Raw genomic sequence first — 110829 nt, forward strand, 5'->3', positions numbered from 1 at the left:
GGCCTCGGTGGTCGTGGCGTCGAGGACGAAGCCGGGGGCGGCGGCCGCCGCGCGGGCCGCGAAGAGGCGCACCGCTTCGGCGGCGGGCAGCGGTTCCACCGCCCGCACGGTCTCGCCCGCGAGCCCCAGCGGCTCCTGGCTGGTGGCGAGGACGCGCAGGCCGGGCGCGGTGCGCAGCAGCAGGTCCGTGAGGTGCGCGACGTGCTCGACGACGTGCTCGCAGTTGTCCAGGACGAGCAGGGCGTGGCGGTCGCGGAGGGCCGCCGCCAGCCGGTCGGCGGGCGCGGCGGCGGGCACCGGCAGGCCCATGGCCCCGTCGTCGCGGAGGCCCAGCGCGGTGGCGATCACTTCGGTGAGGTCGGCGAGGGAACCGCGCTGCCCGGCGAGTTCGACGAGCCGGACCCCGTCGGGGAAGGCGTCGGCGTGCCGGGCGGCGGTCTCGATCGCGAGACGGGTCTTGCCGACCCCGCCGGGGCCGGTGAGGGTCACCAGGCGCCCCGCCGTGAGCAGTGCGCCCGCCTCGGCCACCGCCCGCTCCCGGCCGACCAAGGGGGTGAGCGGGGTGGGCAGACGCGTGCCCGGGCGGGCGGCGGGGGCCGGTGCGGCGGCCGGCTCCGGGGCCTGGGTGAGGATCGTCCGGTGGACCGCGGCCAGCTCGGGGCCCGGATCCAGGCCCAGCTCCTCGGCCAGCCGGACGCGCAGCTCGTCGTACGAGGCGAGGGCCTCGCTCTGCCGCCCCGCGCGGTACAGCGCGCGCAGCTGGGCGGCGCGCAGCCGCTCGCGCAGCGGGTGGCGGGCCACGAGCTCGGTGAGCTCCCCGACGAGCGTGCCGTGCTCGCCCGCCGCGAGCCGCGCCTCGGCCCGCTCCTCCAGGACGGTCAGCCGCTGCTCCTCCAGGCGCAGCGCCGCCGTGCGGGCGAACTCCTCGTCGGCGAAGTCGGCGTAGGCGGGGCCGCGCCACAGCCCGAGCGCCTCGGTCAGCAGGGCCGCCCGCGCCCGCGGGTCGCCGGTGGCGCGGGCCCGTGTCACCAGTGCCCTGAAGCGGTCCGCGTCCACGTCGCCGTCGTCGATCCGCAGCCGGTATCCGGGCGGTTGGCGCACCACGCCCTCACGGCCCAGGACCCGGCGCAGCTGGGAGACCTTGTTCTGCAGGGCGTTGGCGGGGTGGGCGGGGAGGTCCTCGCCCCACAGATCGTCGATCAGCCGGTCCGCGGAGACCGGCCGCCCCTCGTGCACCAGGAGGTCGGCCAGCAGCGCCCGGACCTTCGCCTCCGGCACCCTGACCGCGTCCCCCGCGCCGTCCCGGACCACCAGCGGGCCCAGCACCCCGAACCGTCCCCCGAACCCCATGCCGAAACCGTAACCCGGCCCACCGACAGCGGACCGTCAGGAAACCCACAGCGCCCCTCGGCACAGTGGGCACCACGAACCCGGCGGTGCGCAGAGGCCGCCGGAACAGCCAAGGGAGCAGCGGGACATGACCACGTACGCGGGTAAGAAGGCCGTCGTCATCGGCGGGACGATGGGCATGGGGCTGGCCATCGGCAAGCGGCTCGTCGAGGGCGGCGCGGAGGTCCTGCTGACCGGCCGCAACCCCCAGAACCTCCAGGACGCGCGGACCGAGCTCGGCTCGTCGGCCCATGTGGTCTCCTCCGATGTGGCCGACATGGCCGCCATCGCGGCGCTCGGCGACACGGTGCGGGAGAAGCTCGGCCGGATCGACCACCTCTTCGTCAACGCGGGCATATCGGAGCTGGCCCCGGTCGCGCAGGTCACCGAGGAGAGCTACGACAAGCAGTTCGCGGTGAACACCAAGGGTGCGTTCTTCACCGTGCAGCGACTGCTGCCGCTGATCGCGGAGGGCGGCTCGATCGTCTTCACCACCTCGGTCGCCGACATCATGGGCTACCCCGGTATGGCCGTCTACTCCGGTACGAAGTCGGCCCTGTGGTCCTTCGCCCAGGTGCTCGCGTCGGAGCTGGTGGGGCAGGGCATCCGCGTCAACGCGGTGTCTCCCGGCTTCATCGACACCCCCAGTGGGGGCGTGCAGGGCCTGAGCCCCGAGGAGTTCGAGGCCATGCAGCAGATCGGTGACGCCGTCACGCCGATGCGTCGGCACGGCTCGGCCGACGAGGTGGCGCGCGCCGCGCTGTTCCTGGCCGTGGACGCGACGTTCACCACGGGCGAGAAGCTGCACGTCGACGGCGGTCTCGGCCAGCACGTCGCCGTCCCGCAGGACTGATCGGCGACGCGCCCTAGGCCGCCGTCTCCGCCTGCTCCTCCAGGAGGGCGATGCGCCGGTGCCCCCAGGCGTTGAGGGGGGCGAGCGCCGCGTAGAGGTCGCGGCCCAGTGCGGTGAGGGAGTACTCCACCTTGGGCGGGACCACGTCGTAGACCTCGCGGTGCACGATGCCGTCGGTCTCCAGCTCGCGGAGCTGCTGGGCCAGCACCTTCTCGCTGATGCCCGGCAGCAGCCGCCGCGTTTCGCCGAAGCGGCGCGGACCCTCGTCGAGGGCCCACAGGATCAGGACCTTCCACTTGCCGTCGATGACATCGACGGCGGCGTCGACACCGCACTGGTACGACTGCTTGCCCATGGCCCGTTCCCCCTCCGACCGCCCCGGAGTCGCACCCTATCGCCGTGCTCCGCGCGGGACCCCCGTACCCGCGCGGAGAGCGTTGCGAAGGGGCGCACCGCGGGGTTCAGTTGCCGTACGGGCGGGTGGCGCGGGCCTCGCGCAGGGCCAGGGCCCACCAGGTGAGCTGGTCGAGCATGACCTTCGCGGCACCGGCGGCGGCCGTGCCGGCCTCCTCGTCCAGGTGGCGGCCGTTCTCGTCGAACTTGCCCCACGGGCTGTGGAAGCTGATCGTCTCGCGGATGGTCACCGCGTGCAGCTCGGCGAAGACCGGGCGCAGGTGCTCGACGGCGCGCAGACCGCCGGAGAGGCCGCCGTAGGAGATGAAGCCGACCGGCTTGGCCTGCCACTGGGTGTAGTGCCAGTCGATGAGGTTCTTCACCGAGGCCGGGTAGCTGTGGTTGTACTCGGGGGTGATGACGACGAAGGCGTCGGCCTCGGCGAGCCGCGGGGACACCTTGGCGAGGAGGGCGGCGGCCTCCGGGCCGGGGTCGCTGGAGAGGTTCACCGGCAGCGGGTGGTCGGCGAGGTCTATGACGTCCACGTCGATGTCGGTGCGCTGGGCGGTCTGCTCGGCGAACCAGCCGGCCACCGTGGGGCCGAAGCGGCCCTCGCGGGTGGAGGCGACGACGACGGCGAGGCGGTACGGGCTGTCGGACATGGGGTCCCCCCTGGCAACGGAAAACTCGGGATCGTAGGGCGGCCGGTGGGGCCGCCGAGAAGAAGCTTCCAACCTCAAGCATGGTTGAGGTCAAGGATCATTGATGCACTCAGGGCAAGTGCCCCGGGAAGTCCGGTATTTCCCGGGGCGCTTCGGGCTGGAGAGGGGTTCGGGGAGCCGGATCAGAAGATGTCCGGGCACCACGGCCGCCGCGCCGTGCGCAGCAGCGTGTCCGCGAGGGCGAGCGCGCCGGGGCGTTCCTCGGTGACCCGGCCCAGGGCGGCGAGCCGGGTGGCGGACTCGTCGCCGAGGTACAGGGTGCCCAATTCGCCGACGGGCAGCGAGAGATCGGCCGGGCGCGTGGTGGCGGTGCAGGCGGCGCCGTCCGGCCCGGCCTCCAGGAGGTAGCGGCCGGCGGCGAGACCGGCCGGGTCGGCGACGTCGAGGACGAGGGAGCCCGAGGCGGGGTACGTACGGGCCTGGAGCAGCGCCGGTACGTCGAGGGGGCGCAGCCACAGGAAGTCGGCGTGCGTGACGGTCCGGGCCGCACGGGGGTCGGGCAGCAGGAGCGGCAGCAGGTCGTCGGGGGCGCGGAGACCGGTGCGGACCTTGATGATCCAGTCGACCGACAACAGGAAGTGCCACAGGGCGCGTTCGGCGTCGGGGGTGACCGCGAAGCAGTCGCGGACGGTGGCCGTGGTCTGCGACAGCTTGGCCTCCCACACGTCGTCGGCGGTGTAGACGAGGAGACCGTCGACGCTGCCGGAGGCGGAGCGGTGGACGGCGTAGAAGGGTTCCGTCCAGGTGTGGTTGGGGTGCGGCATCTCGCCCGTACGGGCCTGCCACCACTGCGTGTCGCGGTCGACGACGCCGTGCCGCGCGGCCCGCAGCCGCTCGTGCAGGGCGGGGCCCAGCTCCCGTACGTCGGCGCCGTCGACGAGGTCGACGCGCCCGCCGTCCGCCGGGCCCGCGTAACGCCGGTCGAGCCCGGCGCGGGGGACGTCGATCTCCCACTCGGTGACCCAGACGGCCGGGCCGTAGCCGTACCGGCCGTAGATCGGGTACTCGGCGGAGATCAGCGTCGAGGCGGCCTCGCCGCGCTCCTTGGCGGCCCGCAGATCGCGGTCCATCATGCGGCTGAGCAGCCCGCGCCGGCGGTGCGTCGGGGAGACGGTGACGTTGGAGACCGCGGACGCCGTCACCGCGGCGCCGCCGGGCACGGTGATCCGCTGCGGGAAGCTGCGGAACGTGGCGACGCAGCGCCCGTCGTCGAAGGCGCCCTGGGTGCGCTCGACGTCGATGCCCGCGCGCCGGAACTCGACCTCCTCCTTGGTCACCGCGGGGGGCCTGAGGAAGCCGGTGTGCATGGCGCGGCACCAGTCGGGGAGGTCGGATTCGTCGATCGCGCGGACGTCGAGGCTCATGCCGTCACGCTAGGCAACCGGTGGCGCGGGGCGCACGTAAATTTCCCGTGCGGCCCCCGCCGCCCGCCGTCCCCCGGCGCGCTCGTTCGTCGGAGGGCCCTCAGAACGCCGCGCGTATCGAGCCCACCCGCTCCGCGCCGCCCAGCAGCGGCATCTCGCCGATGCGGGCCACGACGGGGGAGTCGACGCCGAGCAGCTCCAGGGCGCGGGCCAGGACGGGGCCCATGGCGCGCGGGGCGCCGTCGTCGATCTTGAAGGCGAGGGCGCGGCCGTCCGGGAAGGCCACGGCCTGGACCGACTCTGCACCCATCTTCGACAGCACGCCGGGTACCTCGCGCATCAGCCAGGTGTCGGGGCGGCGGGTGCCGGCCACGTACTCCGGGTGGGCGCGCATCGCGTCCGCCACCCGGCGCTCGGGGGTGCCCGGGGCGGCCGTGACGAAGGTGCGGTAGGCCCGGGCCAGGCCGGTGAGGGTCAGGGCCATCAGCGGGGCGCCGCAGCCGTCCGTACCGACGTGGGCGACGGGCTCGCCGCTCGCCTCCTGCACGACCTCCAGGACCAGGCGCTGGAGCGGGTGCGCGGGGTCGAGGTAGGAGTCCAGTGGCCAGCCGTTGGCGGCGCTGGTGGCGATCATGGCCGCGTGCTTGCCGGAGCAGTTCATCGTGACGCGGTCGCGGACCTGGCCCGCGGCCAGGTAGGACTCCGCCTCGACCGGGTCCAGCGGCAGGTCGGGCGGGGTCTGCAGATCGCTCTCCCGGAGGCCGAACTCGGTGAGCATCGTGCGCACCAGCTCCAGGTGGAAGCCCTCACCGGAGTGGCTGGCCGCCGCCAGGGCGAGCCGCTCGCCGGACAGCTCCAGCCCGGCCCGCAGCATGGCGGCGGCCTGCATGGGCTTGTTGGCCGAACGCGGGTAGACCGGGGCCGCCGGGTCGCCGAGCGCCAGCTCGACGCTTCCGTCGGCGGCCAGCAGCACCAGCGAGCCGCGGTGGTGTCCCTCGACGAAGCCGGAACGTACGACCTCGGCGAGGACCGGGGGTATGCCGTGGAGGACGGCGGGGGAGGGCGCGAGGAGCGAGGAGGTCATCGTCGACTTTCCGGGGGGAGGTGGTGCGGACCGCCCCCCGGAGGTGTCACGAGAGGAGGTCGTCTACTTGTGCTTCCCCTTCACGGTACCTTCGGGCGATCTCGGCACTGCAATCGTCGGTCGTGCGCTGGAGCTGCTGGCGACGGCCGGAGACCTGCCGCTCGTACGCCACGAGGCGGGCCATCCCCTCGTGCAGCTCGTGGTCCGTCCGGGCGGCCAGGTCGGACAGCTCCACCTCGGAGAGCATGTCCTCGGCCAGCCGCCGGAACTCCTCGCTGTGCGGTGTTCCGAGCGTCACATGGCGGGCGGAGGAGCGGTGGGCGGACGGCACGTCCGCGAGGATCTCCGACAGCCGGTCGACGACGAGCCGCTCCATGAGGGGCGAGCCGGGGGCCGCGCGGCGCGCCAGCTCGGCCCGCAGGATGTCGATGCGGCCCTGGAGCAGTCGCCGCACATAGCTGAGGTCCGCCTCGTCGCGCTGGGCGTCCCGGCGCACCGCGCGCAGCTCCGCGAGCCGCAGATCGCCCAGCTGCCGCACGGGGACGTCCGCGAGCCTGCCTGAACGCTGGCTCGGCGGGCGGGGGTTCAGACTGTCCACTGCCTTGAGCATGGGGCCGTCCTCGGTGGGTGTGGGCATGCGTATCCGTCCCCTCGGGCGGTGTGCGGTCACATCACGTTGTCCGCATGCGCACCGCCTGTACGCATCGTGCCACTGTGTCCGCCCCGCCCGCAGGGCCTCTGCACCCGAACAGCCCTGGATGGACGCAGGGCATCATGGTCCGTATGCGTGCAGTGGTGCAGAGAGTGGACGGCGCGAGCGTCGTCGTAGACGGTGCGGTGGTCGGCGAGATCCTCGGCGAGGGGTTGTGTGTGCTTGTCGGAGTGACGCACGAGGACACTGAGGCGAAGGCCGCGCAGCTGGCACGCAAGCTGTGGTCACTGCGGATCCTGGACGAGGAGAAGTCCTGCTCGGACGTGGGCGCACCGCTGCTGGTGATCTCCCAGTTCACTCTCTACGGTGACGCCCGCAAGGGCCGCCGCCCCACGTGGAACGCGGCGGCACCGGGTCCGGTGGCGGAACCCTTGGTCGACGAGGTGGTCACGCAGCTCCGCGCCCTGGGCGCCGAGGTGGCAACGGGCCGCTTCGGCGCGGACATGAAGGTCTCCCTGACGAACAACGGCCCGTTCACGGTCCTGCTGGAGGTATAGCCCCTCCAATCCGCCGCGACGGCGCCGCGCCCCGACGGCGCGTCCCGGCGGTGCCGAACCGCTGCCGCGGCGGGATGTCTGTGGCAGCGCGCCGGACAGGGTCGGGGGGGCCGCCGGCCCCTCCGATCCGCCGCGACGGTGCCACGCCCCGACGGCGCACCCCGGCGGTGCCGAGCCGACATCCCCCCGGCCGGAGGCCGACGGCGGTGCCGAACCGCTGCCGCGGCGGGATGTCTGTGGCAGCGCGCCGGACAGGGTCGGAGGGGCCGCCGGCCCCTCCGATCCGCCGCGACGGCGCCGCGCCCCGACGGCGCATCCCGGCGGTGCCGAGCCGACATCACCCCGGCCGGAGGCCAACGGTGCCGAGCCGACATCCCCCCGGCCGGAGGCCAACGGTGCCGAGCCGACATCACCCCCGGCCGGAGGCCGACGGCGGTGCCGAACCGCCGAACCGAGGTGACCCAGGCCGCAGGCCGGACGGCCCGCCCGGGCCGAGGCCGTATTCCGGCGAGCCCAGCGGCCAGCGCTACGGCTCGACCACGACCTCCTGCGACGCCGCCGTCCCCTCGCCGACCACGAGCGCCGCGTCCACGGGGACGTTCCGCTTCACCAGGGCCAGGGCGATCGGGCCCAGCTCGTGGTGGCGGGCCGAGGTGGTGACGAAGCCCAGCTGGCGGCCCTCCGCGCCGTCCGCCGCGAGGCGGACCGGCGCACCGTGGCCCGGCAGTTTCACGTCACTGCCGTCCAGGTGCAGGAAGACCAGCCGCCGCGGCGGCTTCCCCAGGTTGTGGACGCGGGCGACGGTCTCCTGGCCGCGGTAGCAGCCCTTCTGCAGATGGACCGCCGTGCCGAGCCAGCCCAGCTCGTGCGGGATGGTGCGGTGGTCGGTCTCCAGGCCCAGCCGCGGGCGGTGCGCCTCGACGCGCAGCGCCTCGTGGGCGAGGGAGCCCGCCGCCGGGCCGTGCGCGGCCGCGAAGGCCTCCAGCTCCGCGCGCGGCAGGAACAGGTCCCGGCCGTGCGGCGTCTCGCGCACCACGACGCCCTCGGGCGCCTCGGCGATCGAGCCCGCCGGGAGGTGGACCACGGCGAAGTCGTCCGTACGGTCGGCGACCTCGACCCGGTAGAAGAACTTCATGCTCTCCAGGTAGGCGATCAGGTCGTCCTGGGTGCCGGGCTCCACATGGGCCCAGGTCGTCTCCCCGTCGTCCACCAGATACAGCGCGTGCTCGATGTGGCCGTTCGCGGAGAGGACCAGCGCCTCCGTGGCCTGCCCGGCCGGGAGGGCGCTCACATGCTGGGTGATCAGCAGGTGCAGCCAGCTCAGCCGGTCGGCGCCGGTGACGGTGACCACCCCGCGGTGCGAGAGGTCCACGAAACCGGACCCGCCGGCGAGCGCGCGCTGCTCGCGGAACAGGTCGCCGTAGTGCGCGGCCACGCCCTCGTCCGGCCCCTCGGCGGGGACGGCACCGGGCAGCGACAGCAAGGGGCTGGCTTTCGTATGACGCAGCATGCGGACAAGCCTACGACCCGGCGGACGGCGCTTTCGCGGAGCACTTGGCGCACTGCCCGAAGATCGCGAAGTGCTTCATGTCCGTCTCGAAGCCGAAGGTCTCGCGCAGCGTCGCCGTGAAGGGCTCCGCCACCGACAGATCGGCTTCGATCACGTCCGTGCAGTCCCGGCAGACGAGGTGTATGTGGTGGTGCCGGTCGGCCAGGTGGTACGTGGGCGCGCCGTGGCCGAGGTGGGCGTGGCTGACCAGGCCCAGCTCCTCCAGCAGCTCCAGCGTCCGGTAGACCGTGGAGATGTTGACCCCGCCCGCGGTCTTGCGGACCTCGGTGAGGATGTCGTCCGGCGTCGCGTGCTCCAGCCGGTCCACCGCCTCCAGCACGAGCTGGCGCTGCGGAGTCAGCCGGTAGCCGCGCTTACGGAGATCGCTCTGCCAGTCGGTGTCCACCACGCCCCCAGTCTAGGCAGGCTCAGCCCTTGCGGACCCCCTTCAGGTAGTGAGACAGCGCGGCGATGGCCGCGGGGTTGCGGGGGCTCTCGACGAGGTCGACGTAGTCGAGGACGAAAATGCGGTCGTTCTTGACGGCCGAGACGTTGGCGAGCGGGGCGTAGGACTTCAGGAACTCCTTCTTCTGCTCCGCCGTGACGTCGCCGTAGTTGTTGATCACGATGACGTCCGGGTTCCGCTCCACGACCGTCTCCCAGCTGACCGACACCCAGGAGTCCTTGAGGTCCTTCATCACGTGGTCGCCGCCGGCCTTGGTGATGATGTCGTGCGGCCCGGCGTACACGCCGGAGGTCAGCGGCTTGTCCCGGCCGTCGTCGTAGAGGAAGACGCTGGGCCGCTCGCCGTCCTTCGGGAGCTGCGCCTGGGCGTCGGCGACCTGCTTCTTGAACCCGGCGACGAGCTTCGCCGCCCGGTCCTCGACGTCGAAGACCTTCCCCAGCGTCTCCAGGTCCGTGTACAGCGCCTCCAGCGGCGGCATCACCCCGCGGGACTTGGCGTTGCCGCCGTTGCGGCAGGACTCGGTGAGGACGTAGCTGCCGATGCCGAGCTTCTTCAGGGACGCCGGGGTGAAGCCGTTGCCCTCGCCGAAGCCGTAGTTCCAGCCCGCGAAGACCAGATCGGCCTTGGCGTCGAGGACGATCTCCTTGGTGATCTCCTTCTTGGACAGCCACTTCACCTTCTTGTAGCCGTCCTTCCACGCCACGGCCTCGCGATCACCCTTGTAGTCCGGCGCCACATAGCCCGCCATGTGGTCCTCCAGGCCGAGCGCGAACATGATCTCCGCGATGCCGACGTCGTTGGTCACCACCCGCTGCGGGGCCTTGTCGTACGTCGTCTTCACTCCGCAGTTCTCGATGGTCACGGGGTAATGCGCCCCGGCCCCCTTGGCATCGGTCTTCTTCCCGTCCGCGGAGTCGTCGACCTTCGCGCCGCAGCCCGCGAGGGCGACGGCGGCGACAAGGGCGGTGAGGGTACGGGCGGTACGGGCGGCGGCGGTGGCCATGGCACGTCCTTAACGGGTGGAAGCCTTAACGGGTGGGAAGGCGGTCGAAGAGCAGTTGCGGGGCGCCGGACTCGGGGTGGGGCACGCGGTGCGCCCGTACGCCGAAGACGTCGGCGAGCAGCTCGGCGGTCAGCACGTCGTGCGGCGGCCCGGAGGCGACGATGCGGCCGTCGGCGATGACGTACAGCGCGTCGCAGTGGGTGGCGGCCAGATTGAGGTCGTGCAGCGCGGCCAGCACCGTCAGCCCGGAGCCGCGCACCAGCGCCAGGACCTCCAGCTGCTGCGCGATGTCCAGGTGGTTCGTCGGCTCGTCCAGGACCAGCACCTTCGGCTGCTGCGCCAGGGCCCGTGCGATCAGCACCCGCTGCTTCTCGCCGCCCGAGAGGGTCAGGAAGCCCCGCTCGGCGAGGTGGGCCGCGCCGACCCGCTCCAGGGCCGCCGCGCAGACCTCGGTGTCGGCCGCCGTGACGCGCCCGGCGGCGCTCTGGTGCGGCAGCCGCCCCATGGCGACGATCTCGCCGACGGTGAAGTCGAACTCGCTCGCCGACTCCTGCGGCAGCGCCGCCAGCCTGCGGGCGCCCTCCCGGGCGCTCAGCGCGTGCAGCTCGTCGCCGTCGAGGCGGACGCTGCCCGCGGTCGGCCGCAGGGCGCGGTAGACGCAGCGCAGCAGGGTGGACTTGCCGCTGCCGTTGGGCCCGACCAGCCCGACGAACTGTCCGCTGTCGGCCCGGAGCGCGATGTCCGTGACGAGCCGGGCGCCCGCGATCTCGACCGACAGGTCCTCGATGTCGACCCGCATGCTCAAGACCCTCCGAAGGTGTAGCCGCGGCGCCGCATGAGCAGCACGAAGCAGGGCACGCCGATGACCGCCGTGATGGCGCCGACCGGCAGTTCCACGGGCGCCAGCAGCAGCCGGGAGACGATGTCGACCCACAACAGCAGCACCGCGCCCAGCAGCGGCGCGACGGCCAGCACCCGGCGGTGGTCGGCACCCACGAGCATGCGGGTGACGTGCGGGACCATCAGGCCGACGAAGCCGATCGCACCGCTGACGGCGACGACGGCGCCCGTGACGGCCGCCGCGACGACGAAGAGCCGTCTGCGCATCCGCTCGGGGTCCACACCGAGCGCGGCCGCGGTCTCGTCGCCCATGGCCAGGGCGTTCAGGTTCCGTGCCGACCAGAGCAGATAGCCGAGCCCGCCCGCCACGACGGCCGCCGCGATGGGCACGGAAGCCCAGGTGGCCCCGCCCAGGCTGCCGAGCAGCCACATCATGGCCGAGCGGGCGGACTCGCCGCGGTCGGCGCTGAAGACCATCAAGGTGGTGACGGCCGAGAAGCCGTAGTACATGGCGGTGCCGGTGAGCACCAGCCGGAGCGGGGTCAGCCCGTGGGGCGTGCGGGCCGCCGCGTAGACGAGCAGCATGGCCGCGAGCGCGGAGACGAAGGCCGCCCCGGACAGCGCCCACACGCCGAGCGAGCCCAGCGCCCCGAAGAGCAGCACGGCGTTCGCCCCGACGGCGGCACCGGAGGAGATCCCGAGGACGAAGGGGTCGGCGAGGGCGTTGCGGACCATGGCCTGGACGGCGACGCCGATCGCGGAGAGCCCGGCGCCGACGACGGCGGCGAGCAGGGCGCGCGGGAAGCGCAGCTCCCAGATGATGGTGTAGGCGGAGACCTCGTCGGGCGCGATGGCCCCGCCGCTCAGCCCCGCCCACAGATAGCGCAGCGTCTTCGACCAGGTCACCCCGGAGGAGCCGAGGCCGACGCAGGCCAGCAGCGAGCCGATCAGGGCGACGCCGAGCCCGGCCAGCAGGGGCGGCAGCGGCAGCCTGCGCCGAGCCTGTGGCCTGCCGGGTGGGCCCGTCGTGCTGGGAGCGGTGACCTGGGAGGGGATCCCCACGGGTACGCCTTCGGCTCGGGCCGCGTCCCTGCGTCCCAAGGAGCGGCCCCGAGCGCGATCCGCAGGGGCGTCCCCTCGCAGTCCACGGCGAGTTGGTCAGGAGCTGACGCCGCCGCGGGTGATCGGGCTCGCGGGAGAACCGTGCAGGTTCTCCCGCCTACCGTTGCGGGTCAGCGCCGGACTTCGACCGGACTTCCCCCGCGGGGCGTGGTGAGAGCGATGCTCTCGTGGGTCGTGCTCAGCCGGTGTAGGGCGTGCCGTCCTGGTTGAAGAACGCGACGCCGTCCGGCATGTCGTCGGGCAGGTTCTTCGCCCACTCCGCCAGGTCGGCGACCTTCTTCAGGTGCGCCGACATGTAGGGGCGCAGCGGCACCTCGGGGGTGGCCTTCTCGCCGACCCACATCAGGTCGCTCTTGACGTAGCCGTAGAGGCGCTTGCCGCCGGTGTACGGGCCGGAGGCCGCGGTCCGGGCGACGGCGTCCGTGGCCAGGTCGATCTGCGGCTTCTTGTCGGCCAGCTCGCCGTACCAGACCTCGGCGACGCCCTGGTCGCGGATCATGACGACCTCGAGCTTGCGGTCCTTGTCGATCCGCCAGTAGCCGCTCTCGGTCTCCAGGGGGCGGACCATCTTGCCCTCCTCGTCGAGCACCCAGCTGTGCGAGGTGTACTCGAGGAAGTCACGGCCGTCGTGGGTGAAGGTGACTTCCTGCCCGAAGTTGCACTTCTCGGCACCGGGGAAGTCGGCGACGCCGGCACCTTCCCACTTGCCGAGGAGGAAGACGAGGGGCACGAGGCTCGGGTGAAGGTCGGACGGAATCTCGATCATGGGCTCAGGCGATCTGTAGGAGAACGAGGGAGGAGGCGCGGGGGACCTGCGGTCAGCGCTGGCCCTGGTAAAGCTTCTTCCAGGTCAGCCCGGTGAATGCGAGGACGCCGACGGCGACCAGGACCAGCAGGGTGGTGAAGACTGCCTCAAGCACGAGCGCGCTCCTCGGTCGGAGTGAGGGTGTACGGACCGCTTCGAGTCTAGTCGGACGCCTCGCGGGAGGCGCTGTGAGGTCGGCCGCCCCGCGCATAGGGTGTGCCGCATGGCGAAGAAGCTCGTGATCAAGGTGACGGCGGGCGCGGACGCGCCCGAGCGGTGCTCGCAGGCGTTCACGGTGGCGGCCGTCGCCGTCGCCAGCGGCGTCGAGGTGTCGTTGTGGCTGACCGGTGAGTCGTCGTGGTTCGCGCTGCCGGGCCGGGCGGCGGAGTTCGAGCTGCCGCACGCGGCGCCGCTGCCGGATCTGATCGACGGCATCAAGGCGGGCGGCGGGACGATCACGGTCTGCACGCAGTGCGCGGCGCGGCGCGACATCGAGGAGAAGGATCTGATCGAGGGCGCGCGGATCGCGGGTGCGCAGGTGTTCGTGGCGGAGGCGATGGGGGACGGCGTGCAGGCGCTCGTGTACTGAGTCCTTCTCCTCTACCCGCCCCTTCCCGAACCGGGCTCCGCCCGGACCCGGTCCTCAATCGCCGGACGGGCTTGGATCAGCGTTTGCCGTCCAGTTCGTCCCACCACTCGTCCGATTTCGGGTCGCCGGACGGATCGTCCCACCAGCGGTCGTCCGGGCCTCGGCGGTTGGCCGTGATGGCCGCGACCGGCGGGATCAGCATCGCCACGACGCACATGCCCACGGCGACGGGGACGGACCACAGCCGCACCACGGACCACGCCAGGACGAACAGGCCGATGCACGTGCCCATCATGGCGAAGTACACATGGCGTCTCCGCGCGTACATAGCTCCACGGTACGACCGGCCCCAGCGCAGCGCGAAGGGCCGCACCCCCATCAAGGCGTCCAACCCCTGGGTGCGGCCCTCCGGCCGTATGTGTCCGCCGTCAGACGGCGATGGCGACCTCTGCCAGGCCGCCCTTCTGCGCCACGACCGTGCGGTCGGCGGTCGCGCCGGGCACGAGGGCCCGTACGGTCCAGGTGCCCTCGGCCGCGTAGAAGCGGAACTGTCCGGTCGCGGACGTGGGCACCTCGGCGGTGAACTCGCCGGTGCTGTCCAGGAGGCGCACGTAGCCGGTGACCGGGTGGCCGTTCTGCGTCACCGAGCCCTGGATCGTGGTCTCACCGGGCTTGGCGCTCGAGGCGTCGGGGCCGCCTGCCTTTGCTCCACACATGGCTCTTCCTTCGGTTCGCGTCAGTCGGGGAGGGTCAGTTGGCGCCGAGCTCGATCGGCACGCCGACGAGCGAGCCGTACTCGGTCCAGGAACCGTCGTAGTTCTTGACGTTCTGCTGGCCGAGCAGCTCGTGCAGCACGAACCACGTGTGCGCGGAGCGCTCGCCGATGCGGCAGTAGGCGATGGTGTCCTTGGCCAGGTCCACGCCCGCGCTCTCGTAGATCTCCTTGAGCTCGTCGTCGGACTTGAAGGTGCCGTCGTCGTTGGCCGACTTCGACCAGGGGATGTTGCGCGCGCTCGGGATGTGGCCGGGGCGCTGCGACTGCTCCTGCGGGAGGTGCGCCGGGGCGAGCAGCTTGCCGCTGAACTCGTCGGGGGAGCGCACGTCGACCAGGTTCAGCGAGCCGATCGCCTTGACGGCGTCGTCGCGGAAGGCGCGCAGCGAGAGGTCCTGCGGCTTGGCCCGGTAGGTGGTCGCGGCGCGCTGCGGCACCTCGGCGACCAGGTCGCGGGAGTCCAGCTCCCACTTCTTGCGGCCGCCGTCGAGGAGCTTGACGTCCTGGTGGCCGTAGAGCTTGAAGTACCAATAGGCGTACGCGGCGAACCAGTTGTTGTTGCCGCCGTAGAGGACGACGGTGTCGTCGTTGGCGATGCCCTTGGCGGACAGCAGCTTCTCGAAGCCGTCCTGGTCGACGAAGTCGCGGCGGACCGGGTCCTGGAGGTCCTGCTTCCAGTCGATCCGGACGGCGTTCGTGATGTGGTTCTTGTCGTACGCGGACGTGTCCTCGTCGACCTCGACGATGACGGTCTTGGGGTCGTCGATGCGGGCCTGGACCCAGTCGGCGTCGACCAGGACCTCACTGCGGCGGCTCATGCTGTTCTCCTCCGGGGCAGTTGCGGGTGTGCGCGTGCTGTGCGGTGTGCGCGGCGGCATGGGTGCGCGGCGCTGCGCAGCGTGTGATGCGGGGAGTTCGATGCGGCCTTGAGACGGCCGGGAGGGAAACCGGGGGAGCGGTCCCCGTCAGACACGGCGACAGAGCATGGCGGCGACGCGGCACAGGTCGACTGCCCGCCGCTTCGTGAGGTCCGCCTGTCGCTTCATGCGTCCGATCGTAGGGACGGACAGGCGGGCGTGTCACCGGTATGTCGAATAATGAGACAGGATCGTCCGGACAGTGGGACGGCATCGAGGCGATCCGGCCATCCGGGAGACCCGGGGACCCCTGTGTGGCCCGGGATTCTGCTCTGCGGACGGGGGTGTCTCGCTGCGTGGACGCGAGGGGTTGCGGAAGGCGGGCGCCGAGGCCCGCGCGCCCGCCGATTCCCCGCTCAGCCCGCGAGGTTGACCTTCTCGCCGCTGAAGGTGATGTCCACGCCGTCCGCGTCCGCGACGACCTTCTCGAGCTTGACGCCCTTGGGCAGGCCGCTGAGCTGCCGGTCGAAGTCGGTCTTCGCACGGATCATCTCCTCCGCCCCCGGGAAGCCAGTGGCGGGGATCTGGTCCGCGCGCACCCGAATGGTGTCCTTGCCCACCACGGTGACCGTGGACACCACACTGCGCTCCACGACCTGGCCGAACACCGAGACCTTCCCGGTGACCTTGACCTTGTTACTGCCCGCCTGGGCGTGGCCGACACTCACCCCGGGGTCCTGGGCGGCCTTGGTCAGGTCCTCGTACGAGATGTGCGCGGTGCCGGTCGCGCGCTGTGCGACGGCGGAGGAGAAGCTGCTGTCGATCTCGACGTCGTTCAGCTTCGCCTTGAAGTTCGTCACGCGGATCGAGCGGTCCCCCGCGTTGGCGGTGACGCCGTCCAGCTTGATCTCGACCTCGTCGAGGCTGGAGCCCGCGACCTGGGTGAGGAACGGGAAGCCCTTGATGGAGACCTCGGGGGTGCCGGAGAGGTTCTGGCTGCTGCGGATCTTCTCCGCGGCCTCGTTCTCGGCGAACCAGACCGCCGCCCGGTCGGCGGCCGTGAAGAGGGCCCCCAGAACCACGGCGACGATCAGGAGTATTCGGATGGCACGCATCTGCTGTCGTTCCCCCAGCTTTCGATCGGGCTCCCTGTCGGGTTTCAGGGGAGCCTAACCGGACCGATCGGACGGGCGTCGGGCCGACGCCCGTCCGACGGACGGGGCGGACGTCAGACGAGCGCCCTGCCGAGCACGTAGACCACCGGTGCCGCGGCCGCCAGCGGCAGCGCCACACCCGCCGTCATGTGCACGAACCGGGAGGGGTAGTCGTAGCTCGCGACCCGCAGCCCGATCAGGGCGCAGGCGCCCGCCGCCAGGCCCAGCAGGGCCGCGGACGGGCCGATGCCGGTCAGCTGGCCGGTCGCGACGCCGGAGCCGGCCGCCGCGATCAGGGCGATCACGGGGGAGGCCACGGACGGCAGCGGCAGCGCGCGGGCCAGGACCGTCACGGCGACGGCGGCCGCGCCCACCACGACGGCGTCGTCCGCCGCGGCCAGCTGGCCGGCGGCGAGGACTGTGACACCGGCCGAGGCGACGGCGGCCGTGAGCCCGTACAGCCGCTCGTCGGGCGCGGCGTGGCTGCGCAGCTGGAGCACGAGCGTCAGCAGGACCCACACGCCGAGGGTGCCGATGAGGACCGTCGGTGCGTCGAGGGCGTCCGTGGCCAGCAGCCCGATGTCGGCGGCCACGCCGGCGAGGAACGCGAGCGCGATGCCCTGCCGGGCGGGCCACATGCCGTTCAGCCGGAACCACCCGGCCGCCGTGACCGCCTGCAACAGCACCACCGGCACGACCAGCGCGAACTGTCCCAGCGGCGCGGCGAGCGCCAGCAGCGCCGCGAGGACGGCGGTGACCAGGGCGGGCTTGAAGCCGGGCGAGAGGATCTGCGGCCGTCCCTCGGCCTTCGCCTTCTCGGCCGCGGTCATCGGCCGCTCGGGGGCCGCGGCGTTGTGGCCCGGGCCGGTGCCGGTGCCGGCACCCGGTCCCGGCTCGTCGAGCGCCGAGGGCCAGGGCGCCGGGCCCGTGCCGGAGACCGCGGTGTGCCCTCCGACGGTGCTCTCGTACGGGGCGCTCCCGTACTGGCCCTGACCGGTGTCACCGTTGCCCGCGTGCTGCGGCGCGCCGTGGTCGGCCGGGGCCTCCGTGCGTCCCGGCGTCTGCTGCTGGGGCTCGTCGGGCCACGGCGTGCGGTACGCGGGCTCCGGTGCCGGGGACGGCTCCCAACCGCGCTGCTCCCAGGTCCGGGTGTCCCAGGTCTGGGTCGTCGGCTCCTGCTGGGGCTGATAGCCCTGCTGGTCCGTGTGCGAGGGCCACGCCGTGGGCTGCGGTTGCTGCGGTTGCTGCTGCGCGTACGGCTCGTAGGCGTCGTAGGCGCCCGGGGCCTGCGGCCGGTCGGCCTGCGCGGCGGCCTGGGGGTGGTACGGCCCGTACCCCTCGCGCTGCTCGTACGGCTGCGACGCGTAGCGCCCGTCGTACGACTCGTACGTCTCATGAGCCTCATGCGGCTCATACGGTTTGCGGTGCTGATTGCTCATGGTGTCGGGATCACCCTCCTGCGAAGGGCGGGAGCACCTCGACTGTGCCGCCCTCGGCCAGTTGGACCGTCGTGTGGTCGCGTGTGCCGACGGGATCGCCGTCCACGAGGAAGGAGCAGCGCAGCAGGACCCGCGCGAACTCCGGACGGGTCGCGTGGCGGCGCCGGGCCGCGTCGAGCGCGTCCTGGAGCGTCCGCGCCGCGTACGGCTCCTCGGCCGTGCCGGCCGCGGCCTTCGCCGCGGCCCAGTACCGGATCGTGCCTTCCGGTTCCGGCCGGGCCGGCTGCTCCGGCAGTGCCGGACGTGCCGAGTGTGTCGTCGCCACGGCGACCCCTTTCCTTCTTCCTGCGCCTCCATGATGACGGGTATTGCGGGCCGCACGGTCCGCCACCCGCCAAAACGGGAGGCCCGCTGTCGGTGCGGTCACTTACGCTGCCTATGTGTTGGTACGACTTCTACGGGCGTACTTGAGGCCCTATTCGAAACCGATCGCGCTCGTGGTGTTGCTCCAGCTCATACAGACGCTGGCCACGCTCTACCTCCCCACGCTGAACGCGGACATCATCGACAACGGCGTAGTGAAGGGGGACACGGGGTACATCCTCGAAATCGGCGGCTGGATGCTGGCCGTCACGGTCGGCCAGGTCGTCTGCGCCATCGGCGCCGTCTACTACGGCGCCCGCACGGCCATGGCGGTCGGCCGCGATCTGCGCGCCACGGTCTTCGACCGGGTGCAGTCCTTCTCGGCGCGCGAGCTGGGCCACTTCGGGGCGCCGTCGCTCATCACGCGCACCACCAATGACGTGCAACAGGTCCAGATGCTGGCCCTGATGTCCTTCACCCTCATGGTCTCCGCGCCGATCATGTGCGTCGGCGGCATCGCGATGGCCCTGCAGCAGGACGTGCCGCTGTCCGCGCTGCTGCTGATCATCGTGCCGGTGCTCGGAGCCGTGGTCTCGGTGATCATCGTGCGGATGCGGCCGCTCTTCCGCGGCATGCAGAAGCGCATCGACACCGTCAACCGCGTGCTGCGCGAGCAGATCACCGGCATCCGGGTCATCCGCGCCTTCGTCCGCGACACCCACGAGCGGAAGCGCTTCGCGGGCGCCAACACCGACCTGATGGACGTCTCCCTGCGGGCCGGCCGGCTGATGTCGCTGATGTTCCCCTCCATGATGCTGGTGGTGAACCTGTCCTCGGTCGCCGTCCTGTGGTTCGGCGGACACCGCATCGACGGCGGGCACATGGAGATCGGGGCGCTCACCGCGTTCCTCAGCTACCTCATGCAGATCATGTCGGCCGTGATGATGGCGACCTTCATGTTCATGATGGTGCCGCGCGCCGAGGTGTGCGCCGAGCGCATCCAGGAGGTCCTGACCACCGACTCCAGCGTGGTGCCCCCGGCCGAGCCGGTCACCGAGCTGCGCCGCAGCGGCCATCTGGAGCTGCGCGGGGTGGAGTTCCGCTTCCCGGGCGCCGAGGAGCCGGTCCTCAAGGACGTCTCCCTGACGGCCCGGCCCGGTGAGACCACGGCCGTCATCGGCTCCACGGGCAGCGGCAAGTCCACGCTGCTGGGACTGATCCCGCGCCTGTTCGACGCGACCGGCGGCTCGGTCCTGCTCGACGGCGTGGACGTACGGGACCTGGACCCGGCCCTGATGGCCGAGAGCGTGGGGCTCGTCCCGCAGAAGCCGTATCTCTTCTCCGGGACCGTCGCCTCCAACCTGCGCTACGGACGGCCGGACGCGAGCGACGAGGAGCTGTGGCAGGCGCTGGAGACCGCGCAGGCCCGGGAATTCGTGGAACGGATGGAGCTGGGGCTGGACGCGCCCATCGCGCAGGGCGGCTCCAACGTCTCCGGCGGGCAGCGGCAGCGCCTCGCCATCGCGCGGGCCCTGGTCCGCAGACCCGGCGTCTATCTCTTCGACGACTCCTTCTCCGCGCTCGACTACGCCACTGACGCGCGGCTGCGGTCGGCGCTGGCCCGCGAGACGGGCGACGCGACGGTCGTCATCGTCGCCCAGCGGGTGTCCACCATCCGCGACGCCGACCGGATCCTCGTCCTGGACGAGGGGCGGGTCGTCGGCAGCGGTACCCACACCGAGCTCATGACGTCCAACGACACCTACCGGGAGATCGTGCTCTCCCAGCTCACCGAGGAGGAGGCAGCGTGACGTCCACCGAGAAGCCGTCCTCCGGCACGCCGAAGCCGGATGCCGCGCCCTCCACCACCCGCAGGGGCCCGGCGCCGGCGATCGGTATGGCACGCCTCATGGGCGGCCAGCCCACCGTGCGGTCCATGGACTTCGTGGGCTCCAGCCGCCGACTGCTGGCCACGCTCCGCCCGGAGCGGGCGGTCATCGCCGTCGCGCTCCTCTTCAGCGTCGCCGCCGTGGCGCTGTCCGTCATAGGGCCGAAGATCCTCGGCCATGCCACGGACCTGATCTTCTCGGGCGTGGTCGGGCGGCAGTTCCCCGCCGGCGAGACCAAGGCCGAGGTCATTGCCCGGCTGCGGCACGACGGCGACGGCAAGGTCGCCGACATGCTGGGCGCGATGGACTTCACGCCCGGCAAGGGCATCGACTTCGACGCCATCGGGGTGGTGCTGCTGTGGGTGGCGCTGATCTACCTCGGCATGTCGCTCCTCATGCTCGTCCAGGCCCGGATCGCCACGGCCGTCGTTCAGCGGTCGGTCTTCCGGCTGCGCGAGCAGGTCGAGGAGAAGCTCGGCCGGATGCCGCTCAGCTACTTCGACAAGCAGCAGCGCGGCGAGGTCCTCTCCCGCGCCACCAACGACATCGACAACATCCAGCAGACCCTCCAGCAGACCCTGAGCCAGATCGTCTCCTCGGCCCTGACGATCGTCGGAGTGCTGGCGATGATGTTCTGGATCTCCTGGCTGCTGGCCCTGGTCGCGCTGGTGACCGTGCCCGTCTCCGTCGTCGTCGCCACGAAGATCGGCAAGCGGGCGCAGCCGCAGTTCGTCGCCCAGTGGAAGACCACCGGCACGCTCAACGCCCACATCGAGGAGATGTACACCGGGCACTCGCTGGTGAAGGTCTTCGGGCGGCAGAAGGAGTCCGCGGAGACCTTCCGCAAGGAGAACGAGGACCTCTACGAGGCGGGTTTCAAGGCGCAGTTCATCTCCGGGGTCATCCAGCCCGCGATGATGTTCATCGGCAACCTCAACTACGTCCTCGTCGCCGTCGTCGGCGGACTGCGGGTCGCTTCGGGCGCGCTGTCCATCGGTGACGTCCAGGCGTTCATCCAGTACTCGCGGCAGTTCAGCCAGCCGCTCACCCAGGCCGCCTCCATGGCCAACCTCGTCCAGTCCGGCGTCGCCTCCGCCGAGCGGGTCTTCGAGCTGCTGGACGCGGAGGAGCAGTCACCGGACGCCACGGCGGCGGTGGGCCCCGAGCGCGTGCGCGGCGAGGTCGCCTTCGAGGACGTCTCCTTCCGCTACGAGCCGGACACCCCGCTGATCGAGGGCCTCTCGCTGACCGTGCTCCCCGGCCAGACCGTCGCCATCGTCGGCCCGACCGGCGCGGGCAAGACCACCCTGGTCAATCTGCTGATGCGGTTCTACGAGGTCAGCGGCGGCCGTATCACCCTGGACGGCACGGACGTCGCCGAGATGTCCCGCGAGGAGCTGCGCGGCCACATCGGCATGGTCCTCCAGGACACCTGGCTCTTCGGCGGCACGATCGCGGAGAACATCGCGTACGGGGCGCCTGCCGGCACCCCCATGGAAAAGATCGTCGCGGCGGCCAAGGCCACCCATGTCGACCGCTTCGTCCGCACGCTGCCCGACGGCTACGACACGGTGATCGACGAGGAGGGGGCCAACGTCTCCGTCGGAGAGAAGCAGCTGATCACGATCGCGCGGGCGTTCCTGGCGGAGCCGGAGATCCTCGTCCTGGACGAGGCGACCAGCTCGGTCGACACCCGCACGGAGGTGCTGATCCAGCACGCGATGGCCCAGCTCCGCACGGGCCGCACGAGCTTCGTCATCGCCCACCGGCTCTCCACGATCCGCGACGCGGACGTGATCCTGGTGATGGAGTCGGGCCGGATCGTGGAACAGGGCACGCACGACTCGCTGCTGGCGGCACGGGGCGCTTACGCGGGGCTGTACTCGGCGCAGTTCGCTGCTGCTGAGGCGTAGCGGGTTTGGGGCCCGTCCCGGGCTCGGCGCCGGGCCGGGTCTGTCGACGGGCGGTAAGCCGACGGCTGAGGCCGGCCACATCAAGCCCGTCCGGCGATTGAGGACAACCCCATGCCCGGTTCCGGGCGCCGTTACGGCTGAGCTGTGATCCATTCCGCCACCCGGCTCAGCAGCAGCGAACCCGCGGAGCTCTCCGCATGGCCGAAGCCCCCTTCGATCCACAGGGTGGTGGACGCCGGTGAACCGGCAGCGGCGAGTGCCCTCGGGTGGTCCAAAGGAAAATACGTGTCCTTGTCACCGTGCACGATCAGCAGCGGCCGCGGTGCGATCAAGGGCACCGATTCCGTCGGGGAGAGCGGGACCGGGTCCCAGTCCTCCGGGTGGATGCGCGTGCCCAGCCCCCACCGCGCGATCGCGCGCCCCGTGGGGCCGGAGATCGCCCAGTGCACACGGCGCATGGGAGCCGTGCCCCGGTAGTACCAGCGCGCCGGCGCGCTCACCGAGACGATCGTGTCGGCGTGTGCGTCGGTGCGCCCCCCGTGCCCTCCCCCGTTCGGCGGCAGGTACAGGGCGCCGTGTCGCAGCACCACCGAGCCGCCCATGGAGAAGCCGACGGTCGCCACCCGGCGGTGGCCGAGCGAGCGGGCCCAGCCCACCGCGGCCGCCAGGTCCAGCACCTCGCGGTCGCCGAGCGTGGACCGGCCGCCCGAGCCGCCGTGGCCCCGGAACGAGAACGTGATCACGGCGGTGTGCTGCGCGAACACCCGCGCGGCCCGGCGTAGGCCGGGGCGCTCCAGCGCGCCGGTGAAGCCGTGCGCGAGCACGACGACCGGGCGGTCGGCCGCCCGCCCCGCGGGGTCGGGGCCGGGCTCGTACACGGCCTCCACCCGCACTCCGTCGGCTGTCAAGAGCGCGGCGCGATGACCACTCGAAGTGAGCGACGGAACACAAGGTCGTGCAAAATCGTCCGTACCTCCGAAAGTCATGTGGGTTATTCTGCTGGGCAGAGAGGATCCGGGCAGAGTCGCCCCCGGGTCCTTTTGTGCATTCAGACGCGTCATCCGCGGCTGAGAGCGCGCGTGCTCCTAGGGCGCGGAGACCGCAAACCGTACGAATGAGTGCCGCAACGTCCTCGCAGGGACCGAGGAGGAACCGACGTTATGGGCGAGCGAAGCGTGCAGGACAGCAAGGACCGTACGACCGAGGCGGGTGGCAGCCGATGAGTTCTCTGCTGCTCCTGACCAATGCCCTCCAGCCGTCGACGGAGGTGCTTCCCGCGCTGGGTCTGCTGCTGCACAGCGTGCGGGTGGCTCCCGCCGAGGGCCCGGCCCTCGTGGACACCCCCGGGGCCGACGTCATACTGATCGACGGCCGCCGCGATCTGCCCCATGTGCGCAGTCTGTGCCAGTTGCTCCGGTCCACCGGCCCCGGCTGTCCGCTGATCCTCGTGGTCACCGAGGGCGGTCTGGCCGCGGTCACCGCGGACTGGGGCGTCGACGACGTCCTGCTGGACACCGCGGGGCCCGCCGAGGTGGAGGCGCGGCTGAGGCTCTCCATGGGGCGCCGGCAGATCTCGATGGACGACAGTCCGATGGAGATCCGTACGGGCGACCTCTCCGTGGACGAGGCGACGTACAGCGCGAAGCTCAAGGGCCGGATACTGGATCTGACCTTCAAGGAGTTCGAGCTGCTGAAGTACCTCGCGCAGCATCCGGGCCGGGTCTTCACCCGCGCCCAGCTGCTCCAGGAGGTCTGGGGCTACGACTACTTCGGCGGTACCCGCACGGTGGACGTGCACGTGCGGCGGCTGCGCGCCAAGCTCGGCCCCGAGCACGAGTCCTTGATCGGCACCGTGCGGAATGTCGGCTACCGCTTCGTGGTCCCGGAGAAGCCGGAGAAGGCGGAGCGCCAGGCCGAGGATCCCCAGCGAGAAGGCACCGCGGACGACCCACGAACGGAGAAGCCGGAGGCCGTCCGACCGCAGGCCGCACGCCCGGCGAAGAGGTGAGTGGACCCGCGTAGACTGCCGCCCGTGGCCAAGGTGACGCGGGACGATGTGGCGAGACTGGCGGGGACGTCGACCGCGGTGGTCAGCTATGTCATCAACAACGGGCCGAGGCCGGTCGCCCCGGCCACGCGGGACCGGGTGCTGGCCGCGATCAAGGAGCTGGGGTACCGGCCCGACCGGGTCGCCCAGGCGATGGCGTCCCGACGCACGGACCTCATAGGCCTGATCGTCCCGGACGCGCGCCAGCCCTTCTTCGCGGAGATGGCGCACGCGGTCGAGCAGGCCGCGGCCGAGCGGGGCAAGATGGTGCTCGTCGGGAACTCCGACTATCTCGACGAGCGCGAAGTGCACTATCTGCGGGCCTTCTTGGGCATGCGGGTCTCCGGGCTCATCCTGATCAGCCAGGGGCCCAGCGAGCACGCCGCCACGGAGATCGACGCGTGGGACGCCCGCGTGGTGCTGATGCACCGCAGACCGGACGCGATCGACGACGTCGCCGTCGTGACCGACGACGTCGGCGGCGCCCAGCTCGCGACCCGTCATCTGCTGGAGCACGGGCACCCCTACGTGGCCTGTCTCGGCGGGACCGAGGAGACGCCGGTGATCGGCGACCCGGTCACCGACCACGTCGAAGGCTGGCGGCGGGCCATGCGCGAGGCCGGGAAGTCGCTGGAGGGCCGGCTGTTCCAGGCCCCCTACAACCGCTACGACGCCTACAAGGTCGCCCTCGGGCTGCTGTCCGGCCCCGACCGGCCGCCGGCCATCATCTGCGCCACCGACGACCAGGCGATCGGCGTCCTGCGGGCCGCGCGCGAGCTGCGCATCGACGTCCCCGGCGAGCTGGCCGTCGCCGGTTTCGACGACGTGAAGGAAGCGGCCCTCACGGACCCGCCGCTGACCACCGTCGCCTCCGACCGCATCGCCATGGCCCGCTCGGCCGTGGACCTGGTCCTGGACGACGCCCTGCGCGTCGCCGGGTCCCGGCGCGAGCGGCTCAAGCAGTTCCCGTCGGCGCTGGTCATCCGGCGCTCGTGCGGCTGCGGCGGCTGAAAGCCTCCTCCGCCCCTGCCCGTTCCCGCGTGATTTCTTGGCCCCACCCGCTAAAAGGCCAGGTCAGGCAGAGTGCAAGGGCTCACCTTCCTGCCGTCCTTACACCGGGCATACCGACTTCTGTCGGGCTTCTTACGCCGCACTCAGACAGTTCTCATGAAGGCGGAGGACAGTCTTACCCATGACGGAGACGCACCGCCGCAGCGGCGACCAGGACCCTGACCAGCACTCCGGGCAGCAGCCCGGGGCCTATCCGGCCCCTCCGGCGTACGCGCCGCAGCAGCCGGTCACCACGGCGAGCGGCGTCACCGTCTGGCCGGGTGGCGACGGCACGGCCGGTGGCGGCGGCCACTACGGCTCGTACGGCTCGGACGCGGGGGTCCCGCACGCGCACGTCGCGCACGGCGGCGGGGCCGAGGGCGGCGGTGGCGGTTACGCGGGATTCGCGGCGCCCGCCCCCGCCGGTGGTTCACCCGCCGGGCACGCCGCCCCCCGCGCCCGCGGGCCCGTGGCGCTGCTCGCCGCCTGCGCCATCGTCGCGGCGGTCGTCGGCGGCGGCGCGGCCGCGCTCGTCGGGGAGCTGACCGACGGGCCGGGGAGCGCCGGGCAGTCGACGCCGGTGCAGAACGTGGCCTCCAAGAGCAGCGGCGTCTCCGCCGTCGCCAAGGCCCTGAAGCCCAGCATCGTGGAGATCAAGGCCGCCACCTCCTCCGGCCAGTCCACCGGATCCGGCGTGATCATCACCGGGGACGGCGAGATCGTCACCAACAACCACGTCGTCGCCGGCTCCGACACCGTGAAGGTCAACCTCAGCGACGGCACCACCAAGACCGCCAAGGTCGTCGGCACCGACCCCGGCAAGGACCTCGCCCTCATCAAGGTCGAGGGCGGCAGCGGTCTGAAGGCCGCCCAGCTCGGCGACTCCGGCAAGGTCCAGGTCGGCGACGAGGTCGTCGCCATCGGTTCGCCCGAGGGCCTGACCGGCACGGTCACCAGCGGCATCGTCTCCGCCCTGAACCGCGACGTCACCGTCTCGAAGGAGCAGGGCCAGGGGCAGGGCGGCCAGGACCGGCGCGAGCGCGGCGTCCCCCAGTGGCCCTTCGAGTTCGGCGGCAACGAGTACAACGGCGACACGGGCTCGTCCAAGACCACCTACAAGGCGATCCAGACGGACGCCTCGCTCAACCCCGGCAACTCCGGCGGCGCCCTCATCAACATGAGCGGCCAGATCATCGGCATCAACTCCGCGATGTACGCCTCCGGTTCGGGCTCCGGCAGTGGTGACTCCGCCGGCAGCGTCGGTCTCGGCTTCGCCATCCCCATCAACGACGTCAAGGCGGACCTCGCGAAGCTGCGCGCCGGCGGCAGCGTCACGTGACGGCGCCGCGTGACGGCCGTGCCGTCGCCGCCGTGCCACGCTGAGGGGTGCGGCACACCCCCCGTTCCGCACCCCTCAGTGACCCGAGCGAACCCCGTGAGGTACCCGCGATGAGCCCCGCCGAGCACGGCGACCAGCCCGCCCGCATCCTGATCGTGGACGACGAACCCGCCGTCCGTGAGGCGCTGCGCCGCAGCCTCGCCTTCGAGGGCTACGGCACCGAGCTCGCCGTCGACGGCCTCGACGCCCTCGACAAGGTCGACGCGTTCGACCCCGAGCTGATCGTGCTGGACGTCCTCATGCCCCGCATGGACGGGCTGACGGCCGCCCGGCGGCTGCGCGCCGCCGGAACCACCGTGCCGATCCTCATGCTCACCGCCCGGGACACCATCGGCGACCGCGTCACCGGCCTCGACGCGGGCGCCGACGACTACCTCGTCAAACCCTTCGAGCTGGACGAGCTGCTGGCCCGCATCCGCGCCCTGCTGCGCCGCAGCTCCTACGCGGCCGCCACCGGCCCGGCGCCGGCCGACGAGCACGCCCTCACCTTCGCCGACCTGCGGATGGACCTCGCGACCCGCGAGGTGACCCGGGGCGGGCGGGCGGTGGAGCTGACCCGGACGGAATTCACGCTGCTGGAGCTGTTCCTCACCCACCCCCGGCAGGTCCTCACCCGTGAGCAGATCCTCAAGTCGGTGTGGGGCTTCGAGTTCGAACCGAGCTCCAACTCCCTGGACGTGTACGTGATGTATCTGCGCCGCAAGACCGAGGCCGGCGGCGAGCCGCGCCTCGTGCACACCGTGCGGGGCGTCGGATACGTCCTGCGGGCCGACGGCGGCGCCGAGTGATCCGAAGATTCGGCCGGCTGCCCCTGCGCTCCCGGCTCGCCCTGCTGACGGCGGCTGCCGTCGCCGTCGCCGTGGCCCTCGCCGCGGGTGCCTGCTGGCTGGTCACCAAGCAGCAGCTCGGGCACCAGCGCGACGAGACGCTGACCAGTGCCCGGGCCGACGAGAACTACCTCCGCGACCTGCTGCGGACCTGCGACGCCAACCCCGGCCGACAGCCCGCGCCGCCCGGTTCGTACACCGTGCAGATCGTCACCGCCGGCGGTCTGGTCTGCACCACGCTCGGCAAGTCCCCGGTCCAGGTCGGCGACGCCGATCTGGCGGTCGCCCAGGGGCGGCTGTCCGACACGCTGCACGACGCGACGGCGAAGGACGGCACGCGGATGCGCGTCGCGACCTCCGCGGGCCCGCTGCCGAACACCGCCGTGTCCATCGCCCAGCCGCTCAGCGAGACCGAGAAACCGCTCAACACCCTCGCGCTCCTGCTGGTGATCACCGCCGGGGTGGGGGTGCTGGGCGCGGCGACGGCGGGGCTGTGGATCGCCCGTGCCGGGCTGCGGCCCGTGGACCGGCTGACGGGCGCGGTCGAGCACATCGCCCGCACCGAGGACCTGGCGGTGCGGATCCCCGTCGAGGGCGAGGACGAGATCGCGCGGCTCTCCCGCTCCTTCAACTCCATGACCGCGGCCCTCGCCTCCTCCCGCGACCGCCAGCAGCAGTTGATCGCGGACGCCGGGCACGAGCTGCGCACGCCGCTGACCTCGCTGCGCACCAACATCGACCTGCTCGCGCGCAGCGAGGAGACGGGCCGGGCGATCCCGCCGGAGGACCGCAAGGAGCTGCTGGCGAGCGTGAAGGCGCAGATGACGGAGCTGGCGGCGCTGATCGGCGACCTCCAGGAGCTGTCCCGCCCGGACGGCGCCCCGGGCGGCCCGGTGCAGGTGCTCGCCCTGCACGACATCGCCGGGCGGGCGGTCGGCCGGGCCCGGCTGCGCGGGGCGGGCCTGACGATCACGGCCGAGCTGGATCCCTGGTTCGTGCGCGCGGAGCCCGCCGCGCTGGAGCGGGCGTTGGTCAATCTGCTCGACAACGCGGTCAAGTTCAGCCCGCCGGGCGGCGGGATCGAGGTCCGGCTGGCCGACGGCGAGCTGACCGTGCGCGACCACGGCCCGGGCATCCCGCCCGAGGAACTGCCGCACGTCTTCGACCGCTTCTGGCGCTCGCCCACCGCCCGCAGCCTGCCGGGCAGCGGCCTGGGCCTGTCGATCGTGGCCCGCACGGTCCGGCAGGCCGGCGGCGAGGTGACGCTGCGCACCGCGGAGGGCGGCGGCACGGAGGCCTCCGTACGGCTGCCGGGCGCGCCGACCGCGCCCCCGCCGGTGTTCCCGTAGGAGCTCGCCCGGGACGACCACGCGAGAAAGGCCCCCACCATCGGTGGGGGCCTTTCTCGTTCCGTGCGCCACCAGGGACTCGAACCCCGGACCTGCTGATTAAGAGTCAGCCGCTCTAACCAACTGAGCTAGCGGCGCGGAATGAATATTACATGATCTGTCCGGTGGGAAAAAAGTGGCCGATCGGTCAGGACGGACGGCCCGCTACCGGCCCTTGCCGACGGGCAGTTCCGCGCCGGTCAGGTCCGCCCGGATGCCGTCCCGCTCGACCGTCACATGGCGCAGGTGCAGATCCCGTGCCTGCTTCGGCAGCTGGAAGGAGAGCGAGAGCCGGTCGGACAGCTCGGGCGGGCGCAGGCCCATCAGGGCCGTCACCAGCTTCGGGTCGATGCCGATCCGCTTCAGCAGCCAGGGGTGGTCGACCACGACGTCGACCAGGTTCACCCGCATCAGCCGCTCCACGAACCGGGGCGCACCGGTGATCTCGCGCAGCCGGTCCTCGTCGCGCAGCGCGATGGCGACGGCCTGCTTCGACACCCCGAGCCGCTCGGCCACGGCGGGCACCGACAGCAGCGCCTTCGCCCGGGCGGCGTCCCGGCTGATGCGCTCGGCGGTCTCGCGGTGCAGGACGAGCCCCTTGTCCTTGCCCGGGCGGTAGGTGGCGACACGGGGAATGTCGACGCTCATACCGTCGATGTCGGTGGAGATCCCACGGTCGCCGTCCCGCCGCAGACGCGCCTGCGCCCGTACGCGCAACTCCTCACCGGCGACGGTCAACTTACCGACCGCGCGAATCGAATTGTCGCCGTGGTCACTGAATCTGACCTGCGAGGCGCCGAGTTCCCGGTTCAGGTCGTCGAAGGCCAGCAGGACCTCGCCGTCCAGATTCCCGATGACGGCACCGCGCACATCGGACGGGAGATTCCCGGTCAGCCGGACGTCACGGGCGCTCGCCCGCACTTTCGCCAGGGACACACGGTCCGCCGCGACGTCCGGCACGGTCACGTCGACCCGCGAGAGCCGTTTGGCGAAGACCTGCGTGAGAAAGGGAAAGCCGTGGATGTCCACCTGGGGAGCGGCCTCCAGGTGGAGTTGGCGCTGGAGCGTCTGCTGCGCCTTCTTCTCCGCGTACATCACCGCGCAGCGGTCGGCGAGCACCAGGAAAGCGGCACAGGCCACGACGGCGAACAGCAGCTTGGTGGCGCGGGGCACGGCGGACAGCCGGCGGCGGCGACGACGGCGGGAGCGGGAGCGCTTGGCGCGGCGGTGGTCGGGCGGCGACCAGGCATCTTCCTCGCCGGTTTCCCCGCCCGGTTCCTCGTCCGGGGGGTCGTACCTCAGCCCCAGACCGAGGGGATCGTCCTCGGCCGGATCGGCGGAGGTGTCGCCGTACATGCCGTCGGTGGTCTCGGCGGCCGTGTCGTGGGGGACGACGACCGGAATCTCCTCCAGCGTCTCTTCCGGGTCGGCCAGGGACGCGAGTTCGTCATACGGATTGGGGGGACGGGGAGGTATGCGTGTGGGGGTTCGCATCACCACATCCCACCATGCATGAGGCCCTCGGACGCAAGGCCTACTGCCGGTTACGCGTAAATCCTGTGCTATTTCCGGCCGTTGGGCGAGTGTGTTTTCCCCCACGGTGATCCGGCCGTTTAGCGTGGCCGTATGGCACGCGCTCGAAGGTGTCGCGACGACCACGCGACCGTGAAATACGACGCAGGGGGCCCTTTCGGCGCGGCGAGTTCCGTTTATCTCATAACCGACCTGACGGGAGAACGTACCCATGATCGTGGTAACGGGAGCGACCGGAAACATAGGCCGCGAGTTGGTGGAGCGGCTGCTGGCCGCAGGCGTCGGCGTACGGGCGGTGAGCCGTGACCCCGAGCGGGCGGGGCTGCCGGCGGGTGTCGAGGTGGTACGGGCCGATCTGACCGACGGGGCTGACCTCGGCGCGCTCCTCGCGGGGGCCCGGGCGCTGTTCCTCAACATCGCCGCCACGGGCCTGGAGGCGGGCGCCCTGATCGAGGCGGCGACGAAGGCCGGAGTGCGGCGGATCGTCTTCAACTCCTCGATGTCCGTAACCGATACGCCCGCCGACGAGGAGGGCTTCATCGCGCGAGCCCACGCGGCGGCCGAGCGTGCGATCCGCGACTCGGGGCTGGAGTGGACCTTCGTGCGCGGCGGCATGTACGCCACGAACGCCCTGCAGTGGGCGGAGCAGATCCGTTCCGAGGGCGTCGTGCGCGGTGCCTACGCGGAAGCCGTCGGGGCCCCCGTGCACGAGGCGGACCTCGCGGACCTCGCCGCCGCGGCACTCCTGGACACGACGGGCACGCACCTCGGCCAGGCCTATGTGGCGACCGGCCCGGCGGGTGTGACGATGGCGGAGCAGGTCGCCGCCATCGGGCGGGCCCTCGGCCGCCCGGACGTGCGCTTCGAGGAGATCTCCTTCGAGGAGGCCGTCGCCGCCATGGAGCGGGCCGGCGCCCCGAGGGTCGCCGCCGAGGACATCATCCGGTACTTCGGGGCCTCGGTCGGCCAGGAGGCGCTGGTCACGGACGCCGTCCAGCGGGTGACGGGCCACCCTGCCCGTTCGTTCGAGCAGTGGGCGCGGGACCACGTGGCCGACTTCCGGTGACGGTCCTCCGGGCGGCGCCGCGGGGCCGCCCGGAGCCGCCCGGGGCTTCGGCGACGACTAGATCGCGCTGACGTTCACGGCGGAGGGGCCCTTCTGGCCGTCCTGGATCTCGAACTCGACGTTCTGGCCCTCGGCGAGTGTCTTGAAGCCGTTGCCCTGGATCGCCGAGAAGTGGACGAAGACGTCCTTGGACCCGTCGGCGGGGGTGATGAAACCGAACCCCTTCGACTCGTTGAACCACTTGACCTGGCCCTTGATCTTCGCCATCGCGATTCCTCCTGTTGGTGCGAACGGAGATCACCGTCTCACGCGCCGAACGTGAAGAGGCGCTATTTCCGGCCGACTTGGCGGCACCGGGCCAGGGTCGTCGAAAAGGCCGACTTCCCGGCCCCACCACCGCCCGGGGAGCCGGCGGAACAGCGAAGGATCAACCGCGGCGGCCGCCACCGCCGTACCCGCCGCCGTACCCGCCGCGACCGCCCGAGCGCTCCTCACGCGGCCGGGCCTCGTTGACGTTGAGGTTGCGTCCGTTGAGTTCCTTGCCGTTGAACTGCTCGACGGCCCTGGCCGCGTCGGAGTCGCTCATCTCGACGAAGGCGAAGCCCTTGGAACGACCCGTGTCGCGGTCGGTGACGATGCTGACGCTCTGCACCGAGCCCGCCTCCTGGAAGAGTGCGGTCAGATCGCCCTCCGTCGTCTGATAGCTCAAGTTGCCCACGTAAAGCCTCTTCGACACGGTCGACTCTCCCTCGCTGTGACGGTCGGCTGCGCCGAACCGACCCGAACCGTCGCAGTAGGACCGGGCGTGGACAAGGGCCCCCGGCCCCTTTCCGGCCATGGCCACAACATCCTCACAAAAGCGACAGACCCCGGATGGGTGATCTTCGACGCGGGCGCGCTGATGTTCGGTCCGAACGAGGAAGGAAGCGGATACGGGCTGTTTTGTGCCCGGTCGAGCATCGTCGCGGAGGTAGTGGTCATGCAGGTTGCGGGCTGGCATGTCGAGGTCGAGTTCGACGAGGACGAGACGCACACCCGGGCGGCCGCGCTGCTGCGGCTGCGGGACGACACGGAACTGCGGGGCAAGGGCCATGCCACGCGCAACCCCGCGGACCCCGAGGAACACCGGATCGGCGAGGAACTCGCGGGTGGCCGTGCGCTGATGGACATCGCCCAGCAGCTCACGGCCAAGGGCAACACCGAGGCCAAGAACCTGCGGTAGGCGTGGCGTGTGCACCTCCGCTGCGCGGTGGTGTCCTCAAGCGCCGGACGGGCTGCTGTGCTGTGTCCTCAAGCGCCGGACGGGCTGCTGTGCTGTGTCCTCAAGCGCCGGACGGGCTGATTTCAGCCCGTCCGGCGCTTGAGGACGCGCCCGCAGGGCGCTCGCCGCCGCAGGTGGCAAGACGGGCCCGTGGCCGAAGATCCGCCGGACAGGCGAGGGGCGCTCGCCGCCGCAGGTGGCACAGACGGACCGCAGCGGGAGCGCCCACGCAGGTCACTTCACGATCGTGATGCGGTCCGCCTTCGGCGGGGCCAGGGGAGAGGCCGCCGAGGAGCGCGCGGTGAGGTACGAGGTGAAGGCGTCGAGGTCGGAAGCGCCCACGAGCTTGTTCTTGCCCTCCTTGAAGGCGGGGAAGCCGTCGCCGCCGCCCGCGAGGAACTCGTTCATCGCGACGCGGTAGGTCTTGCCCGGGTCGATCGCGGTGCCGTTCAGCTTCACCGACGACGCGACGACGCGGTCCGCGCCCTGCTTCGTGAGGTCGAGCGTGTAGGTCAGGCCCCGGCTCACCTGGAGGATCTTCGGCTGCGGCTCGTTCGGGCCGCTGACCTGCTGCTGGAGGGCGGCGATGACCTGGGCGCCGGTGAGGTCGACGACGTTCATCATGTTGGTGAACGGCTGGACCGTGAACGCCTCGCCGTAGGTCACGACGCCGTCGCCCTCGGCACCCGACGCCTTGAAGGCGAGGTCGGAGCGGATACCGCCGGGGTTCATGAACGCGATCTGCGCGCCGCCCTTGTCGGCCGGGGCGAGGGCCTCCAGCTGGGCGTCCGTGAGCAGGTCGCCGAGCGGCTTCTCGTACGCCTCGGAGCCGCGGCCGTTGATGTCGGCGGAGATGTAGCCGACCGGCTTGTTGGCGACCGGGGCCGCCAGGGTCTTCCAGCGGTCGATGAGCCGGGTCATGTCCGCGGCCTTGGGCTGCTCGCGGTCCACGACGTGGTTCGTGGCGCGGGGGCCCTTGACGCTCGTACGGACGATGTCCTTCGTCCGCCGGTCGTAGGTCAGCGTCGTGTCGGTGTAGACGCGGCCGAAGGAGGCGGCCGAGGTGACCGTGCGCGGCGCGCCCGACGGGTCGGGGATGGTGCAGGCGTACGCCTGGTGGGTGTGACCGGTGACGAGCGCGTCGACCTTCGGGGTCACCTTCTTGGCGATCTCGACGATGGCGCCGGAGATGCCCGCGCCCGCGCCCGGGGTGTCGCAGTCGTAGTTGTACGAGCCGGACGCCGGCATGCCGCCCTCGTGGATCAGGGTGACGATGGACTTCACGCCCTGGCGGTCGAGCTCCTTGGCGTACTTGTTGATCGTCTCGACCTCGTCGCGGAACTTGAGGCCCTTGACGCCCTCGGCCGTCACGACGTCCGGGGTGCCCTCGAGGGTGAGACCGATGATGCCGATCTTCACGCCCTTGTGCTTCCAGACCGTGTAGGGCTTCAGGATCGGCTTGCCGGTCTTCTCGTCGGTGACGTTCGCCGCGAGGTAGGGGAAGTCCGCGCCGCGGAACTTCTTGCCCTTCTCGAAGCAGCCCTCCTTGGGGTGGCAGCCGCCCCGCTGCATGCGCAGCAGCTCGGCGCGGCCCTCGTCGAACTCGTGGTTGCCGACGGAGGTGGCGTCCAGCTTGATCTTGTTGAGCGCCTCGATGGTGGGCTCGTCGTGGAACAGGCCGGTCATCAGCGGGCTCGCGCCGATCATGTCGCCGGCCGCCGCGGTGATCGAGTACTCGTGGCCCTTGCGGGCCGTGCGCAGCGAGTTGGCGAGGTACTCGACGCCGCCCGCCGGTATGACCTTCTTCGTGCCGTCGGGCTGCGTCTCGGTGACGGTGCCGGAGGAGCCCTGCGGGGCCTCCAGGTTGCCGTGCAGGTCGTTGAAGGAGAGCAGCTGCACATCGACCGTGCGGCCGTGGCGCTGCTTGCCGCTGTTCGCGCTGTCGGCGGCCGCCGCGCTGTCCGCGCCCGCCGGGGCGGCGGCGGAGAGCACTCCTGCGGTGGCGGCGAGCACGGCCGCGGTGGCGGTCAGCCGTCTGGCGAGGTGCTTCCGTGGCGGCGTCGCGTGAGGCGTCGCGGGCATTTGTTCCCCTTTGTAATGATGTGGTGCTGTTGGTGGTGCTGGCACTGCGTCAGATGGGTCGGCGGCAGCTTACGGTCAACGCGCGTAGCTCGTCAGGAGGGTTGAGGTGACGAATTGGTAGCTTCGGGCCGTCGGTTCTCCGCCGGTCGGGCGGGCACGCCACGGCGTACCCCCGGTAGCGCCCCGTGCGGGTCGTAGGCTCAAGGCCATGAGTGACGTGGTGGTGTACGACGCAGGCGGACCGCGGTCGATCGAGGTCCTTCAGGAGCTGACGCCCGAGCTGGTCCGGGACGTGCTGTTGCTGGTGGGGGAGGCCGCCGACGCCGACGGTCAGCCGGCCGTCTCCGAGCAGGGCCGGCTACAGCTCGAGGGCGCGCGGCCGGGGGTGCGGCACCTGCTGCTGCACGACGCGGACGGTGAACTCGTCGGGTACGCCCAACTGGAGGACAGCGACCCCGTGGAGGCCCCGGCGGGCGAGCTGGTCGTCCGTCCCGGTCAGCGCGGCCGCGGGCACGGGCGGGCGCTCGGGACGGCGCTGCTGGCCGAGTCGGGCAAGCGGCTGCGGGTCTGGGCGCACGGCGGGCACCCGGCCGCCCGGCACCTCGCACAGGTGCTCGGGCTGAGCCTCTTCCGCGAGCTGCGCCAGATGCGCAGGCCGCTGACCGACCTCGACCTCCCCGAGCCGGTGCTGCCCGAAGGCGTGAGCGTACGGACCTTCCGGCCCGGCGAGGACGACGAGCAGTGGCTGGCGGTGAACGCCGCGGCGTTCGCGCACCACCCCGAGCAGGGCTCGCTGACCCAGCGGGACCTGGACGACCGCAAGGCCCAGGGCTGGTTCGACCCGAAGGGCTTCTTCCTCGCCGAGAAGGACGGCGCGATCGTCGGTTTCCACTGGACGAAGGTGCACGCCGACCAGGGGATCGGCGAGGTGTACGTGGTGGGCGTGCGGCCCGGTGCGCAGGGCGGCGGGCTCGGCAGGGCGCTGACCACGATCGGGCTGCGGCACCTGGCGGGCGAGGGCCTGCCGACGGCCATGCTCTACGTCGACGCGGACAACAAGCCCGCCGTCACCGTCTACGAGCGGCTCGGGTTCCAGGTCTACGAGACGGACCTGATGTACCGGTCGGAGAGCTGACCGGAAGGGCTTCGCGGAGCCTCCCGAGAGTCATCGGAACCGCCCTCCAGGGTCGCCCTGGAGGGCGGTTTCGCGTGTCCGCCCCGCCCGGGGGTGTTTGACAGCGGGTCCACCCTTCCATCACCCTTTCACTAATCAAGTAGTGAAAGGGTGATGCGCGTGGTCGAATTCCGCATCGACCGGCGCAGCGGAGTCGCCACCTATCTGCAGATCGTCCTGCAGGTGAAGCAGGCGCTCCGGCTGGGTCTGCTCGCTCCCGGCGACAAGCTGCCGACGGCCAAGGAGGTCGTCGCGGCCACGGCCATCAACCCGAACACCGTCCTGAAGGCGTACCGCGAACTCGACCGCGAAGGCCTGGTCGAGCCGCGCCCCGGACTGGGGACGTTCGTACGGCGGTCGCTGGCGCGGCCCGAAGCCGCCGCGGATTCGCCGCTGCGCGCCGAACTGGCCGACTGGACGGACCGCGCACGCGCGGCCGGGCTCGACCGTGAGGACGTGGCCGCACTGGTCGCGTCCGTGCTGGACGAGGGCTTCGGCGACCACGCGCGACGTGAAGCGCACGACGTGAACAAGGGGAACAAGGGGACCGCATGACCGACCTGACCTTTCAGCCCGACCGGACCGCCCTGCAGGCGGTCGGCCTCGGGGTGAAGCACCGGCGCGGCTGGGCGCTGCGCGACTGCTCCTTCCGTCTGCCCGCCGGGCGGATCTGCGCCCTCGTCGGACCGAACGGCGCGGGCAAGTCCACCCTGCTCTCCCTCGCGGCGGGCCTGCGGCGGCCCACCACCGGCTCGCTCACCGCCTTCGGCGCCGGGCCCACCGACCCGGCGATCCGGCCCCGGGTGGCGTTCGTCGCCCAGGAAAAGCCGCTGTACCCCCACTTCACCGTCGCCGACACGCTGCGTCTGGGCCACGAGCTGAACCCCGGCGTCTGGGACCAGGCGGCCGCCGAGCGGCTCGTACGGGACGGGGGCCTGCCCTTCGGCGCCCGCGTCGGCTCGCTCTCCGGCGGTCAGCGCACCCGCGTCGCCCTCGCCCTCGCCTTCGGCAAGAAGCCCGAACTCCTGCTGCTGGACGAGCCGATGAGCGACCTCGACCCGCTCGTCCGCCACCAGATGATGGCCGCCCTCATGGCCGAGGCCGCTGAGCGCGCCACCACCGTCGTGATGGCCTCGCACGTCCTCGCCGAACTCGACGGCGTCTGCGACTACCTGCTGCTGATGGCCGACGGCCAGGTGCGGCTCGCGGGCGAGGTCGAGGACCTGATCGCCGCGCACACCCTGCTCCTCGGCCGCCACGAAGGACCGGCTCTGCCACCGGAGTTGGCGGGGCACACGGTCGTGGAGTCCCGTGCCACCGGGCGCCAGTTCAGCGCGCTCGTACGCACCGACGGCCCGGTCGCGGGCCGCTGGGAGGCCACCGAGCCGAGCCTGGAGGAGCTGCTCCTCGCGCATCTGCGCGCGCCCGGCGCCCCGGCGCTTCTCACGCCCAGCGCGGAGCCGCGCGGCGCGGCGAAGGCGGCGGCATGAGTGCCGCCACGGCAGCCGGTGCGCTCTCCCCGCGGTTCCGGCCGCGCGGGATGACCTGGCTGGTCTGGCGGCAGCACCGGGCCACCCTGTGGAGCGCGCTGGGGCTGCTCGTCGCGCTCGTCGGCGCGCTGGTGTGGGTGAAGTTCGCGGGCCACGCCTACCTCGACGACCACGGCCTGCGCGCCGGGTGCGAGGGGGACGTCACCTGCGGGGAGGCCGACTGGCAGGCCCTCTCCACCTTCCGCGCCCGGTACGGCGATCTCCTTTACCAAATAGGCTGGTTGACGCAGTACCTGCCCTGGGTGGTCGGCCTGTTCGTGGCCGGCCCGATGGTGGCGCGCGAGCTGGAGAGCGGTACGTACAAGCTCGCGTGGTCGCAGTCCGCCTCCCCCCTGCGCTGGCTCGCGGCGAAGCTCGCCACGGTCACCGTGGCGGCGCTCGCCGGGTTCTCGCTGCTGTCGGCGGTCCACACCTGGACCTGGCAGTCCTTTCCCGCCGACGTGCTGACCGCCCAGCACTGGCAGTACACGTTCGACATGATCGGCCCCGCCCCCGTCGCGCACGCCCTGCTGGCGATCGCCCTCGGCACGCTCGTCGGTCTGCTGGTCAAGCGCACGATCGTGGCCATGGGCGTCACTCTGGTCCTCTCCGCCCTGGTGATCTGGGCGCTGGACGTGTTCCGGCCGTATGTGATCAGCCCGGTGATGACCCTCTACCCCGGGCGGCCGTCGCCCCCCGACAGCGCCTGGGTCGTCGAGCGCGGGGGCATCGGCGCCGACGTCGGCCGCATCAAGTCGCTCTGGTGCGACATGGACATCTCCGACGCGCAGTGCCTCGCCAAGCACGGCTTGACCGACTGGTACGCGGAGCTCCACCCGCGCTCGCACCTGTGGCCGATGCAGTGGGCCGAGACCGGCATCCTCGTCGGCGTCGCCCTGGTCCTGGCCGCCGCGGCCGTCTGGCTGCTGCGCCACCGTTCCCAGGCCCCGTCGGCCACCTCGTACTTCCGGAAGGCGGCGGCATGACCGTGACCTCGATACCCCCGGCCCGTACCGTGCCCCCGCGCGCGCCCGGCGTGCGCGCCCTCGCCCGGCTCGTCGCCCGTCAGCACCGCACCACGGCGTGGATCCTGCTGGCGCTGTTCCTCGCCTTCGCCGGGTCGCTGGTGTGGCTGCACGGCGCCTTGGGCGACTTCATCGACACCCACCGGCTGCTGGCCGGCTGCGACGCCGTCGAGTGCGACGGCTCGTCCGCGAAGCTGGCCGACTTCCGGTCCTCGTACGGCGACTACCTGCACATCGCGGGCCTCCTGCTGGAATTCCTGCCCGCGCTGATCGCGGCGTTCGTCGCAGGCCCGATGGTGGCGCGCGAGCTGGAGAGCGGTACGTACAAGGTCGCCTGGACGCAGTCCGCCTCGCCGATGCGCTGGTTCGCGGCGAAGCTCGCGCTGCCGGCCGTGGTCGTGCTCGCCGGGGTCTCGGTGCTCTCCGCGCTCTACACCTGGTGCTGGCGGGTCGTGGGCGACCGCGAGGGCGGTGACCTGCTGCTGCCCGGCCAGGTCTGGCACCAGTCGTTCGACATGCTCGGGCCCGCGCCCGTCGTCCTCGCCCTGGCCGGGGTCGCCGTCGGCGCGCTCGCCGGTCTGCTGGTCAAGCGCACGCTCCCGGCCATGATCGTCGCCCTGGCGGCCGTCGGCGTGGTGTCGACGGCGACCGGGGCCCTGCGGCAGCACCTGGTCACCCCGGTGACGACGATGTCCGCCGACATGCAGGGCCTGCTCGGGAACCGCACCTGGTGGTTCGAGCGCGGCATGGTCGGGCCGAACGGCGGGCACATCGTGGAGCCCGACTGCGGCGTCGGCGTCTCGCCCGCCCAGTGCCTCGTCGACCACGGTGCGAGCGGTTGGTACACCGAGTCCCACCCGTACGCGCACCTCTGGCCCATGCAGTGGGTCCAGGCGGGCGTCGTCACCGTGTTCGCCCTGCTCCTCGCGGCCGGCGCGTTGTGGTGGATGCGGCGCACCCACCGCTGACCGGGCGCCCTTGCCGTACGCCCGTACACCTCGTGGTGCGGGCGTACGGGCTCGACCATGCTTGTTCGGGATCGTTCGAACTTCTTCGGCCGCCCGCCCGGAGGCCGCCGACCCCGCGGGGTCGGGCCCCGCTTTCCTGCGCGCCATGTGCGCGTTACCCATGATTCAACCGCGGTTGCGAACCTTGCCGAATGCAGCCCGCCGTGCCACAAACCCCCGGCCGGAGACTACGCGCCGCCCCGGCGCCCGTCTCCGACGAGCCCCGCGTGCCCGCGGCGCGGCACCATGTAGGTATGAACCCGCCTCCCAGCGCTCAGGCACCCGACGATCCGCTTCCGGACCGGCCGCTGGACCCGTGGGGGACCCCCCGGCCGCAGCCCTCCGTGGGTTCCATCACCGCGCACCGGCCCCGGACGGCCACCGCCCCGGACGGCCCCGGGCTGGAGCCCGACCTGGACGCCGGGCTCGACGGATACGGCATCCGGTACCCGGAGGGCCGGGGGGACGGCTACGAGCGCGGCCGCGCGGCGGGGGAGTACGACGGCGAGGACGGCGAGGACACCGAGGAACTGCCCCAGGGGCGCTTCCTGGACCGGGAACGCAGCTGGCTGGCCTTCAACGAGCGGGTGCTGGAGCTGGCGGAGGACCCGGCGACCCCCCTCCTCGAGCGGGCCAACTTCCTGGCGATCTTCGCCAGCAACCTCGACGAGTTCTTCATGGTCCGGGTCGCCGGCCTCAAGCGGCGCATAGCGACCGGCGTCGCGACCCGCTCGGCGTCCGGCCTCCAGCCGCGCGAGGTCCTGGAGCTGATCTGGACCCGCTCGCGCGAGCTCATGGCCCGGCACGCGGCCTGCTACCAGCAGGACATCGCCCCTGAGCTGGCCGAGCGCGGCATTCACCTGATCCGCTGGCCGGAGCTGTCGGAGAAGGAGCAGGGGCGGCTGTTCACCCTGTTCCGGCAGCAGATCTTCCCCGTGCTGACCCCCCTCGCCGTCGACCCCGCGCACCCCTTCCCGTACATCTCCGGGCTGTCGCTCAACCTCGCCGTGGTCGTCCGCAACCCCGTCAGCGGCCACAAGCACTTCGCCCGGGTGAAGGTGCCGCCGCTGCTGTCGCGCTTCCTGGAGGCGTCCCCGCAGCGGTACGTCCCGCTGGAGGACGTCATCGCGGCCCACCTGGAGGAGCTGTTCCCCGGCATGGAGGTGCTCGCGCACCACATGTTCCGGGTGACCCGCAACGAGGACCTCGAGGTCGAGGAGGACGACGCGGAGAACCTGCTCCAGGCCCTGGAGAAGGAGCTGATGCGGCGGCGCTTCGGCCCGCCCGTGCGGCTGGAGGTCGAGGAGACCATCGACCCGTACGTCCTCGACCTGCTGGTCCGCGAGCTCAAGATCACCGACGCCGAGGTCTATCCGCTGCCCGGCCCGCTCGACCTCACCGCGCTGTTCCGGATCGCGGGCCTGGACCGGCCCGAGCTGAAGTTCCCCAAGTTCGTGGCCGGCACCCACCGGGACCTCGCCGAGGTGGAGTCCGCGTCCGCCCCCGACATCTTCGCGGCCCTGCGCGAGCGGGACGTGCTGCTGCACCACCCGTACGACTCCTTCTCCACCTCCGTCCAGGCCTTCCTGGAACAGGCCGCGGCCGACCCGGACGTGCTGGCCATCAAGCAGACGCTGTACCGGACGTCGGGTGACTCGCCCATCGTGGACGCGTTGATAGACGCCGCGGAGTCCGGCAAGCAGGTCCTCGTCCTCGTGGAGATCAAGGCCCGCTTCGACGAGCAGGCCAACATCAAATGGGCGCGGAAGCTGGAGGAGGCGGGCTGCCACGTCGTCTACGGACTGGTCGGGCTCAAGACCCACTGCAAGCTGTCGCTCGTGGTCCGCCAGGAGGGCGAGACCCTGCGCCGCTACTCCCACGTGGGGACGGGGAACTACCACCCCAAGACCGCCCGGCTGTACGAGGACCTCGGCCTGCTCACCGCGGACCCGCAGGTGGGAGCCGACCTCTCCGACCTCTTCAACCGGCTGTCCGGATACTCGCGCCGCGAGACCTACCGACGGCTGCTGGTGGCCCCCAGATCGCTGCGCGACGGGCTCGTCGCGCGCATCACGAAGGAGGCCGCGCACCACCGCGCCGGGCGGCCCGCGTACGTCCGCATCAAGGTCAACTCGATGGTCGACGAGGCCGTCATCGACGCCCTGTACCGGGCGTCGCGGGCCGGGGTGCCGGTCGACGTGTGGGTGCGCGGCATCTGCGCCCTGCGACCGGGGGTCGCCGGGCTCTCGGAGAACATCCGGGTGCGCAGCGTGCTCGGCCGCTTCCTGGAGCACTCCCGGGTGTTCGCCTTCGGCAACGGCGGCGAACCCGAGGTGTGGCTCGGCAGCGCCGACATGATGCACCGCAACCTCGACCGGCGCATAGAGGCGCTGGTGCGGGTCACCGACCCGGGGCACCGGGCCTCCATCGGCAGACTGCTGGAGCTCGGGATGTCGGACACCACCGAGTCCTGGCACCTCGGCGGCGACGGCGGCTGGACCCGGCGCGCGACGGACGCCGACGGGCAGCCGCTGCGGAACGTACAGGAGATGCTCATAGACGCCCGGAGGCGCCGGCGTGGTTCAGCGACATGATCCGCCGATTACGGTCGGCGCTCCCTGCGGGCGGGACACGATGACGACGAAATCCCCTGCGGGAACCCGGGCCCCCGGATCCCCGCCCCCCGGAACGTCCGCTTCCGGGTCACGTGCTTCCGGACCGCCCGCCCGCCGCGCGGCGGACGCGACGGCGGGGGAGGTGCTGGCGGGCTATCTGCACGCCCAGGCCACCGAGTTCCTGCGCAGCCTGCGGTCGCACGGCGAGAGCGGTGCCGACGCCGAGGACGCGACCGAGGCCGCACGGCTGCTGCGCCGCTCGGCCCGGCGTCTCTCCGGCGCCCTGCACGTCTACCGCCCGCTGACCGACACCGCGTGGACGGACCAACTCCGCTCCGAGCTGGTGTGGTTGTCGGAGACCCTCGCCCTCGAACACGCCTACGCGGCCCGGCTGGCCCGGCTGCGGGGCGCGCTGCACCGGCTGTCGGGCGCGGGTGTCGGGGAGGCCGAGCCGGGCACGGCGGTCGTCGCGCCGCGTGGCGAGTCCGGTGCGGCCGCCCGGGCGCGGGCGGCGGAGGAGGGGGCCGGCGGCGGGCTGACCGTCGGCGCGGCCCGGGCGGGGGCGCTGCTGGAGCGCCGGCTGACCCTGGCACGGACGCGGGCGCACTCGGCGGCCCTGCAGGCGCTGGGCTCCTCGCGCTTCCACGCCGTCGCCGACAACGTCGCGGTGCTCGCCTCGGAAGTGCCGCTGGACCCCGCGGCCCACGACCTGCTCGCCCGCGAGGCCCTGTCGCACTTCGTCGACCAGGCGCACCGCCGGCTGGCCGACGCCGTCGAGGGTCTGCCGCTGTCCGTCGCGGGCCACCCGTACAACGCCGAGGCCCTGGCCCACGGCCTCGCCGCGACCCCGACGGCCGACGCCCCGCCCGCCGAGGGGCGGCAGGACGCCCCCTGGCACCAGGTGCGTCGGCTGGTGCGGCTGCGGCGGTACGGCCAGGAGGTGCTGGACGAGCAGGAGCAGGTCGAGGTCGAACCCACGCTGTCCGTACGGCTGTTGGGTGCGAGTCAGGCCCTGGACCGGCACCGCGACGCGGCAGAGGCCGCCGCGGCCGCTGCGGCCGCGGCCCGCACCCCCCGCATCGCACCCGCCACGGCGTACGCGCTGGGGGTGCTCCACGCCGATCAGCGCCACGACGTGGAGGCCGCCCGGTTCGCCTTCGGTCGGCTCTGGCAGCGGCTGGCGGTGACGACGCCGTGACCGGCCCCGGCGACGCGGCCGCGCGGCCGCCGGTCCTCGCGGCGGGCTGCGCGCTGTGGCGCCGTTCCCCCTACGACGGGCGGCTGGAGCTCGGCCTCGTCCACCGCCCGAAGTACGACGACTGGTCCTGGCCGAAAGGCAAGCTCAAGCGCGGCGAGGACGCCCTGTCCGGCGCGATGCGGGAGGTCCTGGAGGAGACCGGCATGACGTGCGAGCCGGGCCCGCCCCTGCCCACCGCGCACTATCTGGCGGACGGCCGGCCCAAGGAGGTGCGGTACTGGGCGGCGCGGGCGACCGGTGGCGCGTTCGCGCCCAACCGGGAGGTGGACCGCGTCATGTGGCTGCCGCCGGCGGCAGCCCGCAACCGCCTCACGCACGACCGCGACCGGCGGCTCGTCGACGCGCTGCTGGCCGTCCTGCGGGCGGGTGCGCACGAAGCTTGAGCCCAGGCGACACGCTGGAGACCGACCGCATCGACGCCTCGTACGACCTGGGAGTGCTGACGCTGCGCACTCCCTGGCCGGGTGTCCGAGTTCAGCCACATCAGCCCGTCCGGCGTTTGAGGACGCGCCCGCAGGGCGCTCGCCGCCGCAGGCGGCACGGACGGCCTGAGGCCGGGGCGCTGCCGGCCGTGTGCCTGCACCCCGCTGCGCGGCGGTGTCCTCAAGCGCCGGACGGGCTGGATTCGGCTGAGCCAGGGCTTGCCCGCAGGCGCCCGCGGCACGGGCGCACCGCCTAGCCGCGAGGCGCAATCGCCTCCCAGCGCAGCGTGATTTCGCCCTGACGCCAGCGCCGGGGGCCGTCGGTCAACGGCCAGTCGGCCTTCAGTGCCGAAGCCGTACGGATCCACCGTTGCCGGGCGCTCAGCGCGGCGTACGGCGCGGCGGCTGCCCAGGCGCGGTCGAAGTCGCGCAGGAACGCGTGCACCGGCTCGCCCGGCACATTGCGGTGGATGAGCGCCTTGGGCAGGCGTTCGGCCAGGTCGGAGGGGGTGGCCAGGGAGCCGAGCCGGGTCGCGAAGGTGACCGTACGGGGGCCTTCCGGGCCGAGCGCGACCCATACGTGACGGCGGCCGATCTCATCGCACGTGCCCTCGACGAGCAGCCCGTCGGGCGCGAGCCGGGCACACAGCCGGGCCCACACGGCGGCCACCTCGTCCTCGTCGTACTGCCGCAGCACGTTCGCGGCCCGGATCAGCGCGGGCCGCCGCCCGGCACCGAGCGGCACCTCGAACCCGCCGTGCGCGAAGGACAGCCCCTCCCGCTCGTACGGCTTCGCCGCCGCCACCCGCGCCGGATCGATCTCCACCCCGACGACCTCCGCCGTGCCGCACACGGTCCGCAACCGGTCCAGCAGCTCCACCGCGGTCCAGGGGGCCGCCCCGTAGCCGAGGTCGACGGCGACGGGGTCGGTGCTGCGGCGCAGCGCGGCGCCGTGCGCGTCGGCGATCCAGCGGTCCATGCGCCGGAGCCGGTTCGGATTGGTCGTCCCGCGGGTCGCCGAACCGACGGGACGGTGGGGCGGGGTGGGGCGGGGCGGCATGCCACAGAGCCTAAGCGGTGCGGGGCACGTCGGCGGACGGTCGTCACGCCCGTCAGAACACACCGTCGAAACGTCATATACGGGTATACATCCGGTGATAATTCACCCGTATGAACAGGGAATGGGAGGCGTCCTCCGTAGCGTTGCACTCCGTTGACAGGTGGCGCACGCCCTACAAGGTGGACGGAGGACCCGCACGGTGAGCCAGTACGTAGCCCGGCTCGGCAACCGCCGCGGCCGCACACTCGGCCCGTTCACGGGCACCCCGCGCAGACGGCTCGGGGGAGTCCGCAGACCCCGCCGCATCGCCATGCTCAGCGTCCACACCTCCCCGCTCCACCAGCCGGGCACCGGCGACGCGGGCGGCATGAACGTCTACATCGTGGAGCTGGCCAAGCGACTCGCCGCGATCAACATCGAGGTCGAGATATTCACCCGCGCCACCACCGGCGCCCTCCCGCCCGCCGTCGAGCTGGCCCCCGGCGTGCTCGTCCGCCACATCGACGCGGGCCCCTACGAAGGTCTCGCCAAGGAGGAGCTGCCCGCCCAGCTCTGTGCGTTCACCCACGGCGTGATGCAGGCCTGGGCGGGGCACCGGCCCGGCCACTACGACCTCGTGCACTCCCACTACTGGCTCTCCGGCCACGTCGGCTGGCTCGCCGCCGAGCGCTGGGGCGTCCCCCTGGTGCACGCCATGCACACCATGGCCAAGGTCAAGAACGCCGCACTCGCCGAGGGCGACGCCCCCGAGCCCGCCGCGCGGGTGATCGGCGAGACGCAGATCGTCCGGGCCGCCGACCGGCTCATCGCCAACACCGACGGCGAGGCCGAGGAGCTGGTGCGGCACTACGAGGCCGACCCCGGCAAGGTCGCCGTGGTGCACCCGGGCGTGAACCTCGACCGCTTCACCCCCGCCGACGGGCGGGCCGCCGCCCGCGCCCGGCTGGGGCTGCCCGCCGACGCGCTCGTCCCCCTCTTCGCCGGGCGGATCCAGCCGCTCAAGGCCCCCGACATCCTGCTGCGCGCCGTCGGTCACCTCCTCGACCAGCGGCCCGAGCTGCGCTCGCGCGTCGTCGTCCCCGTCGTCGGCGGCCCCAGCGGCAGCGGCCTCGCCAAGCCCGAGGGCCTGCAGAAGCTCGCCGCCCGGCTCGGCATCGCCGACGTCGTCCGCTTCCGCCCGCCGGTCGGCCAGGAGCAGCTCGCGGACTGGTACCGGGCCGCGTCCGTGCTGGTCATGCCCTCCTACAGCGAGTCCTTCGGCCTGGTGGCCGCCGAGGCCCAGGCCTGCGGCACACCGGTCGTCGCGGCCGCCGTGGGCGGACTGCCGGTGGCCGTGCGGGACGGCGTCAGCGGCTTCCTCGTCGACGGCCACGACCCGGCCGACTACTCCCGGGCGCTGAACCGCTTCGCCGACGACGCCACGCTCGCGGACCGGATGGGCGCGGCCGCGGCCACGCACGCGCGGTCCTTCGGCTGGGACACCGCGGCCGCCGCCACGGCCGACGTCTACACGGCGGCGATCCACGAGCGGCGCCGTCGCCTACGCTCGACGCATGTCTGACGCGAACTCCACCCTCGAGCGGACGCTCAGCGACGCCGACCTCGAATGGGAGAGCCCGAGCGACGGTACGTACGTCGTGAAGCTCCCCGGCACCCGCAAGCTGTCGACGACCGTCTCGTTGATCGTCGGCAAGCACTCTCTCTCGGTCAACGCCTTCGTCGTGCGGCGCCCCGACGAGAACCACGAGGCGGTGCACCGCTGGCTGCTGGAGCGGAACACCCGGCTGTACGGGGTGGGTTACGCGATCGACCGGCTCGGCGACATCTATCTCGTGGGACGGCTGCCGCTGGCCGCCGTGACCCCGGAGGAGATCGACCGGATCCTCGGCACGGTGCTGGAGAACGCCGACGGCAGCTTCAACACGCTGCTGGAGATGGGCTTCGCGAGCGCGATCCGCAAGGAGTACGCGTGGCGCACCTCGCGGGGCGAGTCGACGCGCAACCTGGAGGCGTTCACCAACCTGACGCGGGACCAGGACTGACCCACAACCAGCCCGTCCGGCGATTGAGGACCGGGGTCCGGGGCGGAGCCCCGGCCTGAAGCCGGGTCAGGCAGCCGTGGGCTCCGCCTCGGCCTGCGGCGCCGTCGCCGGAGACGCGGCCGCCGTCTCCACCCGCTCCGAAGCCGACAGGTTCCGCATGAGCAGCCAGTACCCCGCCGCGGCGATCATGCCGATCACCGCGCACCCGGCCCACAGGGTGTCCGCCCCGTAGTGGTCGATCACGGCGCCGCCCGCCAGCGGGGCGACCAGCGCGGCCGTCGACCACGACAGGGTGTAGACGCCCTGGTAGCGGCCGCGCCCGTGGGTGGGGGAGAGGCGGGCGACGAGGCCCATCTGGGTGGGGGAATTGATGATCTCCGCGAGGGTCCAGACGCAGACCGTCAGCATGTAGACGGCGATCGACCCGGCGAAGGCGGTGAGTCCGAAGCCGTAGCCGGCCAGCAGCGCGGAGGCGACCAGCAGCCGCCGCGGGTCGCGGTGCTCGATGAAGCGGGTCACGGGGATCTGGAGGGCCACGATCAGCACGCCGTTGACCGCGATGGCCATGCCGAAGTCGCTGCTGGAGAAGCCGCTCTCGCCCATCGCCACCGGCAGGGACACCGAACTCTGCATGAAGAGCAGGGCGATCAGGAAGGACAGCCCGACGACGCCCATGAAGCGCCGGTCGCGCAGCACCGTCCCCATCCCGACCTCGGCCTCGGCCGCGTCGGCCGTGCCCGGCACCACCGTGGGCCGGGACTCGGGGATCTTGCGGAAGACGAGGATCGCGCACGCCAGCGTCATGGCCGCCTCGCCGAGGAAGCCGATCAGATAGCTGTGCTCGGCGATGAGCCCGGCGGCGAGCGAGGAGAAGGCGAAGCCGAGGTTGATGGCCCAGTAGTTGAGCGCGAAGGCCCGCACCCGGTCCTCGGGCGCCACGATGTCCGCCATCACGGCCTGCACCGCCGGCCGGGAGGCGTTGCTCGCCATGCCGACCACGAACGCGACGCCCGCGATGGCCGCCGGGTGCTGCATGAAGCCGAGCACCGCCACCGACGCGGCGGTCGAGGTCTGCGCGATGAGGAGCGTGGGCCGTCGGCCGAGCCGGTCGGCCATCACGCCCGCGCCGATCGAGGAGACCACACCGCCGAGCCCGTGCAGGGCGGCGACGAGACCGGCGTACGAGGCCGAGTAGCCGCGTTCGAGGGTCAGATAGAGGGCCAGGAAGGTCGCGACGAACGCGCCGAGCCGATTGACGAGGGTGGAGGTCCACAGCCACCAGAACTCCCGGGGGAGGCCCGAGACGCTCTCTCTCGCCGCCCGCCTCATGCTCGCTACCGACATCCCGCAACCCCCGATGTGTAAGTGTCTCAATGCGTGATCGCAACTTACACAGCCTTGGCGTGTTCGCGCCATTGAATTGACGATCGCCGTCAACCGTCCACCGCCTCACGGGCGTCCGGGCGGCCAGGCGCGGCGGGGGTCCGGGCGGTCTCGGGCGTCGATTACGCTCTTGGGCATGGCCGACGCACCGTACAAGCTGATCCTCCTCCGCCACGGCGAGAGCGACTGGAACGCGAAGAACCTGTTCACCGGCTGGGTGGACGTGAACCTGACGGAGAAGGGCGAGAAGGAGGCAGTCCGCGGCGGTGAGCTGCTCAAGGACGCCGGCCTGCTCCCCGACGTGCTGCACACCTCGCTCCAGAAGCGCGCCATCCGCACGGCGCAGCTGGCGCTGGAGTCCGCGGACCGTCACTGGATCCCGGTCCACCGCTCCTGGCGGCTGAACGAGCGTCACTACGGCGCTCTCCAGGGCAAGGACAAGGCGCAGACCCTCGCCGAGTTCGGCGAGGAGCAGTTCATGCTCTGGCGCCGTTCGTACGACACCCCGCCGCCGGTCCTCGAGGACGGTACGGAGTTCTCGCAGAGCGACGACCCGCGTTACGCGACGATCCCGAGCGAGCTGCGTCCGCGCACCGAGTGCCTCAAGGACGTCGTCGAGCGGATGCTGCCGTACTGGTACGACGGCATCGTCCCGGACCTGCTGGCAGGTCGCACCGTCCTGGTCGCCGCCCACGGCAACAGCCTGCGCGGCCTGGTCAAGCACCTGGACGGCATCTCCGACGCGGACATCACGGGTCTGAACATTCCGACCGGCATCCCGCTCTTCTACGAGCTCGACGCCGACTTCAACCCGGTCAAGCCCGGTGGCACCTACCTCGACCCGGAGGCCGCCAAGGCCGCCATCGAGGCCGTGAAGAACCAGGGCAAGAAGAAGTAGCGCCCCGGACGCACCAACAAGCCCCCTGCCTGCGCTTTCGGCGCGGAAAGGGGGCTTTGTGCTGCCACGGGAAGGGGGCGTGAGGGGTGGTCGCCGCAGTGGATCGGTCACCGAATGGAGCAAACTGGACACGCTCCGGATGCGCGGAACGGATGTGCGGGTGAGCCTCGAATCAAGGAGGTAACACCATGCACTCAATCCGCTCCGTCATATGCGGCGCAGCCACCGTAGTCGCCGTCTGCGGCGTCTCCGCAGTCCCCGCCTACGCCGTCGACAGCCCCGTCACGGCCCCCGTTCTGGTCGCCGGTGAGAACCCGTCCACAGACCACGACGACGACCACGACGAGCACGGCAAGCATCACGACCGTGACGACTGCGACCACGATGGCCGCCACGACCACGACGGGCGCAAGGACCACGATGGTCGCAAGGACCACGACGGTCACAAGAAGGATCACGACGGCCACAAGAAGGACCATGACGGCCGTCATGACCACGACGGCCGTGACGACCACGACGGTCGTAAGGACCACGACGGCCGTGACGACCACGACGGTCGCAAGGACCACGACGGTCACAAGAAGGATCACGACGGCCACAAGAAGGACCACGACGGCCGTGGTGACCACGACGACGACTGGCGTGACGACGACTGGCGTGACGACCACGACGACCGCGGTGACCACGACGGGCGTCACGACGGTCACAAGAAGGACCACGACGGGCGTCACGACCACGATGGCCGCCACGACCACGACGGTCGCGACGACCACGATGGCCGCCACGACCACGACGGTCGCGACGACCACGAGGGCCGTAACGACCACGACGGTCGCAAGGACCACCACGACGGCCGTCACGACCACGACGGGCGCCACGACGGTCACAAGAAGGACCACGACGGCCGTCACGACGGGCACGGCAAGCCCCACGCTCCCGCACACGCGGGTGGTGGAGCCACCGCGCAGCTGGCCTCGTCCTCGACGGAGTCCTCGTCCGACGTCCCGATCATTCTCCTCGCAGCGGGTGCCACGGCCGGCCTGGCCGGTGGAATGTTCTGGTACCGCCGCCGCACCGTGAAGCAGTGACGGGAAGAGAACGGGCGTCATGTCAGAACAGCGCAGAGGTGGCCTCGGCCGTCTGCTGACAGGGGTGGCCTGGGTGGCGTTGCTGCTGGGCCTGTGCCTGTGCGGCAGTGACACCATCGAGGAGCCGGCAGCCGAGGCTCCGAAGAAGGGCGTCGCCGCAGGCCGCCCCCCTGCGCACGGTCTGCCCCCGGCACACGAACCACTGCCGGGGGCAGGCCCCAAAGAACTGGTCATCAAGGACCGGGGCCTGAAGGCCCCGATCGAGGGCCACGGACTCGACCCGGCGGGCGGCGTCGAACCGCCTCCGTACGAGCGGCCCAACGCCGTCGCCTGGTACATGGACGGCCCCCAGCCCGGCAGCGCCGGAGCCGCCGTCCTCGTGGGACACGTGGACACCCCGCAGACCCGGGCCGTGTTCTACGACCTCAGCACCCTCAAGCGGGGCGACACGGTCAAGGTCTCCCGCACGGACGGTTCCACCGCGGAGTTCACCGTCGAGGACGTCGCCGTCGTCGAGAACGACCGCTCCGACGCCGCGAAGGTCTACGAACCCCGGGAGAAGGGCCGCGCCGAGCTCCGCTTGATCACCTGCGGCGGCACCTACGACCGCACGAAGCGCACGTACACCGCCAACGTCGTCGTCTCCGCCTATCTGACCGGGAAGGCGACGTAGGACCGACGTAGGACCCACCACCCGTGAAAGGGCCCCCGACCGGTGACCGGTCGGGGGCCCTTCCCGTGAGTGACGCGCGTGCGTGAATCAGCCGCAACCGCCGCCGCACTGGCACGATCCGCCGCTTTGGCAACCGCACTGGCACCCGGGGCCGCACTGACAACCGCTCAGCGCGGGCGCGGACGCACGGTCGGCGAAGCTCGCCGGAGGGGACTCGAATGCATCTGCCATGCGGTACCTCCTCGAAGGTTGGTCTGTCCGCCCCCAGTCAAGGACCGGGCGAAACGGCCGTCAATGCTCATGGCGCACAGGTGTACGGGCGCACCGAGGGCGCGCGGAAGCACGGGCGGACGCACGCGCCGGGGCCTACGCGCCCTCGACCGGGCCGGACTGGGCGTTGGCCTGGGCCAGCTCGTCGGCGTGCTCACCCGTCACCAGATAGACCACGCGCTTGGCGACGGACACGGCGTGGTCCGCGAAGCGCTCGTAGTAGCGGCCCAGCAGGGTCACGTCGACGGCCGTCTCGATGCCGTGCTTCCAGCGGTCGTCCATCAGGTGCTGGAAGAGCGCGCGGTGCAGCAGGTCCATCGCGTCGTCGTCGCGCTCCAGCTGGAGTGCGAGGTCGACGTCCTTGGTGATGATCACCTCGGCCGCCTTGGCCATCAGCCGCTGCGCCAGCTGGCCCATCTCGAGAACCGTGGAGTGCAGGTCGCGCGGGACCGCCGTCTCCGGGAAGCGCAGCCGGGCCAGCTTCGCCACGTGCTGGGCGAGGTCGCCCGAGCGCTCCAGGTCCGCGCTCATGCGCAGGGAGGTGACGACGATCCGCAGATCGGTGGCGACCGGCTGCTGGCGGGCGAGCAGGGCGATGGCCCGCGCCTCCAGGTCCCGCTGGAGGTCGTCCACCTTGGTGTCCGCCGCGATGACGGACTCCGCGAGCTTGAGGTCCGCGTCCAGGATCGCCGTGGTGGCGCGCCCGACCGCGGAGCCGACAAGCCGGGCCATCTCGACGAGTCCTTCGCCGATCGAATCCAGCTCCTCGTGGTACGCGTCCCGCATTGCCTGACCTTCTCTCACTCCGAGTAACGCTGGCCGGGGGGATTCTCCGCCCGCCCACGGTCCCACGTTCAGGCCGGAACGCGACGGTGAACGGCCTCCGGAGTGAACCGGTACCGACATGAAGGTGAACTCTCGGCAACGTGTGTTCGAGGCGCCCCCCATTTGGCTGTGGAACGGTCGTGGGACGCGCATAACCTTGACTCATGAACGTGGACGCGGCCGTCGCCGCAGCGGCAGCCATCGCCGGGGTGTGTACCGGCGTGATCGCCATGCTGGCGTTCCGTTGGAGCGAGCGCGACCAGGCCCGCCCGACCCGCAGCTCCCTGCACACCGACGCGGTACTGCCACCCGGCGTGGACACCGTGCTGTCGGTGCTGCGGTCCTCCGCCGTGGTCCTCGACGAGGGCGACGCCGTCGTCAAGGCCAGCTCCGCCGCGTACGCCCTCGGGCTGGTCCGGGGCGGCAAGCTCGCCGTCGAGCCGATGCTCCAGATGGCCCGCGACACCCGCCGCGACGGCGAGATACGCCAGGTCGAGCTCGACCTGCCGCGTCGCGGCACCGGCCGCGGCGACGCCCTCGCGGTGTCCGCCCGGGTCGCGCCGCTCGGCTCCCGGCTGGTGCTGCTCCTGGTGGAGGACCTCACCGAGGCCCGCCGCATCGAGGCCGTCCGCCGTGACTTCGTCGCCAACGTCAGCCATGAGCTCAAGACCCCGGTCGGCGCGCTGTCCCTGCTCTCCGAGGCCGTCATGGACGCCTCGGAGGACCCCGAGGCCGTCACCCGCTTCGCGGGCCGCATGCAGATCGAGGCGACCCGGCTCACCAACCTGGTCCAGGAGCTCATCGACCTCTCCCGGGTGCAGAACGACGACCCGCTGGAGGACTCCGAGCCCGTCCGGGTCGACGAACTGGTCGCCGAGGCGATCGACCGCTGCCGCCACCAGGCCGGCACGAAACAGATCACGATGGCCGCGGGCGGCACCGCCGACCTGCACGTCTGGGGAAGCCGCGGCCAGCTCGCCGCGGCCCTCGGCAACCTCGTGGAGAACGCCGTCAACTACAGTCCGGCCCGGACCCGGGTGGGCATCGCCGCCCGCCACATCACCGCGCCCGGCGGCGACCTCATCGAGATCGCCGTCACCGACCAGGGCATCGGCATCTCCGAGAAGGACCGCGAGCGGGTCTTCGAACGCTTCTACCGCGTCGACCCCGCCCGCTCCCGCGCCACCGGCGGTACGGGCCTGGGCCTCGCGATCGTCAAGCACGTCGCCGCCTCGCACGGCGGCGAGGTCACGGTCTGGTCCGCCGAGGGCCAGGGCTCGACGTTCACCCTGCGACTCCCGGAGGCGGGCGCGGTCCGCGACCGCGACCGGGGGCGCACACTGATGGAGCGCACCGGCGGCCCGGCCGCCCCCGACGACATCCGCGCCGAGGACTCCTACACCGACGACCGCCTTTCCACCCCGGAGGTCCTGCCGTGACCCCGCCCAGCCCGTGCCACTCCGCCGTGAGCGACCCAGAGACCCCACCGGAGGTCCGTCCGTGACCCGTGTGCTCGTCGTCGAGGACGAAGCTGCTGTCTTCCGGGGAGCGACCCCCCGGACCCCCGCGTGTGGTGTGGGCGCGGGTAGCCCGCTGCGTGCGGCCGCGTTGTTCTGCCCTGAGACCCGACCGGAGGTCCGTCCGTGACCCGTGTGCTCGTCGTCGAGGACGAAGAATCGTTCAGCGACGCGTTGTCCTACATGCTCCGCAAGGAAGGCTTCGAGGTGGCCATCGCCGCCACCGGGCCCGACGGGCTGGACGAGTTCGAGCGCAACGGCGCCGACCTCGTCCTGCTCGACCTGATGCTGCCGGGCCTGCCCGGTACGGAGGTCTGCCGACAGCTGCGCGGGCGCTCCAACGTGCCCGTCATCATGGTGACGGCCAAGGACAGCGAGATCGACAAGGTCGTCGGGCTGGAAATAGGAGCCGACGACTACGTCACCAAGCCCTTCTCCTCGCGCGAGCTGGTGGCCCGCATCCGGGCCGTGCTGCGGCGCCGGGGCGAGCCGGAGGAGGTCACCCCGGCGGCGCTGGAGGCCGGGCCGGTCCGGATGGACGTCGACCGGCACGTCGTCACCGTCTCCGGCGGCAAGGTCGACCTGCCGCTCAAGGAGTTCGACCTCCTGGAGATGCTGCTGCGCAACGCGGGCCGGGTCCTCACCCGCATGCAGCTCATCGACCGCGTCTGGGGCGCGGACTACGTCGGCGACACCAAGACGCTGGACGTCCACGTCAAGCGCCTGCGCGCCAAGATCGAGCCGGACCCGGGCGCCCCGCGCTACCTGGTGACGGTGCGGGGCCTGGGTTACAAGTTCGAGCCGTAAACCCGTGGCCCGGCGGGCCGACGCCGCCCGCAAACGCCGAGGGGCCCGGAAGCGTGAAGCTTCCGGGCCCCTCGGCGTACGTCACACGTCTCAGTGACCCGTGCCGTGCTGCTGCTCGCCGCCGGGCTGCGTGGGCTGGCCCGCGGGCGGGGTGTTGCCGCCGGACTGCTGGCCGGCGTCCGTGCCGGGCGTGCCCGGGGTACCGGACGGCGTGCCGCTCGGGGTGCCGCTGGGCTTCCCCGGCGCGGGCTTGCCGGGCTTCGCCGGGGCGGGCTCGGTGGGGCCCCACTCCTTGAAGTAGCTCTTCGCCGGGAAGACGAACGCGGAGATCTTCACGTCACCGGTCGAGCTGAAGTCGAACGTCAGCGGCTGCGATTCGCCGTCCTTCAGCGCCTCGCGGCCGTTCGGCAGGACGGCGGACGGGTTGCCCTGGCCGCCGAGCGTCACGGAGCCGCCGGCCGGGACGACGAGCGGACCCGTGCCCTTGGCCGGGGAGAGCTTCACGGTCGCGCCCTTGCCGGGCAGCGAGATCGCGGTCAGCGTCTGGTCCTTGCGGCCGTTGTTGAAGACCTTGCCGGTGATGACGGCGGGGCCGGTGGCCTCCAGCTTCGGCTGGGTGATGACGTTGATGTTCTGAAGCTTGATGTCACCCACCGCGGTGGCGGCGTTGTCCGGCTTCACCTCGAGCGTCTGGGCATCGTTGCCCGCCGCGCAGGCGGAGAGCGAGGCGATCGAGAGCACGAGGGCGGTAGCGGCGAGAGCGCCGCGTCGAAGGCTGCTGCTCACGGCGGCGGCATCTCCTTGGACGAAGTAAAGGATGTGTCAGCGGGGCTTAGGTTACCGAGCCGTCGGAGAGCCTCCGCACCCGACCCGCCCCCATGGTCAACTCGGTGCCACTCGGCTGGTCCACTCGACCGGTCCACAGGTCCTGTTACCCGCAGTCACTCACCCGGTCGCCGTAGTCGATCACACACTCTCTGTGCGAGCGGCCGAATATCGCCCGTGTGCGCGTCCGGAACCGGCATCGGGTGGTGCGGTGGATTATCGGTTAAGGAATGCGAGGGGTCGCGGAAGGCGTTCCCCAATTGATCAAGTTCGATGTGATCAATTAGGGATTACGCGCACGGAAGGTGGGTGCACCCCGAACGGAGTAGGGGAAGTCCGCCGACCGGACCCCGGCAAACCGGGACGTTCAGTCGCTCGCGGGGCCTGTCGGACGGGTGTAACGTGCCCGTTTCGCCCCGCCCGGACAACGGCTCCGACCTGCGAATACCCGCTTCCGGAAGCCTCCCGCAGCACGTTCCGGTTGCTGTTGTCAAGCCCCGAGATATGCCCTGACCTGCGAAAACGCCATTCAGAACGCCCTCTTCTCGTGTTAGACTGGATAGTCACGGAAGGGGTACCTGTCACATGACGTTCAAGGTTGGCGACACCGTGGTCTATCCCCATCACGGGGCCGCGCTGATCGAGGCCATCGAAACTCGCCAGATCAAAGGCGTGGACAAGACCTACTTGGTGCTGAAGGTTGCCCAGGGTGACCTGACGGTTCGCGTGCCAGCGGACAATGCGGAGTTCGTCGGCGTGCGCGATGTGGTCGGCCAGGACGGGCTGGACCGGGTCTTCGAGGTGCTCCGCGCACCATATGCGGAAGAGCCGACGAACTGGTCCCGTCGCTACAAGGCAAATCTCGAGAAGCTCGCGTCGGGTGACGTGATCAAGGTCGCCGAGGTAGTGCGCGACCTGTGGCGTCGCGAGCGCGAGCGCGGACTCTCCGCCGGAGAGAAGCGCATGCTCGCCAAGGCGCGCCAGATCCTGGTGAGCGAGCTCGCCCTCGCGGAGAACACCAACGAAGACAAGGCCGAGGCCCTGCTCGACGAGGTTCTCGCGTCCTGACGTAGTGCGGGATCCGCGCGCTGGATCCACAGCAGGTGCTGGACGTAAAGAAGTGCCGCGGTGCCCGCGTGATGACGAAGGTCATCCGCCGGGCGCTGCGGCATCTCTGCTCCGGCGGCGCTCATGGCGCCGATGTCGTTCACGCCGTACTTGGTGTGCCGGGCCCGGGCAGCCGGCCCGACCAGTCGTCACGGAAGGGGCTGGTCGGGGCATCGTGCCCGGCACGCTGAGGCCATACCCAATTCGGCCGAGGAAGCAAACCTGAACGCCAACGCAATGTCCGATCGAGTCACCGCCGACGCCCCCGGACGCACCGCCGCCGTCATTCCCGCGGCCGGTCGCGGGGTGCGGCTCGGCCCCGGTACGCCCAAGGCGCTGCGCGCCCTGAACGGCACGCCCATGCTGATCCACGCGGTCCGCGCGATGGCGGCCTCCCGTGCCGTCTCGCTCGTCGTCGTGGTCGCCCCGCCGGACGGCGCCGCCGAGGTCCGCAACCTCCTCGACGAGCACCCCCTCGCGGACCACGACCCCACCGAGGTGCTGGTCGTCCCCGGCGGCGGGACCCGTCAGGAATCGGTGCGGCTCGGCCTCCAGGCCCTCACCGACGACATCACCACCGTCCTCGTCCACGACGCCGCGCGCCCCCTGGTGCCCGTCGACACGGTCGACGCCGTCGTCGCGGCCGTCCACGACGGCGCGCCCGCCGTCGTCCCCGCGCTGCCCCTCGCGGACACCGTCAAGCAGGTCGAGCCGCGCACCGGCGACGCCGCGGGCGAGCCCGAGCCGGTCGTCGGCACGCCCGAGCGGGCGCTGCTGCGGGCCGTGCAGACGCCGCAGGGCTTCGACCGCGCGACGCTGGTGGCCGCCCACGAGAAGTTCGCCTCCGCCGCCCGCGAGGGCGAGGGCGCCACGGACGACGCCGGCCTGGTCGAGCGGCTCGGCACCGAGGTCGTGGTCGTGCCCGGTCACGAAGAGGCCTTCAAGGTGACCCGGCCGCTGGACCTGGTCCTGGCCGAGGCCGTACTCGCCCGCAGGAGGGCCAACGATGGCTTCTGAGCCCCTGGTACTGCCCCTGGTGGGCATCGGCACGGACGTGCACGCCTTCGAGGAGGGCCGCGAGCTGTGGTGCGCGGGCCTGCTCTGGGAGGACGCCACCCACGGCCTCGCCGGGCACTCCGACGGTGACGTCGCCGCCCACGCCGCCTGCGACGCGCTGTTCTCCGCGGCCGGTGTCGGCGACCTCGGCGCGCACTTCGGCACCGACCGCCCCGAGTGGTCCGGCGCGGCCGGCGTCACCCTGCTGGCCGAGGCCGCCCGGATCGTACGGGCGGCCGGTTTCGAGATCGGCAACGTCGCCATCCAGGTGATCGGCGTACGGCCGAAGATCGGCAAGCGGCGGGAAGAGGCACAGAAGGCCCTCTCGGCGGCGATCGGCGCCCCGGTGTCGGTCTCCGGCACCACCACCGACGGTCTGGGCCTCACGGGCCGTGCGGAGGGCCTGGCGGCCATTGCCACGGCCTTGGTGTTCCGGAACCCCTCCGCCTCTGCGGCCTGAGGCCGACTCGTCCACACCCCCGCTGCGCGGTGGTGTCCTCAAGCGCCGGACGGGCTGCTGTGCTGTGTCCTCAAGCGCCGGACGGGCTGAAATCAGCCCGTCCGGCGCTTGAGGACGCGCCCGCAGGGCGCCCGCCGCCGCAGGCGGCCGAAACCGGCCCGCGGCCAAAGACCCGCCGACCAGGCGAGACGCGGCACGGAGAGCCCGCAGTCAAAGATCCCTCGGCCAAGCGCGCGCTGCGAATACCGTGAAAGCGACGCCGTCACCGAGGGAAGGACCCCACCGTGTCAGCCGCACTCTCCGACGACCTGAAGAAGCTCATCGACGACAGCCCCGTCTTCGCGACCGTGGCGACCGTGCAGCCCGACGGCAGCCCTCAGCTGACGGTCACCTGGGTCAAGCGCGACGGCGACGACCTGCTGATCTCCACGACCGTCGGCCGCCGCAAGGAGCAGAACCTCCGCCGCGACCCCCGGGTGACCGTCATGATCAACCCGGCCAACGCGCCCTACACCTACGCCGAGGTCCGCGGCAGCGCCGCCCTCACGACCGAGGGCGGTCAGGAGCTGATCAACGAGCTGTCGCGGAAGTACACGGGGAAGGCCTACGCGGAGTTCAACCCGGCCGCGAAGGACGACGCCGAGCGCGTCGTCGTCCGCGTGACCCCGCGCAAGGTCGTGGGCTCGCTCTGAGCCGAGGCCGTCCCGCCGGTGCGACCCGGCACCGGCGGGACCCGGCCGTCAGGAGCCGTCGGGCGTGCCCGAGGCTCCCACGGCCACGCGGTCGGGCTCCTTCTGCTCGTACGGGCGCTGCTGTCGCGGCGCCGGGGGAACCTCCACCGCACCGCGCAGCGGCGACTTCGGTGCGGAGCCGCGCCGCTCGTCGTCGGGCGCCGACTGCAGCCGCATCTCCTCCATGCCCTTCTGCAGCGCCCGGCGCAGCCACTTGCCCAGTGGACGCTCGACACAGCGGTGCAGGACCCAGGCGGCGCCCAGCATGAGCGCGATGATCCCGAGGACGAGCAGTGGCGCGGGGACCTTGTGGCGCAGCCAATAGGTCAGCGTCATGCCGATGTACTGGTGGATCAGGTAGAGCGGGTAGGTCAGCGCGCCCGCCGTCGCGAGCCAACGCCATTGCAAACGGTCGCAGTACCCCAGCGCGATGAGCGCCATCAGGGCGAAGGCGATAAAGATGATCAGCGTGGCCGGCCAGGTCGGAATCACCTCGGTGGAGTTGTCCGAGACCCGCCGCGGCACCTGGTGCAGCGCGAGCAGCAGGGACATGACCACAATGCCCCAGAGCACCGCCGTGGGCTTGAAGCGGTGCATGAGATAGAACGCGATGCCCGCGATGAAATAGGGCGAATAGAGCGGCATCGCCCACATGTCGAGCAGCTTGTTGTCGACCGTGGGGGCGGTGATCGAGACCACCGTCCAGATTCCGCAGAAAAGCACGCATTTGCGGTAGGTGACACCGGTGGCGACGACGATCGCGAAGAGCACGTAGAACTTCAGCTCGATGAACAGCGTCCAGTAGACACCGTCGACGTCCCAGACCCCCATCCCTTGCTGGAGCATCGTCAGATTGGTGAGGACGACGTCCCAGTTCTTCACGTCGCGGACCTGCGGCCACATGGTGATGACGCCCGCGGTCAGGAATATCGCGACCCAGTAGGCGGGATAGATCCGCGAAACCCGGGAGACCACGAAATCGCCCAGGGAGCGGCCCCAGGTGCTCATGCAGATCACGAAGCCGCTGATCAGGAAGAAGACCTCGACGCCGAGCCAGCCGTACCGGGCGAGGGGCTGCGCGGCCGGAAATATCTCGGCGGCGGGTCGGTCCCAGCCGCCGCGCAGCGACACGAGGTGGAACAGCACGACCATGAGGGCGGCTATCAGACGGAGCCCGTCCAGGACGTAGAGCCTGGGTGCGGAGCGCCGGACGGCTACCCGGCCGCCATCGAGATCACCTCGGCTGGCGAAACGCATGTCGTCCTCTCCTGTTGTGCAGTCGGTTCATAGTATGCGGGGGCTATTCGCAGGCATGTTGGCATAGGAACCTGTCCACGTCGCCGTGACGGTTCTCTCTTGATCACTCTCTTCACTTCCTTCACTTCTGCACACTCGAATTCCCCTGGATGGTCGCTTGGCCTCCACGGATGTCCGTCATCGCACGTTCGAGACCGTGCTTGATCGCCCGGGCCAGTGGTCGTTCCACATAGCGATGCGTCAGCCAGGCGGCCTGCAGCATTCCGAGGACCAGCGCGGGCAGCAGGAGGTAGCGCGGCACGTGTCCGTCGGCGTGCTTGATGACCACCCAGCCGATGCGCTCGTGGAGCAGATAGAGGGGATAGGTCAGCACCCCGGCCGTGGCCAGCCAGCGCCAGTCGAGGCGCCGTGTCCAGCCGAGTGCGACCGCCGTGACCGCGGCGAAGAACACGGCCATCAGCAGCAGCGTCGGCCACCGCGGGACGCTGTGCCCCATGTGGCTCTCCGCTCGCGCGTGGGCGGCGAGCAGATCGTGCTCCACGATCAGGAAGCTGCCCGAGACGATCAGCCAGAGCACCAGATTCGGTCGGAATCGGTACATCAGATAGAAGGCGATACCGGCGATGAAGTACCAGCAGTCCTGCGGCAGCAGGATCTCGGTGAGCACCCCGTCGTCCACGCCCCGGGCGACGACCGCCGCCACGGCCCACAGGGCGCAGAAGCCCACCGCCCGCCGATAGGTCAGCCCCTTCCAGGCGACGAGTGCGAACAGCAGGTAGAAGCGCATCTCGATCCACAGCGTCCAGTAGACGCCGTCGACGGGGGCCACCCCGAGGGGGTCCTGGAGCATCGTGAGGTTGACGGCGACGTCCTGCGGCCTGGGCGTCTCATTGACCACCGGCCAGAGATAGAGGACGAACGAGACGGCCAGCACCGCGAACCAGTACGCGGGGTAGAGCCGGGTCACGCGCGAGGCGGCGAACCGTCCGACGCTCTTGCCCCAGCAGCTCATGCAGATCACGAAGCCGCTGATCAGAAAGAACAGCTGAACACCCAGCCAGCCGTACGAGGCCGGCAGATAGGCCGTCGGGAAGAGCGAGCGCGACGGCCCCTCCCACGCACCGCTGCCGAACGCGATGTAGTGGTAGGCCACCACCATCAGCGCCGCCAGCAGCCGCAGCCCGTCCAGCGCGGCCAGCCTGCCGGGCGCCCGGTCCCGCTCCGGCCGGGGCTGAACCGGGGCCGGCGGTTCCGGGTGCTCCTGCTGTACCGGCAGAGTGGAGTGCAACGCCCCTCCTGGGTTCCGCGGCACCTCACCGAGAAGATGAGGCGTGCCGGGGAAGCTACCACGGCTATTTGTACTTTTGACGCAAAAGGCAAATAAGGGGCAAAACGTGCCGCGAGGGTCCGGATCCGGCACCCGGCGAAACCGGTACGGGAGCCTCCGCGACCCCGCTGCCAGGCGCATTCTCTGTCCGGACAAGGCCTTCCCCCCGGCCGGAAAGCACCTACTGCCCGGGGCACTCCCTTACGCCCACTACCCTGGTTCCGTGACCATTCGCCTGTACGACACCAGCGCCCGGCAGATCCGCGACTTCTCCCCGCTCACACCGGGCTGTGTCTCGATCTACCTCTGCGGTGCCACCGTGCAGGCCGCACCGCACATCGGCCACATCCGCTCGGGCCTCAACTTCGACATCATGCGCCGCTGGTTCGCCTACCGCGGCTACGACGTGACCTTCATCCGCAACGTCACGGACATCGACGACAAGATCATCGCGAAGGCGGCCGAGCAGGGCCGCCCCTGGTGGTCGATCGGCTACGAGAACGAGTGCGCCTTCAACGCGGCGTACGACGCGCTCGGCTGCCTGCGCCCGACCTACGAGCCGCGCGCCACCGGCCACGTGCCCGAGATGATCGAGATGATGCGCGGCCTGATCGAGCGAGGCCACGCCTACGCCGCCGAGGGCAACGTCTACTTCGACGTGCGCTCCTACCCCGGCTACCTCGCCCTCTCCAACCAGCAGCTGGACGACCTCCGCGCGGCGGGCGACGTCGAGGCCGGCAAGCGCGACCCGCGCGACTTCGCCATGTGGAAGGCGTCCAAGCCGGGCGAGCCCAGCTGGGAGACGCCCTGGGGCCGCGGCCGCCCGGGCTGGCACCTGGAGTGCTCGGCCATGGCGCACAAGTACCTGGGCGAGTCCTTCGACATCCACGGCGGCGGCCTGGACCTGATCTTCCCGCACCACGAGAACGAGATCGCCCAGGCCAAGGCCTTCGGCGACGACTTCGCCGCGTTCTGGGCGCACAACGCCTGGGTCACCATGAGCGGCGAGAAGATGAGCAAGTCGCTCGGCAACTCGGTGCTCGTCTCCGAGATGGTCAAGCACTGGCGCCCGATCGTCCTGCGCTACTACCTCGGCACCCCGCACTACCGCTCGATGATCGAGTACAGCGAGGAAGCGCTGCGCGAGGCCGAGTCCGCGTTCGCGCGGATCGAGGGCTTCATCCAGCGGGCCTGCGAGCTGGCCGGCCAGCAGGTCGAGCCCGCCGCCGAGGTGCCGCCCGCCTTCGCCGAGGCGATGGACGACGACCTGGGCGTCCCCCAGGCGCTCGCCATCGTCCACACCACGGTCCGGCAGGGCAATTCCGCGCTGACCGCCGACGACAAGGACTCCGCCGTCGCCCGGCTGGCCGAGGTGCGCGCCATGCTCGGCGTGCTGGGCCTCGACCCGCTGGAAGAGCAGTGGGCCGGCTCCGGCGCGGGCCGCGACGACGATCTGCACGGCGTCGTGGACTCGCTGGTCAGGCTCGTTCTCGAGCAGCGGCAGGCAGCCCGGGGGCGCAAGGACTACGCCACCGCCGACGCCATCCGCGACCAGCTCCAGCAGTCCGGTCTCGCCATCGAGGACACCCCGTCCGGCCCCCGCTGGTCGCTGTCCTGATCAGCGACGCCCGGCATCGCCGGGCGTCCTGAGAGACACTTTTCGTACGTACGTTTTCTGAGCCGTCCCCATCGGCCCTGAGCAGTAGAAGAAACAAGGTGACCCATGGCCGGCAACACTCAGCGCAGGAACCGCCGCACGTCCAACAAGAAGGGCATGCAGGTCGGCAGCGGAGGCCAGCGTCGTAAGGCCCTGGAGGGCAAGGGCCCCACCCCGCCCGCGTCCGAGCGCAAGGGACACAAGAAGAACCGCCTCGCCAACGCCAAGGCGCGGCACGAGACCAAGCGTCCGGCCCCGCGCCGCGGCGGTCCCAAGGGCACCAACGAGCTGGTCGTCGGCCGTAACTCGGTCGTCGAGGCGCTGCGCGAGGGCGTCCCCGCGAACACGCTCTACGTCCAGCAGTACCTGGACAACGACGAGCGCGTCCGCGAGGCCATCCAGCTCGCCTCCGAAAAGGGCCTGAACCTCATGGAGGCGCCCCGCCCGGAGCTGGACCGGATGACGAACGGCCTCAACCACCAGGGCCTCGTGCTCCAGGTGCCGCCGTACGACTACGCCCACCCGGACGACCTCACCGCCGCCGCCTTCGACGCCGGCGAGGACCCGCTGATCGTCGCGCTCGACGGCATCACCGACCCGCGCAACCTCGGCGCCGTCGTCCGTTCGGCCTCCGCCTTCGGCGGCCACGGCGTCGTCGTCCCCGAGCGCCGTGCGGCCGGCATGACCGCCAGCGCCTGGAAGACCTCCGCCGGCACCGCCGCCCGCACCCCGGTGGCCCGCGCGACCAACATGACCCGACTGCTGGAGTCGTACCAGAAGGCCGGTCTGACGGTCGTCGGCCTCGCCGCTGACGGCGACGTCGAGCTGCACGAGCTGGAGGCCCTCGCCGGCCCCGTCGTCATCGTCGTCGGCAGCGAGGGCAAGGGCCTGTCCCGCCTCGTCGGCGAGACCTGCGACTTCCGCGTCCGCATCCCGATGCCCGGTGGCGCCGAGTCGCTGAACGCCGGCGTAGCGGCCGGTGTCGTGCTCTACGAGGCCTCCCGCCGCCGCGCCTAGCCTGGCCGGCGGTTCGTCGGCTACGGGCCGCCGTTGCCGCCTCCCGCCCGGCCGGTGGACCCTTTGGCCGCGGGCGCGTCCTCAAGCGCCGGACGGGCTGGTTTTGGCTGAGCTCAGCCAAAACCAGCCCGTCCGGCGCTTGAGGACACCGCCGCGCAGCGGTGGTGCGGAGTTCTTCGGCTACCGGCCCGTCTTGCCGTCTGCGCATGCGGGGAGGTGGGGCGGCGGCCCGCTCACAAGATCCGCCGGAAGGCGCAGTTGGTGATCTTGACGGGTCTCGGACAGTTCGGGTCGGTCAAGGCAGTGTCCTAATCACAAGTCACTCGGTTAGATGAGTGTGGACACCAGAACACCCCGCACACCTACGGGGGGAAGCTCTTCGGGGTACGACGACCAGCCCGCGCTGAGTACGGTGAAGGTTCCGTCCGACCCCGCGCAGGTCGTCGTCAACCACGTGAGTTTCCGCGTGCAGCTCGCCCGGCCCCCGCGCGCCGCCCGGCAGTTCGCCGGGATCGCCGACACGGCGCAGTTGCCGACCGTCAGGAGCGCGGCCAAGCGGCGCGCCCCGGTGGTGTGGAGCGGGCGGACCGAGCCCGGCGAGTCCGCGCCCACCCAACTCCTCCAAGCCATAAGAGACTCCGGCGCGACCGGCCCGGACCCGGTGACCGCCGGGGGCCACGACGCGGGCTCCACCCAGGTGCTGCCGCGCATCCGCGTCGACGACGCCCCGACCACCGTCATCGGCCCCCGTGGACCCGCCGAGCCCACAGACCCCACCGGCACCCGGAGTCCCACCGGACCCACCGATGCCACCGGTCCCGGAACCCAACTGCTGCACGGCGTACGCCCGACCCGCAGCGCGTACGACGAAGAGGCGTACGACCACTCCGAGTTCGACGGCCGGGACGGCCGCGGCGAGGCGTACGACGAGGACGGCACACCGCGCCGCCCCGCCGGCGACTCCGTCCGGCACGCCTACTACCCCGGCCGCCGGATGAACCTCGGTGTCGTCCTCCTGCCCCTGCGCGTCTTCCTCGGCTTCATCTCCATCTACGCCGGCATGGGCAAGCTCTGCGACCCCGTCTACTTCGACGGCGGCCGCCGCGGCTCCATGGTCACCTGGCTGACCTCCCTGCACCCCTGGCCCGTCGCCTCGCCCCTGCGGGACCTGGCGCTCAGCCACCCCGTCGGCGCCGGTCTGACCGTCGCCTTCCTCCAGGTCGTCGTCGGCGTGCTCACCATCTTCGGCCTCTGGCAGCGCGTCGCCGCCTCCATCGGCGTCCTGCTGTCCGCCACCCTGCTGGTCACGGTGAGCTGGCGGAGCGTTCCGGCGTACGACGCCCCCGACATCATCTACCTCGCCGCGTGGAGCCCCCTGGTCATCGCCGGCGCCCCCTTCTACTCCATCGACGGCCGGCTCGCGAGCGAGGCCTGGCGGCGGCTCGGCCCGCGCGCCGAGCTGTGGGAGCTGCGGCGTCGCGTACTGCGCCGCGGCACGATCATGGCGACCGTCCTGATCGGCCTCTCGCTGCTGATCGGCTCGACGCTCGGCGGGGCCGTACGGTCCTCCGAGGTCGCCCGGATGCCCGGCCCGGCCGACCCGCCCACCAACCACCTCCCCGGCTCGCCGCTCCCGCGGAAGCCCGGATCACCGGCCAGCCCGCGCGGCTCCCAGAGCGCGGTGCCCCCTGGCACCCCCAAGCCCACCGCGCCCGGCCGGAAGACGGCGACCCCCACCCCCACCGGCCCTGCCGCGCCGGGCGCAGCCCGTACGCCGACGAGTTCGGCGGGCACCGCGGGGCAGCCCGGCAACACCCCGGGCGGCGTCCGTCCCGCACCGCAGACCCCGCGCCAGCCGGCGGCCCCCGCCGCACCGCGCAGCCCCTCCGGCTCCTCGGCCACGGGCGGCTCCACCGGTGGCACGACGGGCGGCACGGGCGGTTCGTCCGGCGGCTCGACCGGCGGCGGCTCCCGCGGCGGCGGCGCCCTGGGCGGCCTGCTGGGCTGACTCGGTCACCCGCACAGCACCGCACCCCGCGTCCGGAGGATCGGACGCGGGGTGCGGTGCTGTGTGCCGTCGGCGGGCGACCGCTACGAACCGCCCTGAGCGGCAAGCTCCTTGGCCGCCTCGGTCAGGTCCTTGGCCGTGTCGATGGCGCGCCAGTACGCGCCGTGCGGGAGCGGGAAGCCGGCCAGCCGGCGCTCACGGGCCAGCCGCGGGAAGGTGGTGCGCTCGTGGTCGCCGCGCTCGGGCAGCAGATCCGCGAAACCGGCGGAGAAGACGTACACACCGGCGTTGATCAGATAGGGCGAGGGCGGCGACTCGATGAAGTCGAGGACGTGCCCGAACTCGTCCGTCTCCACCGCGCCCCACGGGATGCGCGGGCGGGCCAGCGCCAGGGTCGCCGTGGCGTCGCGCTCATGGTGGAAGGCGGCCATCTCGCGGAGCGAGAAGCGGGTCCAGATGTCGCCGTTGGTGGCGTACCAGGGTTGGTCCGGGTGGGGCAGCGACGCCGCGGCGTGCTTGAGGCCGCCACCTCGGCCGAGGGGCTCCTTCTCGACCACGGTGGTCACCCGGAGCGGCAGGTCGGCCGACACGAGCCAGTCCTGGAGCACCTCGGCCAGATGGCCGCAGGAGACCACGGCATCGGTGACGCCCTCGGCGGCCAGCCAGGCGAGTTGGTGGCCGATGATCGGGGTCCCCGTGCCGGGGATCTCGACCATCGGCTTGGGACGGTCGTCGGTGTACGGGCGCAGCCGCGACCCCTGGCCGCCGGCCAGGACGACGGCCTGCGTGGGGTACGGATGGGCGTGGATGCCGGTCATGCGTACGACGATATGCCGTGGCACCGGCCGCCGGACGGCCGGTGCCACGGCAACGCCCGCGGGGGGCGGTCAGTGGTTCTGGGCGACGCCGGTGGCGAAGGACGTGTCACAGACGGGCCGGGAGAAGGCCTGGGCCTGCTTCACGGAGCCGTACTTGGCGACCGCGGCCCGCCCGAGCGCGCGCGCGATCTCGGCGCAGTGGCGGGCCAGCGAGGGGCGTCCCTCGGCGGCCTGCTGGAGATGCGTGAGCGCGACGCCCGGGTTCTTCTCCTGGAGCTCGGTGAGCAGCCGGTCGCGGAGCACCTCGTGCGGGGCGCGGGCGGCCTTGGCCTGGGTGGAGGCGGTATGGGAGGAAGCGGTGAGCACCTGCGTCCTGTCGCTCGGCGCCGCCCACGGGACGCGGGTGACCGCGAGGGTCCCGGAGAGCACGAGAACGACGGGAAGGACGAAGGCGAGAGTTCTGCCGATGCGGCGGGCGGCCTGGTTCATGTCGCAGATGGTAGCGAGGGGTAATGATAGGGCGACATTTAGTCACCCGGTCGAGGGACGCGACAGCGCGTGAGTGGGGTATCGATGTTGACGCACGGAGATCGAAAAGCGCGTTGTGCGGGGGTATTTCTCGGCAGTGGGTGCGAAGCGGATGTCCACTTGTGCAATGCGCTCCGTGCGGGCGCGGGGACGACCGGGCCCCGCACCGGTGCCATCGGTGCGGGGCCGTCGTCGTACGCGGGGCGGGTCAGTCGCTGAGGCGCTCGCCCGAGGAGGTGGAGAAGACGTGCAACTCGCCGGGGCGCGGCACCACGTGCAGGATCGACCCCTTCTCCGGTACCCGGCGGCCGTTGACGCGCACCACGAGGTCCTTCTGCTCGGCCCCGACCTCGGCGGTGCCGTAGACGTATCCGTCCGCGCCGAGCTCCTCGACCACGTTGACCGTGACGGCGAGGCCGGCCGGGGCGTCGTCGGCCGCCTTGGAGAGCGTCTTGGCGGTGGTTCCGTTCTGCTCGACCACGTCGAAGTGCTCGGGCCGCACGCCGACGGTGACCGTGCGGTCGCCCCGGTCGGCGGCGGCGGTCAGCGCCTGGCGCGAGACGGGCACGACGCTGTTGCCGAACTTCACACCGCCGTCGGTGATCGGCACCTCGACCAGGTTCATGGCCGGCGAGCCGATGAATCCGGCGACGAAGAGGTTGGCGGGGCGGTCGTACATGTTGCGCGGCGAGTCGACCTGCTGGAGCAGCCCGTCCTTGAGGACCGCGACCCGGTCGCCCATGGTCATGGCCTCGACCTGGTCGTGCGTGACGTAGACGGTGGTGATGCCCAGGCGTCGCTGGAGCCCCGCGATCTGGGTACGGGTCTGCACCCGCAGCTTGGCGTCGAGGTTCGACAGCGGCTCGTCCATGAGGAACACCTGCGGTTCGCGCACGATCGCGCGCCCCATCGCCACCCGCTGCCGCTGCCCGCCGGACAGTGCCTTGGGCTTGCGCCCCAGGTACTCGGTGAGGTCGAGGATCCGCGCCGCGTCCTCGACCTTCTGCCGGATCTCCGTCTTGTTGACCCCGGCGATCTTCAGGGCGAAGCCCATGTTGTCGGCGACGGTCATGTGCGGGTACAGCGCGTAGTTCTGGAACACCATCGCGATGTCCCGGTCCTTCGGCGGCAGGTGCGTGACGTCGCGGTCGCCGATCCTGATGGAGCCGCCGTTGACGTCCTCCAGCCCCGCGAGCATCCGCAGCGAGGTGGACTTCCCGCAGCCGGACGGGCCGACGAGAACGAGGAATTCACCGTCCTCGATGGAGATGTCGAGCTGATCGACGGCGGGCTTGTCGGACCCCGGGTAGATGCGGGTCGCCTTGTCGTACGTGACCGTGGCCATGGTGATGCGGTCCCTTCACCGGCAGGAACGTGCCGGACGATCCGAGTAAAAGGAGTGGTCCAGTCCAATTGGACGGGGTTGCCGGTGACGGTACCCGGGCGGGGGGCTGTTGTCAGCCCCCGACGTTTGTGGCTGACGGAACAGGGCGCTGTGTAGAGTGGTGCCGCGTTCGCGGGCCACGTCCCGCAACGGCTGCCGCCTTAGCTCAGTTGGCCAGAGCGTCGCTCTTGTAAAGCGAGGGTCGTCGGTTCGAATCCGACAGGCGGCTCGAGGAAAGCGCTGATCAGCGCAGACGAAAGGCCCCCCGGGAAGCTTCCCGGGGGGCCTTTCGTCATGTGGGGTGTGGTGCGGACCGGTGACTTACCGGCGGACCTCCTCGCCCGCCGGCCGGTGCGGGGCCGTGCCCGCGCCGTCGTGGTGGGCCTGGACGGGCTCCCTGGGGGAGTCCTGGTGGCCCGGCCACCAGGCCTTGTGGCCCAGCAGGGAGGTCACGGTCGGGACGAGCAGCATGGCCATCACGAAGGCCGTGAGGAGGATGCCGAAGGCGACCGCGAAGCCCATCTGCTGGAGCATGGAGTTCTCGGCGAGCATCAGGACGCCGAAGGTGCCCGCGAGGATGATCGCCGCCGAGGTGATGGTCGGGGTCGACTGGGCGACCGCGGTGCGGATGGCCTCCTTCGGCGGGACGCCGCGGCGGACCTCCTCGCGGAGCCGGGCGACCATGAGGATGTTGTAGTCGGTGCCGATGGCGACGACGAAGAGATAGACGATCACCGGCAGCATGAACAGCAGCCCGGACTCGCCCTTGATGTCCTGGAAGAGCCAGACCGTCGCGCCGAGCGTGGCGCTGAAGCCGAGGGCGACCGCGATCATCAGGTACACCGGGGCGACGAGGCTGCGCAGCAGCAGGCCCAGGATGACCATGATGGCGATGCCGGCGACCGGGAAGACCAGCTTGTAGTCGTGGCTGACGGCCTTCTGGATGTCGGAGAGCACGGCGGAGGTGCCGCCGACGAGGGCTTCGGTGCCCTGGGGCGCGGAGGCGTGCGCGGTGTCGCGCAGGGTGCCGCCGGCCAGCTCGATGGACTTGTCCTCGGTGGGCCGGTACTTGAGCACGACCGCGTACTGGGCGACGGTCCCGTCCGGGTTGCTGACGGCGGGGGCCACCTGGCCGACGCCCTCGATGCCGGCCAGCTTCGTGCGGAAGGTGCCGAGTTCGGCCTGGTTCAGCTTGGCGCCGTCCTTGGACTTGAGGTAGATCATGGCGGGGTCGGACTGGCCGGCGGAGAAGCCGCGCTGCATGTCCTTCATCGCCTGGACCGACTCGAGCTTCTGCGGCATCTGGCTGGAGGTGTCGAACTCGGCCTTGAAGTTGAACGCGCCGACGGCGAGGACGGCGAGGACCACGGTGGACAGACCCGCGACGATGCCGGGGCGACGGGCGACGAGGCCGCCGACGCCGTTGGCGAACCGGTTCTTCGGGGTCTTCTTCCACGCCTTGGACGGCCAGAAGGCCTTGGTGCCCAGCAGCGAGAAGACGGCGGGGACGAGCGTGAGCGCGGCCACCAGCGTGACGGCGACGGAGATCGCGAGCGAGGGGCCCATCGCCCGCATCATGCCCATGGTGGACAGCAGCAGGGCGAGGAAGGCGACGATGACGGCGCCGGCGGCGGAGGCGATGGTCTCGCCGACCTTGGCGACGGCGTCGGACAGCGCTTCCTTCGGCTCCTGACCCTGCCGCAGGTGCTCGCGGTAGCGGAAGAGCAGGAAGAGGATGTAGTCGGTGCCGACGCCGAAGAGGACGACGATGAGGATCGCGGAGATGGAGGCGTCCGCCTTCAGCCCGCCGAGCTCGGCGGCGGTGCCGATGAGGCCGTTGGCGACCGCGGCGACCACGAGGATGATGATGACCGGCAGGATCGCGATGAGCGGGCTGCGGAAGATGACGAGCAGCAGCACGATGATGAGCAGCAGGGTCGCCATCATGATCATCGCGTCGGTGTCGCCGGAGGACTCCTGGGAGTCGAGGGCGCTGGCCGCCTGACCGGTGATGCCCATCTTCAACTGCGTCCCGTTGAGCAGCGACTTGCCGTCGTTGCGCAGCTCCTTGACGGACTTGGGCAGCTTCTCGTCGAAGGCGTTCTTGGTGGTGGCGATGATGTTGGCCAGGGCGACCTCACCGTTGGGGGAGACGGCCTGGGGTCCGGTGACCACCTTGGCGATCTTCTCGCGGTGCTTGCCCTCGAGGCCGGCCGACACCTTGATGACGTCCGCGCGGTCGGCGGCGGTGAGCTTGCCGCCGTCCTTGCGCTGGAAGACGACGATGGCGGCGGGCTGTTCGGTCTTGGGGAAGGCTTCTTCCTGGAGTTTGCCGACCCGCACCGACTCGTAGTGCGAAGGCAGGAATTCCGTTTCGTCGGTGGTGGACTTCAGCCCGGGTGCGAACACGGCCAGGAGGACGGCGGCTATGATCCAGCCCCCGATGGTGAGCCAGGGGCGGTGGACGGCGAACCGACCTACTCGTCGGAACATGGTGCTCCTTCAAAAGATTAATACTGCGCGGCCCGCCGACCTGTCGCGTGTTTGTATGGCCGAGTGTGTGTACGGGCATGAACACGCTAGGCAACGGGGTTGCTTGCGCACAACGGATTCAGGGGGAAATCGGTCCTGGGTCGGGGTAGACCTCATCCGCCGGTAGGAGGGGCTCTCACCCGTGAGGTCGAGAAGTTCCCGCCGACCGCCTTCGTCCGGATTACTCTGCCCCCATGACCGATGCCGCCGCTGTCGCCCCGGGGTCGTCCGATGCCCCGGTGGATCCGAAGGACTACGCCGCCCGGATGGAGCGTGCCGCGCTGTCGGCCGCTGACGCCGGACTGGCCGGGCTGATCGTCACACCGGGCCCGGATCTGGTGTGGCTGACCGGCTACAGCCCGCCCACCACCGAGCGGTTGACCGTGCTGTTGGTGGCCCCCGGGCGCCGGCCGCAGCTGCTGGTGCCCGCCCTCGAGCGGCCCGACGCAGAACGCGCTCCGGGTGCCCGCGCGTTGGCGGTGAGCGGCTGGACGGACGGCGAGGACCCCTACGCGCTGATGGTCAAGCTGCTGGAGGCGAAGGGCCGTTACGGGGTCTCCGACAACGCCTGGGCGTTGCATCTGCTGGCTTTGCAGCGCAACCGCCCCGAGGTGGCGTACGGCGCCCTCACGGAGGTGCTGCCGATGCTGCGCGCGGTCAAGGACGCGTACGAGGTGGAGCGGCTCGCCGCGGCGGGGGCCGCCGCGGACGCCACCTACGAGCAGATCGTGGGCGTGCGGTTCGCCGGACGCCGGGAGTACGAGGTGGCGGCGGACCTGGCGCGGCTGCTGCGGGAACACGGCCACAGCCAGGTCGATTTCACGATCGTCGGCTCCGGTCCGAACGGCGCCAACCCGCATCACGACGCGGGGGAACGCATGATCGAGGACGGCGACATGGTCGTCCTGGACTTCGGCGGGCTGAAGGACGGGTACGGCTCGGACACGACCCGCACCGTCCATGTGGGGGAGCCGACGCGCGAGGAGCGCACGGTGCACGACCTGGTGCGCGAAGCGCAGCAGGCGGCGTTCGAGGCGGTGCGGCCGGGGGTGGCGTGCCAGGAGATCGACCGGGTGGCGCGGCAGGTCATCCGGCGGGCCGGGTACGGCGAGTACTTCATTCACCGCACCGGCCACGGCATCGGGGTGACCACGCACGAGCCGCCGTATCTGGTGGAAGGGGAGCACCTGCCGCTGGTGCCGGGGATGTGTTTCTCGATCGAGCCGGGGATCTATCTGCCGGGCCGGTTCGGCGTCCGCATCGAGGACATCGTGACCTGCACGGAGACGGGCGGCCGGCGGCTGAACAACACGGCGCGGGAGCTGCGCGTGGTGGCCTGACGGCTCTCCCCGGACTGGGGTCCGCCGCTACAGCGGGCGGTGCATGATGTGCAGCCCGGTGTACGTGCCGTCGGGCAGCCGGTACCCCTCGGGGAGCGTGCCGATGACGGTGAAGCCGAGTGAGCGCCAGAGGGCGACGGCACGGACGTTCGTCTGGACGACGGCGTTGAACTGCATGGCGCGGTAGCCCTCGGCGCGGGCCCATTCGATGGTGTACTCGCCGAGCGCGCGGCCGATGCCGTGGCCCGCGTGCTCGGGGGCCACCATGAAGCTGGCGCTGGCGATGTGGGCGGCCGGGCCCATGTGGTTGGGGTTCATCTTGGCGGTGCCGAGGACGGTCCCCGAGTCGTCGACGGCCACGACCGTCCGGCCGGGCGCGGTGAGCATCCAGCACTCGCGGGCGAAGTCCTCGCCGATGTCGCGCGGGAAGGTGAAGCTCTCGCCCGCCGAGGCCACGGTGCGGACGACGGGCCAGATGGCGGGCCAGTCGGCTGCCTCGGCGACTCTGATCTTCATGGCGCCCAGCATGACCGCCCGGGCGGCCGCGCGCGACCGGTTTTTCGCGCGCCCGCGGGGCCTGGGCGGTCCGGTCATGGTCTTCCTCTCCATCTCGCGGGCGGCCGTTGCCCGTTGGACCGGCCGGTTATCGTCCTTCACTGCACTGACGGATCGGAAGAGGGGGATGTGACGGGTGAGCGAGAACGATTTGCTGGCGCGACGGTTCGAGGAGCACCGTCCCCATCTGCGGGCGGTGGCCTACCGGATGCTGGGTTCGCTCGGCGACGTGGACGACGCCGTCCAGGAGACCTGGCTGAAGCTGAGCCGTTCCGATGTCACCGCGGTGGAGAACCTGGGCGGTTGGCTGACCACGGTGATCGGCCGGGTGTGCCTGGACATGCTGCGCTCGCGCACCACGCGGCGCGAGAGCCCGCTGCACGACGACGACGGGCAGGTCCGTCTCCCCGACCCGGTCATCAGCGGTCCGGACGGCCTCGACCCCGAACAGGAGATACTCCTGGCCGACTCGGTCGGCATCGCCCTGCTCGTCGTCCTGGAGACCCTCGCCCCCGCCGAGCGCCTCGCCTTCGTCCTGCACGACATGTTCGCCGTGCCGTTCGACGAGATCGCCCCCGTCCTCGGCCGCACCTCCGCCTCGACCAGACAGCTCGCCAGCCGTGCCCGCCGCCGGGTCCAGGGCGCGGCGCCCGCTCCCGACACCGATCTGGCCCACCGGCGCCGGATCGTGGACGCCTTCCTCGCCGCCTCGCGCGGCGGGGACTTCGACGCCCTCGTCGCCGTCCTCGATCCCGAGATCGTGGCACGCTCCGACGGCGGGACGCTGCGTCCGGGCGTGATCCGCCGCGGTGCGGCCGATGTCGCCTCCCAGGCGATCACCTTCGCCCGGTTCGCGGAAGCCGCTCACCCGGCGCTGGTCAACGGCACCCCCGGTGTGGTCGCGGTGGCGGAGGGCCGGGTGATCTCGGTGATGGCGTTCACCGTCCAGGGCGACCGGATCACCACGCTCGACATCCTCACCGACCCCGAGCGTCTCGCTCGTATCGATCTGAGCGTGCTCGGCGGCTGATCCGACCGGGCTCGGCGGACGGCAGGAGGGCCCCGGGCGACGCCGGGGCCCTTCCGCCGTTCCCGTGCGTCAGGCGATGGCGTCGGCGGCCTGGGCGGGGTCGCCCGCCGGTGTGCTGTGCTTGGGCGCCCGAGCGGTGACGAGGAGGCCGCTGACGACGGCGGCGAGCAGCATGATGCCCGCGCCCCAGCCGATCGCGACGTGGAAGCCGTGGACGACGCCTTCCTTGGTGACGGCGTCCCGGACGGCGGGCGTCAGCGGGCCTTCGGCGGCGGCGGACTCGAGGTGCGCGGCGATGTAGGTGGCGCTGGTGGTGGTGGCGATGGTGTTGAGGAGCGCGGTGCCGACGGAGCCGCCGACCTGCTGGGCCGTGTTGACCGTGGCGGAGGTGACTCCGGACTCGGCCGGGGCGACACCCGCGGTGGCGGTGGCCATGACGGGCATGAAGGTCAGGCCCATCCCGATCCCGACGAGGATCTCGGCGGGCAGGACGTGCGAGACGTAGGCGGGCTCGACGGTGAGGAAGGTCAGCAGGAACAGCCCGACGGCGGCCAGCAGCGCCCCGGGCACCATCAGGGTGCGCGGCGGCACATGGGTCATGAGCCGGGCCGAGATCTGGGTCGAGGTGAGGACGATCGCGGCGGTCAGCGGCAGGAACGCCATGCCGGTCCGGACGGGGGAGTAGCCGAGCACGACCTGGAGGTAGTACGTCATGAACAGGAACATCCCGAACATGGCGATGACGGCGAGCCCCATCGTCAGGAACGCGCCGCCACGATTGCGGTCGCGAATGATGTGCGGGGGCAGCAGCGGGCTGGGGGCCCGGGTCTGCCACCAGGTGAAGGCCGCCAGCAGCGCCACGCCGCCGGCCAGCAGGGCGAGGACGAGCGGATCGGCCCAGCCGAGCGGCTCGGCCTTGCTGCAGCCGTAGACGACGGCGACGAGACCTCCGCAGCCGAGCAGCACGCCGGGGATGTCCAGGCGGGGGCGGTGGGTGGGGCGGTGGTCGTGCAGCAGCAACAGGGCGCCGGCCAGGGCGCCCAGGGCGATCGGGATGTTCACGTAGAGACACCAGCGCCAGTTCAGGTACTCGGTCAGCAGCCCGCCCGCGATCAGTCCGATGGCGGAGCCGCCGCCCGCGATGGCGCCGTAGATGCCGAAGGCCTTGCTGCGCTCCTTCACGTCCGTGAACGTCGTGGTCAGGAGGGACAGCGCGGAGGGCGCCAGCACCGCGGCGAAGACGCCCTGGAGGGCGCGGGCGCAGAACAGCAGCGTCGAGGTGTGGGCGGCGCCGCCCAGCGCGGACGCCGCCGCGAAGCCCACCAGCCCGACCGTGAAGGTGCGTTTCCGGCCGACCAGGTCCGCGACCTTGCCGCCGAGCAGCAGCAGACCGCCGAAGGCGAGGGTGTAGGCGGTGATCACCCATTGGCGGTCGCCGTCGGACATGTGGAGGTCGCGCTGGGCGGAGGGGAGGGCGATGTTCACGACCGTCGCGTCGAGGACCACCATCAGCTGGGCGAGCGCGATGACGACCAGGCCCCACCAGCGGCGGGAGTCGGGCGGCTCGGCCGGTGCCGGCGCGCTGCCCGGACCGTCCGGGCCCCTCGGACTCGTCGGACTCGAACTCATCGGAACCTGCTTTCGCGGCCGGTTTCGCACGGCCGACGACGGCGTCTGATGCGCCCGTCCAGCCTAGGTGCGATGGCGTGGGGCCGCTTCCCGAGCCGGGCGGTGGCCGTGCCGCTCGCCCGGGGTCGCCCTACGGGACGAGGACGACCTTGCCCATCGTGGCGCGCGAGGTCAGTGCCACGTGTGCGGCGGCCGCGTCGGCCAGCGGGAAGCGGTGCACGGTGGGGACGACGTTGCCCGCCGCGGCCTGGGCCAGCGACTCCTCCTCCAGCCTGCGCATCCCCACCTGCCCGCCGCCGAACCGGGCCAGCATCGGCGGGCCGAGGACCGACTGCGAGGTCAGCGACCGCTCGGCGAGCTCCTCGGGGGCGAGGGTGAGCGGCCCGCCGGAGGACCAGCCGTAGACGAGGTGCGTGCCGCCGGGGCCGAGGAGGTCGACGGCGGCACGGGCGGCGGGACCGCCCACGGCGTCGAAGACGACCGTGGCGGTGCGCCCGCCGAGGGCGGTCCGGGCCGCCTCGGCCCAGCCCTCGGCGGTGTAGTCGAAGGCGAGGTCCGCGCCCAGCTCGCGCACCCGCCGGACCTTGGCCGGGCCGCCCGCGAGGCCGACGACGGTCGCGCCCGCGTTCTTGGCGTACTGCGTGAGCAGCGAGCCGATGCCCCCGGCCGCCGCCGTCACGATCACGACGTCCTCGGCGCCCAGCTCGGTGAAGCCGAGGACGCCGAGGGCGGTGCGGCCGGTGCCGATCATCGCGATGGCCTGGTCCTCGCGCAGCCCCTCCGGTATCCCGTGCAGCTTCTCCGCGTCGATGACGGCCAGCTCGGCGTAGCCGCCGGGGGCGGCGCCCAGGTGCCCGACGACCCGGCGGCCGAGCCAGCGGGGGTCGGTGCCCTCACCGAGGGCGTCGACGGTGCCGGCGATCTCGCGGCCGGGGACGGTGGGCAGCTCGGGGAGCGGGTACGGGCCGTTCGGGTCGCCGGCGCGCAGGGTGGTGTCGACGACGTGCACACCGGCGGCGGCGACGGCGATCCGGACCTGGCCGGGGCCGGGCTCGGGGTCGTCGGTCTTCTCGTAGGTGAGGTTCTCGGCGGGGCCGAAGGCGTGCAGCCGGACGGCGTGCATGGGTGCTCCTCGAGCGTTGTTCCGTGGACTCCTTGAGTCTTCAATCTCGACCATGGTTGAGGTCAAGGGGTGCGGCGGTGCGCGCCGACAGGCGTTGTCAGTGCCGTGTGCCACGGTGGCGGGTATGACGACGCGCGGCAGGCAGAAGGCAGGCAAGGCACAACCGTCGGCCCGGCTCCCGGAGGTACGGCTGCCGCCGCTGCGGCCGTGGGCGGGGGCGGAGCTGGAGCGGGAGGGCGATTACGACGGCCTCGATTTCACCGAGGTCGACCTCGTCGGCCAGATGGCCTCCGGCGCCCGATTCATGGACTGCGGGATCTCCCGCTGCGCGCTGGACGAGACGCGGCTGAGCCGGGCCCGGATCCTCGACTGCGTGCTCGACGGCGTGCACGGGGTGGGTACGGATCTGGCGGAGGCGACGCTGCGCGACGTGGAGGTGCGGGACGCGCGGCTGGGCGGCACCCAGCTGCACGGCGCGGTGCTGGAGCGGGTCCTGGTGCGCGGCGGCAAGATCGACTATCTGAATCTGCGCACGGCCACGCTCAAGGACGTCACCTTCGAGGGCTGTGTGCTCTCCGAGGCCGACTTCGCCGGAGCGCGGCTGGAGCGGGTCGTCTTCCGGGACTGCGTGCTGCGGCGCGTCGACTTCACCGCCGTGCGGATGAAGGACGTGGATCTACGGGAGGCCGCCGAGCTGGACATCGCCCGGGGGATCGATCAGCTGGCGGGTGCGGTGATCAGCCCGGCCCAATTGCTGGACCTGGCACCCGCCTTCGCCGCGCAGATCGGCGTACGGGTCGCCGGCCGCGAGCCGTGACGTCCGCACCGCCGCTGCGCGGCGGTGTCCTCCCCAAGCCCGTCCGGCGTTTGAGGACACAGCACAGCAGCCCGTCCGGCGTTTGAGGACGCGCCCGCAGGGCGCTCGCCGCCGCAGGCGGCAAAGACGGCCCGCAGGGCGCTCGCCCGCCGCAGGCGCAGGGCGACCGGCGATGTCAGACCCGCGGGAACCGGCTCTGCAGGTCCCATACGACCGGGTTGTCGGCGAGACCCTCGTGCATGTCGCAGAGGTCCGCGATCACGTCGTGGAGGAAGTCCCGCGCCTCGCGGCGCAGCGCCCTGTGGTTGAAGTTGAGCGGGGGCTCGTCCGCCGGCTGCCAGTCGGCGGCGACCTCCACCCAGCCGAAGCGACGCTCGAACATCAGCCGGTCGGTCGACTCCGTGAAGTCCAGCTCCGCGTACTGCGGGACCGCCGCGCGGTTGCCCCGGGGGTCGCGGTCGACCTGTTCCAGGACGTCGCAGAGCGCCCACGCGAAGTCGAGCACGGGAACCCATCCCCAGCCTGTGGACAGCTCCCGGTCCGTCTTCACGTCGGCGAGGTAGACGTCACCGCAGAAGAGGTCGTGCCGCAGCGCCCGCACATCCGCCGTGCGGTAGTCCGTCTGCGGGGGGTCGGGGAAGCGGCGCGAAAGCGAGTAGCCGAGGTCGATCACGCCTCGATGGTGTCACGGGCGTCGGCCGGGTGCGTAAACGCGCCTGCCCGTGCCCTCACCACGGAAGGTGGCGAGGGCACGGGCCGGTCACCGGACGGTGATCACCGCGTGGGTGTGAGCACTGCGAGGGCGGTGATCACTTCCGGGACTTCCGTCGTGCCGTGTCCCCGGGTCGGGACCCGGTCACTTCACGACGTGGTCACTTCACGTTGATGGCGGTCCAGGCGGCGGCGACCGTCTTGTACTCCGTGCTGGTGGAGCCGTAGAGGTCCGCGGTGGCCTTCAGGGTGCCGGTGCGGGCCGCCTTGTAGTTGGTGGTGGAGGTGAAGTACGTGGTCAGGGCCTTGTACCAGATCTTGGTGGCCTTGTCCCGGCCGATGCCGGTGACCTTGGAGTTGTCGTAGGTGGGGCTGTTGTAGCTCACACCGTTGATGGTCTTCGCGCCGCTGCCCTCGGACAGCAGGTAGAAGAAGTGGTTGGCCGGGCCCGACGAGTAGTGGACGTCGTTGTTGCCGAGGCTGGAGGACCAGTAGTCCTTCGAGCCGCCGTCCTTGCTCGGCTTGTCCATGTAGCGCAGCGGGGTGCCGTCGCCGTTGATGTCGATTTTCTCGCCGATGAGGTAGTCACCGGCGTCCGAGGAGTTGTTGGCGTAGAACTCCGAGGCGGTGCCGAAGATGTCGCTGGTCGCCTCGTTGAGGCCACCGGACTCGCCGCTGTAGTTCAGTCCGGCGGTGGCCGAGGTGACGCCGTGCGTCATCTCGTGGGCGGCCACGTCGAGGGAGGTCAGCGGGTTGGCGTTGTTCTCGCCGTCGCCGTAGGTCATGCAGAAGCAGTCGTCGTCCCAGAAGGCGTTGACGTAGCCGTTGCCGTAGTGGACGCGGGAGTAGGCGCCGACACCGTCGCCCTTGATGCCGCTGCGGCCCAGGACGTTCTTGTAGAAGTCCCAGGTGACCGCCGCGCCGTAGTGCGCGTCGACGGCGGCGGCCTGGCGGCCGGAGCCCCAGACGTCGCTGGAGTTGGTGAAGAGCGTGCCCGTGCCGGACGTGCCCTGCTTCAGGTCGTACGTCTTGTGGCCGCCGCGCGCACCGTCGGTGAGGGCGTAGCCGGAGGACGTCTTGGTGGTGGTCAGCGGAACGGTGCCGCTGTAGGTGCTGGTGCCGCTGCCGGTCTCGATGGCCTCGCGCTGGAACAGCGTCTTGCCGCTGGCCGCGTCGGTGACCACGTGCAGCTTGCTGGGGGTGCCGTCCTTCTGGACGCCCTTGACGACGGTCTCGTACGCGAGGACGGCCTTGCCGCCCGCGGCCCAGATCACCTTGCGCGGGGCCTGGCCGTCGGCCTTGGCGGTCTTCTCCGCGGCGGCCACGCCGAGCGCCTTCTGCTTCGCCGCGGCGGGCGCGAGGGAAGCGGACGTCGTGGGCACGGATATGTCGGTCTCGGTCGCCTTGGTGACGCTGCGCGAGCCGCTCTTCGCCTGGTGCACGACCAGGTCGCCGCCGAGCACCGGCAGGCCGTCGTAGGTGCGCTCGTAGCGCGTATGCACGGTGCCGTTCGCGTCCTTGACGACATCCCGGACGACCAGCTTCTCCTTGCCACCGAGGCCGATCTTGGCAGCGGTGGAGGAGGCTCCCGCCTGCGCGTCCTTGAGCGCGGACACCCGCTGACCGGCGGAGAGCGCCAGCGCCGTGGCGCCGTTCTCGCGGTCGGCCGCGGCGGTCGCCGAACCGGTCTGGACGCCGACGGCGACCATGGCGGCGGAGGCGACCAGCGCTGCGGCGCGCAGGGTGTGCTTGCGGGAGGTGGAGGTGATGAGTCTCAACTCTGGCTCCTAATGCGGGCCGCGAACTCGCGGCCGAATGAGGGGGGTTCGGGCAGCCGGTGGGGACCGCCCGTTTGGTGCAGGAGTGGTGCAAGAGCGAATTGAGGAGAGAGTGCCATCACTTCCCTGTCATTGACAGGGGCGCAACAAGGATTTGATCTAGCGTTTTCTTAACAGCGGTTGATTGGATCCGCTATGCGGTGAACTGCTCCCGATTGGTACGCACTTGACGGCGTACCGGAGTGTTCAACTGAGCAACCGCTGTTCCTTGGCCACCGCTACGGCGCCCGCGCGCGTGTCGACGCCGAGCTTGTCGTAGATCCGACCCAAATGCGTCTTCACCGTCGCCTCACTGATGAACAACGCCCTCGCGATCTCGCGATTGCTGAGCCCGCGGGCGAGTTGACCGAGGATGTCGCGCTCCCGCTCGGTGAGCGCGGGCCGCCCCGCGCCGCGCATCCGGGCCATGACGCGACCCGCGACGGGCGGCGACAGCGCGGTGCGCCCCTCGGCGGCCGCGCGGATCGCGGAGAACAACTCCTCCGGCCGCTCGGCCTTCAGCAGATAGCCGGTCGCCCCGGCCTCGATGGCGCGGGTGATGTCGGCGTCGGTGTCGTAGGTGGTGAGGACGAGAACGTACGGGCCGTGGGCGCGCTTTCCGGCGTCGGCGCCGACCTCCGCGACCGCCGTCGCGTCCGCGACGATGCGGCGGGTCGCCTCGATACCGTCCATCCCCGGCCCGAGTTGAAGGTCCATCAGCACCACGTCGGGCCGGAGCCGCGCCGCCAGCGCGACCGCCTCCTCGCCGCCGCCCGCCTCCCCGACGACCTCGATGCCGGGCGCGCTGCCCAGCAGAGCGAGCAACCCGGCCCGTACGACGGCGTGGTCGTCGCAGAGCAGGATGCGGACGGGGGCCGTCCCGGAAGGATCGGTCGGGGTCACGGGGTCTCCAAGGGGACGGACGCGGACAGCACGGTGCCCTCGCCGGGCACCGATTCGATCGTCAGGGTGCCGCCGAGCTGACGGACGCGGGCCCGCATCGCGGGCAGCCCGTGGCCGCGGGCCCCGCCGGGCGCCGGGGCGGCGCCGGGGTCGAAGCCGCGCCCGTCGTCGGCGATGTCCAGGACCACCTGATCGCCCAGGTAGCTGAGGGTGAGCGCGACCGTCGTCGCGGCGGCGTGTTCGGTCACGTTCGCCAGCGCGCCCTGCGCGATGCGCAGCAGGGCCGACCGCACGCGGTCGGGCAGCGGGACGGAGACGCCCTCGACGTGGAAGCGCACGGAGACGGCGGTCGACTCCGTTGCGGCGAGCGCCCGGAGCGCGTCCTCCAGCCCCGCGCCCCCGTCGAACTGCGGCGGCGCCAGATCGTGCACGAACCGCCGCGCCTCGGCCAGCCCGCGGGCGGCGATGTCCGCCGCCGTACGGACATGCCGACGCGCCGCCTCCGCATCCGAATCCCAGGTGCGGTCCGCCGCTTGGAGCAGCATCTGCTGGCTGGACAGGCCCTGGGCCAAGGTGTCGTGGATCTCCATGGAGAGCCGCTGCCGCTCGGCGAGGGTGCCCTCGCGCCGCTCGGTGGCGGCGAGTTCGCGGCGCGTACGGATCAGGTCGTCGATCAGCGCGCGCTGCCGGGCGGCCTGACGCTGCGTGTGGACGAAGACGGCGGTGGCGATCGCGGCGACGGCGGGCGGGGCGAGCACGAGGTTGGGGTCGAAGCCCTCGGCGAGGCGCAACTGCGCGGCGACCACCAGGGTGGTGAGCAGGGTGACCAGCACGAGCGACGCGCGGGCGGGGAGGGTGCGCAGGCCCGTATAGAAGAGGGGTACCGCGCACCACGCGAAGCTCGGCGCGAGGACGACCAGCACGACCCAGGACGCGACGACGGCGCCCAGCCAGGTGAACCGCCGGGCGCTCGGCCCGGGGCCGTCCGTTCCACCGGGGCCGTCCGTTCCACCGGGGCCGCCGGGCCCGCCGCCCAGTACGGGGCCGAGTACATAGAGGAGGGCGAGGGCCGCGCTGAACGCGATGATCCAGGGGGTGCGGGGTTCGCCGGGATGGCGGATGAGGAAGCGGGCGAGGGACGCGCCGAGGAGGAGGAAGAAGGCCGCGTGCATGACGGCTTCCAGCCAGGGGGCGTCCGGGTCGGGCGCGGTGTGGGGCTGGTGCTGCACGCTTCTCCTTGCCGTCGGTTTGTTCGCCGGGGGGCGCGCCTCAGTCTGCCGGGCGCGGCGCCGTTTCCCGCCTTCGGCGGTTGGTGGGGGTTCGGGCCGTCGCGCCGCCGCGCGTTTGTTGGGGTTCGGGCCCGTGGGCCTGCGGCGCCTCCGCCCCTGGGTGGGGAGGGTTGGGCACCCGGCAGGCCATCACGCCGGTGGTATTACGGGCCCCGGCGCGGGAGCGCGACGGCGTCAGCCCGGTGGGCGGGCCGGCCAAAAACACTTCTAACCCGCGCGGAGCGCACCCCGCATCGGCCGATCGGTTGACACGGGGGTCCGACGACGGGGGTGCGGGGTGCAGCCGGGACGGCGATGTCCGGGGGGGCGGGGCGGCTCAAGGATGGAGACACGGTTCATCTCACGAGGAGCGCATGATGCAGATCCCCACCATGTCCAAGCGGGCCCGCGTACTCACCGGTGCCGCGGCTGTCGCCGCCGTCGCGGCCGGTACGTTCGGTGCCGTCTCCGCGACCGCCTCGCCCGCCGCCGGGCAGCAGACCCCGGTGCGCGCCGCCGCCGGCAAGAACCTCAACCAGTCGACGCACCTGTCGCTCGCCGCCGCCACCAAGGCCGCGCAGGGCGCGCTCGCCGCGGCGCAGAAGGAGGGGCAGAAGGTCTCGGTCGCCGTCGTCGACCGCAACGGCAACACCCTCGTCACGCTGCGCGGCGACGGCGCGGGCCCGCAGTCGTACGAGTCCGCCGTGCGCAAGGGCTTCACCGCGGTGTCCTGGAACGCGCCCACCTCGGAGCTGGTCAAGCGCCTCCAGAGCGCCCCGAACCTCAAGGACATCCCCGGCACGCTGTTCCTGCCGGGCGGCGCCCCGGTCCAGGCGCAGGGCGCGCCGGTCGCGGGCATCGGGGTCGCGGGGGCACCGAGCGGTGACCTGGACGAGAAGTTCGCCCAGGCGGGTGTCGCCGCACTGGGCTAGTCTGCCGCGACGGCGAGAGGCAGGGGGACCGCGTGGAGATCAGGACGTTCGCCGAGGACGAGGTCCCGGCGGATCTCCGCGCCCGTGCGCGCACGCTGCGGGACGGGGTGTGGCCGGGTGCCGGCGGTGACCACGATCCCGCGCTGCGGCCCGTGACGGTGCTGCTCGTATCGCCGGCAGGCGATGTACCGGCGGTGCTGGACATCCTGTCGAAGGACATCGTCCACGGCGGTCGGCGCTATCGGGCCGCCGGGCTGAGCGCGGTCGTCACGGACCCCGCGTGGCGGGGCCGCGGCTACGGGCGGCAGCTGGTCGCCGCCGCCCGTGTGCTGATCGCGGAGAGCGGCGCGGACCTGGGGCTGTTCACCTGCGACCGCCCTTTGCGGGGCTTCTACGAGAGCGCGGGGTGGAGCGAGCTGGCCGGGGCCGTTCTCGTCGGCGGGACGCGGCGGGCTCCGTTCCCCAGTGACGGGCCCGGCTTCGACAAGGTCACCATGGCCGGGTTCTTCACGGAGCGGGGAAAGCGCGACGCGGCGGCCTTCCGGCACTGCCGCATCGGGCTCTACCCGGGCGAGATCGACCGGCTCTGGTGACGTCGCCCGCCTCTCCGGCCTACTTCGGTTCGTCGGTGGGCCGGTTGCCGATCTGATCGCCCAGTTTCTGCTGGGCCGTGTCCACCTGGCTCTGGTACTTGTTCTGCGTCTTCGCGTCGAACGCGTCACCGGCCTTCTCGACGCCTTGGCGGGCCTGGTCCGGGTGCCCCTTGATCAGACCTTTGAGCTTGTCGAGCATGGACATAGCCGTCCTCCTCGTGGAATGTCTGACGTACCTCAGCATCTCCGCATTCGGCCGGGCCCGCATCCGCGGGGGAGGGCGCGCGGGGGCCCTCGGGCGGCGTGCGGAAGCCCCGGCTCAGGGCTTCGTGGCGGGTACGGCCACGCCCAGCTCGGGGGTGACCGTGAAGCGGGCCGCCGCGCAGTCCTCGGTGGCGGGGACGGCGACGACGGGTTCGTCGAGCCGCCCGCCGACGGCGACGCCGGTGATCGTGCGGCGGTGGCACTGCTTGCCCAGTGCGGTGCCGGGCAGCTTGTCCGCGGTGGCGCGCAGATGGACCTTCACCGGTACGGGCTGCTTGACCTGCGGCGACTGCTCCGGGGGCGGGTTGGCCGCCCAGGCGTAGACGACGAGGCAGGCCGCGGTGAGGACACCGGTGCGCAACAGCGTGCGGATCAGGGCGCGATAGAGCTGCTGGGACTGCCAGGCGTTGGCCCGGGTGAGACAGAGGGTGACGGCGTGTTCCAGGGCGGCGACGCGCTCCTGGGCCTCGGTGTCCGTCGGGGTGTGCGCCGCCCGCGCGCGGGCGCTCTCGAGCTTCCGCCGGATGGCGGCGGTGCCTTCGAACGGCACGGCCTCGGTGGAGCTCGCCTCCTTGAGCAGGTGCAGCAGCGCGTCGTAGGAGAGATGGCTGCGGCCGGCGGACAGTAGCGGCTGTGCGCTGCCGCGGCGTCTGATCGCGGGTATCTCGTGGTTGACGAAGAGATCGGTCCAGGTCAGATCGGGTGTGATCAGCACATGAGCGGCTCGGACGATCATCCAGCCGGTGCCGAGGAGGGCGACGAAAACGGCGCCCAGCGCCAGGGGCAGCCGCCAGGGTTCCTCGGTGCCCAGTCCGCCCAGCGACCCCAGCTGCAGCCCGGCCACGAGCACCGTGCCGACGGCGGCGAACGCCGTGGTCAGCCAGCGAGCGGCCTCGCGGATCGAGGTACCGCGGTCGGGAGTGACGTCTGTGGCGGGGGGTGTGCCCTGGGGCAGCGACACCTGACCTCATTTCTCCGGCGCGACGTGCGATGTTCCTGCTCGCGCTACGCGCGACATGCTCAATTACCGTACGGGGAAGGTGTTCTGGGGCAGTTCGAGGGTGTGCCCGCCCTTTGGCGGGTATCCAACTTGCAGCATCTTCGCTCCACAGATGTACTACATCTTGATGGACAAGTTGCGGCACACTGGGGCGGGCGCACCCGAGGCATGAGGAGAGACATATGACCAAGGTCAGCTTGAGTGAGGCCCGGATCGTCACGATGCGTGAGCTCTCGCAGCGTACGTCCCAGGTGGTCCAGGAGATCTGCCAATCGGGTCAGCCTGCGCTCATCACTCGGCACGGCAAGTTCCTCGCCGCGATCGCCCCACTGGAGGACGTCACCATCGACGCGGCGATCCAAAGCATCGCCGGACGTGCGCCGTTGCCCGATGACGACGGCAACCGGACCTTGCTGGATCCGGATACCGCCCGTCGTCAGCTGGGACTGGCGCCTTGAAAGTACGCCTGAGGCGTGCGGGGCGCTGCGCTATAAAAGAGCGGTGCAGCGACCCTATTTACTCAGCATCAATGCCTGCGAGGATCTCTATGGTTGCGGCCGAGTGCTCGTAGAAAGCCTGTTTGACGTCATTCAGCACGGGTTGACGATCCCACCGGATCCGGAGGACGAGGACGAGGGCGGCAAGCCGCCGCCCTGCTATTACTGGCGCCGCGGGCTGCTGAAGGAGCACCGGGCCAAGCTCACCGAGGCTTTGAGGTTCGGTCAGTACGAAGAGCCTTCGTACGGCGACGAGCAGGCGTGGAACTACGTCATCGTCTTCCGCAAGGCAACGGCCGCGGAGTGCATCACCGGCCGTATGCGGCTGAAGGACGAACCCGTCGTGGTGGAACGTTTTCTGGACGGCGCGCGCATCGGTTCCGAGGTGCTTTCGCTCGTCCTGCGGCAGTAGCCGCCCACGGCTAGAGGATGTTGTGCTGCTCGGCCCGGTCCAGGGTGTCCATGAAGCGCTGGAAGCTCTCGGCGGACTCCGCACTGCCGGCCGTCACCGTGAACTCCTCGGGCGACACGAACGCCGCCAGCCGTTCCCGTGTCTCGGGGTCCAGCGCATCCCACGCCGCCCTATCCAGACGTGACTGCGCCGCAGTCTTCGCACCGCCAGTTTCCATTGTTGAGTTGCCTCATGTCTGAAGATCCACATGCGGGACAGTTCATGTGCGCCTCCCGAGTGATGATGTCAGCAGGCCGCCAACATCGGTAGTAGCCGTTCACCCATGAACAGTCAGGCGTTTCACGCCCCCCGGCGGTTTTCGATCGTAGGGGCCGGGGTCGGGCGGAAACAGGGGACTCCGCCGGATGGACGCACCCGGAGGTGTGGTGGTGGGGGCGGTCGCGAGGGGTACGAAGAGAGGGCCACCCGCGGCGGAGTGACCCTCTCCCGGCTCAGCCCGTGGCCGGCCGCGCGCCGTGCCGGTGTCAGACGTTGACGCCGAAGTCCTGCGCGATGCCCGCGAGGCCCGAGGCGTAGCCCTGGCCGACCGCGCGGAACTTCCACTCCGCGCCGTTGCGGTACAGCTCGCCGAAGACCATGGCGGTCTCGGTGGCCGCGTCCTCGCTCAGGTCGTAGCGGGCCACCTCGGCGCCGCCGGCCTGGTTGAGGATGCGGATGTAGGCGTTGCGCACCTGGCCGAAGTTCTGGCTGCGGGACTCGGCGTCGTAGATGGAGACCGGGAAGACGATCTTCTCGACGTCGGCCGGCAGGGCCGCGAGGTTGACGTTGATCTGCTCGTCGTCGCCCTCGCCCACGCCGGTGGTGTTGTCACCGGTGTGCACGATGGTCTGGTCCGGGGTGGACTTGTTGTTGAAGAACACGAAGTGGGCGTCGGAGTAGACCTTGCCCGTCGGGTTCACCGCGATGGCGCTCGCGTCGAGGTCGAAGTCCGTGCCGGTGGTGGTGCGGACGTCCCAGCCGAGGCCGACCGTGACGGCCGTCAGGCCCGGGGCCTCCTTGGTGAGGGAGACGTTGCCGCCCTTGGACAGGCTTACAGCCATGGGATAGGTCCCTTTCTATCGATTCGTCGGGCCTCGTGGTGCACGTACGAAGGTCCGCGCACGAAGCTACCGTCACCCCCGATAACGCGAGTGGGGGACCGAAGGGTTCCAGCCCTCTTTACTTTCTTTGCCAATTCCTGATGCGGGCGTCGTGAGGGCAGGCGCAAAACGAGGTGACGCACCCGGCTCCGACACGGGATCATGGGTGTCATGTCCGGTCCACACGTCATCCGCGGTTCGGTCTCCCTGCCGGAGGCCGAGCTGATGTGGCGTTTCTCGCGCTCCTCCGGTCCGGGGGGCCAGCACGTCAACACCAGCGACAGCCAGGTCGAGCTGCGGTTCGACCTCGCCCGCACCGAGGCGCTGCCGCCGGTGTGGAAGGAGCGCGCGCTGGCCCGGCTGGAGAGCCGGCTGGTCGGCGGGGTCGTGACCGTGCGGGCCTCGGAGCACCGCTCGCAGTGGCGCAACCGCGAGACGGCCGCCGTGCGGCTCGCCGCGCTGCTGGCCGAGGCGACCGCGCCGCCGCCCCGGCCCCGGCGCGCGACGAAGATCCCGCGCGGGATCAACGAGCGGCGGCTGCGGAACAAGAAGCAGCGGAGCGACACCAAGCGCGGACGCTCCGGGCGCGACTGGTCCTGAGCGCCGCGTCGGGCGGGGGCCGGTTCAGGCCAGCGTGCGGTACCGGCCCCGGAAGTACGTCAGCGGTCCGGCCTCCGAGGTCGGGGCCGCGGCCGTCAGGACCCGGCCGATGACCAGCGTGTGGTCCCCGGCCACGACCCGCTGCTCGGTCCGGCACTCCAGCACCGCCAGCGCGCCGCCGACCAGCGGCGCGCCCGAGGCCTCCCCGCGCGTGTACGCGATGTCCTCGAAGAGCAGCCGGTCGCTGATGCGCCCCTTCATGGCGAAACGTCCCGCGATGTGACGCTGGCTCTCGGCGAGTACGGACACCGCCCACAGCGGCTGGTCCGCCAGGAGGTCGTCCATCCGGGAGCCGTTTCGAACGCTCGCCATGACCAGCGGCGGGTCGAGGGAGACGGACAGGAAGGCGGTCGCCGTCATGCCGACGTCCTCGCCGCGCGGGCCGTCCTCCGGGTCGTGCGCGGTCACCAGCACCACGCCGGCGGCGAGGCGGGCGAGGGCGGCACGGAATTCGTCGGCGCTCACCCCATCAGGATGGGCTATGGCGGTCTGGAGGGGCGTAGTCGTCTGCAACACGCTCCGCACGCTAGCTGCCCCGTCCGCCGTGCCGCATCGGGCGGGGGAACCAGGCGGGGCCGATCGGGGGTCCTAGGTCGTGAGGGTTCCGGATTTGCGTTCAGGAAGCATAAGAACGCCTTCGAACGCCAGTAGTAGGACTCCACCGCCCTCTGTGACATGGGTCACAGAGGGCGGATATTGTTGACCCTGTGTACCGAGTGGTCAGCTCGCTGTGATTCAGTGGCCGTGGTAAGCGGACGACAAGAAGCCTGGAGTTGCTGTCGGGGTCTCGGGGGAGAGCGAGCTATGGAGACCGAGTCGGAGCCGTATGTCCGCCTGGCGACCTTGAGGCAGTTGCATCAAGTAGTCGCTGATCTGAACACCGCGCGCAGCCTCGCGGACACGTTGCAGACCGTGGCGGACGGCATCATCGCCGGGCTCGGTTACGAGCTCTCGGCCGTCAATCTCGTACGCCCCGACGGGGACCTCGTCGTGGCCGCCGTCGCGGGCAGCGCCGGGGCGGAGGCCCTGATGGCGGGCCGGGTCGGCTCGCGGGTGTCGTGGGAGCGCCGGCTCGCGATGGGCGACCACTGGGGCGATCTGCGCTTCATCCCGTACACCGAGGGGTGGGTCCTCGACGACGACGACGTCCCGCAGTGGCACACCACCGGGCCCGCCCCGCGCTTCGCCGACGAGTGGCACCCGATGGACCGTCTCTTCGCCCCGATGTACACCGCGGGGGCCTCGGGCGGCGAGCTGCTCGGTGTCATCTCGGTCGACAAACCGCGCAACGGTCGCCGCCCCGGCGCATGGGGGCGCGAAGCGCTCCAGATGTATGCCTTCCAAGCCGCGATTGCGATCAGTAACGCTCGGCTACGCGCAAACATGCAGCGGGCCCTGGTCAGACTCGAACGCGAGCAGCAGGCGCTGCGCGCCAGTGAGGAAAGCTTCCGCCAGGCCTTCGAATACGCGCCCAGCGGCATGGCCATCGCCGAGATGGGCGGCGACCAGCACGGCCGGCTGCACCGCACCAACGACGCCCTGTGCCGACTGCTCGGCCGGTCCGCCTCGCAGATGCGCCGCTATTCCTTCTCCGACCTCGTGCACCCCGAGGACGTCGGCACCCTGCTGCGCACCTCCGCCGAGGGCGGCCGGGCCGAGCTGCGTCTCGGCCGCCGCGACGGCACCTACGTCTGGGTCTCGCTGCGCAATTCCGTGGTGGCCGACGCCGCCGACGGGCCGCGCTTCCTGCTCACCCACGTCGAGGACATCGAGGAGCGCAAGCGCCACGAGCTGCAGCTCGCCCACCGCGCCAGCCACGACTCCCTGACCGGGCTGCCGAACAGCGCCGAGCTGCGGGCCCGCCTCGGCAGCCGGCTCTGCGACCGCCCGGCGGGCAGTGAGACCCACGCGGCGGCCGTCGGGCCGTACGGCTGTCTCGACGGCTTCGCCGAGGTCGAGAGCGCCGCGTACGGACACGGCTTCGGCGCCGACGCCGGCCCGGACTACACGCCGGAGCGCGGCGGCGACTGCGCCCCCGACGAGTACCGCGGCGGGCCGGAGGCCGGGTACGACCACCATGTGCACACCATCGCGCCCGACGAGGAGACCGACGACGGCATCAAGGGCCTGGCCGTCCTCTTCTGCGACCTCGACGGCTTCAAGTCGATCAACGACCGCTTCGGCCACCACACCGGCGACGCCGTGCTGATCGAGGTCGCCCGCCGGCTGAGCAACGGCGTGCGCGACGGCGACACGGTGGCCCGCCTCGGCGGTGACGAGTTCGTCGTCCTCGCCGACGGGCTGGGCCGCGCCGACGCGGAGGACCTCGCGGTCCGGCTGCGCAATGCCATCATTCCGCCCATAAGGGTGGAAGGCCGGGCGGTTCGCGTCGGGGCCAGCTTCGGCATCGGCTGGGCCGCGTGCGGAATGTCCGCGGAGGAGGTCCTCGCCTCCGCCGACCAGCGGATGTACGTCGAGAAGCGGTCCCGGTCCAAGGCCGGGCGGCGCGCGGGCTGAGGTCCAGACCACGGCGTGGTATCCCTCTATCGGGGTAGGCTGCGCCGATGCGGCACCGACGCCGACCGTGAATCGATCATGAATTTTGGCCATCCGAACCCGCGGTAGCCGGCCGGGCCGCCCCGGCCTCCACGGCCGCGGGTTCAGGCGCGTACGCAGGTGGGCGCCGATGGGCAACACCATGTTGGGAGTGACAGGGGATGACGGCGGGTAATAACGGCCAGGGCACGCCGGAGGGCGACGACCCGTTCGGCTACCTGTACCGCTCGGAAGGCGGCGACGGGGGCACCGACGGCGGTCAGCCGGCGCACCAGCCCGGCGTCCCCCGTACGTCGTACAACCAGGTCCGCCCGGTCGGCTCGCGCCAGTACGGCCAGCAGCCCCAGCAGCAGGTGACCTACGGCCAGCAGGCCCCGGGCACCGGCCCCGCCCCGCACTACGCCGCCCCCGAGACCCTCCCCGGCGGCGCCCCCCAGCACTCCGCCCAGGGCGGTCACCAGGGCGGGCGCGCCGCCGGCCGGTCCAAGCGGCGCGGGCCGCTCATCGCCGCCATAGCGGTCGTCGCGGTCGTCGTGTGCGGCATCGGCGTCGCGATCTTCGCCAACGGCTCGGACGAGAAGAAGGAACAGCAGAACACCGCGAACGGCGGCGGCGAGGACAAGCAGACCCCGGCCGAGGGCGACAAGCCCGACGAGACGAAGAAGAGCGAGCCGGAGAAGCGCAAGCCCGCCAAGCTGCCGAAGGAGGACGCGGCGAGCCTGCGGCTCAGCGGCGGCGCCGTCACGGAGAAGACCGTGCCGGGCGCGCAGGGCGACGGCGGTCTCTACATCGCGGGCATGAACAAGCAGGGCGCCGGCGTCGAGTGGAAGGTGGACGTCGAGAAGGAGGGCGACTACCGGCTGAACGCGCGCTACGGCGTGCCCGGCACGGACGCCGCCCTCACGATCTTCGCCAACGGCAAGGCCGACACCCGCGCCATCAACATGAAGAACTTCGGCGGCACGAAGGACTGGGAGAACGGGTGGAAGACCACCTGGTCCCTGGTCAAGCTCAACAAGGGCACGAACATCATCCGGCTCTCCTGCGAGGCCGGCAATTCGTGCGACGTGCACCTCGACCAGCTCTGGATCTCCCCCAAGAACGGCTGACGACCCGGGCCGTCAGCCGCTGACGGTCCGCAGGAACCCCGCCACCGTGCGGGCCATCGCCTCCCGCGCCGGTGCCAGGTACCTGCGCGGGTCGACGGCCTGGGGGTGGGCCTGGAGGAAGGCCCGGACCGCGCCCGTGAACGCCGTGTTCAGGGCCGTACCGACGTTGATCTTCGTCATGCCGGCGGCGACGGCCCGGCGCAGTTCCCGGTCCGGGACGCCCGACGAGCCGTGCAGGACCAGCGGTACGGGCACGGCGCCGCTGAGCCGGGAGATCAGGGCGTGGTCGAGGGCCGCCGTGCGTTCGGTCATCGCGTGCGAGCTGCCGACGGCCACGGCGAGGGCGTCGACGCCGGTGTCGCCGACGTAGGCGGCCGCCTCTGCCGGGTCGGTCCGCACGCCCGGGGTGTGCGCGTCCAGCGGTGGCTCGCCCGCCTTGCCGCCCACCCGGCCCAGCTCCGCCTCCACCCACATGCCGCGCTCGTGGCCCCAACGCACGGCCTCCGCCGTCGCCTTGACGTTCTCTCCGTAGCCGCGCTTGGACGCGTCGAACATCACCGAGCCGAAGCCGTGCGCGTGCGCGGCGTGCAGGAGTGCCACGTCCTCGACGTGGTCGAGGTGGAGCGAGAGCCGCGCGGTCGATGCACGGGCGACGGCGGCCGTGGCGGCGGCGATGGGCGCGAGGTCGCCGCCGTGGAACTTCACCGCGTTCTCGGACACTTGCAGCACCGCGCCCGCGCCGGCGGCCTCGGCGCCCGCCGCGATGGCCTCCGCGTGCTCCACGGTGATGACGTTGAAGGCGGCGACCGCACGGGCGGCGGCGCGGGCCTCGGTGACGAGTTCGGCGGTGCTGACGAGTGGCATGACTGCCTCAACCCTCCGGCCGTAACGGCCCTCGTGACCCCGCGCGGCGGCGGGGCCGGTCCGGTGCCGGCGGCATCCGCCGGGTGGTGCCGTGCCGCGGGCCCATGGTGACGGGCGGCAGCGCCCGACCGGCCCCGGCTCGCCGTGGACTCACGCCGGAGTGACCTTCACCTGCGGCAGCAGGCCCTCGTACGTCGCGCGGTCGAACTCGCCCGCCGCCGGGGCCCGTACGGTCGCGGCCGACAGGGCCACCGCCCGGGCGACACGGTCCGGCCAGGACAGGCCCTCGGCCCAGCCCGACAGCAGGCCCGCGACGGCGGAGTCGCCGGCGCCCGTCGGATTGCCCGTCAGCCGGCGGGGCGGCGCGGCGCGCCAGGCGCCGTCGGGGGTGAGCGCCAGCAGCCCGTCCGGGCCGAGGGACGCGGCGACGGCGTGGGCGCCGCGCCGGCGGGCGTCGTGCGCCGCGCGCAGCGGCTCGGTGGAGCCGGTGAGCGCGGCGAGTTCCGTGGCGTTGGGCTTGACCACGTCCGGCCGGGCGGCGATGCCGCGGCGCAGCGGTTCCCCGTCGGTGTCCAGCAGCACGGGCACCCCGGCCGCCCGCGCGGCCCGTACGAGCTGCGCGTACGCCCCCACCGGCACGCCCGGCGGCAGGCTCCCGCACAGCGCGACGGCCTTGGCGTCGCGCAGCAGCCGGCCGTAGGCGTCGCCGAACGCGGCCCACTCCTCCGGGGCGACGTCCGGTCCGGGCTCGTTGAGCTGTGTCGAGTCGCCGGTGGACTCGTCGACGATGCCGACCGTGCGGCGGGTGTCGCCGGTGAGGGGGAGGAGGGCGTCGGTGATCCGGTCCGAACCGTCTGCGAGGTGCCGCCGCAGGAGTTCGCCCGTCGCGCCGCCCGCGAAGCCCGTCACGACGGTGTCGTGGCCCAGCGCGGCCAGCACCCGGGCGACGTTGATCCCCTTGCCGCCCGGGCGTTCCGCGGCGTGGGTGACGCGGTGCGAGGTGTGCGGACGCAGCCGCGGGACGCGGTAGGTCAGATCGAGCGCGGCGTTGAGCGTGACGGTGAGGATCACCGGCGTCTCCCTCCCGGGGCCGTCGTGCGGGAACGTCGTGCGGGACCGTATGACGGCAACCCTGCTGTCCGTACCGGGGGTTCGTGGACGCCCGGCGCGAGCGATCATGCCAAAACAGCGGCGGCAGGCCCAGACCTGGGGACCCGCCGCCGCTGTTCCGTCACCGCTCAAGGGCGGTGCAAATTACTTCACTTCGGGCTTAATCAGCCATTCGCCCTTGCGCATGACGCCCACCAGGTCGTACGAACCGTTCAGCACGACCAGGTCCGCGTCCTTGCCGGGCTCCAGCGAGCCGACCCGGTCGGCGACCCCCAGCAGCCGGGCCGGGTTCACCGACAGCGCCCGCACGGCGTCCTCGACGGGCAGTCCGTCGACGGTCACCGCGCGCTTGAACGCCGTGTCCAGCGTGAGCGTCGATCCCGCGATCGATCCCGCCGTGGGCCCGTCGGCGATCCGCGCGACGCCGTCCTTGACCTCGACCCGCATCGGGCCGAGCGGGAACATGCCGTCGGTCATGCCGGCCGCGCCCATCGCGTCGGTGATGAACGCGACCCGGTCCGCGCCCGCCCGGGCGAAGGCCAGCTCCAGGACGGCGGGGTGCAGATGCGTGCCGTCGTTGATCAGCTCGACGGTGACCCGCTCGTCCTCCAGCAGCGCGGCGATCGGGCCGGGGGCGCGGTGCAGCAGCCCCGGCATCGCGTTGAAGAGGTGGGTGGCGACCGTCGCGCCCGCGTCGATGGCCTCCAGCGTGGCCTCGTACGTGGAGTCGGTGTGCCCCACCGCCGCGATGACGCCGCTGTCGGCGAGCATCCGCACGGAGTCCAGGCCACCCGGCAGCTCCGGCGCCAGCGTCATCATGCGGGCCGCGCCGTGCGCGGCGTCGATCAGCTTGCGCACGTCCGCCGGGTGGGGGTCGCGCAGCAGCCCCGGCTGGTGCGCGCCGCAGCGGTGCGGGGAGATGAAGGGGCCCTCGAAGTGGATGCCCGCCAGGTCGCCCTGCTCGGTCAGCTCGGCCAGGACGGCCGCCTGCCGGGCCAGGTCGTCCAGGTCGCCGGTGACGGTCGAGGCGACCATGGTCGTCGTGCCGTGCGCGCGGTGCGTTCCGATGGCGGTGAGCGCCTCCTCGGCGCTCCCGGCGGAGAACGACGCGCCGCCGCCGCCGTGCACGTGGACGTCCACGAAGCCGGGGACGATCCAGTGACCGCTGAGATCGAGGGACGGCTCCTCCCGCGCCGTGTCGTCCACGATGCGCCGACCCTCGACCGTGACGCGGCCGTCGTGGGCCACACCGGTCGGCAGCACCACGCGGGCGCCGGTGAGAACCGTTCGTTCGACCATCAGGCGGATACCTCCGTGGATTCGGGGGATGGGGTGGGGAGGGTGGGGCGAGGCGCCGGGGTTCCGTCCGCGGGCGCGCTCGCCGTGCCGGCCGCTTCGGCGGTGAGCCCGGCCGCTTCGGCGGTGAGCCCGGCCGCTTCGGCGGTGAGCAGGTCCCAGGCGAGCAGGCCCGCGCCCAGGCACCCGGCGGTGTCCCCGAGCGCCGCGGGGACGATGCCGGGAAGCCTCTGGAACGTGATCCGCTCGGCGACGGCCGCGCGCAGCGGTGCGAACAACGTGTCCCCCGCTTCCGCGAGCCCGCCACCGATGATCAACGTACGGGGGTCCAGCAGCGTGAGGCCGGTGACGAGGCCGTCGGCGAGCGCGTCGACCGCCTCCCGCCACACCGCGCGGGCGGTGGCGTCCCCGGCCGCGACGGCCCGCGCGCAGTCCGCGGCGTCGGCGCCGGTGTCGCCGGACGCCTCGGCCCAGGCGCGGCTGACGGCGGAGGCGGAGGCGATGGTCTCCAGACACCCGCGCCCGCCGCACCCGCAGACCGGGCCGCCGGGCCGGACGACGATGTGGCCGATCTCGCCCGCGTAGCCGTGGGCCCCGGCCTCGATCCGCCCGTCCATGCCGATCGCCCCGGCGATGCCCGTGCCGAGCGGTACGAACAGGAACCGGTCGGCGCCCCGCCCCGCCCCGATCCGGCCCTCGGCGAGACCGCCGGTCCGTACGTCGTGGCCGAGGGCGACCGGCACGCGGCCGAGGCGCTCGCTCAAGAGGTCCCGCAGGGGGACGTCGCGCCAGCCGAGGTTGGCGGCGTAGACGGCGATGCCGTTCGCGTCGTCGACGATGCCGGGCACGGCGACGCCCGCCGCCTCGGCCTGCCGCCCGTACCGCTGCCGGCCGACCGCGCGCAGCTCGGCGGCGAAGTCGAGGATCCCGGCGACGACGGCGTCCGGCCCCCGGTCACGGCCGGTGGGCCGCCTGGCCTCGTACAGAAGCTCGTGGTCCGGTCCGACCAGGGCGGCCTTCATGCCGGTGCCGCCTACATCGAGCGCGATGACGTGTCTCACGGGGACAGTCTCGCGCGATTGCGCATGAAAGGTCTAGTCCACTCGTCGGCAGGCTGCTGCCCCTGCGTGTCGTGGGTTGCGCGTTCGTTGCCGGGTTCGCCGGGTGGGGGCCTCTGCCGCCGGGTGCGGCGCCGTTTCCCGCTTTCGTCGGGTGGTGGGGGTTCGGGCCGTCGCGCCGCCGCGCGTTCGTTGGGGTTCGGGCCCGTGCCGCTCCGGTGGGTCGCGGGGCTGCTTCGCTTTACGCCCCGCGACCCACCTGCGCGTCCCGGGCCCTCAGGTCCGTGGGCCTGCGGCGCCTCCGCCCCTGGGTGGGGGAGGGGTGGGCACCCGGCAGCCCCGTAGACGTCAGTCCGTCGGCAGGATCACGCTGCGCGTGAGGTTGCGGGGGTGGTCCGGGTTGTGGTTCCTGGACTCGGCCACCGCCACCGCCAGGCGTTGCGCGCGGATCAGGTCCGCCATCGGGTCCAGGCGGGAGCCGTCCGCTATCAGCGTGCCGCCGGTCGCGGTGATGTCGGCCGCCAGGCCCTCCGGCCGGGGGCCGAAGACCCACGCCACCCGGCCCGGGGCGGTGATCGCGATCGGGCCGTGGCGGTACTCCATCGCCGGGTACGCCTCCGTCCAGGCGCCCGCCGCCTCCCGCATCTTCAGGGCCGCCTCCTGCGCCAGCCCGTACGCCCAGCCGCATCCCAGGAACGTCCACTGTCCCGCTGCGAGCACCGACGGCGGCAGCGGCTCGGCTACGGCCGTCTCCGCGTCCGCCGCCGCCTCGGCGACCGTGCGCACCCCGGCCGGCAGTGGGCTGTGCGTCTGGAGGCCGGCCCGCAGGAACGCCAGGGCCGTCGTCGCGAAGCGCGTCTGGACGACGGACTCCTCGTCCGCCCAGTCCAGCACCGCCACCGTGTCCGCCGCCTCCATCACGGGCGTCTTCGGGTCGGCGGTCAGCGCCAGCGTCGGCGTCCGGCCGCGCAGCGTGGTCAACAGGGCCAGCACCTCGGTCGTGGTGCCGGAGCGGGTGATCGCCACGACCCGGTCGTACGCGCGGGCCGCGGGGAACTCCGACGCCGCGAAGGCGTCCGTCTCGCCCTGCCCGGCGGCCTCGCGCAGCGCCGCGTAGGCCTGGGCCATGAACCAGGACGTTCCGCAGCCCGTGACGGCCACCCGCTCGCCGGGCAGCGGCAGCCCCGGCGCCCCGGCAGCGGCCTCGGCCGCGCGGCGCCAGCAGTCGGGCTGGGTGGCGATCTCCACGGCGGTGCGGGAGGAGTTGCGAGCGGACTGTTCCATGCGCGGGTGCTCCTTGCGAGGTGCGTGCGGGTAACGGTCAGCACCGTGGATAGCACCCCCTGTGACATGGGGGGAAGGGTGATACCGAAGCGAGACGCCGGGCGGGTAGCCCGTAAGGTGGCGCGCGGGAGAGACTCACGGTCTCCAGCGGACAAATCACCAACCTCAAGGGTGGGAAGCAGCAGTGCAGCGGCGGCGTTTCTTGGGTCTGACGGCGGCAGGTGCCGCCACGGCGGCGTTGGCGCCCGCACTGACGGCATGCGGCAGCGACGCGACCGGCGGTGACAAGACGATCCGGCTGATCGCGGCGGACTACGGCGACAAGCCGACCAACAGCTCCAAGAAGTACTGGGATTCCCTCGCCCGCGAGTTCGAGTCCAAGAACAAGGGCATCAAGGTCAACGTCAGCGTCCTCAGCTGGACCGAGGTCGACAAGAAGGTCGCCGAACTCGTCGCGGCCGGCAAGGCCCCCGACCTCGCCCAGATCGGCGCGTACGCCGACTTCGCCGCGGTCGGCAAGCTCTACAGCGCCGAGCAGCTGCTCTCCATCCCCACCCAGGCCGACTTCATATCCTCGATCGCCAAGGCGGGCGAGGTGCACCGGGTGCAGTACGGCCTGCCGTTCGTCTCCAGCACGCGTCTGCTCTTCTGCAACCAGAAGCTCTTCGACAAGGCCGGCATCGCCAAGGCTCCCGATACGTGGGCCGAGCTCCAGGCCGCTGCGGCGAAGCTCAAGGCCGCCGGGGTGAAGATGCCCTACGGGCTGCCGCTCGGCCCGGAGGAGGCGCCGGCCGAGACCATGATGTGGATGCTCAGCGGCGGCGGCAGCTACACCAACAACATCGGTGTGTACACCATCGACTCGCCCGAGAACATCAAGACCTTCGAGTGGCTGCGCGATGAATTCGTCGGCAAGGGTCTCACCGGCAGCGGTGACCCCGCCCGTACCAACCGGCAGGAAGTCTTCGACGCGTTCACGCGCGGCGAGGTGGGCATGCTCAACGGCCACCCGACGCTGATGCAGCAGGCCGACGCCAAGGGCATCAAGTACACGATGGTTCCGCTGCCCGGTGCGAGCGGCAAGGCCAGGGCGACCATGGGCGTCGCCGACTGGATGATGGGCTTCAAGCAGAACGGCCACCGCGAGGAGATCGGCAAGTTCCTCGACTTCGTCTACAGCAAGGAGAACGTGCTGGACTTCACCGGCCAGTACGACCTGCTGCCGGTGACCACGCCCGCGTCCGTGGCGATGGCCCAGGACGACCAGCACAAGCAGCTGCGGCCCTTCATCAAGGAGCTGCCGAACGCGGAGTTCTACCCGGCGGACAAGACGTCCTGGGCGAAGGTCAGCAAGTCGATCAAGGAGAAGATCGGCTCTACCGTGCAGAAGGGCGGCGACCCGGCCGCGGTGCTCGGCGAGATCCAGCGCGAGGCCATGGCGACGGAGAACGCGGGTCGTTAGGTTGGAGCACGTGAGGCCGTCGGAGGAGCCGACCCCGGACGATGGTGCGGAGCCCGCGCCGCACAGCGGCGGGCTCTCCGACCGGGACCGTGCCGTGCTCGCTCTGGAACGCCGGACGTGGCCCGGGCCCGGAGCGAAGGAGCGGGCCGTGCGGGAGCAGCTGGGGATCACCCCGACCCGCTACTACCAGCTCCTCAACGCCCTCCTCGACGACCCGCGCGCCCTCGCCCACGACCCCGTCACCGTCAACCGGCTGCGCCGCGTGCGGGACGCCCGGCGCGAGCGCCGCTAGCGGGCCCGGCGTCGGGACCGTACAACTGGCCACCCCGGCGGCGGTCGCACCGATAGGGTCGGCCGCATGGGTCCTCTTCCCGATCCCGTGACGCCCGCCGGCCGCGACGGACTGGCCGCGCTGCTGGCGAGGCCCGGGCGCGCGGTCGTCGCGCTCGACTTCGACGGCACGCTCGCCGACATCGTGCCGGACCCCGAGCAGGCCCGCGCCCACCCCGGTGCCGTGCCCGCCCTCACCCGGCTCGCCCCCCGTCTCGGCTCCATCGCCGTGGTCACCGGGCGCCCGGCCGGGGTCGCGGTCCGCTACGGCGGCTTCGCCGGGGTGCCCGGCCTCGAGCACCTCGTCGTGCTGGGGCACTACGGCGCCGAGCGCTGGGACGCGGTCACCGGGACCGTGCACGCCCCCGCGCCGCACCCGGGCGTCGCGGCCGTGCAGGCGGAGCTGCCCGGGGTGCTGGACCGGTCCGGCGGCTGGCGGGGCACCTGGGTCGAGACCGCGCACATCGAGAACAAGGGCGGCCGCGCGATCGCCGTCCACACCCGCCGCGCCCCCGACCCGCAGGCGGCCTTCGACGCCCTGCGCGGGCCGCTCGAAGAGCTCGCGGAGCGGCACGGGCTGATCCTCGAACCGGGCCGGATGGTCCTGGAACTGCGCCCGCCCGGCATGGACAAGGGCGTCGCCCTCGCCGAGTACCTCCGGGAGGTCGACGCGTCCGCCGTGCTCTACGCGGGCGACGACCTCGGTGACCTCGCGGCCTTCGCGGCGGTCGAGAAGCTCCGGTCCGAGGGGCTGCCGGGGACGCTGGTGTGCAGCGGCAGCGCGGAGGTCGCGGAGCTCGCCGAGCGCGCGGACCTCGTCGTCGACGGCCCGAGCGGTGTCGTGGAGCTGCTCGGCGCCCTCGCGGACCGCCTCGGCGGCCGGGCTTCCTGAGGCCGGCGGATCCGCTCACCGCCGGTGCCGCTTGTGGGCGATCGCGTGCCGCAGGTGCGCCGGATCGTCAGACGCGCAGGGACAGGTCGCGGGGACGCCGGGCGGGTGAGCGGCGTAAAGCCGACGAGAGGGCGTACGAGGGGCCGGTGGTCGCGGCGACGAGAGCGGCGGCGGTCAGCGCAAGTGCGGCCCAGCGGCGGGCAATCGGCATGCGGGAGCATTACCCGCTTCCGTTCCCTTTCCCGCCCGGGCACGGAAGCGCGCCGCGTCGGCCCGTCCGGGCGCCGCGCGGGGCGTGCGCTCCGGCGTGCGCCGCTACCCCTTATCCCTCCAGTGCCCGCAGCTGGTCCAGGAACCAGCGCGCGGGCGGCAGCGCCGTCGCCGCCGAGGCCAGCCGCTCGGTGCGCTCCGCGCGCTCGGCGGGCTCCATGAGCAGGCCCTCGTGCAGTGCCCGGGCCGTGGCCTCCACGTCGAACGGGTTGACGGTGATCGCGTCCTCGCCCAGCTCCGCGAACGCCCCGGCCTCCCGGGACAGGACCAGCACGCAGCCGCGGTCGGAGACGACGGGGACCTCCTTGGCGACGAGGTTCATGCCGTCGCGGATGGGGTTGACCAGGGCCACGTCGGCCAGGCGGTACGCGGCGAGCGAGCGGGCGAAGTCGTCCTTGACGTGCAGGACGACCGGCAGCCAATCCGCCGTGCCGAACGTGGAGTTGATCTCCTGGGCGACCCGCTCCACCTCGGCCGTGTAGTCGCGGTAGACCGCCAGGTCCTGCCGGGAGGGGTAGGCGAAGGCGACGTGCACCACCTTGCCCCGCCACTGCGGACGGTCCTCCAGCAGCCTGCGGTAGGCGCGCAGGCCGCGCACGATGTTCTTGGACAGCTCGGTGCGGTCGACGCGGACGATCGTCTTGCGGTCCGGGCCGATCTGCTCGCGCAGCGCGGCCATCCGCTCCTCGACGTCCGCCCGGTGCGCCCGCTCGCGCAGGAATGCGGCGTCGGCGCCGAGCCCGTGCACACCGAGCCGGGTCGTCCGGCCCTCGAAGCGCACCGACAGCGCGCCGTCGGGCCCGTCGCCCCGCACGATCTCCGCGCCCAGGACGTCCGCGCAGCACGCGGCGAACGCCTCGGCCCAGCGGCGGGTGAGGAAGGCGGCGCGGTCGCTGCCCAGCACGCCGCGCAGCACCTGCTCGGCCACGTCGTCCGGCAGCATCCGGAAGTAGTCCGGCGGGGCCCAGGGGGTGTGCGAGAAGTGGCCGACGCGCAGGTCCGGGCGCCGCTCGCGGAGCAGGCCCGGCACCAGGGTCAGGTGGTAGTCCTGGACGAGGACCGCGGCGCCCGGCGCGGCCTCCTCGGCGAGCGCGTCCGCGAAGGCGGCGTTGTACGCCTCGTAGGCCGCCCACTGGGCGCGGAAGTCCGCGTCGAAATCGGGCTCCAGCGGGGTCTGGTACAGCAGGTGGTGGACGAACCACAGCACGGAATTGGCGATGCCGTTGTACGCCGCGGTGAAGACCTCGGGCGCGATGTCGAGCATCCGCACGCTCATCCCGCCGGTGTCGGCTGGATCGAGCCTGCCGCCCGTGCGGCGTACGGCCTCGCGGTCGCCCTCGCCGAGGGCGGAGCACACCCACAGGGCCCCGGCGCCGGTCCCGATCGCGCTGAGCCCGGACACCAGCCCGCCGCCGCCCCGGCCCGCCGCGAGCGAGCCGTCCTCGCGTCGCTTGTAGGAGACGGGTCCGCGGTTGGAGGCGACGAGAATCGGGGCGGCGTGCTCAGCGACCATGTGGCCAGCCTTGCCAGTGCGGGAAGCACTCAAACGTACGCACGAGGGACGGTTACGCGGCGTGCCTCTGTGCGTACTCGGGTATCCCGGCCATCGGCGGCCGCTCCTCGGTGTCCACCGCGTACGTCCGCGGAACGAAGCCCTCCGGGGTGCGCTCGAACTGGGTCAGGGCCGGACGCACCAGATGGCCGCGGGCCAGTCGGAGCTGCGCGGTCCGGTAGATCGCGGCGGCCATCCGGCCGAGCGCCCGGCCGTCCTGGTGCCGGTGCTTGCGCACCCCCACGTCGACCTGGGCCAGCGCGTCCAGGCCCACGGTGTGCAGCGCGTCCACCAGCAGCCCGAGCTCGACGCCGTAGCCGACGGGGAACGGCAGCCGCTCCAACAGCGAGCGGCGGGCCGCGTACTCACCGCCCAGCGGCTGGACGAAACCGGCCAGCTGCGGCCAGTGCAGGTTCAGCAGCGGGCGGGCCACCAGCTCGGTCACCCGGCCGCCCTGGCCCACGGCCTCGCCGAGCGGGCGGTCGTACATCGCCTTGACGAAGTGCACGTCCGGCTCGGTCAGCAGCGGTCCGACGGTGCCGGAGACGAAGTCGGCCGAGAAGTCCCGCAGATCGGCGTCGACGAAGCAGACGACGTCGCCCTCGGTCGCCAGCAGCGACCGCCACAGCACCTCGCCCTTGCCGGGCAGCGCGGGCAGTCGCGGCAGCACCTCGTCCCGGTGCACGACCCGCGCCCCGGCCGCGGCCGCCACCACGGCCGTACGGTCGGTGGAACCGGAGTCCAGCACCACCAGTTCATCCACCAGCGGCACCGCGTCGGTCATCAGCTCACGGCGGATCGTCGCCACGATCGCGCCGACCGTCGCCTCCTCGTTCAGCGCCGGCAGGACGACGCTGACCGTGGTGCCGGCGCCGCGCTTGGCGGCGAGAATCCGGTCGAGCGAACGGTCTGCGGCGGACCAGGACCGCCGGGCCAGCCAGCGCTCCACCTCTTCCAGCACGTGTACGACTCCTTAGCGTGGCTCGGGGTGTGACCCATCTCGCGGTACGGACGACTGGTTCGAGCGTCCATGCCTTCCGTTACAGTCTTGAACAACGCGGATGGCCATCGCATGTCGGGGTCGTCGCGCGAACAAACGCCTGGGCTGTGCCCAGTGCCATACCGCTCATCCAGAGGGGCAGAGGGATACGGCCCGTTGAAGCCCCGGCAACCCTCCCGCCGGTCTTGCGTACACCGCGAGGCTCCCGGTGGGGAAGGTGCCAATTCCGTCCCGTGGCGACGTTCGCCGCGGGGAAGATGAGGAGAAAGGGCCTCGCCTCATGGCTGTGCACACCGTTGCCACCCCCGTCGCTCTCGGACCCGCCGTCGGCCTCTCGTGCCGCGAGTGCGGAGAGCGTTTCGACCTCGGACCGATCTTCGCCTGCGCCGTCTGCTTCGGACCGCTCGAAGTCGCCTACGACCTGCCCACCGGTGACCCCGAGGCGCTGCGCCGCCGGATCGAGGCCGGGCCGGAGAACATCTGGCGCTACGCCCCGCTGCTGCCCGTCCCCGCCGACGTCGCGGACAAGCCGAGCCTCAACCCCGGCTTCACCAAGCTGGTCAAGGCCGACAACCTCGCCCGCGAGCTGGGCGTGACCGGCGGTCTGTACGTCAAGGACGACTCCGGCAACCCCACGCACTCCTTCAAGGACCGCGTCGTCGCCATCGCCGTCGAGGCCGCCCGCGCCTTCGGCTTCACCACCCTCTCCTGCTCCTCCACCGGCAACCTGGCGGGCGCGGTCGGCGCCGCGGCCGCCCGCGCGGGCCTGAAGTCCTGCGTGTTCATCCCGCACGACCTGGAGGCGGGCAAGGTCGTCATGGCCGCCGTCTACGGCGGCGACCTCGTCGGCATCGAGGGCACCTACGACGACGTGAACCGCTTCTGCTCCGAGCTGATCGGCGACCCGCTCGGCGAGGGCTGGGGCTTCGTCAACGTCAATCTGCGCCCGTACTACGGGGAGGGCTCCAAGACCCTCGCGTACGAGATCTGCGAGCAGCTCGGCTGGCGGCTGCCGGACCAGATCGTCGTCCCCATCGCGTCGGGCTCGCAGCTCACGAAGATCGACAAGGGGCTCAAGGAACTGATCGCGCTCGGTCTGGTCGAGGACCGGCCGTACAAGATCTTCGGCGCCCAGGCCGAGGGCTGCTCGCCGGTCTCGCGCGCCTTCAAGGACGGCCACGACGTGGTGCGGCCGGTGAAGCCGGACACGATCGCGAAGTCCCTCGCGATCGGCAACCCGGCCGACGGGCCGTACGTGCTCGACATCGCGCGGCGGACGGGCGGCGCGGTGGAGGACGTCACCGACGCGCAGATCGTCGACGCGATCAAGCTGCTGGCCCGCACCGAGGGGATCTTCGCGGAGACGGCGGGCGGGGTGACGGTCGGCGTCACGAAGAAGCTGATCGAGGCGGGGGTGCTGGATCCGTCCCTGACGACGGTCGTCCTGAACACCGGCGACGGGCTGAAGACCCTGGACGCCGTCGCCCCGACCACCGGGCCCTCCGCGACCATCCGACCGAGCCTCGACGCGTTCCGTGCGGCGGGCCTGGCCGGCAGCTGAGCCTGCGCCCCGCCCCGTCCCTCCCCGGCACCCGACGGCCGGTGCCGGCCCCACACGTCTCTCTAGCCGGAAGGCGAATCCGCATGAGCATCAACGTCCGCATCCCCACCATCCTGCGCACCTACACCGGCGGTCAGGCCGAGGTCTCCGCCGAGGGCACGACCCTCGCCGAGGTGATCGCCGACCTGGAGAAGAACCACCCGGGCATCTCCGCCCGCGTCCTGGACGACAGCGGCAAGCTGCGCCGCTTCGTGAATGTGTACGTCAATGACGACGACGTGCGCTTCGAAGGCGGCCTGAATGCCGCGACCCCCGACGGCGCCGGTGTCTCGATCATTCCCGCGGTCGCCGGCGGCTGACCCTTTCGAAGGTTTGCTGCGGAAGTCCCGTGAATCGCCCCGGCCGGAAAACGGACGGGGCGATTCCGTCTGTTGAAGCGCGATACAGTTGGGGCGTTCCCCCTCCTGCGTCAGTGCCGTACGCATATGAGAACCCGTCAAGTTGTGTGCCGAGCGTGTGCACGAATTGTCGGGTTGGTTGCGTTATGTCCGGCCCGACTTGCCCGGGAATCCTCGGAATTCACCGCTTATCGCCAATCAGCCGCGCCCGGAATTCTCGTCCGAGTGACCTGTTGCAGACGGCATCCGTGCAGATACATTCAGCCGCGGTCGACGCGTTCCGGCGCACATCTTCCGGGGTTCCCCATGTCGAAGATCAGGGGACTTCCGGGGGGTGAGGTCTGACCCGGGTCCGCGAAGTGCGGTCCTGCGCAAGGGCCAGTAATAGGGGAGTTAGGCATGGCTCAGGGCACCGTCAAGTGGTTCAACGCGGAGAAGGGGTACGGCTTCATCGCGGTCGACGGTGGTGCGGATGTTTTCGTCCACTACAGCGCGATTCAGATGGACGGCTACCGCACCCTCGAGGAGGGGCAGCGAGTCGAGTTCGAGATCTCGCAGGGTCAGAAGGGGCCGCAGGCGGACATGGTCAAGCTGGCGAGCGCCTGATCTCGGCGCATCGACCACCTAGGCTCACTCAGCTCGCCGAAGGGCCCGTACCTCCAGGGGGAGGTACGGGCCCTTCGTGTGGGTGCGGCACACCTGCCTCGGGAGCGTGGCCGGGCCCCGTGTGTGGCCGCCCCTCGCGTGGGTAGCTCTTGCCCAGGGTCGCTTGCGCCCCCAGCTGCCGCTGGGAGGTGCCCCCAGGTGCCACTGACGCGGGTGGAACAAGCTCAGGACCGCTTGCACTCGGAGGGGTCGAGTGCTAATCATTGGGCTTAGCACTCTCCGAGTGAGAGTGACAGATTTGGACCGTCGGTGAGGTCCGCAGGCCAGGCGGGGCAAGGAACCGCCAGGTGTGCAGGCCGTCCGTCGCGGGCGCCAGCGCGGTCCGGAGCAATCCACCCCGTCCTGGGAGGACCACTTCACATGGCCAAGATCATCGCGTTCGACGAGGAGGCACGGCGCGGTCTCGAGCGCGGGATGAACCAGCTCGCCGACGCCGTCAAGGTCACCCTCGGCCCCAAGGGCCGTAACGTCGTCCTCGAGAAGAAGTGGGGCGCCCCCACGATCACCAACGATGGTGTTTCCATCGCCAAGGAGATCGAGCTCGAGGACCCGTACGAGAAGATCGGCGCCGAGCTGGTCAAGGAGGTCGCGAAGAAGACGGACGACGTCGCCGGTGACGGCACGACGACCGCGACCGTCCTCGCCCAGGCGCTGGTCCGTGAGGGTCTGCGCAACGTGGCCGCCGGTGCCAACCCGATGGCGCTGAAGCGTGGCATCGAGAAGGCCGTCGAGGCCGTCTCCGCCGCCCTGCTCGAGCAGGCCAAGGACGTGGAGACCAAGGAGCAGATCGCCTCCACCGCCTCCATCTCCGCCGCCGACACCCAGATCGGCGAGCTCATCGCCGAGGCGATGGACAAGGTCGGCAAGGAAGGCGTCATCACCGTCGAGGAGTCGCAGACCTTCGGGCTCGAGCTTGAGCTCACCGAGGGCATGCGCTTCGACAAGGGCTACATCTCGGCGTACTTCGCCACCGACATGGAGCGTATGGAGGCGTCGCTCGACGACCCGTACATCCTGATCGTCAACTCGAAGATCGGCTCGGTCAAGGACCTGCTGCCGCTCCTCGAGAAGGTCATGCAGTCCGGCAAGCCGCTGCTGATCATCGCCGAGGACGTCGAGGGCGAGGCCCTGTCGACCCTGGTCGTCAACAAGATCCGTGGCACCTTCAAGTCCGTCGCCGTCAAGGCCCCGGGCTTCGGTGACCGCCGCAAGGCCATGCTCGGCGACATCGCCATCCTCACCGGTGGCACGGTCATCTCCGAGGAGGTCGGCCTCAAGCTGGAGAACGCCGGTCTCGACCTGCTCGGCCGCGCCCGCAAGGTCGTCATCACCAAGGACGAGACGACCATCGTCGACGGTGCCGGTGACAGCGACCAGGTCCAGGGTCGCGTCAACCAGATCCGCGCCGAAATCGACAACAGCGACTCGGACTACGACCGCGAGAAGCTCCAGGAGCGCCTCGCGAAGCTGGCCGGCGGCGTGGCCGTCATCAAGGCCGGTGCCGCGACCGAGGTCGAGCTCAAGGAGCGCAAGCACCGCATCGAGGACGCCGTTCGCAACGCGAAGGCGGCCGTCGAGGAGGGCATCGTCGCCGGTGGTGGCGTGGCCCTGCTCCAGGCCTCCGCGGTCTTCGAGAAGCTCGAGCTCGAGGGCGACGAGGCGACCGGCGCCAACGCCGTGAAGCTGGCCCTGGAGGCCCCGCTCAAGCAGATCGCCGTCAACGGTGGTCTCGAGGGTGGCGTCATCGTCGAGAAGGTCCGCAACCTGCCCGTCGGCCACGGTCTGAACGCCGCGACCGGTGAGTACGTGGACATGATCGCCGAGGGCATCATCGACCCGGCGAAGGTCACGCGTTCCGCCCTGCAGAACGCCGCGTCCATCGCCGCGCTGTTCCTCACCACCGAGGCCGTCATCGCCGACAAGCCGGAGAAGGCCGCTGCGGCCGCTCCGGGCGGCATGCCGGGCGGTGACATGGACTTCTGAGCCGACTCCTCCCGACGCGCCCCTCGCACTGCTCGGCCGTAGCCGGCCTCACAGGCTTCAGGGCGCTGCACCGGACTCCGTCCGGTGACCGGGAAAGGCTCATGTCCTGACCGAGGGCGGCACCCCCATCGCGGGGGTGCCGCCCTCGGGCGTTTTCCGACAACGGGCGACGTCAGCCCCGCGTCGCGTCGAGCGCGGCGCGCAGGTGGCCCTTGGACTCCGCGAGCAGCCGCGCGGCCGTGGGGGCGTCGACGCGGCCCAGGAGGACGAGGATCGCGTTCTTCACCTCGCCGTCGGTCGTGCCGAGCGCCGCCTCGATCTCCGCGTCGGACGCCCCCGTGGCGAGCGCGACGATGTGCCGGGAACGGGCCCGCAGCTTCTCGTTCGAGGCGCGGACGTCGACCATCAGATTCCCGTAGGTCTTGCCGAGCCGGATCATCGTGATGGTCGAGAACATGTTGAGCACCAGCTTCTGGGCGGTGCCGGCCTTCAACCGGGTCGAGCCGGTGAGCAGTTCCGGCCCGACGACCACCTCGATGGCGTGCTCGGCGGCGGCGCCGAGCGCCGAATCCGCGTTGCAGGCCAGGCCGACGGTGAGCGCCCCGGCCTTCCGGGCGTGCTCGACGGCCCCGATCGCGTACGGCGTGCGGCCGGAGGCGGAGACGCCGACGACCGTGTCGGCCGCCCCGACACCGAGCGCGGCGAGGTCCGCGGTGGCCAGCTCCGCGCTGTCCTCGGCCCCTTCGACGGCCCGGACCAGGGCGGGCGGGCCGCCCGCGATCAGCCCGACGACCTCGGCCGGGTCGGTGTTGAACGTCGGCGGGCACTCGCTGGCGTCGAGCACCCCGAGCCGGCCGGCCGTGCCCGCTCCGGCGTAGATCAGGCGGCCCCCGCCCGCCATCCGGGCGGCGGCCGCGTCGATGGCGGCGGCGATCTCCGGGAGCCGGGTGGCGACGGCGGCGGGGACGGTGGCGTCCTCGTCGTTCATGAGCCGGGCGAGGTCCAGGGTGGGCAGCCGGTCTATGTCCGCGAGTTCGGGGCGGAACGCCTCGGTGGTGAGGGTGGCGAGCTGGGCGCGGAGCGCGGCGTAGGCGGCGTACGAGGTCATGGGCGGGCGGCTCCTTCCGTGCGGGGGCGGGTCAGCGCCGGCTCCGCGGGGCGTGACGGTGGGCGAGCGCCTCGTAGGAGGCGGACAGCGCGGGGGCGGCCCTGTCGTACGTGCGCTGCGCGACGCCGATGAAGAGGCAGTCCACGACGAGCAGTTGGCTGGTGCGGCTGGACATGGCCGCCGGGCGCAGCTCGCTCTCCCGGGCGGAGGACGTGGTCAGGACGTGGTCCGCGTACTGGACGAGCTCGCCGTCGGGGCGGCCGGTGATCGCGACCGTCGTCGCACCGTGTTCGAAGGCGACCCGCAGCGGCTCGATGACGTCGGTGGTCCGTCCCGAATGGCTGATGGCGATCGCCACGTCGCCGGCCCGCAGCTGGACGGCGTTGGTGACGGCCAGGTGCGGGTCGCCGGGGGCGTGGGCGATCAGTCCGATGCGCAGCAGCTTCTGGACGAGGTCCTGGCCGACGAGGTGGGAGGCGCCGATGCCGTACACATCGATGCGCCGGGCCGCGGCCAGTGCGGCGACGGCGGCCTCCAACTGGGCGGTGTCGAGGGCGGCTGCCGTGTCCGCCAGGCACTGCGCCTCCTCCTGGGCGAGCTTGGCGACGACGCTCGGCAGCGGGTCGTCCACGGCGATGTCGGCGGTGACGGCGGGTGCCGCGCCCGCCGCCTGCTGCGCGGCCAGCGTGGCGAGGGCGATCCGCAGGTCGCGGTACCCGGGGTAGCCGAGGATGCGGGCGGTGCGCACGACGGTGGCCTCGCTCGTGCCCGTGCGCTCGGCGAGTCCGGTGACGGTGAGCGCGGCGGAACCGGCCGGGTCGCCCGCCACGGCCTCGGCGACGCGCTGCATCGAGCGGGTCATGGACGGGGCGAGGGTGCGGACCTTGGCGGCGAGGGCCGCGGGCGCGGGGGGCACCGGGGTGACGGGCGATGACGCGGCGTCGAAAGTTTCCTTCAGTTTGCTGCTCACCTTTTGAAAGGTATTTTCGGTCCGGTGAACCGTCAACCCTCGCAGTCCCTGACAATGGACCGTATGGAGCTCGAACAGGCACTGCACATCGCACGCGCGCTCGTCCTCGCCGATCTGGCGGCGGGGGACGTGGCGGAGGCCGACGTGGTCTCGCTGGTCGAGGACGCGGTCACACACCGGCGGTGGTGGGTCGAGCAGTGGCCGCAGGGCGTCGCGTTCCTGCCCGGTCTCGTCGCCCAGGACGTCCAGGACGCGCTGCTGGAGCGGTACGGGCGCTGGCCGCTGTGCCCGCTGTGCACGGGCGAGGGCGACCCGCACGCACTGGAGGTCGAGCCGGAGCTGGGCGCCGACCCGCACTGGGCGTGCGCGAAGCAGGCGGTGCTGGTGGCGCCGGTGGGGGCCCTGGCGACGGCGCTGCGATGACGCTCTACATCGACCCGCCCACCTGGCCGGGACACGGGCGGATGTGGTCGCACCTGGTCAGCGACGTCAGCTACCAGGAGCTGCACGCGTTCGCGGCCCGGCTCGGCGCCCCGGCGCGGGCCTTCGACCGGGACCACTACGACGTGCCGTCGTCGTCGTACGGCGATGCCGTACGGCTGGGGGCGGTGGAGGTCGGCACCAAGGAGCTGGTGCGGCTGCTGACGTCGGCGGGCCTGCGGCGACCGAAGCACGAGCGGCCTCGCGGGGTCTAGGACACGCCTGGGGGCTGCCGTGGGTGCACCTCCGCTGCGCGGCGGTGTCCTCAAGCGCCGGACGGGCTTGTTGTGGCTGAGCTCAGCCACAACAAGCCCGTCCGGCGCTTGAGGCGCTTGAGGACGCGCCCGCAGGGCGCTCGCCGCCGCAGGCGGCGCTTGCCGCCGGTCGGCGCGCCGGGGCGGATCGGTGCGCCCACCGGCGCGCGGAAAGGCCGGGCGCCAGGGCGTGAGCGAAGGGGCGCGCCCCGTCTCGGGGGCGTCAGTTCTCGGCGCGCGCCGGGGCGGATTCCGGTGCCTCGACCGTCGCGGCCGACGCCGTCCGGGCGGATCCCGCGATCACGCGGGAGCCGGTCGTCGCCTGGTGCAGCCGGGAGGCGACCGCGGTGGTGCCCACGGCCAGGGCCGCCAGGCCCGCACTCGTCCAGGCGACCGCCGGATAGCCCCAGCCGGCGCCGATGACGAGGCCGCCGAGCCAAGGGCCGAGCGTGTTGCCGATGTTGAACGCGGCCGTCGTCGTGGCACCGGCCAGCGTCGGCGCGGCGTTCGCGACGTTGAACATCCGGGCGTTCAGCGCCGGTGCCGTCGCGAAGGCCGTGACGCCCAGCAGCAGCGCCATTCCCACGGCGGCGGCCGGGGTGTGCGCGGTCAGCGCCAGCACCGCGAGCACGGCGGCGGAGGCGGCGATACCGCCGTATATCGTGCCGAAGAGATGGGCGTCCGCGATCCGGCCGCCGATGGCGGTGCCGATCAGCGCCCCCACGCCGAACAGCCCCAGCACCGTCGGCACCCAGCCCTCGCCGATCCCGGCGGTCTCGGTGAGCAGCGGGCCGAGGTAGGAGAACAGGCAGAAGACGGCGGCGCCGTTCAGCGCGGTGGTCACGAGCGCGAGCCAGACCTGCCGGTCGCGGTAGATGCCCAGCTCGGTGCGGAGCCGGGGCGCGTCGGCACCGGTCGGCGGCTTGGTGCCGGGGACGAGCGCGAGCACGCCGACCAGGCCCAGCGCCGACAGCCCGGCCACCGCCCAGAAGGCCGCCCGCCAGCCCGCGTGCTGCCCGAGGAACGCCCCGGCGGGCACGCCCGCGATGTTGGCGATGGACAGCCCGCCGACCATCACCGCCATGGCCCGTGCCCGTGCGGTCACCGGCACCAGCGACACGGCCACCGCCGCGCCCACCGCCCAGAACCCGGCGCACGCCAGCGCGCTCACCACCCGGGAGGCGAACAGCATCTCGTACGAGGGGGCG

Annotated in this window: 110 protein-coding genes, 2 tRNA genes and 1 riboswitch (2 of these 113 running past the window's edge); of the genes, 53 read left to right on the forward strand and 59 right to left on the reverse strand. The window is 71.8% G+C overall.

Annotation, left to right across the window (positions count from 1 at the left end):
- Positions 1 to 1350, reverse strand: the 5' portion of a protein-coding gene (locus FHS38_RS22795) for an AfsR/SARP family transcriptional regulator (RefSeq protein WP_184736256.1). 1899 nt of this gene lie to the left of the window's left edge; only the first 1350 of its 3249 coding nucleotides appear in the window; its start codon is at positions 1348 to 1350; its stop codon lies beyond the left edge, outside the window.
- Positions 1351 to 1477: 127 nt separating this feature from the next.
- Between FHS38_RS22795 and FHS38_RS22800 the strand changes: the two genes are divergently transcribed.
- The gene (locus tag FHS38_RS22800) at positions 1478 to 2242 is read left to right on the forward strand and encodes an SDR family oxidoreductase (protein WP_184736258.1); all 765 of its coding nucleotides are present in this window, start codon (positions 1478 to 1480) and stop codon (positions 2240 to 2242) included.
- Positions 2243 to 2255: 13 nt separating this feature from the next.
- Here the strand turns inward: FHS38_RS22800 and FHS38_RS22805 are convergent, their stop codons facing one another.
- The 5 genes from FHS38_RS22805 to FHS38_RS22825 all read right to left on the reverse strand — a co-directional run bounded on the left by FHS38_RS22805 (position 2256) and on the right by FHS38_RS22825 (position 6442).
- Positions 2256 to 2597: a winged helix-turn-helix transcriptional regulator gene (locus FHS38_RS22805; RefSeq protein WP_184736260.1), complete on the reverse strand. Its 342-nt coding sequence runs from the start codon at positions 2595 to 2597 to the stop codon at positions 2256 to 2258.
- 106 nt (positions 2598 to 2703) lie between these two features.
- Positions 2704 to 3297 carry an NADPH-dependent FMN reductase gene (locus FHS38_RS22810; RefSeq protein WP_184736262.1) on the reverse strand — a complete coding sequence of 198 codons (594 nt, stop codon included), beginning with the start codon at positions 3295 to 3297 and terminating at the stop codon, positions 2704 to 2706.
- A 182-nt stretch (positions 3298 to 3479) separates the two neighbouring features.
- The gene (locus FHS38_RS22815) at positions 3480 to 4721 is read right to left on the reverse strand and encodes a GNAT family N-acetyltransferase (RefSeq protein WP_184736263.1); all 1242 of its coding nucleotides are present in this window, start codon (positions 4719 to 4721) and stop codon (positions 3480 to 3482) included.
- A gap of 100 nt (positions 4722 to 4821) precedes the next feature.
- Entirely contained in the window at positions 4822 to 5805 is a 984-nt protein-coding gene (locus tag FHS38_RS22820) for an asparaginase (protein ID WP_184736265.1), read from the reverse strand.
- Between the two features lie 46 nt (positions 5806 to 5851).
- On the reverse strand, positions 5852 to 6442 hold the full coding sequence (locus FHS38_RS22825) for an RsiG family protein (protein ID WP_229822128.1): 591 nt from the start codon (positions 6440 to 6442) through the stop codon (positions 5852 to 5854).
- A 146-nt stretch (positions 6443 to 6588) separates the two neighbouring features.
- Between FHS38_RS22825 and dtd the strand changes: the two genes are divergently transcribed.
- The gene (gene dtd / locus FHS38_RS22830; protein ID WP_184736266.1) at positions 6589 to 7014 is read left to right on the forward strand and encodes a D-aminoacyl-tRNA deacylase; all 426 of its coding nucleotides are present in this window, start codon (positions 6589 to 6591) and stop codon (positions 7012 to 7014) included.
- A gap of 526 nt (positions 7015 to 7540) precedes the next feature.
- Here dtd and ygfZ read toward each other — a convergent pair.
- The 6 genes from ygfZ to FHS38_RS22860 all read right to left on the reverse strand — a co-directional run bounded on the left by ygfZ (position 7541) and on the right by FHS38_RS22860 (position 12760).
- On the reverse strand, positions 7541 to 8524 hold the full coding sequence (gene ygfZ / locus FHS38_RS22835) for a CAF17-like 4Fe-4S cluster assembly/insertion protein YgfZ (RefSeq protein ID WP_184736268.1): 984 nt from the start codon (positions 8522 to 8524) through the stop codon (positions 7541 to 7543).
- A gap of 10 nt (positions 8525 to 8534) precedes the next feature.
- The gene (locus tag FHS38_RS22840) at positions 8535 to 8972 is read right to left on the reverse strand and encodes a Fur family transcriptional regulator (protein ID WP_130879264.1); all 438 of its coding nucleotides are present in this window, start codon (positions 8970 to 8972) and stop codon (positions 8535 to 8537) included.
- A 19-nt stretch (positions 8973 to 8991) separates the two neighbouring features.
- On the reverse strand, positions 8992 to 10032 hold the full coding sequence (locus tag FHS38_RS22845) for an ABC transporter substrate-binding protein (RefSeq protein WP_184736269.1): 1041 nt from the start codon (positions 10030 to 10032) through the stop codon (positions 8992 to 8994).
- A 25-nt stretch (positions 10033 to 10057) separates the two neighbouring features.
- Positions 10058 to 10831 (reverse strand): ABC transporter ATP-binding protein, encoded by a 774-nt coding sequence (locus tag FHS38_RS22850; protein WP_184736271.1) that lies wholly within the window; start codon positions 10829 to 10831, stop codon positions 10058 to 10060.
- 2 nt (positions 10832 to 10833) lie between these two features.
- Entirely contained in the window at positions 10834 to 11928 is a 1095-nt protein-coding gene (locus tag FHS38_RS22855) for a FecCD family ABC transporter permease (RefSeq protein ID WP_184736636.1), read from the reverse strand.
- 244 nt (positions 11929 to 12172) lie between these two features.
- Positions 12173 to 12760, reverse strand: a complete 588-nt coding sequence (locus FHS38_RS22860; protein WP_130879268.1) for a heme-binding beta-barrel domain-containing protein — start codon at positions 12758 to 12760, stop codon at positions 12173 to 12175.
- A 262-nt stretch (positions 12761 to 13022) separates the two neighbouring features.
- Here FHS38_RS22860 and FHS38_RS22865 point away from each other — a divergent pair, with 262 nt between their 5' ends.
- Positions 13023 to 13388, forward strand: a complete 366-nt coding sequence (locus FHS38_RS22865) for a DsrE family protein (protein WP_184736273.1) — start codon at positions 13023 to 13025, stop codon at positions 13386 to 13388.
- A gap of 76 nt (positions 13389 to 13464) precedes the next feature.
- Here FHS38_RS22865 and FHS38_RS22870 read toward each other — a convergent pair whose 3' ends face one another.
- From FHS38_RS22870 to FHS38_RS22895, 7 genes are all read right to left on the reverse strand, one after another.
- Positions 13465 to 13716: a DUF3099 domain-containing protein gene (locus FHS38_RS22870; protein WP_184736275.1), complete on the reverse strand. Its 252-nt coding sequence runs from the start codon at positions 13714 to 13716 to the stop codon at positions 13465 to 13467.
- 100 nt (positions 13717 to 13816) lie between these two features.
- Positions 13817 to 14104 carry a DUF1416 domain-containing protein gene (locus FHS38_RS22875; RefSeq protein ID WP_184736277.1) on the reverse strand — a complete coding sequence of 96 codons (288 nt, stop codon included), beginning with the start codon at positions 14102 to 14104 and terminating at the stop codon, positions 13817 to 13819.
- Positions 14105 to 14138: 34 nt separating this feature from the next.
- Positions 14139 to 14978: a sulfurtransferase gene (locus FHS38_RS22880; RefSeq protein ID WP_184736279.1), complete on the reverse strand. Its 840-nt coding sequence runs from the start codon at positions 14976 to 14978 to the stop codon at positions 14139 to 14141.
- A 147-nt stretch (positions 14979 to 15125) separates the two neighbouring features.
- Positions 15126 to 15206: a putative leader peptide gene (locus FHS38_RS36395; protein ID WP_356454418.1), complete on the reverse strand. Its 81-nt coding sequence runs from the start codon at positions 15204 to 15206 to the stop codon at positions 15126 to 15128.
- Positions 15207 to 15433: 227 nt separating this feature from the next.
- Positions 15434 to 16132, reverse strand: a complete 699-nt coding sequence (locus tag FHS38_RS22885) for an LmeA family phospholipid-binding protein (protein WP_184736281.1) — start codon at positions 16130 to 16132, stop codon at positions 15434 to 15436.
- A gap of 113 nt (positions 16133 to 16245) precedes the next feature.
- Positions 16246 to 17610: a chromosomal replication initiator protein DnaA gene (locus FHS38_RS22890; RefSeq protein ID WP_184736283.1), complete on the reverse strand. Its 1365-nt coding sequence runs from the start codon at positions 17608 to 17610 to the stop codon at positions 16246 to 16248.
- Between the two features lie 10 nt (positions 17611 to 17620).
- Positions 17621 to 17905, reverse strand: coding sequence for a MoaD/ThiS family protein (locus FHS38_RS22895; RefSeq protein WP_130880231.1), 285 nt, complete (start codon positions 17903 to 17905; stop codon positions 17621 to 17623).
- A gap of 145 nt (positions 17906 to 18050) precedes the next feature.
- Between FHS38_RS22895 and FHS38_RS22900 the strand changes: the two genes are divergently transcribed.
- Both FHS38_RS22900 and FHS38_RS22905 read left to right on the forward strand, forming a co-directional pair.
- A complete protein-coding gene (locus tag FHS38_RS22900; protein WP_184736285.1) occupies positions 18051 to 19784 on the forward strand; it encodes an ABC transporter ATP-binding protein in 1734 nt (577 codons plus the stop codon).
- A gap of 98 nt (positions 19785 to 19882) precedes the next feature.
- Entirely contained in the window at positions 19883 to 21775 is a 1893-nt protein-coding gene (locus tag FHS38_RS22905; protein WP_184736638.1) for an ABC transporter ATP-binding protein, read from the forward strand.
- Positions 21776 to 21906: 131 nt separating this feature from the next.
- Here FHS38_RS22905 and FHS38_RS22910 read toward each other — a convergent pair whose 3' ends face one another.
- Positions 21907 to 22761, reverse strand: a complete 855-nt coding sequence (locus tag FHS38_RS22910) for an alpha/beta hydrolase family protein (protein ID WP_184736287.1) — start codon at positions 22759 to 22761, stop codon at positions 21907 to 21909.
- A 233-nt stretch (positions 22762 to 22994) separates the two neighbouring features.
- Between FHS38_RS22910 and FHS38_RS22915 the strand changes: the two genes are divergently transcribed.
- The 5 genes from FHS38_RS22915 to FHS38_RS22935 all read left to right on the forward strand — a co-directional run bounded on the left by FHS38_RS22915 (position 22995) and on the right by FHS38_RS22935 (position 28447).
- Positions 22995 to 23783, forward strand: coding sequence for a response regulator transcription factor (locus tag FHS38_RS22915; protein WP_184736289.1), 789 nt, complete (start codon positions 22995 to 22997; stop codon positions 23781 to 23783).
- A 24-nt stretch (positions 23784 to 23807) separates the two neighbouring features.
- The gene (locus FHS38_RS22920; RefSeq protein WP_184736291.1) at positions 23808 to 24833 is read left to right on the forward strand and encodes a LacI family DNA-binding transcriptional regulator; all 1026 of its coding nucleotides are present in this window, start codon (positions 23808 to 23810) and stop codon (positions 24831 to 24833) included.
- A 181-nt stretch (positions 24834 to 25014) separates the two neighbouring features.
- On the forward strand, positions 25015 to 26211 hold the full coding sequence (locus tag FHS38_RS22925; protein WP_184736293.1) for a S1C family serine protease: 1197 nt from the start codon (positions 25015 to 25017) through the stop codon (positions 26209 to 26211).
- Between the two features lie 110 nt (positions 26212 to 26321).
- Positions 26322 to 27059, forward strand: coding sequence for a response regulator transcription factor (locus FHS38_RS22930; RefSeq protein WP_184736295.1), 738 nt, complete (start codon positions 26322 to 26324; stop codon positions 27057 to 27059).
- Positions 27056 to 28447, forward strand: coding sequence for a sensor histidine kinase (locus FHS38_RS22935; protein ID WP_184736297.1), 1392 nt, complete (start codon positions 27056 to 27058; stop codon positions 28445 to 28447). Before FHS38_RS22930 ends, FHS38_RS22935 begins: the two co-directional genes overlap by 4 nt.
- 64 nt (positions 28448 to 28511) lie before the next feature.
- On the opposite strand, the gene FHS38_RS22940 is transcribed toward FHS38_RS22935, so the two are convergent.
- Positions 28512 to 28585, reverse strand: a tRNA-Lys gene (locus FHS38_RS22940).
- Between the two features lie 66 nt (positions 28586 to 28651).
- A complete protein-coding gene (locus FHS38_RS22945) occupies positions 28652 to 29980 on the reverse strand; it encodes an LmeA family phospholipid-binding protein (RefSeq protein ID WP_184736299.1) in 1329 nt (442 codons plus the stop codon).
- Positions 29981 to 30230: 250 nt separating this feature from the next.
- Between FHS38_RS22945 and FHS38_RS22950 the strand changes: the two genes are divergently transcribed.
- On the forward strand, positions 30231 to 31085 hold the full coding sequence (locus FHS38_RS22950; protein ID WP_184736301.1) for an NAD(P)H-binding protein: 855 nt from the start codon (positions 30231 to 30233) through the stop codon (positions 31083 to 31085).
- A gap of 57 nt (positions 31086 to 31142) precedes the next feature.
- On the opposite strand, the gene cspE is transcribed toward FHS38_RS22950, so the two are convergent.
- Together cspE and rbp are read right to left on the reverse strand one after the other, a co-directional pair.
- Positions 31143 to 31352, reverse strand: a complete 210-nt coding sequence (cspE, locus tag FHS38_RS22955; RefSeq protein ID WP_184736303.1) for a transcription antiterminator/RNA stability regulator CspE — start codon at positions 31350 to 31352, stop codon at positions 31143 to 31145.
- 160 nt (positions 31353 to 31512) lie between these two features.
- Positions 31513 to 31821: an RNA-binding regulator gene (gene rbp / locus FHS38_RS22960; RefSeq protein WP_229822141.1), complete on the reverse strand. Its 309-nt coding sequence runs from the start codon at positions 31819 to 31821 to the stop codon at positions 31513 to 31515.
- 141 nt (positions 31822 to 31962) lie between these two features.
- Here rbp and FHS38_RS22965 point away from each other — a divergent pair, with 141 nt between their 5' ends.
- Positions 31963 to 32307: a DUF1876 domain-containing protein gene (locus FHS38_RS22965; protein WP_308433511.1), complete on the forward strand. Its 345-nt coding sequence runs from the start codon at positions 31963 to 31965 to the stop codon at positions 32305 to 32307.
- Between the two features lie 273 nt (positions 32308 to 32580).
- Here the strand turns inward: FHS38_RS22965 and FHS38_RS22970 are convergent, their stop codons facing one another.
- Positions 32581 to 34428, reverse strand: coding sequence for a bifunctional metallophosphatase/5'-nucleotidase (locus FHS38_RS22970; protein WP_184736306.1), 1848 nt, complete (start codon positions 34426 to 34428; stop codon positions 32581 to 32583).
- A 208-nt stretch (positions 34429 to 34636) separates the two neighbouring features.
- Here FHS38_RS22970 and mshD point away from each other — a divergent pair, with 208 nt between their 5' ends.
- The 8 genes from mshD to FHS38_RS23010 all read left to right on the forward strand — a co-directional run bounded on the left by mshD (position 34637) and on the right by FHS38_RS23010 (position 43419).
- Positions 34637 to 35563: a mycothiol synthase gene (gene mshD / locus FHS38_RS22975; RefSeq protein WP_184736308.1), complete on the forward strand. Its 927-nt coding sequence runs from the start codon at positions 34637 to 34639 to the stop codon at positions 35561 to 35563.
- Positions 35564 to 35716: 153 nt separating this feature from the next.
- Positions 35717 to 36157: a GntR family transcriptional regulator gene (locus FHS38_RS22980; protein WP_184736310.1), complete on the forward strand. Its 441-nt coding sequence runs from the start codon at positions 35717 to 35719 to the stop codon at positions 36155 to 36157.
- Positions 36154 to 37092: an ATP-binding cassette domain-containing protein gene (locus FHS38_RS22985; protein ID WP_184736311.1), complete on the forward strand. Its 939-nt coding sequence runs from the start codon at positions 36154 to 36156 to the stop codon at positions 37090 to 37092. The genes FHS38_RS22980 and FHS38_RS22985 overlap by 4 nt, the downstream gene beginning before the upstream one ends.
- Positions 37089 to 38117 (forward strand): ABC-2 membrane transporter-related protein, encoded by a 1029-nt coding sequence (locus tag FHS38_RS22990; protein WP_184736313.1) that lies wholly within the window; start codon positions 37089 to 37091, stop codon positions 38115 to 38117. The genes FHS38_RS22985 and FHS38_RS22990 overlap by 4 nt, the downstream gene beginning before the upstream one ends.
- Entirely contained in the window at positions 38114 to 39124 is a 1011-nt protein-coding gene (locus FHS38_RS22995) for an ABC-2 membrane transporter-related protein (RefSeq protein ID WP_184736315.1), read from the forward strand. Before FHS38_RS22990 ends, FHS38_RS22995 begins: the two co-directional genes overlap by 4 nt.
- Before the next feature lie 293 nt (positions 39125 to 39417).
- A complete protein-coding gene (locus FHS38_RS23000) occupies positions 39418 to 41757 on the forward strand; it encodes an RNA degradosome polyphosphate kinase (protein WP_373301781.1) in 2340 nt (779 codons plus the stop codon).
- A 163-nt stretch (positions 41758 to 41920) separates the two neighbouring features.
- Positions 41921 to 42976, forward strand: coding sequence for a CHAD domain-containing protein (locus FHS38_RS23005; RefSeq protein ID WP_373301782.1), 1056 nt, complete (start codon positions 41921 to 41923; stop codon positions 42974 to 42976).
- Positions 42973 to 43419: an NUDIX hydrolase gene (locus tag FHS38_RS23010; RefSeq protein ID WP_184736320.1), complete on the forward strand. Its 447-nt coding sequence runs from the start codon at positions 42973 to 42975 to the stop codon at positions 43417 to 43419. Before FHS38_RS23005 ends, FHS38_RS23010 begins: the two co-directional genes overlap by 4 nt.
- Before the next feature lie 292 nt (positions 43420 to 43711).
- Here the strand turns inward: FHS38_RS23010 and FHS38_RS23015 are convergent, their stop codons facing one another.
- Complete coding sequence (locus FHS38_RS23015; RefSeq protein WP_184736321.1) at positions 43712 to 44518, reverse strand: class I SAM-dependent methyltransferase; 807 nt, start codon at positions 44516 to 44518, stop codon at positions 43712 to 43714.
- Between the two features lie 199 nt (positions 44519 to 44717).
- Here FHS38_RS23015 and mshA point away from each other — a divergent pair, with 199 nt between their 5' ends.
- Entirely contained in the window at positions 44718 to 46079 is a 1362-nt protein-coding gene (gene mshA, locus FHS38_RS23020; RefSeq protein ID WP_229822143.1) for a D-inositol-3-phosphate glycosyltransferase, read from the forward strand.
- Complete coding sequence (locus FHS38_RS23025) at positions 46072 to 46560, forward strand: type III secretion system chaperone family protein (RefSeq protein WP_184736322.1); 489 nt, start codon at positions 46072 to 46074, stop codon at positions 46558 to 46560. The genes mshA and FHS38_RS23025 overlap by 8 nt, the downstream gene beginning before the upstream one ends.
- 66 nt (positions 46561 to 46626) lie before the next feature.
- On the opposite strand, the gene FHS38_RS23030 is transcribed toward FHS38_RS23025, so the two are convergent.
- Positions 46627 to 47904: an MDR family MFS transporter gene (locus FHS38_RS23030; RefSeq protein ID WP_184736323.1), complete on the reverse strand. Its 1278-nt coding sequence runs from the start codon at positions 47902 to 47904 to the stop codon at positions 46627 to 46629.
- 175 nt (positions 47905 to 48079) lie between these two features.
- Between FHS38_RS23030 and FHS38_RS23035 the strand changes: the two genes are divergently transcribed.
- Complete coding sequence (locus FHS38_RS23035; RefSeq protein WP_184736324.1) at positions 48080 to 48841, forward strand: phosphoglyceromutase; 762 nt, start codon at positions 48080 to 48082, stop codon at positions 48839 to 48841.
- Between the two features lie 194 nt (positions 48842 to 49035).
- Here FHS38_RS23035 and FHS38_RS23040 read toward each other — a convergent pair whose 3' ends face one another.
- Positions 49036 to 49752, reverse strand: coding sequence for a hypothetical protein (locus FHS38_RS23040; protein WP_184736325.1), 717 nt, complete (start codon positions 49750 to 49752; stop codon positions 49036 to 49038).
- A 196-nt stretch (positions 49753 to 49948) separates the two neighbouring features.
- Between FHS38_RS23040 and FHS38_RS23045 the strand changes: the two genes are divergently transcribed.
- Positions 49949 to 50602 carry a class F sortase gene (locus FHS38_RS23045; protein WP_184736326.1) on the forward strand — a complete coding sequence of 218 codons (654 nt, stop codon included), beginning with the start codon at positions 49949 to 49951 and terminating at the stop codon, positions 50600 to 50602.
- A 366-nt stretch (positions 50603 to 50968) separates the two neighbouring features.
- On the opposite strand, the gene phoU is transcribed toward FHS38_RS23045, so the two are convergent.
- Positions 50969 to 51658, reverse strand: coding sequence for a phosphate signaling complex protein PhoU (gene phoU, locus FHS38_RS23050; protein WP_184736328.1), 690 nt, complete (start codon positions 51656 to 51658; stop codon positions 50969 to 50971).
- 203 nt (positions 51659 to 51861) lie between these two features.
- On the opposite strand from phoU, the gene phoR reads away from it, so the two are divergent.
- Both phoR and phoP read left to right on the forward strand, forming a co-directional pair.
- Positions 51862 to 53136, forward strand: a complete 1275-nt coding sequence (gene phoR / locus FHS38_RS23055; protein WP_184736330.1) for a two-component system sensor histidine kinase PhoR — start codon at positions 51862 to 51864, stop codon at positions 53134 to 53136.
- Between the two features lie 213 nt (positions 53137 to 53349).
- Positions 53350 to 54021: a two-component system response regulator PhoP gene (gene phoP / locus FHS38_RS23060; protein ID WP_465270536.1), complete on the forward strand. Its 672-nt coding sequence runs from the start codon at positions 53350 to 53352 to the stop codon at positions 54019 to 54021.
- 90 nt (positions 54022 to 54111) lie between these two features.
- On the opposite strand, the gene FHS38_RS23065 is transcribed toward phoP, so the two are convergent.
- The gene (locus tag FHS38_RS23065) at positions 54112 to 54807 is read right to left on the reverse strand and encodes a copper chaperone PCu(A)C domain-containing protein (protein ID WP_184736331.1); all 696 of its coding nucleotides are present in this window, start codon (positions 54805 to 54807) and stop codon (positions 54112 to 54114) included.
- Positions 54808 to 55431: 624 nt separating this feature from the next.
- Here FHS38_RS23065 and FHS38_RS23070 point away from each other — a divergent pair.
- From FHS38_RS23070 to FHS38_RS23085, 4 genes are all read left to right on the forward strand, one after another.
- Positions 55432 to 55914, forward strand: coding sequence for a CarD family transcriptional regulator (locus FHS38_RS23070; RefSeq protein ID WP_003953493.1), 483 nt, complete (start codon positions 55432 to 55434; stop codon positions 55912 to 55914).
- Between the two features lie 276 nt (positions 55915 to 56190).
- Positions 56191 to 56970, forward strand: coding sequence for a 2-C-methyl-D-erythritol 4-phosphate cytidylyltransferase (gene ispD / locus FHS38_RS23075; protein WP_184736333.1), 780 nt, complete (start codon positions 56191 to 56193; stop codon positions 56968 to 56970).
- Positions 56960 to 57469: a 2-C-methyl-D-erythritol 2,4-cyclodiphosphate synthase gene (gene ispF / locus FHS38_RS23080; RefSeq protein ID WP_184736335.1), complete on the forward strand. Its 510-nt coding sequence runs from the start codon at positions 56960 to 56962 to the stop codon at positions 57467 to 57469. Before ispD ends, ispF begins: the two co-directional genes overlap by 11 nt.
- Before the next feature lie 284 nt (positions 57470 to 57753).
- Positions 57754 to 58161, forward strand: coding sequence for a PPOX class F420-dependent oxidoreductase (locus tag FHS38_RS23085; protein ID WP_184736337.1), 408 nt, complete (start codon positions 57754 to 57756; stop codon positions 58159 to 58161).
- Between the two features lie 48 nt (positions 58162 to 58209).
- On the opposite strand, the gene FHS38_RS23090 is transcribed toward FHS38_RS23085, so the two are convergent.
- Both FHS38_RS23090 and FHS38_RS23095 read right to left on the reverse strand, forming a co-directional pair.
- A complete protein-coding gene (locus FHS38_RS23090) occupies positions 58210 to 59457 on the reverse strand; it encodes an acyltransferase family protein (RefSeq protein ID WP_184736339.1) in 1248 nt (415 codons plus the stop codon).
- Positions 59458 to 59578: 121 nt separating this feature from the next.
- A complete protein-coding gene (locus tag FHS38_RS23095) occupies positions 59579 to 60745 on the reverse strand; it encodes an acyltransferase family protein (RefSeq protein WP_184736341.1) in 1167 nt (388 codons plus the stop codon).
- Between the two features lie 262 nt (positions 60746 to 61007).
- Here FHS38_RS23095 and cysS point away from each other — a divergent pair, with 262 nt between their 5' ends.
- The 3 genes from cysS to FHS38_RS23110 all read left to right on the forward strand — a co-directional run bounded on the left by cysS (position 61008) and on the right by FHS38_RS23110 (position 65466).
- Positions 61008 to 62402 (forward strand): cysteine--tRNA ligase, encoded by a 1395-nt coding sequence (cysS, locus tag FHS38_RS23100; RefSeq protein ID WP_184736343.1) that lies wholly within the window; start codon positions 61008 to 61010, stop codon positions 62400 to 62402.
- A 105-nt stretch (positions 62403 to 62507) separates the two neighbouring features.
- Positions 62508 to 63458, forward strand: coding sequence for a 23S rRNA (guanosine(2251)-2'-O)-methyltransferase RlmB (rlmB, locus tag FHS38_RS23105; RefSeq protein WP_184736345.1), 951 nt, complete (start codon positions 62508 to 62510; stop codon positions 63456 to 63458).
- Positions 63459 to 63789: 331 nt separating this feature from the next.
- Entirely contained in the window at positions 63790 to 65466 is a 1677-nt protein-coding gene (locus tag FHS38_RS23110; RefSeq protein ID WP_184736347.1) for a DoxX family protein, read from the forward strand.
- 83 nt (positions 65467 to 65549) lie between these two features.
- Here FHS38_RS23110 and FHS38_RS23115 read toward each other — a convergent pair whose 3' ends face one another.
- The 3 genes from FHS38_RS23115 to FHS38_RS23125 all read right to left on the reverse strand — a co-directional run bounded on the left by FHS38_RS23115 (position 65550) and on the right by FHS38_RS23125 (position 68157).
- On the reverse strand, positions 65550 to 66284 hold the full coding sequence (locus FHS38_RS23115) for a nucleotidyltransferase family protein (RefSeq protein ID WP_184736349.1): 735 nt from the start codon (positions 66282 to 66284) through the stop codon (positions 65550 to 65552).
- 69 nt (positions 66285 to 66353) lie between these two features.
- Complete coding sequence (locus tag FHS38_RS23120; RefSeq protein WP_184736351.1) at positions 66354 to 66773, reverse strand: hypothetical protein; 420 nt, start codon at positions 66771 to 66773, stop codon at positions 66354 to 66356.
- A gap of 247 nt (positions 66774 to 67020) precedes the next feature.
- Positions 67021 to 68157 carry an ABC transporter ATP-binding protein gene (locus FHS38_RS23125; RefSeq protein WP_184736353.1) on the reverse strand — a complete coding sequence of 379 codons (1137 nt, stop codon included), beginning with the start codon at positions 68155 to 68157 and terminating at the stop codon, positions 67021 to 67023.
- A gap of 194 nt (positions 68158 to 68351) precedes the next feature.
- Between FHS38_RS23125 and FHS38_RS23130 the strand changes: the two genes are divergently transcribed.
- Positions 68352 to 68425: transfer RNA gene (locus FHS38_RS23130), tRNA-Thr, on the forward strand.
- 92 nt (positions 68426 to 68517) lie between these two features.
- On the opposite strand, the gene FHS38_RS23135 is transcribed toward FHS38_RS23130, so the two are convergent.
- Positions 68518 to 70689: an MMPL family transporter gene (locus tag FHS38_RS23135; protein WP_184736355.1), complete on the reverse strand. Its 2172-nt coding sequence runs from the start codon at positions 70687 to 70689 to the stop codon at positions 68518 to 68520.
- A 233-nt stretch (positions 70690 to 70922) separates the two neighbouring features.
- Here FHS38_RS23135 and FHS38_RS23140 point away from each other — a divergent pair, with 233 nt between their 5' ends.
- Positions 70923 to 72068 (forward strand): aminopeptidase P family protein, encoded by a 1146-nt coding sequence (locus FHS38_RS23140; protein WP_184736356.1) that lies wholly within the window; start codon positions 70923 to 70925, stop codon positions 72066 to 72068.
- 27 nt (positions 72069 to 72095) lie between these two features.
- Here FHS38_RS23140 and FHS38_RS23145 read toward each other — a convergent pair whose 3' ends face one another.
- Positions 72096 to 72584, reverse strand: coding sequence for a GNAT family N-acetyltransferase (locus FHS38_RS23145; RefSeq protein WP_229822146.1), 489 nt, complete (start codon positions 72582 to 72584; stop codon positions 72096 to 72098).
- Positions 72585 to 72759: 175 nt separating this feature from the next.
- Between FHS38_RS23145 and FHS38_RS23150 the strand changes: the two genes are divergently transcribed.
- Positions 72760 to 73653: a sigma-70 family RNA polymerase sigma factor gene (locus FHS38_RS23150; protein WP_184736357.1), complete on the forward strand. Its 894-nt coding sequence runs from the start codon at positions 72760 to 72762 to the stop codon at positions 73651 to 73653.
- 69 nt (positions 73654 to 73722) lie between these two features.
- On the opposite strand, the gene FHS38_RS23155 is transcribed toward FHS38_RS23150, so the two are convergent.
- Both FHS38_RS23155 and FHS38_RS23160 read right to left on the reverse strand, forming a co-directional pair.
- A complete protein-coding gene (locus FHS38_RS23155) occupies positions 73723 to 75282 on the reverse strand; it encodes an MFS transporter (protein ID WP_184736358.1) in 1560 nt (519 codons plus the stop codon).
- A gap of 130 nt (positions 75283 to 75412) precedes the next feature.
- Positions 75413 to 76405: a zinc-binding dehydrogenase gene (locus tag FHS38_RS23160; protein WP_184736359.1), complete on the reverse strand. Its 993-nt coding sequence runs from the start codon at positions 76403 to 76405 to the stop codon at positions 75413 to 75415.
- A gap of 124 nt (positions 76406 to 76529) precedes the next feature.
- On the opposite strand from FHS38_RS23160, the gene FHS38_RS23165 reads away from it, so the two are divergent.
- Complete coding sequence (locus FHS38_RS23165) at positions 76530 to 77222, forward strand: pentapeptide repeat-containing protein (protein WP_184736360.1); 693 nt, start codon at positions 76530 to 76532, stop codon at positions 77220 to 77222.
- Between the two features lie 175 nt (positions 77223 to 77397).
- Here FHS38_RS23165 and FHS38_RS23170 read toward each other — a convergent pair whose 3' ends face one another.
- From FHS38_RS23170 to FHS38_RS23185, 4 genes are all read right to left on the reverse strand, one after another.
- On the reverse strand, positions 77398 to 77895 hold the full coding sequence (locus tag FHS38_RS23170; RefSeq protein WP_184736361.1) for a hypothetical protein: 498 nt from the start codon (positions 77893 to 77895) through the stop codon (positions 77398 to 77400).
- A 199-nt stretch (positions 77896 to 78094) separates the two neighbouring features.
- Positions 78095 to 79642 carry a M4 family metallopeptidase gene (locus tag FHS38_RS23175; protein WP_373301800.1) on the reverse strand — a complete coding sequence of 516 codons (1548 nt, stop codon included), beginning with the start codon at positions 79640 to 79642 and terminating at the stop codon, positions 78095 to 78097.
- 315 nt (positions 79643 to 79957) lie between these two features.
- Entirely contained in the window at positions 79958 to 80653 is a 696-nt protein-coding gene (locus FHS38_RS23180; protein ID WP_184736365.1) for a response regulator, read from the reverse strand.
- A complete protein-coding gene (locus FHS38_RS23185) occupies positions 80650 to 81825 on the reverse strand; it encodes a sensor histidine kinase (RefSeq protein ID WP_184736647.1) in 1176 nt (391 codons plus the stop codon). Before FHS38_RS23185 ends, FHS38_RS23180 begins: the two co-directional genes overlap by 4 nt.
- A 473-nt stretch (positions 81826 to 82298) precedes the next feature.
- Between FHS38_RS23185 and FHS38_RS23190 the strand changes: the two genes are divergently transcribed.
- Both FHS38_RS23190 and FHS38_RS23195 read left to right on the forward strand, forming a co-directional pair.
- Entirely contained in the window at positions 82299 to 82853 is a 555-nt protein-coding gene (locus FHS38_RS23190) for a GlcG/HbpS family heme-binding protein (protein ID WP_260420882.1), read from the forward strand.
- A 32-nt stretch (positions 82854 to 82885) separates the two neighbouring features.
- Positions 82886 to 83446, forward strand: a complete 561-nt coding sequence (locus FHS38_RS23195) for a GNAT family N-acetyltransferase (RefSeq protein ID WP_184736367.1) — start codon at positions 82886 to 82888, stop codon at positions 83444 to 83446.
- Positions 83447 to 83465: 19 nt separating this feature from the next.
- Here the strand turns inward: FHS38_RS23195 and FHS38_RS23200 are convergent, their stop codons facing one another.
- Both FHS38_RS23200 and FHS38_RS23205 read right to left on the reverse strand, forming a co-directional pair.
- Entirely contained in the window at positions 83466 to 83651 is a 186-nt protein-coding gene (locus tag FHS38_RS23200) for an antitoxin (RefSeq protein WP_184736369.1), read from the reverse strand.
- 114 nt (positions 83652 to 83765) lie between these two features.
- On the reverse strand, positions 83766 to 84671 hold the full coding sequence (locus FHS38_RS23205) for a hypothetical protein (RefSeq protein WP_184736371.1): 906 nt from the start codon (positions 84669 to 84671) through the stop codon (positions 83766 to 83768).
- Positions 84672 to 84892: 221 nt separating this feature from the next.
- Here FHS38_RS23205 and FHS38_RS23210 point away from each other — a divergent pair, with 221 nt between their 5' ends.
- Complete coding sequence (locus tag FHS38_RS23210; protein ID WP_184736373.1) at positions 84893 to 85168, forward strand: type II toxin-antitoxin system Phd/YefM family antitoxin; 276 nt, start codon at positions 84893 to 84895, stop codon at positions 85166 to 85168.
- Between the two features lie 43 nt (positions 85169 to 85211).
- Positions 85212 to 85619: a hypothetical protein gene (locus FHS38_RS23215; RefSeq protein ID WP_184736375.1), complete on the forward strand. Its 408-nt coding sequence runs from the start codon at positions 85212 to 85214 to the stop codon at positions 85617 to 85619.
- A 10-nt stretch (positions 85620 to 85629) separates the two neighbouring features.
- On the opposite strand, the gene FHS38_RS23220 is transcribed toward FHS38_RS23215, so the two are convergent.
- Both FHS38_RS23220 and FHS38_RS23225 read right to left on the reverse strand, forming a co-directional pair.
- Positions 85630 to 85836 (reverse strand): hypothetical protein, encoded by a 207-nt coding sequence (locus FHS38_RS23220; RefSeq protein ID WP_184736377.1) that lies wholly within the window; start codon positions 85834 to 85836, stop codon positions 85630 to 85632.
- A gap of 307 nt (positions 85837 to 86143) precedes the next feature.
- Positions 86144 to 86719 carry a TerD family protein gene (locus FHS38_RS23225; RefSeq protein ID WP_184736379.1) on the reverse strand — a complete coding sequence of 192 codons (576 nt, stop codon included), beginning with the start codon at positions 86717 to 86719 and terminating at the stop codon, positions 86144 to 86146.
- A gap of 210 nt (positions 86720 to 86929) precedes the next feature.
- Here FHS38_RS23225 and arfB point away from each other — a divergent pair, with 210 nt between their 5' ends.
- The gene (arfB, locus tag FHS38_RS23230) at positions 86930 to 87358 is read left to right on the forward strand and encodes an alternative ribosome rescue aminoacyl-tRNA hydrolase ArfB (protein ID WP_130879338.1); all 429 of its coding nucleotides are present in this window, start codon (positions 86930 to 86932) and stop codon (positions 87356 to 87358) included.
- Between the two features lie 24 nt (positions 87359 to 87382).
- Here the strand turns inward: arfB and FHS38_RS23235 are convergent, their stop codons facing one another.
- Positions 87383 to 87883 carry a flavin reductase family protein gene (locus tag FHS38_RS23235; RefSeq protein WP_184736651.1) on the reverse strand — a complete coding sequence of 167 codons (501 nt, stop codon included), beginning with the start codon at positions 87881 to 87883 and terminating at the stop codon, positions 87383 to 87385.
- 339 nt (positions 87884 to 88222) lie between these two features.
- Between FHS38_RS23235 and cdgB the strand changes: the two genes are divergently transcribed.
- Complete coding sequence (cdgB, locus tag FHS38_RS23240; RefSeq protein WP_184736381.1) at positions 88223 to 89935, forward strand: diguanylate cyclase CdgB; 1713 nt, start codon at positions 88223 to 88225, stop codon at positions 89933 to 89935.
- A gap of 200 nt (positions 89936 to 90135) precedes the next feature.
- Positions 90136 to 91083 carry a carbohydrate-binding protein gene (locus FHS38_RS23245; RefSeq protein WP_184736383.1) on the forward strand — a complete coding sequence of 316 codons (948 nt, stop codon included), beginning with the start codon at positions 90136 to 90138 and terminating at the stop codon, positions 91081 to 91083.
- 12 nt (positions 91084 to 91095) lie between these two features.
- Here FHS38_RS23245 and FHS38_RS23250 read toward each other — a convergent pair whose 3' ends face one another.
- The 5 genes from FHS38_RS23250 to FHS38_RS23270 form a co-directional block, all read right to left on the reverse strand.
- Positions 91096 to 91947 (reverse strand): class II fructose-bisphosphate aldolase, encoded by an 852-nt coding sequence (locus tag FHS38_RS23250; protein ID WP_184736385.1) that lies wholly within the window; start codon positions 91945 to 91947, stop codon positions 91096 to 91098.
- 150 nt (positions 91948 to 92097) lie between these two features.
- A complete protein-coding gene (locus FHS38_RS23255; protein ID WP_184736387.1) occupies positions 92098 to 93018 on the reverse strand; it encodes a 1-phosphofructokinase family hexose kinase in 921 nt (306 codons plus the stop codon).
- Between the two features lie 183 nt (positions 93019 to 93201).
- Complete coding sequence (gene nagA / locus FHS38_RS23260; RefSeq protein ID WP_184736389.1) at positions 93202 to 94356, reverse strand: N-acetylglucosamine-6-phosphate deacetylase; 1155 nt, start codon at positions 94354 to 94356, stop codon at positions 93202 to 93204.
- A complete protein-coding gene (locus FHS38_RS23265; protein ID WP_184736391.1) occupies positions 94356 to 95414 on the reverse strand; it encodes an ROK family protein in 1059 nt (352 codons plus the stop codon). Before FHS38_RS23265 ends, nagA begins: the two co-directional genes overlap by 1 nt.
- A gap of 345 nt (positions 95415 to 95759) precedes the next feature.
- Positions 95760 to 96695 (reverse strand): SIS domain-containing protein, encoded by a 936-nt coding sequence (locus FHS38_RS23270; protein WP_184736393.1) that lies wholly within the window; start codon positions 96693 to 96695, stop codon positions 95760 to 95762.
- Between the two features lie 184 nt (positions 96696 to 96879).
- Here FHS38_RS23270 and FHS38_RS23275 point away from each other — a divergent pair, with 184 nt between their 5' ends.
- From FHS38_RS23275 to otsB, 3 genes are all read left to right on the forward strand, one after another.
- A complete protein-coding gene (locus tag FHS38_RS23275; protein ID WP_184736395.1) occupies positions 96880 to 98157 on the forward strand; it encodes an extracellular solute-binding protein in 1278 nt (425 codons plus the stop codon).
- Between the two features lie 10 nt (positions 98158 to 98167).
- Positions 98168 to 98449: a DUF3263 domain-containing protein gene (locus FHS38_RS23280; RefSeq protein ID WP_184736396.1), complete on the forward strand. Its 282-nt coding sequence runs from the start codon at positions 98168 to 98170 to the stop codon at positions 98447 to 98449.
- Between the two features lie 66 nt (positions 98450 to 98515).
- Positions 98516 to 99379, forward strand: coding sequence for a trehalose-phosphatase (gene otsB / locus FHS38_RS23285; RefSeq protein ID WP_184736397.1), 864 nt, complete (start codon positions 98516 to 98518; stop codon positions 99377 to 99379).
- Between the two features lie 67 nt (positions 99380 to 99446).
- On the opposite strand, the gene FHS38_RS23290 is transcribed toward otsB, so the two are convergent.
- The 3 genes from FHS38_RS23290 to FHS38_RS23300 form a co-directional block, all read right to left on the reverse strand.
- Positions 99447 to 99590 (reverse strand): hypothetical protein, encoded by a 144-nt coding sequence (locus FHS38_RS23290; protein ID WP_184736398.1) that lies wholly within the window; start codon positions 99588 to 99590, stop codon positions 99447 to 99449.
- 111 nt (positions 99591 to 99701) lie between these two features.
- Positions 99702 to 101162 carry an alpha,alpha-trehalose-phosphate synthase (UDP-forming) gene (locus FHS38_RS23295; RefSeq protein ID WP_184736399.1) on the reverse strand — a complete coding sequence of 487 codons (1461 nt, stop codon included), beginning with the start codon at positions 101160 to 101162 and terminating at the stop codon, positions 99702 to 99704.
- A gap of 52 nt (positions 101163 to 101214) precedes the next feature.
- Positions 101215 to 102162 (reverse strand): glucosyl-3-phosphoglycerate synthase, encoded by a 948-nt coding sequence (locus FHS38_RS23300; protein WP_184736400.1) that lies wholly within the window; start codon positions 102160 to 102162, stop codon positions 101215 to 101217.
- Positions 102163 to 102324: 162 nt separating this feature from the next.
- Positions 102325 to 102465, forward strand: a riboswitch (SAM riboswitch).
- A 16-nt stretch (positions 102466 to 102481) separates the two neighbouring features.
- Here FHS38_RS23300 and thrC point away from each other — a divergent pair.
- From thrC to groL, 4 genes are all read left to right on the forward strand, one after another.
- The gene (thrC, locus tag FHS38_RS23305; protein ID WP_184736401.1) at positions 102482 to 103762 is read left to right on the forward strand and encodes a threonine synthase; all 1281 of its coding nucleotides are present in this window, start codon (positions 102482 to 102484) and stop codon (positions 103760 to 103762) included.
- A gap of 83 nt (positions 103763 to 103845) precedes the next feature.
- Positions 103846 to 104121 carry a MoaD/ThiS family protein gene (locus FHS38_RS23310; RefSeq protein ID WP_184736403.1) on the forward strand — a complete coding sequence of 92 codons (276 nt, stop codon included), beginning with the start codon at positions 103846 to 103848 and terminating at the stop codon, positions 104119 to 104121.
- Positions 104122 to 104559: 438 nt separating this feature from the next.
- Positions 104560 to 104766 carry a cold-shock protein gene (locus tag FHS38_RS23315; RefSeq protein WP_153487255.1) on the forward strand — a complete coding sequence of 69 codons (207 nt, stop codon included), beginning with the start codon at positions 104560 to 104562 and terminating at the stop codon, positions 104764 to 104766.
- A gap of 420 nt (positions 104767 to 105186) precedes the next feature.
- The gene (gene groL, locus FHS38_RS23320) at positions 105187 to 106809 is read left to right on the forward strand and encodes a chaperonin GroEL (RefSeq protein ID WP_130879354.1); all 1623 of its coding nucleotides are present in this window, start codon (positions 105187 to 105189) and stop codon (positions 106807 to 106809) included.
- Positions 106810 to 106981: 172 nt separating this feature from the next.
- Here the strand turns inward: groL and murQ are convergent, their stop codons facing one another.
- Both murQ and FHS38_RS23330 read right to left on the reverse strand, forming a co-directional pair.
- The gene (gene murQ, locus FHS38_RS23325; protein WP_184736405.1) at positions 106982 to 107917 is read right to left on the reverse strand and encodes an N-acetylmuramic acid 6-phosphate etherase; all 936 of its coding nucleotides are present in this window, start codon (positions 107915 to 107917) and stop codon (positions 106982 to 106984) included.
- Positions 107918 to 107948: 31 nt separating this feature from the next.
- Entirely contained in the window at positions 107949 to 108887 is a 939-nt protein-coding gene (locus tag FHS38_RS23330; RefSeq protein WP_184736407.1) for a MurR/RpiR family transcriptional regulator, read from the reverse strand.
- Between the two features lie 54 nt (positions 108888 to 108941).
- On the opposite strand from FHS38_RS23330, the gene FHS38_RS23335 reads away from it, so the two are divergent.
- Together FHS38_RS23335 and FHS38_RS23340 are read left to right on the forward strand one after the other, a co-directional pair.
- Positions 108942 to 109310, forward strand: coding sequence for a DUF8819 family protein (locus FHS38_RS23335; RefSeq protein WP_184736409.1), 369 nt, complete (start codon positions 108942 to 108944; stop codon positions 109308 to 109310).
- Positions 109307 to 109582 carry a DUF4031 domain-containing protein gene (locus FHS38_RS23340; protein WP_184736411.1) on the forward strand — a complete coding sequence of 92 codons (276 nt, stop codon included), beginning with the start codon at positions 109307 to 109309 and terminating at the stop codon, positions 109580 to 109582. Before FHS38_RS23335 ends, FHS38_RS23340 begins: the two co-directional genes overlap by 4 nt.
- Positions 109583 to 109844: 262 nt before the next feature.
- On the opposite strand, the gene FHS38_RS23345 is transcribed toward FHS38_RS23340, so the two are convergent.
- Positions 109845 to 110829, reverse strand: the 3' portion of a protein-coding gene (locus tag FHS38_RS23345) for a Cmx/CmrA family chloramphenicol efflux MFS transporter (RefSeq protein WP_184736653.1). The gene runs 260 nt beyond the window's last position; 985 of the gene's 1245 nt are visible here — the last part of the coding sequence; the start codon falls outside the window, past its right edge; its stop codon occupies positions 109845 to 109847.

This window comes from Streptomyces netropsis (assembly GCF_014203545.1).
Taxonomy (GTDB): domain Bacteria; phylum Actinomycetota; class Actinomycetes; order Streptomycetales; family Streptomycetaceae; genus Streptomyces; species Streptomyces netropsis.

Excerpts from the sequence above, each read along its gene's own strand:
- FHS38_RS22825 (WP_229822128.1), bottom strand. The coding sequence starts at position 6,442 with ATGCCCACACCCACCGAGGACGGCCCCATGCTCAAGGCAGTGGACAGT.
- FHS38_RS23070 (WP_003953493.1), top strand. The coding sequence starts at position 55,432 with ATGACGTTCAAGGTTGGCGACACCGTGGTCTATCCCCATCACGGGGCC.
- FHS38_RS23035 (WP_184736324.1), top strand. The coding sequence starts at position 48,080 with ATGGCCGACGCACCGTACAAGCTGATCCTCCTCCGCCACGGCGAGAGC.
- FHS38_RS22945 (WP_184736299.1), bottom strand. The coding sequence starts at position 29,980 with ATGCGAACCCCCACACGCATACCTCCCCGTCCCCCCAATCCGTATGAC.
- FHS38_RS22870 (WP_184736275.1), bottom strand. The coding sequence starts at position 13,716 with ATGTACGCGCGGAGACGCCATGTGTACTTCGCCATGATGGGCACGTGC.
- FHS38_RS23030 (WP_184736323.1), bottom strand. The coding sequence starts at position 47,904 with ATGTCGGTAGCGAGCATGAGGCGGGCGGCGAGAGAGAGCGTCTCGGGC.
- FHS38_RS23210 (WP_184736373.1), top strand. The coding sequence starts at position 84,893 with ATGACCAAGGTCAGCTTGAGTGAGGCCCGGATCGTCACGATGCGTGAG.
- phoR (WP_184736330.1), top strand. The coding sequence starts at position 51,862 with ATGAACGTGGACGCGGCCGTCGCCGCAGCGGCAGCCATCGCCGGGGTG.
- arfB (WP_130879338.1), top strand. The coding sequence starts at position 86,930 with ATGTCCGGTCCACACGTCATCCGCGGTTCGGTCTCCCTGCCGGAGGCC.
- mshD (WP_184736308.1), top strand. The coding sequence starts at position 34,637 with ATGAGTGACGTGGTGGTGTACGACGCAGGCGGACCGCGGTCGATCGAG.
- cdgB (WP_184736381.1), top strand. The coding sequence starts at position 88,223 with ATGGAGACCGAGTCGGAGCCGTATGTCCGCCTGGCGACCTTGAGGCAG.
- FHS38_RS23110 (WP_184736347.1), top strand. The coding sequence starts at position 63,790 with ATGAGTGTGGACACCAGAACACCCCGCACACCTACGGGGGGAAGCTCT.
- FHS38_RS22880 (WP_184736279.1), bottom strand. The coding sequence starts at position 14,978 with ATGAGCCGCCGCAGTGAGGTCCTGGTCGACGCCGACTGGGTCCAGGCC.
- FHS38_RS23290 (WP_184736398.1), bottom strand. The coding sequence starts at position 99,590 with ATGCCGATTGCCCGCCGCTGGGCCGCACTTGCGCTGACCGCCGCCGCT.
- FHS38_RS23015 (WP_184736321.1), bottom strand. The coding sequence starts at position 44,518 with ATGCCGCCCCGCCCCACCCCGCCCCACCGTCCCGTCGGTTCGGCGACC.
- cspE (WP_184736303.1), bottom strand. The coding sequence starts at position 31,352 with ATGGCGAAGATCAAGGGCCAGGTCAAGTGGTTCAACGAGTCGAAGGGG.
- FHS38_RS23310 (WP_184736403.1), top strand. The coding sequence starts at position 103,846 with ATGAGCATCAACGTCCGCATCCCCACCATCCTGCGCACCTACACCGGC.
- FHS38_RS22930 (WP_184736295.1), top strand. The coding sequence starts at position 26,322 with ATGAGCCCCGCCGAGCACGGCGACCAGCCCGCCCGCATCCTGATCGTG.
- FHS38_RS23250 (WP_184736385.1), bottom strand. The coding sequence starts at position 91,947 with ATGCCACTCGTCAGCACCGCCGAACTCGTCACCGAGGCCCGCGCCGCC.
- FHS38_RS22905 (WP_184736638.1), top strand. The coding sequence starts at position 19,883 with ATGGGCGGCCAGCCCACCGTGCGGTCCATGGACTTCGTGGGCTCCAGC.
- FHS38_RS23135 (WP_184736355.1), bottom strand. The coding sequence starts at position 70,689 with ATGTTCCGACGAGTAGGTCGGTTCGCCGTCCACCGCCCCTGGCTCACC.
- FHS38_RS22820 (WP_184736265.1), bottom strand. The coding sequence starts at position 5,805 with ATGACCTCCTCGCTCCTCGCGCCCTCCCCCGCCGTCCTCCACGGCATA.
- FHS38_RS23090 (WP_184736339.1), bottom strand. The coding sequence starts at position 59,457 with ATGCGTTTCGCCAGCCGAGGTGATCTCGATGGCGGCCGGGTAGCCGTC.
- FHS38_RS23145 (WP_229822146.1), bottom strand. The coding sequence starts at position 72,584 with ATGAAGATCAGAGTCGCCGAGGCAGCCGACTGGCCCGCCATCTGGCCC.
- ygfZ (WP_184736268.1), bottom strand. The coding sequence starts at position 8,524 with ATGCTGCGTCATACGAAAGCCAGCCCCTTGCTGTCGCTGCCCGGTGCC.
- FHS38_RS22885 (WP_184736281.1), bottom strand. The coding sequence starts at position 16,132 with ATGCGTGCCATCCGAATACTCCTGATCGTCGCCGTGGTTCTGGGGGCC.
- FHS38_RS23125 (WP_184736353.1), bottom strand. The coding sequence starts at position 68,157 with ATGGCCACGGTCACGTACGACAAGGCGACCCGCATCTACCCGGGGTCC.
- FHS38_RS23225 (WP_184736379.1), bottom strand. The coding sequence starts at position 86,719 with ATGGCTGTAAGCCTGTCCAAGGGCGGCAACGTCTCCCTCACCAAGGAG.
- FHS38_RS23140 (WP_184736356.1), top strand. The coding sequence starts at position 70,923 with ATGACCGATGCCGCCGCTGTCGCCCCGGGGTCGTCCGATGCCCCGGTG.
- nagA (WP_184736389.1), bottom strand. The coding sequence starts at position 94,356 with ATGGTCGAACGAACGGTTCTCACCGGCGCCCGCGTGGTGCTGCCGACC.
- FHS38_RS22950 (WP_184736301.1), top strand. The coding sequence starts at position 30,231 with ATGATCGTGGTAACGGGAGCGACCGGAAACATAGGCCGCGAGTTGGTG.
- FHS38_RS23335 (WP_184736409.1), top strand. The coding sequence starts at position 108,942 with ATGGACCGTATGGAGCTCGAACAGGCACTGCACATCGCACGCGCGCTC.
- FHS38_RS22970 (WP_184736306.1), bottom strand. The coding sequence starts at position 34,428 with ATGCCCGCGACGCCTCACGCGACGCCGCCACGGAAGCACCTCGCCAGA.
- FHS38_RS23160 (WP_184736359.1), bottom strand. The coding sequence starts at position 76,405 with ATGCACGCCGTCCGGCTGCACGCCTTCGGCCCCGCCGAGAACCTCACC.
- FHS38_RS22865 (WP_184736273.1), top strand. The coding sequence starts at position 13,023 with ATGGCGAAGAAGCTCGTGATCAAGGTGACGGCGGGCGCGGACGCGCCC.
- FHS38_RS22910 (WP_184736287.1), bottom strand. The coding sequence starts at position 22,761 with ATGACTTTCGGAGGTACGGACGATTTTGCACGACCTTGTGTTCCGTCG.
- murQ (WP_184736405.1), bottom strand. The coding sequence starts at position 107,917 with ATGACCTCGTACGCCGCCTACGCCGCGCTCCGCGCCCAGCTCGCCACC.
- FHS38_RS36395 (WP_356454418.1), bottom strand. The coding sequence starts at position 15,206 with ATGAAGCGACAGGCGGACCTCACGAAGCGGCGGGCAGTCGACCTGTGC.
- FHS38_RS22980 (WP_184736310.1), top strand. The coding sequence starts at position 35,717 with ATGCGCGTGGTCGAATTCCGCATCGACCGGCGCAGCGGAGTCGCCACC.
- FHS38_RS23340 (WP_184736411.1), top strand. The coding sequence starts at position 109,307 with ATGACGCTCTACATCGACCCGCCCACCTGGCCGGGACACGGGCGGATG.
- FHS38_RS22815 (WP_184736263.1), bottom strand. The coding sequence starts at position 4,721 with ATGAGCCTCGACGTCCGCGCGATCGACGAATCCGACCTCCCCGACTGG.
- FHS38_RS23155 (WP_184736358.1), bottom strand. The coding sequence starts at position 75,282 with ATGAGTTCGAGTCCGACGAGTCCGAGGGGCCCGGACGGTCCGGGCAGC.
- FHS38_RS22810 (WP_184736262.1), bottom strand. The coding sequence starts at position 3,297 with ATGTCCGACAGCCCGTACCGCCTCGCCGTCGTCGTCGCCTCCACCCGC.
- ispD (WP_184736333.1), top strand. The coding sequence starts at position 56,191 with ATGTCCGATCGAGTCACCGCCGACGCCCCCGGACGCACCGCCGCCGTC.
- ispF (WP_184736335.1), top strand. The coding sequence starts at position 56,960 with ATGGCTTCTGAGCCCCTGGTACTGCCCCTGGTGGGCATCGGCACGGAC.
- FHS38_RS23165 (WP_184736360.1), top strand. The coding sequence starts at position 76,530 with ATGACGACGCGCGGCAGGCAGAAGGCAGGCAAGGCACAACCGTCGGCC.
- FHS38_RS23120 (WP_184736351.1), bottom strand. The coding sequence starts at position 66,773 with ATGAACCAGGCCGCCCGCCGCATCGGCAGAACTCTCGCCTTCGTCCTT.
- FHS38_RS22990 (WP_184736313.1), top strand. The coding sequence starts at position 37,089 with ATGAGTGCCGCCACGGCAGCCGGTGCGCTCTCCCCGCGGTTCCGGCCG.
- FHS38_RS22800 (WP_184736258.1), top strand. The coding sequence starts at position 1,478 with ATGACCACGTACGCGGGTAAGAAGGCCGTCGTCATCGGCGGGACGATG.
- FHS38_RS23245 (WP_184736383.1), top strand. The coding sequence starts at position 90,136 with ATGACGGCGGGTAATAACGGCCAGGGCACGCCGGAGGGCGACGACCCG.
- FHS38_RS23190 (WP_260420882.1), top strand. The coding sequence starts at position 82,299 with ATGCAGATCCCCACCATGTCCAAGCGGGCCCGCGTACTCACCGGTGCC.
- FHS38_RS23045 (WP_184736326.1), top strand. The coding sequence starts at position 49,949 with ATGTCAGAACAGCGCAGAGGTGGCCTCGGCCGTCTGCTGACAGGGGTG.
- FHS38_RS22860 (WP_130879268.1), bottom strand. The coding sequence starts at position 12,760 with ATGATCGAGATTCCGTCCGACCTTCACCCGAGCCTCGTGCCCCTCGTC.
- FHS38_RS23220 (WP_184736377.1), bottom strand. The coding sequence starts at position 85,836 with ATGGAAACTGGCGGTGCGAAGACTGCGGCGCAGTCACGTCTGGATAGG.
- FHS38_RS22875 (WP_184736277.1), bottom strand. The coding sequence starts at position 14,104 with ATGTGTGGAGCAAAGGCAGGCGGCCCCGACGCCTCGAGCGCCAAGCCC.
- thrC (WP_184736401.1), top strand. The coding sequence starts at position 102,482 with ATGGCTGTGCACACCGTTGCCACCCCCGTCGCTCTCGGACCCGCCGTC.
- FHS38_RS23315 (WP_153487255.1), top strand. The coding sequence starts at position 104,560 with ATGGCTCAGGGCACCGTCAAGTGGTTCAACGCGGAGAAGGGGTACGGC.
- dtd (WP_184736266.1), top strand. The coding sequence starts at position 6,589 with ATGCGTGCAGTGGTGCAGAGAGTGGACGGCGCGAGCGTCGTCGTAGAC.
- FHS38_RS22915 (WP_184736289.1), top strand. The coding sequence starts at position 22,995 with ATGAGTTCTCTGCTGCTCCTGACCAATGCCCTCCAGCCGTCGACGGAG.
- FHS38_RS23025 (WP_184736322.1), top strand. The coding sequence starts at position 46,072 with ATGTCTGACGCGAACTCCACCCTCGAGCGGACGCTCAGCGACGCCGAC.
- FHS38_RS23175 (WP_373301800.1), bottom strand. The coding sequence starts at position 79,642 with ATGGTCGCCGTCGGCGTCCAGACCGGTTCGGCGACCGCCGCGGCCGAC.
- FHS38_RS22995 (WP_184736315.1), top strand. The coding sequence starts at position 38,114 with ATGACCGTGACCTCGATACCCCCGGCCCGTACCGTGCCCCCGCGCGCG.
- FHS38_RS23200 (WP_184736369.1), bottom strand. The coding sequence starts at position 83,651 with ATGTCCATGCTCGACAAGCTCAAAGGTCTGATCAAGGGGCACCCGGAC.
- FHS38_RS22845 (WP_184736269.1), bottom strand. The coding sequence starts at position 10,032 with ATGGCCACCGCCGCCGCCCGTACCGCCCGTACCCTCACCGCCCTTGTC.
- otsB (WP_184736397.1), top strand. The coding sequence starts at position 98,516 with ATGGGTCCTCTTCCCGATCCCGTGACGCCCGCCGGCCGCGACGGACTG.
- FHS38_RS22890 (WP_184736283.1), bottom strand. The coding sequence starts at position 17,610 with ATGAGCAATCAGCACCGCAAACCGTATGAGCCGCATGAGGCTCATGAG.
- FHS38_RS22925 (WP_184736293.1), top strand. The coding sequence starts at position 25,015 with ATGACGGAGACGCACCGCCGCAGCGGCGACCAGGACCCTGACCAGCAC.
- FHS38_RS22805 (WP_184736260.1), bottom strand. The coding sequence starts at position 2,597 with ATGGGCAAGCAGTCGTACCAGTGCGGTGTCGACGCCGCCGTCGATGTC.
- FHS38_RS23295 (WP_184736399.1), bottom strand. The coding sequence starts at position 101,162 with ATGGTCGCTGAGCACGCCGCCCCGATTCTCGTCGCCTCCAACCGCGGA.
- FHS38_RS22985 (WP_184736311.1), top strand. The coding sequence starts at position 36,154 with ATGACCGACCTGACCTTTCAGCCCGACCGGACCGCCCTGCAGGCGGTC.
- groL (WP_130879354.1), top strand. The coding sequence starts at position 105,187 with ATGGCCAAGATCATCGCGTTCGACGAGGAGGCACGGCGCGGTCTCGAG.
- FHS38_RS22850 (WP_184736271.1), bottom strand. The coding sequence starts at position 10,831 with ATGCGGGTCGACATCGAGGACCTGTCGGTCGAGATCGCGGGCGCCCGG.
- FHS38_RS23115 (WP_184736349.1), bottom strand. The coding sequence starts at position 66,284 with ATGACCGGCATCCACGCCCATCCGTACCCCACGCAGGCCGTCGTCCTG.
- FHS38_RS23185 (WP_184736647.1), bottom strand. The coding sequence starts at position 81,825 with ATGCACGCGGCCTTCTTCCTCCTCCTCGGCGCGTCCCTCGCCCGCTTC.
- rlmB (WP_184736345.1), top strand. The coding sequence starts at position 62,508 with ATGGCCGGCAACACTCAGCGCAGGAACCGCCGCACGTCCAACAAGAAG.
- phoU (WP_184736328.1), bottom strand. The coding sequence starts at position 51,658 with ATGCGGGACGCGTACCACGAGGAGCTGGATTCGATCGGCGAAGGACTC.
- FHS38_RS23270 (WP_184736393.1), bottom strand. The coding sequence starts at position 96,695 with ATGGAACAGTCCGCTCGCAACTCCTCCCGCACCGCCGTGGAGATCGCC.
- FHS38_RS23000 (WP_373301781.1), top strand. The coding sequence starts at position 39,418 with ATGAACCCGCCTCCCAGCGCTCAGGCACCCGACGATCCGCTTCCGGAC.